The following is an 89589-nucleotide window of genomic DNA, read 5'->3' on the forward strand; positions in this document are numbered from 1 at the left end:
CTCGGCCGCGACGTCGATGTCGTGTCCAAGCAATCGTCGGAACTGCTGCATCTGTTCCGCCGGGAGTTGCTGATCGTCAACGAAGACTTCCGCCTCGCCGGCACCGAGCTTGCCCGCGCCGTGCTGGGCTGGATAGGCGGCGCGGCACCTGGCTCTTTGCAGACTGTGGTCAAGCCAGGCGACGTCGTCGCGTATCAGGGCTGACTGGCACGACCTGAGAGGCCGCCTCACCTGACCTAGCCGGCAGCGCCGCTGCCCCATGGGCCATGGAAAGCCCCCTGCTCGCCGATGCGCTCGAAACCATGCGCGCCGAAGAAATCGCGCTGCGCCTGGATCAGGTTCGAGGTGCCGCGGCCCTGGCGGTAGCTGTCGAAATAGGCAAGCGCCGACGCCAGCGCCGGCACGGGCGAACCGGCCTCCGACGCTCTTGCGACGATGCGCCGGAGCGACGGATGCGCCTCCTGCATCATGGTGGTGAAAGCCGGCGCCATCAAAAGGTTGGTGGACGCGCCGCCCGAGCCGAAGGCTTCCGCCATGGTGTCGAGCATCTGCGAGCGGATGATACAGCCGGCACGCCAGATCTTGGCGATGGTCGGCATCGGCAAGTTCCAGTTGAACTCCTTCGAGGCGGCGCTCATCACCGCGAAACCTTGTGCATAGGCGGCGATCTTGCCGGCGAGCAGCGCCAGCTCCAGGTCTTTCAGAAGTGCCGCCTTGTCGCCAGAGATCTTGGTGACGCCGATATTGCCATAGGCTTTTTCGGCCGCCTGCCGCTCATCCTTGATCGAGGACAGCACGCGGGCCGCCACCGCCGCCTCGATGGCCGTCGCCGGAATGCCGAGCTGCTGCGCCTCGATGACAGACCATTTGCCGGTGCCCTTCTGGCCGGCACGGTCGAGGATGATGTCGACCACCGGCTTGCCGGTCTTTGCATCGTCAGCGGCCAGCACCTTGGCGGTGATCTCGATCAGATACGAATCGAGCCGGCCCTTGTTCCAGTCCTCGAAGACCTTGCCGATCTCCTTCGGCCCCATGCCGAGACCGTCACGCAGGATACCGTAGATCTCGGCGATCATCTGCATGTCGGCATATTCGATGCCGTTGTGGATGGTTTTCACGAAATGCCCGGCGCCGTCTGTGCCGAGCCAGGCAGCGCACGGTTCATCCTTGAACTTGGCCGAGATCGCGGTCAGCACGCGTTCGACGCGCTTCCAGGAGTCTTCGGTGCCGCCGACCATGATCGACGGTCCATGGCGCGCGCCTTCCTCGCCGCCGGATACGCCCATGCCGATGAAGGTGAGACCCGAGCCCGACAGTTCCGAAAAGCGCCGCATCGTATCGCGGAAATTGGCGTTGCCGGCATCGATGACGATATCGTTGTCAGACAACACGCAGCGCAGCGCTTCGATCTGTTCGTCGACCGGCTTGCCGGCCAGCACCATGATGATGACCGGGCGCGGCGGCTTGATCGCAGCTGCCAGTTCCTCCAGGCTGTAGCAGGGCACCACCATGTCCCTGAGCGAACCGGCGCCTTCGAGGAAGGCATCGGTGCGCGCCTTGGTGCGGTTGAAGACGGCGATGCGGTGCCCGTGCTCGGCAATGTTGAGCGCGAGGTTGGAGCCCATTGTGCCAAGGCCGATCAGGCCTATTTCGGCTTTTTCCATCGTTTCTTCCCTGCTTTCGGATTTTGTTGAGGCCGCGTTTTTCGGGATGCCCATTTTTCGGCGAGATGATTGACGGGCCTTTCGCGCCACGTCAACCGCCTCGCCGAATTGTGTTGCGTCTGCGTTGTGTCAGACCGAGTCAGGAAGGGTCAGTTGGTGACCAGGCGACGCCTTGCCGATCGAACACATGACGTTAGGTTGAACTTATGGCAGTCAAACGGATGGACAATGTCGGAATCGTCGTCGATGACCTCGACGAGACGATTGCCTTCTTTCGCGAGCTCGGCCTCGAACTGGAAGGGCGGGCGACGATCGAAGGCGAGTGGGCCGGACGTGTCACCGGGCTCGGCGATCAGCACGTCGAGATTGCCATGATGCGCACACCGGATGGCCATAGCCGGCTCGAGCTCTCCCGCTTCCTCACGCCGACGGTCGTCGCCGATCACCGCAACGCCCCGGTCAATGCCCTGGGCTACCTGCGCGTCATGTTTACCGTGGACGACATCGGCGACACGCTTGAAAGGCTCCGCCAGCGTGGCGCGCAGCTGGCCGGTGAAGTCGTCCGTTACGAGGACGTGTATCGGCTCTGCTACATCCGCGGGCCGGAAGGGCATCTCATCGGGTTAGCCCAGGAACTCGGCTGAGCGTCCTTCGCGGGCGGGCTGAATATCACTCGGCGCGGATATCGATCGGCGCTTCGATCTTTACCACTTCGAAATCCGAAACCAGAATATCGAGCCGCGCCGTCCAGCGGCCCGGAATTGGGATGACGAGATTGTCGACGCGCCAGGTGCCATCGCCTGGCTTGGTCGCCGGACGCTTTATCGGCTCAATGCCGGAATCGGGCTTGGACAGTACCAGCGTCACTTCCTTGGCGTCGAGCGGGCCGAAATCGCCATCCATGATGACGATGGAGGCGGTGACCTCCCCGGTATGGCCGGGCGTGATGTCGATGTCGGCCATCGCCTTCATAGTGTGGATATGGGTCGACGTCGGTTGTGCCGCGGCGATTGCCAGGGCCCGTGGCGGCGGCGTGAAGCGCCAGCCGGCGGCAACGCCGAAGATCAGGAGCACGATCAGCATTTCGACTGAGATCGAGCGGCTAAGCCGTCGCCGCACTTCCGTCGCTCCGGCCTCGGCCAAGGCGGTGAGCCGCCATCGATTGACCGCCGCCAGCGTGAACAGAAACACCAGCAGCGCCAGCTTGATCAGCAGCAGCCGGCCATAGGCGGTGTTGACCAGTGCCGCCGGTGTCTGCACCTGGATGATGGCGAGCACCACACCGGCGGCGGCAAGCACTACTACCACGGGCATGATCGCGCGCGAAAACCGCCGCAGGAACGCCCCGGCTTCCACCGATTGGCTGCTCAACGCCAGGCCGAGCGGCAGCAACGCTCCAGCCCAGAAAGCGATGCCGGCGCCATGCAGGAACACCATAGGCCGCGTCAGCCATTGCGGTTCGGCTGCACTGGCATGGCCGCTGGCGGCAAGGGCTGCACCCACACCGGCCAGCCCGGCGAGCGCCAACGGCCTGGCGCCAGCACGCGATCCGACCAACGACAGCAGGCCAAGCCCGAGCGCCGCCAGCGAAATCAGCACCGTCCAGCCGAAGCTGGTGCCAAGCGCCGTCCGCCAGACCACCGGTTGCGCCAGCCGGGCGAGTGGCGCGCCCAGCGCGTCCAGCCCCTGGAACCCGAGCGACAGGGGTGCTGCGACCAGCCCGCACAGGATGGCGGCAATGACGAAGCGCTGGCCTGAGCGCTGGCCTTGCGCCAGCCATGTCAGCGCGAAGGCTCCGCCAATGCCGAGGAAAAGCCCGATGTAGAGAAGAACCTTGCCGGTCCAGATCGCTGACCGCAAATCTATATCGACAGCTTCCCCCACCGCCGGCGCCGCACTTGGCGCGCCAACGGAAAACAGCACCGAGCCGCCGACCGGATGGCCATCGGCGGAAATCACCCGCCAGCTCAAGACATGGGTGCCCGGCCCGAGCTTTTGTGGATTGTCGATCTCAACCGTTTGGTCGCTCAACCGAAACGAGGTCAAAGCGACAGGCGTACCGTCGGGCCGCACCAAGGTCAGCACCAGCGGCGACACAGGCTCGCTGAAGGTCAGCGAAAATTGCGTCGGCGCTCGCTCCAGAACCGCGCCGTCGGCAGGCTCGGCCTTGATCAGCGCCGCATGGGCAAAGGCCTGGTTTGGCGTGGCAAGGACGGCAAGCAGCAGGATCGCGGCCAGCAGGCCGAAGCACCTGCCGGCTGTCCGTTCTATCCGCTGAAAACAGGCCACGTTCATGCCATCCACCAAAACAGTGGCGCGCCGCTTCGAAGCAGCGCGCCGCCAATGCATCATTTCTTCGGCAGCAGGTTGAGGCCGGGCGCCGGATCTTCCAGCGCATCCTCATCCTGACCAGCCGCCGGAATCTCTATCCAACGCGTGGTGGCCCCATCGCATTCCTGCACCACCGGAAAATAGAGTTTTTGCCCGGCCGGCAGATCGGCGGCCAACGTGCCGCGGAAGACGAACTCGTCATAAAATTCATCCGGCAGGCTGCCGCCGCTCCAGTCGACTTCCTTGACGCCCGAGGTCACCGCCTCGCCATAGAGCTGGTAGGATTTCTCGTACTTGCCTTTCTTGACCTGCAGCGTCCAGCCGGGCTTGGGCATCGGCTTCACCCCGATCACCCCTTCCGGGATCTGCACGCGCACGGCAATCGTCGCCTTGCCGTCGCAGCCATGCGGCACGCGCAGCACGGCCTTGTAGGTCGAACCGACCGCAACCTCCTGTGTTTCGAGCGTGATATGGGCGAAGGCGGCACTTGTCCCCAGGACGAGGAATGCAGCGGCCGGCAAATGATGCTTGTTCATGATGGGTCCCTCTCGAAAAAATTGATTGGCAATAATTGGTCAGTCGTTGTCTTCCAGGGGTGGCGCGCTGCCTATGGCTTGCACGGCAAACTCGACGGTCACGGTTCCGGCCCTCTCGAAAGTCAGCGTAGCGGCAAACATCTGGCCTTCTTTAGGGGGCTGCTTCAAATCCATGAACATCACGTGGTAGGCGCCGGGACCCAGCGTGATCTTGCCGCCCGCCGGAATGTCCAGGCCGCCACTGACCGGGCGCATGGTCATGACGCCATCCTTCACCCCCATTTCATGCAGTTCGGCCTTCCCCGAAATGTCGGAGGAAATCGACAGCAGCCGGTCCGCTGCGCTGCCCTTGTTGACGATGGTGAAATAGCCGCCGGCAACCTTGGCGCCGGCCGGCGTGGCGCGCGACCAGGGATGCTCGATCTCGATGTCACCGGCCTTGAACTCATGCGCAAGGACGGAATGGGGGCCGGCGAACAACAGTGCAAAGGCGAAGAGGGCGCTGCCGAGACGCTGCTCGATAGTGATGGAGAAAGGGGCACTGCGGCGCAACGCGCCGGCACGAAGAAAAAGGAACATGGGTAGGCTCCATGAATATGAGGTCGCGCCTTTGTCCGGCTGCGAACGTGTTTATCATTGGATGATTATCGCCTGCGCAGGTTACGCGAAGCGAGCGGCGGTTTTTCAGCCCGCAAGCGGCGGCGCGCGCGGATTGGCCGGAGAGCGCTCACGCGTGACGTCGGGATGCCTGACTGCCGGCGGGAGAAACGCGACTGTTTCAAAAGACAGGCTCACCGGCGCCACGCCGACGCCTGCTGGCGGCGCATAGGCGACGGAGGCCATGCTGCAGCCGAGCATGCAGCACGCGGGCATATGCTGCTGGTGCGGATCGCCGCCGGGAAGCTGGACCGCCCCATCATGGCTGCAGATGACGTTGCCGAAAGCGTCGAGTTGCGAGGCATCCGGCGCAATGCCGAAAGCAAGCACGCCGAGCGTCGACTGGAGCAGCAGCACACAGGCCGCGACAAAGGCGGCCGTCATGCTCCATCTCTTACGCCGGAAGTCCAAAGACCTGCCTCTTCACGCAGCAACGCGTGGATATCTAGCACGCGGCATGTCGGCGGAAAATCGCCAAATCATCGCTGCGGCAACGCGGCGCGTTCGATCCATGTCGCACAAAAGTGCGCAGCGGTTTGGGATAACGGCATGAGGCAGAGATCTTGTGCGCATAACGTCCCTTCGGACGTCGCGCTCAGGAAGCCGGGCGGCCGCCGATTTCCGGGATCGACGTCAACAGCGTGTGGCGTGCCGACTTCAGATGCTTGCGGCAGGCGGCGTCGACCTTGCCGAGATCGCGCGATTTCAGCGCCGCGATGTAGGCGAGATGCTCGCTCACCGCGACTTCGTTGCGCTCGCGCTCCTGCGCCTTGTTCCACTGGTAGTGGTAGTGAAAGATCATGGCGATGACGTCGTAGAAATCGACGATGAAGCGGTTGTGCGACGCCCGGTGGATCAGCCGGTGGAAGCGCTCGTCTAGCTCCGAGAATTCGTTGAAGCGGATGGCGATTTCGCTGGCCAGAAGCCGGTGCTCGTCTTCCAGCCGGTCGAGATCCGCCCAGACCGGACTATCCCCGGGCAAGGCGGCAAAGGCCGCCGCCGAGCGTATCTCGAACATCTCGCGGATTTCAGTGAGTTCGAGCGCAAAGGCACGGGTAAATCCTTTCAGCACCCAGTGGCTGTTGCGCCGCTTCTCGATCAGGCCGAAGCGGGAGAAGCGGATCAGGAACTCGCGCACGCTGGTGGTCCCGACGCCGATCTCGCGCGCCAGTTCGAGCTCGTTGATCTGCATGCCGGCCTCTGCACCGCCGGCCAGCAACCTGCGCATAAACGACCGCTCGATGATCTGGGCCAGTGTGTCTGTCTCCTCCTCGGGGAAGAAATCATCCGGCTTCGGCGTCCTGAGCACTGTCTTGCTGCGTTTGTTCCACGCGATCAGCCCGGTCTCTTCCATGCGCGCCAGAATGGTGCGCACGGTGGTACGGCTGACGCCAAGCAAAGTGCCCAGCTCCGGCTCCGACGGCAGGCTCTGCGTCTCATCGAGCAGCCGCAGACCCCTGTTGTAAGCGTCCTTGTAGACGTTGTTGCTCTTCGACATCCCTGCCCCGTTGCGCGCCGGCGCTTGCTGTGGCTGGCTTGAAGCGCGATATCACATATGTCCTGGCGCTCACCCGGCAAAGCAAAACGCTCTGCGTGTAAGACGCCGTCCCCACAAGCCAAGCGTCCATCGGACGCATGGTCTCCTCCTGAAAAAACAATTGACGCACAAATGTTTTTTCACGATAAAAGACATTATATGTAAACAGACGCGTGTCAATCCGCGCATCCCCAGGAACAGACCCAGGAAACTGCCCGTGAACGCCTCGAACAGCATTCTTCTGTCCCCCGCCGACAATGTCGCGGTCGCCAATGGCCGCATCGAGATCGGCACCCCTCTGCCCGGCGGCGCCCTCGCCACGGCCTTGATCGAGCCCGGCCACAAGGTGGCGATCAAGCCTATCGCCGCCGGCGAGGCGGTGGTCAAGTATGCCCAGGCCATCGGCCGCGCCACCCAGGACATCGCGCCCGGCGACCACGTCCATTCGCACAATCTGGTCTTCGAGTCCGGCCGTCTGCCGGTGGTGCCGCCGAGCGAAGCGGAGCATGCCACCGAAGCTGACCGCGCCCGGACATTCATGGGCTATCGTCGCGCCGATGGCCGTGCCGGCACCCGCAACTTCATCGGCATCATCGCCAGCGTCAATTGCTCGGCCACCGTCTGCCACGCCATCGCCGACGAGGCCAACCGCGTGCTGCTGCCGAAATATCCGGGGATCGACGGCTTCGTCCCGATCGTCCATGGCCAGGGCTGCGGCATGAGCGGCACCGGCGACGGCATGATGGTACTGCACCGCACGCTCGCCGGTTACACCCGCCATCCGAATTTCGGCGGCGCGTTGATGGTCGGCCTCGGCTGCGAGGTCAACCAGCTCACCCTTTACGGCCAGAAGGGTGCGGCGGCGGGAAAACGCCATTTCAACATCCAGGACGCCGGCGGTTCGCGCAAATCGGTCGCAAAGGCGATGGGCGTGCTCGCCGAAATCGCCGAGGAAGTCGGCCAGTATCAGCGCGAGCCGATCCCGGTCTCGGAGATCGTCGTCGGCCTGCAATGCGGCGGTTCCGACGGCATGTCGGGCATCACCGCCAATCCCGCGCTGGGAGCGGCGGTCGACATCCTGGCCGGCGTCGGCGGCATCGGCATCCTGTCGGAGACGACGGAGATCTATGGCGCCGAACATCTGCTCGCCTATCGCGCGGCAACGCCGGAGATCGCCAAGAAGCTCGACGGTTTCGTCAAATGGTGGGAGGACCATGTCGCCAAGCACGGCGCCTCGATCGACAACAACCCCTCGCCCGGCAACAAGCGCGGCGGTCTGACCACCATCCTGGAAAAGTCGCTGGGCGCCGTGGCCAAAGGCGGCCAGACTCCGCTCAACGGCGTCTTCGGTTATGCCGAAAAGGTCACCGGCAGTGGCCTGGTGTTCATGGACACGCCCGGTTACGACCCGGTCTCGGCGACCGGTCAGGTGGCGGGCGGCGCCAACATCATCGTCTTCACCACCGGCCGCGGCTCCTGCTTCGGCTGCCGGCCCACGCCGTCGATCAAGGTCGCCACCAACTCGACCATGTACCACCAGATGGAAGAGGACATGGACGTCAATTGCGGCGTCATCGCTTCGGGTGAGAAGACCATCGCCGGCATGGGCCGGGAACTCTTCGAACTCATCGTCGAGACGGCATCGGGCCGCAAGACCAAGAGCGAGGCGTTCGGCTACGGCGACAACGAGTTCGTGCCGTGGCACCTCGGCGCGACGCTCTAACCACCGACGAAAAAAGCGGGCTGCAAAGACGGCTCACAAGGGGAGGCTGTGGATGGACAAACGCCGCATCGGCACGACTGCGCTCGAGGTAACCGAGATAAGCTTCGGCGGGGCGGCGATCGGCGGGCTCTACCGGGCGTGTCCGCGCGAAGCGGCGATGGAGACGCTGCAGACAGCCTGGGATGCCGGCCTGCGCTATTTCGACACCGCGCCCTTCTATGGCTTCGGCCTGTCGGAACGGCGGACCGGCGATTTCCTGCGCTACAAGCCGCGGGATTCCTATGTGCTGTCGACCAAGGTCGGACGGTTGTTCCGCCCGGTGCCGGAAGACCAGGTTCCCGATCATTCCTATGTCGACCCGCTGCCCTTCGCGCTCGACTACGACTACTCCTATGACGGCATCATGCGCTCGGTCGAGTTCTCCTATGCCCGGCTCGGGCTGAACCGGATAGACATCCTGTTTGTGCACGACATCGGCACCTACACACATGGCGTCGAGAAGACGAAGCTGCACTTTCGCCAGCTGATCGACGGCGGCTTGAAGGCGCTGGAAGAGCTTAAAACGTCCGGCGTGATTTCCGCCTATGGGCTCGGCGTCAACGAGGTGCAGATCTGCCTCGACGTGCTGTGCGAAGCGCCGCTCGACTGCATCCTGCTGGCCAGCCGCTATTCGCTGCTCGACCGCTCGGCTGAAGCCGAGTTGCTGCCGCTGTGTCGTGAGCGACAGACTTCGCTCATCATCGGCGGCGTTTTCAACTCCGGCATCCTGGCGACCGGGCCGGTGCACGGCGCGCATTTCGATTATCTGCCGGCGACGCAGGACATACTCGAGCGTGTTGGGGCGATGGAGAAAATCGCTGATGAGGGCGGATATCCGCTGGCGGCGGCTGCATTGCAGTTTCCGCTGCAGGAGCCTGTCGTGGCCAGCGTGCTGACCGGAACGGCCAAGCCCGCCAACCTGACGCGCAACCTCGACCTGTTCAACGTCCAGGTGCCGCAAGCGGAATTCGCCCGCTACACTCCCTACACCATCGTTCAGGAGCTCGGCTGACGAAACGCCACGATCACGGCTCTCAAGAAGGAATGAATATTCCATATTGACTCGACGGTGGAATTAATATTCCATGATGATCAAGGAGGATCGGGAGCGTCTGGACGTGGCACTGAGGATCGGCAGGGAGGTTTCCCCGCCGAGCCATGCGCAGGCCTATATGAAACACCGCTTGCGTCGGCCGGACCGATGCACTATCAAAAAGCGGCAACTGTTTTTTATTGATAAAGTTCCTTTTGGGCCGCGCCTATCCAAATGGAGCTTCCGCAACCTTCACCGGGCGATCTAGGGAGGATTCCTAATGAAATTCGTGACCAGCATTCTCAACCGCCGCTCACTGATGGCACTTGCTGCCGCCTCGATGCTTGCCGGCACGCTGCAGACGGCGCCGGCTTCGGCGGCGGACGTGACCATTCCGATCATCGTCAAGGACACCACGTCCTTCTACTGGCAGATCGTCCTGGCCGGCGCCCGCAAGGCCGGCAAGGATCTCGGCGTCAACGTACCCGAACTCGGCGCCCAGGCTGAAACCGACGTCAACGGCCAGGTTTCGATCCTCGAGAATGCCGTCGCCGGCAACCCGGCCGCGATCGTCATCGCGCCGACCGAATTCAAGGCGCTCGGCAAGCCCATCGATGAAGCGGCCAGCAAGGTCAAGGTCATCGGCATCGACTCCGGCGCCGACTCCAAGGCGTTCACCTCGTTCCTGACCACCGACAATGTGCAGGGCGGTCGCGTCGCCGCTGACGGTCTTGCAGCAGCCATCGGCGAAGCCAATGGCGGCAAGATCGAGGGCGACGTCGCGCTGATCACCAACGCGCCGGGCGCCGGTTCGCTGGAGCAGCGCAAGCAGGGCTTCACCGAGCAGCTGGCCGCGAAATATCCGGGGCTGAAGCTCGTCGCCGACAAATATGCCGACGGCCAGGCAACGACCGGTCTCAACATCGCCACCGACCTGATCACCGCCAACCCGAACCTCAAGGGCATCTTCGCGTCCAACCTGATCATGGCGCAGGGCGTCGGTCAGGCAGTCGCCGAGAACAACCTTGGCGGCAAGCTGGCGCTGGTCGGCTTCGACAGCGACGAGAAGCTGATCAAGTTCCTCAATGACGGCGTCATTTCCGCGCTCGTCGTCCAGGATCCGTACCGGATGGGCTATGACGGCATCAAGACCGCGCTCGCCGCCTCGAAGGGCGAGAAGGTCGAGGCCAATGTCGACACAGGCGCCAACCTGGTGACCAAGGCAAACATGAAAGACCCCAAGATCGACGCCCTGCTCAACCCGAAGCTCTGAGCCCGTCGACCAAAAATCCTTTCCGGGGCCTCGCGCCCCGGAAACACCGGATACAAGCTTGAATATCCACCGGCTTGAATCACCTCGACAATGCGGCTTGACTGCATCGCGACGTGCCAATCGTAAGGCCAATCTGGGAGGATTGTCATGACGCCCATGGCGCAGGAACTGCACCCGGCCCCAACGCTAGCGCCCGGCAGGACGATCCTCGAACTGCACGGGCTGGAAAAACGCTATCCCGGCACGCATGCGCTGAAGCCCGTTCACCTTGCCTTCAAGGCAGGTGAGATCCACGCCATCGTCGGCGAGAACGGCGCCGGCAAATCCACCCTGATCAAGCTTCTGACCGGCGTCATGCCGCGCACCTCCGGCGATGTCGTCTGGGAGGGCAAACCGGCAGCGCTGGCAACCCCGCACGAGGCGATGGCGCTGGGCATCAACGCCGTGCATCAGGAGGTCGTGCTCTGTCGCCATCTCACCGTCGCCGCCAACATGTTCCTCGGCGAGGAGAACTCGCGCTTCGGCATCCTGCAGCAGCGCGCCATGGTCAAGGAAGCGCAGAAGATCATCGACGGTCTCGGCTTCGACCTGCCGGCGCATGTCATGCTGGGTGACCTCACCATCGGCCAGCAGCAGCTGATCGCCGCCGCCCGCGCCACCGTGCGCGGCACCAAATTCCTCATCTTCGACGAGCCGACCGCCTATCTCACCCGCAAGGAAGCCGACCAGCTGTTCACGCTGATCCGCAGGCTCAAGGGCGAAGGCGTCACCATCATCTACATCAGCCATCGCATGGAAGAGGTGTTCGAACTCGCCGATCGCGTCTCGGTGCTGCGCGACGGCACGCTGGTCGGCACTCGCAACATTGCCGAGACCAATGACGCCGAGCTGGTCAAGATGATGATCAACCGCTCGATCGAGCAAGTCTACCACAAGGAGCATTTCACCCCCGGTGCCGTGATCGTTGAAGCGAAAAACCTGTCGGGCAAGGGTTTCGAAGACGTCTCGATGACGGTGCGCGCCGGCGAGATCGTCGGGCTCTATGGCCTGATCGGCGCCGGGCGGAGCGAGTTCGTCACCACGCTCTATGGCCGCCACAAGAAGTCGGCCGGACAGGTCCTTTGGCAAGGCAAGCCGGTCCACATCAATTCCGAGCACGACGCGATCAAGCTCGGCATGGCGCTGGCGCCGGAAAGCCGCCGCGACCAGGGCCTGTGCCTGAACCTGCCGGTCGGCCTCAACCTCAACCTGCCGATCTACAAGCGCATCTCCAACAACCTGCTGATCTCCGGTGCGAAGGAAAAGGCCGAGGCCGATCGCCAGATCGCCGGCCTCCGCATTAAGACGCCGACGCGCGGCGCCCTGGCCTCCAGCCTGTCCGGCGGCAACCAGCAGAAGATCGTCATCGGCAAATGGCTGGCGCATGGCGCCAAGCTGTTCATCTTCGACGAGCCGACCGTCGGCGTCGATGTCGGCACCAAGGCCGAGATCTACCGCCTGTTCGGGGAACTGTTGTCCAAGGGCGCCGGCATCATCCTGATCTCGTCCTATCTGCCCGAGGTTTATGAGCTCGCCGATACGCTGCACGTGTTCCGGCGCGGCAAACTGGTGGCGAGCCACGGTTTTCGCGCCGCCAGCCATGAAGACGTGCTGACGCAGGCGATCGGCTGAAAACGCCGTCCAGACAAGAAGAAACGGGAGGAACCATGAGCATCGAAACTGCCGCGATCGAAAAACCGAAACGGAACTACAACGTCCTGTTCGGGCTGACGCTTCTGGCGTTGCTGGTTCTGCTCTGGATCGTGCTGTCGGTGGCGACGCCGAGCTTCGCGTCCTCCAACAACATCGCCAATCTTTTGCGGCAAGGGTCGATGATCGCCATCATGGCGGTCGGCCAGACCTTCGTCATCATCACCGGCGGCATCGACCTCTCGGTCGGCGCCGTGGTCGGCTTCGCCACCGTCATTGTCGCCATGATGATCAATGCCGGCTTCCCGATCTGGGTCGCCATTCTGGTGACGCTGCTGGTCGGCGTTGCCATCGGCCTGTTCCATGGCTTCGGCATCGTCAAGATGGGCCTGCCGCCCTTCATCATCACGCTGGCGACGCTGACCTCGTTGCGCGGCATCGGCCTGTTGATGACCAACGGCAATTCGATCAACATCAACAGCGACAGCTTCACCGCGTTCTCGCGCAGTTCCTTTGTCGGCATCCCCAATCTGTTCTGGATGGTGATCCTGGTCGGTATCCCGGCCTACATCTTCCTGCACCACAGCCGCTGGGGCCGCTATCTCTTCTCCGTGGGATCCAATGCCGAGGCCTCGCGCCTCTCGGGCGTCAATGTCCAGCGCACCATCTACATGGCCTACACGCTGTCGGGCCTATGCGCGGCCTTCGTCGGCGTGCTGCTGGCGGCGCGCATCGGCATCGGCAACCCTACCCAGGCGGAAGGTTGGGAGTTGCAGGCGATCGCCTCATCGGTGATCGGCGGCACTTCGCTGTTCGGCGCCGTCGGCTCGGTGCATGGCCCGCTGCTCGGCGCCTTCATCCTGGCCACCATCAACAACGGCGCCAATCTGCTCAACGTCAACTCGTTCTGGCAGCGCATCATCACCGGCGCGCTGATCATAATCATCGTCTATTTCGACGGGCTGCGCCGTCGCGGCAAGTAATTCTCCCTGACCTTCCGTGTCGGTCCGCTCAACAACGGACCGGCGCCTTTTTGAACACTGGAATTGCCGAATGAAAGCTGTTGTCTGCCGCTCGCCCGGCGAGCTTGTCCTGGAAGACCGGCCGGCGCCAGGAGCGCCGCCTGCCGGCTGGGCGCTGGTCGCCGTCAGCCATGTCGGCATCTGCGGCACCGACTACCACATCTTCGAAGGCAAGCATCCGTTCCTCGCCTATCCCCGCATCATGGGCCACGAAGTGTCGGGCACCGTCGTCGAGACCGGCGAAGATGTCGACCTTGCCGTGGGCGAGCCCGTCATCATCAATCCCTATCTCGCTTGCGGAAAATGCATCGCCTGCCGACACGGCAAGCCGAATTGCTGCGTCAGGATCGAAGTGCTTGGCGTGCATCGCGACGGCGCCATGGCCGAGCAGATCCTGGTGCCGGCACGGAATCTTTATCCGGCAAACGGCTTATCGCTGGCCGATGCGGCGGCGGTGGAATTCCTCGCCATCGGCGCGCATGCCGTGCGGCGCGCCCGCGCCGAACCAGGCGCCCGCACGCTGGTCATCGGCGCCGGGCCGATCGGCCTTGGCGCAGCGCTGTTTGCGCGCATCGCCGGGCTCGATGTCAGCCTGCTCGACATGAGCACGGAGCGGCTGGATTTTGCAAAAGGCGAACTCGGCTTCGCCACGCTCGACGGCTCACAAAAAGCGGCAGCCGAACTGGTGCGCGAGGCAACCGGCGGCGAAGGGTTCGACATCGTCTTCGACGCCACCGGCAACACCGCCTCGGTGCAGTCGGCCTTCGCACATGTCGCGCATGGTGGCACGCTCGTGCTGGTCAGTGTCGTCAAGGACGACATCGTCTTTTCCGACCCGGAATTCCACAAGCGGGAAATGACATTGATCGGCAGCCGCAACGCGCTGAAAGTCGATTTCGACCACGTCGCCGCCTCGATCCGCAACGGCGCCGTGCCTCTGGCAAAACTCGTCACCCACCGCACCACGCTGGCCGGCACGCCGGATGATCTCGCCCGCTGGGCGCATGAGAAATCGGGGTTGATCAAGGCTGTGATCGAGGTGGGGTAAGACATCCGAAAAATTTGGTGGAGCGATAAGTGCCGAGTTAAGGCAGATCGCATACCTCGGCGATTTGCGAAAAGGCCCGTCGCTTCCTCATCCACGGGCGGAGCAAGGAGCGAAGCGACGCGGCGCAGACCCGAGGATTCATTCGGTGACGTCTGCGCTAGAATCCAGCGGTGCAAAAGAGGCGTCCATTCGCATCTCCTACCTGCACCGCTGCGGCGCGCGACAGTCGCGGCATGGGTCCTCGGGTCTGCGCCGCGTCCGCTGCGCTCCCGCTCCGCCCGTGGATGAGAAAGTGAGCGGCTAAGCCGCCCGCTTCCACCCATCCCTGATATGCCTGTATCCCTCGCGATAAACTGCCTCCGGCGTCTCGGAAAAATCCCGCCACACCTTGGTCGCCGCCGCCAGATCCTTCAGCGATCTGCCAAACGCCTCGATCGTCAGCCAGTCGTCATAGCCGCTCTTGCGGATGGCCGCGAAAGTCTCTTTCCACGGAATGTTCCCGCGCCCCGGCACGCCGCGATCGTTCTCCGAAATGTGGATGTGCACGACATTCCGCCGGTGCTTCATGTAGGCGCCGATCGGGTCGGCCTCCTCGATATTGGCGTGGAAGGTGTCGTACATCGCCTTGATGTGCGGCCGGTCGATGGCGTCGACGTGCTCGGACAGATCGGCCATCGTGTTCAGCAGATAGCACTCGAAACGGTTGAGCGCCTCCAACCCGATGGTAATGTTCCGCTTGCCGGCATGATCGCCAATGGCGCGCTGCGAGGCGATCGAGCGCTTCTTCTCGGCAGCGGTCGGCCCGCTGCCGGAGAAGGCGCCGAGCGTCGAATGCAGCGGCCCGCTCAGCGTACTCGCGCCGAGCGCCTGGGCGCAATCGATCGCCCATTTCATGTAGCCGATGCCGCCCTTGCGGGTCGCGGCATCCGGCGAAATCAGATTCATCGCCGGGTCGCCCATCGCCGTAACAGCCGTGCGCTCCAACCCGATGCGGTCGAGCAAATCGCCAAGCTTCTTGTAGTCCTCTGGCGTGCCTGAGAAGATCGGTATCTCGACGCCGTCGAAGCCAGTCGCCTTGATGTCGCGCAGCAACGGCTCGTGTTTCTTAGACACGGAAGTCGTCCACAAAAACATGCACATGCCGATTTTCATCGACAGCCCCTCCCCATTTGACGGCGCGCGCTGGTTTCTTTCGCACCTCGCACCATGCGCCCTCATTCGGCCGCTTCGCGGCCACCTTCTCCCCGAAGGGAGAAGAGACTTGGCGCCGGCGCTCCCTAAAGTTTCGTCCACGCCCCGTTCTTCTTCGACGACTTCACGCAGGCCTCGATGAACGCCATACCTTCGACGCCGTCCTGGATGGTCGGGAACACCACGTCCTTGCCCGGCTTGCCGCCCTTCTTGCGTGCCGCGCGGATCGCCCGCGCCGCCTCCTGGTAGATGTTGGCGAAGCCTTCGAGATAGCCTTCCGGATGGCCAGCCGGAACGCGGCTGACGCGTCCCGCAACTGGCAGCGCGCCGGCGCCGTTGCGGGTGAGCAGCTGCTTGGGCTGGCCGAACGGCGTGTACCAGAGATAGTTCGGATCGGCCTGCACCCATTCCAGCCCGCCTTTCGAGCCATAGATGCGCAGCTTCAGCCCGTTCTCGTGGCCGGGCGCCACCTGGCTTGCCCAGATCATGCCCTTGGCCGGATGCACCTTGCCGACCGGCTTGAAGCGCAGCATGACATTGACATTGTCGTCGAGCAGCCGCCCCGGCACGAAAGCGTCGAGATCGGCCGACAGGGAATCGAGTTCCAGACCCGAGACGAACCGCGCCAGATTGTAGGCATGGGTGCCGATGTCGCCGAGCGCGCCGCCCGCGCCCGCCTGCTTGGGGTCGGAGCGCCACGCCGCCTGCTTCTGGCCGGTGGCGGCAAGGTCTTCGGTCAGCCAATCCTGCGGGTACTCGGATTGCACGATGCGGATGTCGCCAAGCTGGCCCTTGGCCACCATCTCGCGCGCCTGGCGGACCATCGGATAGGCCGTGTAATTGTGCGTCAGCACGAACACCTTGCCGGTCTTCTCGACTATCGCCGCGAGCTTCTTGGCCTCGGCCAAAGTCGTCGCCAGCGGCTTGTCGCAGATGACGTGGATGCCGGCCTCGAGAAACGCTTTGGCCGCCGGCACGTGCACATTGTTGGGGGTGACGATCGCCACCGCTTCGATGCCGTCCGGGCGCGTGGCCTCGGCCTTGGCCATCTCGGCATAGGAGGCGTAGCTGCGCGCCGGGTCGAGACCGAATTCGGCGGCGGAAGCCTTGGCGCGCTCGGGATTGGCCGACAGGGCGCCGGCCACCAGCACGAAGTCATTGTCCATGCGAGCCGCGATCCGGTGCACCGCGCCGATGAAGGCGCCTTGGCCGCCGCCGACCATACCATAGCGGATCGGGCCGCCCCCCGCTTCCGACTTCGATGCGCCGACCATGTCTTTCTCCTGCTTGTCTCAAATACCCATCATGGCGCGCAGCATCTTCTTGTCGGTGGTGCCGCCGGCGAAATCATCAAAGGCCTTTTCCGTCACCCGGATAATGTGGTGCTGGATGAAGGGCGCGCCTTCGGCCGCGCCGTCCTCCGGATGCTTGAGGCAACACTCCCATTCCAGCACCGCCCAGGAATCGTAGCCATACTGGGTAAGCTTGGAAAAGATGCCGCCGAAATCGACCTGCCCGTCGCCAAGCGAGCGGAAGCGGCCGGCGCGATTGGTCCAGCTCTGATAGCCGGAATAGACGCCTTGCCGCCCCGTCGGATTGAACTCGGCATCCTTGGCATGGAAGGCCTTGATCCGCTCGTGATAGATGTCGATGAATTCGAGATAGTCGAGCTGCTGCAAAAGGAAATGCGACGGGTCGTAGTTGATGTTGCAGCGCTCGTGGCCGCCAACCGCGTCGAGGAACATCTCGAAGGTGGCGCCGTCGAAGATGTCCTCGCCAGGATGGATCTCATAGCCGACATCGACGCCGTTCTCGTCATAGACGTCGAGGATCGGCTTCCAGCGCTTGCCGAGTTCGGCAAAGGCCTCCTCGATCAGCCCGGCCGGCCGTTGTGGCCAGGGATAGAGATACGGGAAGGCCAGAGCGCCGGAAAACGTCACCGAGGTTTTCAGGCCAAGATTCTTCGAGGCCTTGGCGCCGAACTCCATCTGTTCGACCGCCCATTTCTGCCTGGCCTTGGGGTTGTTGTGCACCGCAGGCGGTGCAAAGCCGTCGAACTGGGCATCATAGGCCGGGTGCACCGCCACCAGCTGCCCTTGAAGATGCGTCGACAGTTCGGTGATCTCGACGCCGGCATCCGCGCAGATGCCTTTCACCTCGTCGCAATAGGTCTTGGAAGATGCCGCCTTCTTGAGGTCGAACAGGCGTGCATCCCAGGTCGGGATCTGCACGCCCTTGTAACCGAGACCGGCCGCCCATTTGGTGATCGAGGCCAGCGAATTGAACGGCGCGGTATCCCCCGCGAACTGCGCCAGAAACAGCCCCGGACCCTTCATTGTCGACGGCATCGGCATCCTCCCAATTCATTTTTCCAAGGACCAAGCATAGCGCCTGATGAAAGCAGGGCCAGCCTCTTTGGTCTCTTGTGATGTGCATTCTCGTATCGGCATTCTGGTATTACCAAATACCGGAAATGGGTCAAGCCATTTGACTCACGCACAAAGCTGCCGGGGCATTCCATTTTTGGCGATATATACCAGCATAATCAATACGGTACACAGATGCCGATATCGCATCGCGGCGGTTCTTGCCGCGCGACAAAAATTGCTGTAGACCTCCATTAGGGCCCAATTGGTCGAACCAGTTGCGCAAAAACGCTGGAGCGCCTTGGGGAGGAAACACGCGACGCGCCTTGTGGGACGCATCGCAGGCGAACTGGCACAGACGAATTCTGGGAAGGATAGACCATGCATCTTTCGACGCACAACTGGATGCGCGCGGAACCGTTGGAGGTGACGCTGAAGCGCATCAAGAAATTCGGCTACGAGTCGATCGAGATTTCCGGCGAGCCCGAGCAATACAAGACCAAGGAGACCCGCGCGCTGCTGAAAGAATACGGCATCCGCTGCTGGGGGTCGGTGACGCTGATGCTGGGCGAACGCAACCTTGCCGCCAGGGACCAGGGCCAGCGCGAACGCTCGGTGCAGTACGTCAAGGACGTGCTGACCATGGTCAGCGAACTTGATGGCGAGATCATAACGCTGGTGCCCGCGACCGTCGGCAAAGTGGTACCGGACGGCACCGAGGAAGAGGAATGGAAGTGGGTGGTCGACGCCACCCGCGAATGCTTCACCCATGCCAAGAAGGTCGGCGTCAAGATCGCGGTCGAGCCGCTCAACCGCTTCGAGACCTATCTGTTCAACCGCGGCGCGCAGGCGTTGGCCCTGGCCGATGCGGTGAGCCCCGAATGCGGCGTCTGCCTCGACGCCTATCACATCCATATGGAAGAATTTAACGTCCATGACGCGATCCGTCAGGTCGGCAAACGGCTGTTCGACTTCCACGTCGCCGACAACAACCGCTTTGCCGCCGGCCTTGGCCAGATCGATTGGCCACGGATCGTGCAGACGCTGAAGGAAGTCGGCTATGACGGCGCGCTGACCAACGAATTCGTCGCGCCCGTCGACCGCACACCCGCCGCGCCCTATCCCGACATGGTCGACCGGAATCCGGTCGACATTTCTCCCGAACAGCTGAAGTTCATCCAGGATCACGGCTCCAGCGTGCTGACGGAGAAATTCTACACCGACCAGATGCGCATCACGGCCGAAACGCTGCTGCCGCTGATCAAGTAGCCGATCGGGATGCGCATCAAAACGGTCCAGGCGTGGTGGGTCCGCGTGCCGATTGAGGCCGCGAAGCAGCATCGCAGCGACTTTGGCCAGGTGACGACGTTCGACGCCGCCATCCTGCGCATTGAGACTGACGACGGGCTGATCGGCTGGGGCGAGGGCAAGAACGCCGCCGGCAGCGCCGGCAGCTATGGTGCGCTGGTCTACATGCTGAATCACGAGGTCGGGCCGCAGCTGATCGGCCGCGACCCCGCCGACATCGGCATGATCTGGGAGATGCTCTACAACGGCGTACGCCATGACAGTGCCGCGCGCGCCGGCCATGCCATGCCGCAGCTGGCGCGGCGCGGCATGAGCATTGCGGCAATCAGCGCCGTCGATATCGCGCTCTGGGATATTCTGGGGAAGTCGTTGGGACAGCCGGTGTGGCGGCTCATCGGCGGCCGCAAGCTCGACCGCATGCCGGCCTACGCCTCCGGCGGCTGGGCTGCCGCCGAGGCTATCGGCGAGCAGCTCAAATCCTACATCGCCAAAGGCGGCTTCAAGGCGCTGAAGATGCGCGTCGGCGCCATGGACGGCGCCCCGCACATTTCCGCCGCCCGCGTCCGCGCCGCACGGCAGGCGCTCGGTCCTGACGTCGAGTTGATGGTCGACGCGCATGGCACCTATACGGTGGCCGAGGCCAAGCGCTTCATCAGCTTGGCCAGCGATCTCGACCTCGCCTGGTTCGAGGAGCCTGTTATCGCCGACGACAAGGCTGGTATGGCCGAGGTGCGCGCCTCGGGCTCGATCCCGATCGCCACCGGCGAAAGCGAAGCGACGCGCTACGCCTTCCGCGATCTCGCGGTGCTGAAATCCGCCGACATCTTCCAGCCGGATCCGGCCTTTTGCGGCGGTATCAGCGAGGCGATGAAGATCGGCACCATCGCCAGTGCCTTCAATCTGCGCTTTGCCCCGCATCTGTGGGCCGGCGCGCCATGCTTCTTCGCCGGCCTGCATGTTTGTGCGGCCTCGCCTGCCAGTTTTACCGTCGAATATTCGCTCGGCGCCAACCCGATGATCCACGATCTTATCGAAGAGACTGTCGAAGCAAGGGACGGTATGATAGCGATCCCTGAAAAGCCGGGTCTGGGATTCACCATTTCGGAGCGGTTCCTGGAGGCGCACGCGCAACGCGGTTGACGATGAAAGAAAAGAACCTTCTCGCCGAGCTCGCCGCCTATCTCTTCGCCCATTCGGACAAGGAGACCGGCCGCACGCCTTCGGAGCGCGAACTGGCGGAGCATTTCGTCGTCAGCCGCGGCCAGATCCGCGAAGCGCTGGCCATTCTGGAGGCCATGCGCATCGTCGAGCGCCGCGCCAAATCCGGCATCTATGTCGACACCAGGCAGGCCAGTGTAGAAGCCTTGGCTCTTTTCGCCCGCGCGGGCCTGCCGCTCGATCCGGTGCAGATCTACGAGACCGTCGAACTGCGCAAGATCCACGAGATCAAGGCCGCCGAACTTGCCTGTTCGCGTGCCACCGAAGAGAATTTCGAACGCCTGCGGGAGATCCTGAAAGCCTCGGAGGAGTGCATCGCCGCCGGCGAAGGCCTCGCCAAGGAAGACCGCGAATTCCACCTCGAAATCGTGCGGGCGACCAAGAACGGCGTCTTCCACAATATCTGCAGCGTCTATTACCTGATGGGCGAGCAGCGGCTGCCGATCTACTTCAACGATCCCGAGCGCTCAGTGCGCTCGCATGCCGAGCATATCCAGATCTACGAGGCGCTGCTGCGTCGCGACGGCAATCTCGCCCAGGCGCTGATGAGCGCCCACCTGCAAGGCGCGGAAAGCTACTGGAAGGGGATCATCGAGGGCCGGGAGGCGCAAGCGCAAAGCCTGGCACTTGAGAAGGTCTAGTGCAATTCCAGGAAAGGTGTGAAACGGTTTTTCTGGGAAAAGCGCGCGGCGCTTTCCTTTGAGAATTGCGACTAGCGAGAGCCCCATGCCCAGAATCCTGTCGACGCACACGCTGCATCCGCGTGCCTCCGCAATGCTGGCGGGCGCCGGTGAACTCGTCGTCGCCTCAGCGCTCGATGCGGCAACGCTGACCGCCGAGGCGAAGCATGCCGACGTCATCATCGTTCGCGCACCGCTGCCGCCGTCGCTGTTCGAAAACGCCACGAAACTCAGAGCAGCGGTCCGCCACGGCGCCGGGCTCGACATGGTGCCGATGGAGGCCGCGGCCGCGGCCGGCGTGCTGGTCGCCAACGTGCCGGCGGTCAATGCGCGTTCGGTCGCCGAATATGTGATGTTCGCGGCCCTTGCCCTGCTTCGGCGCTTCCGTTCGGTCGACCGCGACTTGCGCGCCAAGGGCTGGAATGCCGGCCGCGACCACGCCAGCCATGCCAGCGAGCTTGCCGGCAAGACCATCGGCATCATCGGCTTCGGCGCCATCGGTCAGGCGGTCGCCCATATAGCCGCGCACGGCTTCGGCCTCGACGTCGTGGCGACGACCCGCAGCATGCAGCCGGCACCCGACAGGATCGGCTTCCTGTCGATCGATGCGCTGATCGAACAGAGCGACATCATCGTGCTCTGCTGCCCGCTGACGCCGGAAACGCGCGGCCTGATCAGCCGCGAACGCATTGCCCGCATGAAGCCGGACGCGCTTTTGATCAACATTTCGCGCGGACCGGTGATCGACGACGAGGCGCTGATCGAGGCCTTGCGCCAAGACCGGATCGGCGGCGCCGCACTCGACGTCTTTGCCACGCAGCCGCTGCCGGCAAACCATCCCTATTTCGGTTTCGACAATGTTATCGTCACCCCGCATATGGCGGGGATTACCGAGCAATCGATGATGCGCATGGGCGTGGGCGCGGCCGGCGAGACCTTGCTGGTGCTGGCCAACCGGCTGCCTGTCAATCTGCGCAATCCCGACGTGGTCGAGCATTACCGCAGACGGTTCCCGGCGGACGCGTGAACCATGTCCGGTTTTCGCTTCGCATCTCTGGTTCTCGCAGTGTCGTCGATCGTGGCCTTACCTTCGCTCGCGGCGGCACAAAGCAGCGATTATGTCTATTGCAGCAATGGGATCGTCTGCATGATGGCGCCCTGCCCGTCAGGCAATGCGCTGGATCTGACCACCGGCAATGTCGTTAAAGGCGTGGAGCTCAACACTACGGAATTGCCGCCGCTGGACAGATCGGCACCTGACCTCTCCGACAAGCTTTATGCTGGAAAACTCGTCGTCCGAGGATCGATCCGGCATCGCGGCCAGCCGAACGATCCGCCGATGCTGGTCGTTACCAAAATCGAACGCTCCTCCAAGAAAAGCGAGCGCAAGCGCTGCGCGGCACGTTGACTGCCGACCTACGGCTCGCTGCCTATCGGAGCAGCCGCTCGATTTCAGCCGCGATGCGCAGCAGATGGTGGTCATGGCCATTGCGCGCCACCAGCATCAGCCCGGCCGGCAGCGTCATGCCGGGCATCGGTAGCGAGATCGCGCAGAGGTCGAACTGGTTGGCGACCTGGGTGTTGCGCAGCAGCAGACCTTCAGTGCGTTCACGCAGAGCCGTATCCTCGGCCATCGAAACGATAGTCGGCGCTGTCACCGGCGTGGTCGGCAGAGCCAGCACATCGACCGAACCCAACCGCTCGTCCATGGCTATGCACAGTGCCGCGCGACGACGCATTGCCCTGATATAAACCGGCGTCGGTATGGCCGCCGCCCGCGACAGCGGCCCGCTGACATGGGGATCGACCGGCATCGATGCGCCCGTCGCCAGCCAGTCGGCATGGATTTCAGCACCTTCCATGGCCGCGATCGAGCCGCGTTTGGTGGCCAGGCGCAGATCGGCAATGAGGTCGTCGATCGAAATGTCCGTGAGCCACGCGCCTGCCTGCTCGATCCCGGCAAGGCTGCGATCGAACGCGGCGGCAATCTCCGTTTCCGTGTCTTCGAAAAGCAGGCCGCGCGGAATGCCGACACGAAGCCCGGCAAGCGCTAACGGCAGGTGCAGTTGCGGCATCTGCTCGCCCGTCATCGCGGCGTCAGCCAGGGCACACGCAGCAACACTCAGCGCCAGCGGCCCGATCGAATCCAGCGTCGCGGAAAGGGGATAGGCACCAGTCAGCGGCACGCGCCGCGCCGTCGGCTTGAAACCGACGACGCCGTTCAGCGATGCCGGGATGCGCACCGAACCGCCGGTGTCGGAGCCGATGGAAATGTCGCTCGTCCCCTCGCCAACGGACACGGCGGCGCCCGACGACGAACCGCCTGGAATGCGGCTGGTGTCGGCGGCATTGCCCGGTGTGCCGTAGTGCATGTTGTCGCCGATAGCGGTGAAGGCGAATTCGGTCATGTTGGTCTTGCCGATGATGACGGCGCCGGCCTGGCGCAGACGGCTGACGACCGCAGCGTCGTGCCGACGGGGCGCGGTGTCCCTCAGCATCAGCGACCCGGCCGTGGTCGGCTCGCCGGCGACATCGAACAGATCCTTGATCGACACGATGGTGCCGTCGAGCGGCCCGAGCGATACGCCGGCCTTCTTGCGCGCATCGGTGGCCTCGGCCGCTGCGCGCGCCGCCTCGGCATAGAGTTTGGTGAACACCTTCTCGCCTGCCGCGCAACTGGCAAGACGTGACAGGATGATCTCGAGACGATCGCGGATTGATTGCATGTCGATGTCGGATTCCGTCAAGGTGGAGCGTCTTTAAGGCATATGGGCCGCTAGGTCAGCGGAAGGAATAGCCCGGACAGCGTGCCTTTGCACCTGCCAGCGATAGGAAGGGACTGATGCTGTACAAAGGCAGCTGCCACTGCGGCAAGGTTGCGTTCGAATTCAAGGCGCAGCTGACCGGCGCCGTGCGGTGCAATTGTTCGATGTGCAGGCGCAAGGGCGTGCTGTTATGCGCCATCCCGCATGACAGCCTGAAGGTGCTCGCATGGGGCGATGATCTCGGCACCTATACGTTCAACAATCACGTATTGGCGCATCGCTTCTGCCGGACCTGCGGCATCCATCCCTTCGCCGAGGATGTCAGTCAGGGCAACGAACGCAGCGCCTACGTCAACCTTAACTGCGTTGCGGATATTGATGCTGTCGGTCTGTCGATTTTCGACTTCGATGGCCGCTCGGTCTAAGCTTACCGGTAACCCGCGGCATCGGCAGGTTTGCCGGCGTCCTGTACCTCCGGAACATAGCGCCAGGCGTCCGGGCGTGAGCCGTCGAGATCGGTAAAACCATAAATCTGCGCCAACCCACCGCTGGACAGCGACTGGCCGTTCCAGCGCGCACGATCCGGATCCGCCGCAAGCGACGCGACCGCGCGGCCGACAAAGCGCGGCGTTTCGGAAATGACGAAATGCGGCACGTTGGCGGTGGCGTCGCGCCAATTGTCTTCGGTGACGCCAAACGCCTCCAGCATCATTTCGGAACGCAGCCATCCGGGCGCCAGCGACACCGAGGTGGCGCCATGCGCAGCAAGATCTTTGGCGTGTGCCCATGCCATGCGGTTCACCGCGACCTTGGCGAGATCATAGAACGGCGACAGCCGATAGTGATCGGCATTGTACTCGGCGGTGCCGTCAGTGACCTCGACCAGCAGCCCGCCCGGCCGCTCGATCATCAGCGGCAGCGCATGATGCGCGGTGATCAGATGCGTGTCGATGCCGAGCCGCAACAGGCGCAGGCCGTTTTCCAGATTGTGGTCCCAGACCGGCTTATTCCACTCGAACAGCTTTTCGCCGCCCCAGATATCGTTGACCAGAATGTCGAGCCGACCCTGTTCGGCCCGGATGCGCTCGACCAGACTGCGCACATCATCAGTCACCATATGATCGACTTGCACGGCAATGCCCTTGCCGCCATGCGAACAAACCAGCTCCGCCGTCTCCTCGATGGTTTCGGGCCGGGCATAGTCGGATTGCTGGCTGCGTGTGGTGCGCCCGGTGACATAGACGGTGGCGCCGGCGGCGCCGAGTTCAACCGCGATCCCCCGCCCGGCACCACGCGTGGCGCCGGCGACCAGGGCGACCTTTCCTTGCAACGTCATGGTAGTCCCCAACCGAATCTATCGACCAAACCGATCTGGCTTACGCCGCTCGCATTATATATAAATGATTATTCGGTTATATTGAGATGTCAAGGTGACGCGACCAAAAACCAAATCCGACGAGCAGGTGCTGGAAGCCGCGTTGGGATTGATTCACGAACATGGACCCGAGGCGCTCACCTTCGAGCGGCTGGCAAAGGCGTGCGGCCTCTCTGGCGCAACACTGGTGCAGCGTTTCGGCAACAAGGCGCAGCTGAAGCAGCGCACCTTGCTGCAAGCGTGGGATGGCCTCGATGCCAAGACGAGGGAACTCGCAGCCACCGTTCCCAAAACGCCGGCCGGCGCGATCGAATTGCTGGTGGGGCTGTCGCAGGGCTACGGCGGCATCGAAGCCTACGCCGAGGGCCTGCTCGTCCTGCGCGAGGATCTGCGCGACCCCGTGCTCAGGGCGCGAGGCGCCGCCTGGAAAGCGTTCCTGAGCGAGGCCCTTGCGGCTTGCTTGGCCGGAACGCCCGACACCGCGCGCGACATCGGCCTGCTGATGGCATCGCATTGGCAGGGCTCACTGCTGTGGTGGAGTTTTGACCCGACGATCGAGGTGGCCACCTATGTCGAGGAAAGCCTCAAGTGCTTCGTTGCAGCCATCACCAAAACAGCGGCCCGAAAACCGTGATGGGCCGCTGCGCAAGCTGGGAGTGGATGTAGTCTAAATTAGCTGGCGTGCCGCAAGCTCACGCCGCTGCCCTTGTCGAACAGCACCACCTTGTCCTGATTCCAGGCAAAGCGCACCGGCTGCTCGATCTGGACATCGGTTCTGGCCGGCACCGTGGCGCGTAGCGTCGTGTCGCCGACCCGCAGAGTCAGGATCTTTTCCACGCCATGGTTCTCAACATCGTGGACGCGTGCCTCGACCGGCGCACCGCTTTCAAGATACACATCCTCAGGTCGAATACCGAAGACGAGCGGGCGACCGTCGGTCGCACCGCCCGCCTTGGCACCCCCAGAGAAAGGCAGTTCGAAATTCAGCGGCGCCATCACCGCGCGGCCGTTGACCAGCTTGCCATCGATCAGGTTCATCGGCGGCGAGCCGACGAAGCTCGCCACATAGGTATCGCGCGGATTGTTATAGATCTCGTGCGGCGTGCCGGTCTGGATGATGCGGCCATGGTTGAGCACGCCCACTTTGTCGCCCATCGACATCGCCTCGATCTGGTCGTGGGTGACGAACAGAAAGGTGGCGCCAAGCTGGATCTGCAGGTTCTTCAGTTCCGTGCGCAGCGCCTCGCGCAGTTTGGCGTCGAGCGCCGACAGCGGTTCGTCCATCAGGAACACGCGCGGCTTGCGCACGATGGCGCGCCCGATAGAGACGCGCTGCATTTCGCCGCCTGAAAGGCGGTCGGTCTTGCGGTCGAGCAGATGCTCGATCCGCAGTGTCTTGGCCGCTCGTGCAACACGGTCCTTGATCTCGGCATCCGGCAGCCGACGGATCTTCGGCTTCAGCGGGAATTCGAGATTTTCGCGGACCGTATAGCGCGGATAGAGCGAATATTGCTGAAGCACCAGCGCCACGTCGCGCTCGGCCGCACCCCAGTCGGCGACGTCGACGCCGTTGATGAACACCTGACCCTCGGTCGGCTTTTCCAGACCCGCGATCATGCGCAGCGTCGTCGTCTTGCCGGCGCCGGTCTCGCCGAGCAGCACGAAGAACTCGCCATCGGCGATCTCGAGATCGAGCCCGGTCAGTGCGGTGTGGTTGCCGAAGCTCTTGGAAATATTCTTGAGCTGGATATGAGCCATCAGAGCCTCACCTCAAGCGACTTGCCGCTTGCCGTGTCGAAGAAATGTGCTTGCGTCGGATCGATCCTGGCGAAGACCTTTTCGCCCGGGCCGCCGACGAAGCCGCTCTTGGTGCGCGCGCGCAGCATCTTGGAGCCGACCTTGAGATCGACAATGTCGAACGAGCCGAGCGGCTCGACGATCTGTGTCTCGACCGGCAAGAAGCCCTCCGCTGCTTCATGGCGCACCAGCACGCCTTCGGGCCGGATGCCGAGCGCCAGCTGGCCGCCGGCATGGCCGTTGAGCTTGGACAAAAGCGTGCGCGGAAATTCGAAGCCGGCGGCAGCGCCACCGACGGTGACCGAGGCCGCCGATGCGGTCTCGGCGATCGCCGCATCGGCGACGTTCATCACCGGGCTGCCGACGAACTGCGCCACGAACAGATTGGCCGGATGCGAATAGACCTCGTCGGGCGAACCGACCTGCTGCAGCACGCCCTCATGCATGATCACGATGCGGTCGGCGAGGCTCATCGCCTCGATCTGGTCGTGCGTGACATAGATGGTGGTCGAGCCCTGTTTGATGTGCAGCCGCTTGATCTCGGCCCGCATCTCTTCGCGCAGCTTGGCGTCGAGGGCGCCGATCGGCTCGTCCATCAGCATCGCCTTCGGCCGCCGCACCAGAGCCCGGCCGATGGCCACACGCTGCATGTCGCCGCCCGACAGCGCCGACGGCTTCTTGGCCAGCAGTTCCGTGATCTGCAGCGTCTTGGCGACCGAGCGCACCTCGCTATCGATCTCGGCCTTGCTCTTGCGCGTCGCGCGCAAGGGAAAAGCAATGTTCTCATAGACGCTCATATGCGGGTAGAGCGAGAACGACTGGAACACCATGGCGATGTCGCGGTCGGCGGCCTTGAGGTGTTGCACCGGCTTGCCGTCGATGAGGATGTCACCGCCGTCGATCGTCTCCAGCCCGGCAACCGCCCTCAATGTCGTCGTCTTGCCGCAACCCGACTGACCGAGCAGCACGATGAACTCGTTGTCGTCGATCTTGAGGTTGAGGTCCTTGATGACCTGGACCGCACCGAAGAATTTCTGGACGCCGCGAAGCTCAATCTGGGTCAATGCTCTGCTCCCGGATTGCGCACCTGGCCGGTACCGGCCTTCTCCGCCGGCGCGATCTTCGAGGTGATGTTGAAGCCGATCAGGCCGATCAGGATGATGGTCACGCCATAGCTGTGCAGCAGCAGGTTCCACGGCTGGCAAAGCGCGATGATGCCGAGGACCATCAGCACCTGAGACCCCGGTTCGAGATATTTCTGGTTGATGGCTCGAAAGCTCATTTGCGGATCGCTCCGAAGGACATGCCGCGCAGCAAATGGTTGCGGAGCAGGAAGGTGAAGATTGCGACCGGCAGCAGGAACAGGAAGGTTCCGGCGGCGATCACCGTCCAGTCGGGCAGGCCGGCGCCGACCTGGCTGGGGATGAAGGGCGGCGCCGTTTGGGCGCGGCGGTTGGTCATGATCAGCGCGAAGGCATACTCGTTCCACGCCGTGATGAAGCAGAAAACCGCGGTCGCGGCGATGCCGGTGGCGGCCTCCGGCAGCACGATCTTGAAGAAGGCTTCCATGCGGGTGTAGCCGTCGACCAGCGCTGCCTCTTCATACTCCTTCGGGATCTCGTCCATGAACCCCTTCATCAGCCACACCGAAAAGGACAGGTTGAAGGCGGTATAAAGGATGATCAGCCCGATATGGGAATCGTTGAGGCCGACGGCCCGGTACATCAGGAACATCGGGATCGCGACCACCACCGGCGGCAGCATGCGCGTCGACAGGATGAAGAAGAGCAGATCCGCCTCCCCCTTCACCTTGAAGCGCGAGAAGCCGTAGGCGGTGAAGGTACCCATGCCGACAGCCAGCACCGTCGAGGTGATGGCAATGATCAGCGAGTTCATGAAGCGGCTCGGATAGCCGGACCATTGCACCTGGCCCTTGCCGTCGCGCACGATCTTTTCACCGCCGTCGAACACGACACGTTCCCACCAGGGTGCCGCCGCATACTCTTCCGGCGACGGCGGGTTGCGCATCTGCGAGCGCTTGGTGAACAGCTTGACGAACGGCGATATCTCGGGCTGGAACACCACCGTCGGCGGGATGGTCGTGGCAAGATTGCGCGGCTTGAACGCCGTCGAGGCGATCCAGTAGATCGGCGCCAGGAAGATGATCGTCACCAACAGGACGGCGACGATGGCGACGCGATTGAAGCCTATTTCGGAAGAAGTGCGGACGGCGGCCATGTCAGCGCTCCTTCACCTTGTTGAGGTATTTGACGTAGATGTTGGTGATGGCCAGCACCATGATCAGCACGATGTAGGCGAGCGCGCAGGAGCGCCCGGTTTGCCATTCCTGGAACGCCATCTTGTACAGCCGGATCGAGATCAGCTCGGCGGTCGGCTGGCTGGTCAGGATATAGGCGAGGTCGAAGGTCTTGAACGCTTCCATGGTGCGGAAGATGACCGCGATCATCAGGATCGGCGCGACCAGCGGCAGCGTGATGCGGAAGAAGGTGTAGAACGGTCCGGCGCGGTCGATCGCCGCTGCTTCGTAGAGATGCTTCGGCACCGCTGAAAGACCGGCCAGCGACAACAGCATGACGAAGGGCGACCACATCCAGATGTCGGTCAGCGCAACCGCATAGAGCGCCATCTTGGGGTCGGCCAGCCACTCGAAATTGCCGAGGCCAAGCGCATAGTTGATGACCCCCCATGACGGGTCATAGAGCAATTTCCAGAACAGACCGACGACGGCCATCGACAGCATCATCGGCAGCAGCAGCAGCGTTGTGATGAGACCCTTGAGGGGAATATCCCGATTGAGCAGCATGGCCACGCCGAAGCCGACGAGCAACTGACCCGCGACCGAGATGATGACGTACTTCGCGGTGATGGCGAAGTTGGACCAGACATAGGGGTCGTTGAGCAGGTCGCGATAATTCTGCAGCCCGACGAAATTCGCCGGCGCGTTGGTCGACGCGCGGAAATCGGTGAAGGAATAGCCCAGCGAATAGATCAGCGGGAAAATGTTGAAGACGATCAGGAACAGGATCGTCGGGATTATGAAGAAGTTGCGGATCGACATGTCGCTCAAGCCGCGTGCAGCGGCCCGCGAGGAAGTGTCCAGCGTGGTGATCATCGTGGTCGCCAAGACCCTGCTCCCGTTTCGGAAAAAAGAACGGAGGAGGCACGGATGCCTCCTCCGCGAGAAAAGCTGCTTATTGGCCGCGGCCGTATTTCTTGAACGTCGCGTTCCAGTCGCCTGAGATCGGAAGAGCGTCGTGTAGGGAAAGNCGGATGCCTCCTCCGCGAGAAAAGCTGCTTATTGGCCGCGGCCGTATTTCTTGAACGTCGCGTTCCAGTCGCCTGCGAGCGCGTCCAGCGTTTCCTTGGCGGTGCCTTCGCCGCCGATCATGTAGGGATAGACGCGCTGGTTGAGCTGCTGCAGCAGCTCGGCATATTCCGGCACCGCCCAGAAGTCCTTCACCTTGAACATGGTCTCGTAGAAGGCCTTGTTGTACGGCGTGGCGTTCTGGAACTCCTCCGACTTGAGCACGGCGGCGCTGCAGGTGTAGCCGCCGAGCGCCGCCCACTTCTTCTGGGTCTCGTCCTTGATGAACCATTCAAGGAACTTCGTCGCCTCTTCCTGCTTCTTGGAGTAGGAAACGATCGAGATGCCCTGACCGCCGAGTGCGGCGAACTGATCGCCGTTCGGGCCTGGAGGATTGGCGAAGAAGCCGGTGTTCTTGGCGTTCGGGTTCGACGCCTCGTTGATCAGCGAGGGGAAGAACGCGAAGTAGTTCATGCTCATCGCGGCCAGGTTTTCGGTGATCGCCTGATTGTCCTCCACGAAGAACGACTTGGCCCAGCCCGGAGGCGTGAACGTGTAGAGTTCCTTGTAGGCGTCGAGTGCGGCGATTGCCTTGTCGGAGTTGATGAAGCCGTCGACCTTGTAGGTCTTGTAGTCACCCAGTTCGCCGCCGAAGGAGAACAGCGCGTTTTCGAAGCCCATCGCCATCGCGTCATAGGAATTGTCGGTGTAGATGGCGATGCCGTATCGCTTCTGATCCGGCCGGTAGAAGAACTCCGCGATGTCGCGCAGCGCCTTGAAATCCTTCGGCACGTCGAGATCGTAGCCGTACTTGGCCTTGAAGGCTTCCTTTTCCTTCGGGTCCTCGAACCAGTCCTTGCGATAGGACCAGCCGACAGCGTCGCCTTCGAGCGGGATCGCCCAGTACTTGCTGCTGCCGCCCGGATACTCGGCGTAATATTTCACCGTTGCCGGCGCCATCACTTCGCCAAGCTTGTGCTTGTTGAAGAAGTCGGTCAGGTCGACATAGTGGCCGCCGGTCGAGCCGGCGCCGAGCCATTGCGAGTCGCCGACGACCATATCATAGGCGTCGCCATGGGCGTTGAACTCGGTGAAAGCCTTGGTCTGGAAGTCGGACCAGGGCGTGGTTTCCACCGTGATCTTGACGCCGGTTTCCTTCTCGTACTCGTTGCCGAGTTCCTGCAGATAATTGGCCGGATCCCATTCCGCCCAAAAGATGGTGAGCTCCTTGTCCTGCGCGTAGACGGACGTTCCGCAGGCAAGTACTAAGCCGATACCAGCAAGCAGGCTGGTCATTGTCTTGCGCATAATGATTTCCTCCCTTGTGCGCATTCTACCTTGTCATGCTAGCCGGCGGTGAAGCCGGCCTGGTAGTTCCTCCCGAGATCGCACCTTTCCGGTTCCAAGCCTCCTCGCTTTGCCGGAAACTGGATCGCAGCTCTCACTTTCGATCCGCTTTTCTGTCCTGATCTGGTATTACCAATTTTAGATAGCCGTCAAGCTCTTTCTTGGACCACCACCGGGCCTTGTTTAACCGGATTCTTCATGTATCCGACTGTTTTCCCTGAATTTTCCTACTCGTTGATATAGGAGAGCCTTGTTTCGGCACTGCCATCCCGGTTAACATCAATAGTGGGCATCCAAATCTGGTCGAACCAGATTGGCGCTATTTCGCCAATGCCGCTGTCGGGGCCGCATCGATTTCAGCCGTTGATTCCGCCACCGCGGCGCGCACAAGGGCGCCCGCCGCCCACTGCGCGACCGACCGCATGCCGCGGCTATCGAGCCCCCATATATCCTTCAGCACGATCAGCACTTCGACGCCGAACATCATCGACAGCGCCTGCGCCAGGCGCTTGAACTCGCGCGGCGGCAGCCGGCCCTTGAGCGGTGCGATGGCATCCTTCAGCAGCTGGACGCGATGTCCGCGCGTGAATTGCGGCTCGCCGCCCAGCGTGCCCGCCTGCCGCTGCGCCCATTGGTCGAGCGACAGTTTCAGCGCTGCCTTGAAAGTTGCCTCGAAAGCTTCGATGCGCGGCATGGCGGTATCGAACAATTCGGCAACGCGCCGCCCGGCATCGGTGGACGTCGATTGCCAGGTCAGGATCGGCCCAAGCCCCTCGTCGACCACCGCCTGCACCAGGGCTGCCTGGCTGGGGAAATAGCGATAGGCGGTGGCGCGCGACACTTGCGCCGCCTCCGCGACTTCGCTGACCGACGGGGTGACGCCCGCCTGCATCAGCCGCGTCGCCGTCTTCAGCATCAGCCGTTTTGTGCGGGCCCGTGGGCCGCGTTCTGCAGCCTCGTTGGCGTCGTCGTTCCCAGCGGCTTGTTGACGTGAGACATCCATGTCAATACGATACGCGCGTCTCAAAAAATTGCAATGACCTTTGCCCACCGAAAGGCCGGCAAAGGGCGACAGGCGGCCCGGCGCCGGTCGGCCGGTGACGGGAGAAACGCGATGAAGCGCATCTACGTGGTGGGCACAGCCGACACCAAGGGCGAGGAACTTGCCTTCCTGGCCGATGCTATTGCCGCCACCGGCAGTTCGGTTGCCCGTGTCGACATCGGAACGCGCGGCGCCACCGTGCCGGTCGATATCCCGGCCAGCGAGGTCGCGGCGCATCATCCGGATGGAGCCAGTGGCGTGCTCGGCATCGATGATCGCGGCACGGCGGTGGCCGGCATGAGCGCCGCCTTCACAAATTTCATTCCGTCGCGCGACGACATATCAGGCGTGATCGGCATTGGCGGCGGCGGCGGCACGTCGATCATCACTGCCGGCATGCGCGCGCTGCCGCTTGGGCTGCCCAAGATCATGGTCTCGACGCTCGCCTCCGGCGACACCGCGGCCTATGTCGACGTCTCCGACATCATCATGATGCCATCGGTCACCGATATGGCGGGACTGAACCGGCTGTCACGCGTCGTGCTGCACAATGCGGCGCAGGCAATCGCCGGCATGGCCGCCAGGCCGGCGCCAGTCGCCACTGGCAAGCCGGCACTCGGGCTCACCATGTTCGGCGTCACCACGCCTTGCGTGACCGCCATCGCCGACCAGTTGCGCGCCAACTATGACTGCATGGTCTTCCACGCCACCGGAACCGGCGGCCGCTCGATGGAGAAGCTCGCGGACTCGGGCCTGCTCGCCGGCGTCATCGACATCACCACGACGGAAGTCTGCGACCTGTTGTTCGGCGGCGTGCTGCCGGCGACGGAAGACCGCTTCGGCGCTATCGCCCGCACCAAGCTGCCCTATGTAGGCTCGGTCGGCGCGCTGGACATGGTCAATTTCTGGGCGCCGCCGACCATTCCCGAGAAGTTTAGGGGCCGGCTGTTCTACGAGCACAATCCCAACGTCACACTGATGCGCACCACGGTGGACGAATGCCGCGGTATAGGCGAGTGGATCGGCACCAGGCTCGCTCGCTGCGAGGGCCCTGTGCATTTCCTGATCCCCGAAAAAGGTGTCTCGGCACTCGATATCGAGGGCGGCGCCTTCTTCGACCCCGAAGCCGACGCCGTGCTGTTCGGTGCCATCGAGCGCACCATCAGGCCGAGCGCCACACGCCGGGTCACACGCCTGCCGTTGCACATCAACGATCCGGAATTTGCCAAAGCCGCAACCGCGGCCTTCCTCGACATCGCCAGACAGTGAGAGCCAACAAATGCCCGCAATACCGCGCAAGGACATATTGAAGAAGTTCAAGGCGATGATCGCCGACGGCGTGCCCATCGTCGGGGGCGGCGCCGGCACCGGCCTGTCGGCCAAGGCCGAGGAAGCCGGCGGCATCGACCTCATCATCATCTACAATTCCGGCCGCTACCGCATGGCCGGGCGCGGCTCGGCTGCCGGCCTGCTCGCCTATGGCAACGCCAATGAGATCGTCAAGGAAATGGCCTATGAGGTGCTGCCGGTGGTCAAAAAGACGCCGGTGCTGGCCGGTGTCAACGGCACCGATCCCTTCGTCATCATGCCGTTGCTGCTTGCCGAGCTGAAGACGATGGGCTTTTCAGGCGTGCAGAATTTCCCGACCATCGGCCTGTTCGATGGCAGCATGCGCCAGAGTTTTGAGGAAACCGGCATGGGCTTCGGGCTGGAGGTCGACATGATCGCCGAGGCGCACAAGCTCGATCTTCTGACCACGCCCTATGTCTTCAACCCCGACGAGGCGCGCGCCATGACAAAAGCCGGCGCCGACATTGTCGTCGCCCATATGGGGGTGACGACAGGCGGCTCGATCGGCGCGACGTCGGCCAAGTCGCTCGACGACTGCGTGGTCGAGATCGACGCCATCGCCAACGCGGCGCGCTCGGTGCGCAAGGATGTCATCCTGCTTTGCCATGGCGGGCCGATCTCGATGCCGGATGATGCCCGCTACATCCTCGACCGCTGCAAGGGCCTGCGCGGCTTTTATGGCGCGAGTTCGATGGAACGGCTGCCGGCTGAAGCCGCGATCGCCAGGCAGACGGCGGATTTCAAGGCCGTCACGCCGCACGACCAGAAGAAAAAGAAGGGATGAGATCATGACCGACAAGAGCAAGGTGTTCGTATACCCGAAGGACGTGAGCGCCTTCGGCTTTGACTGGGGCAAGCTGTCGCTGACGGTCGCGCCTGAAGTGAATGGCGCTGAGCGCTTTTCCGGCGGTGTCGTCGACCTGCCCTCAGGCAAGGGCCATACGCGCCACAACCATCCCGGCGCGGAAGAGATCATCTTCGTCATCTCAGGCAATGGCGAGCAGATGGTCGAGGACGAGGAGGGCAATCCGGTCGTCGCCAAGGTCGGCCCCGGCTGCACCATCTATGTGCCGGAAAGCCGTTTCCATTCGACGCTGAATACCGGCGATGGGCCGATGCAGCTCTTCGTCGTCTATTCGCCGGCCGGACCGGAACTGGTGCTGCGGGAGCTGCCGGATTTCAGGCTGATCCCGGCGGGGAAGTAATCGCGAAAGGCCCCCTTCATCCGGCCGCTTCGCGGCCACCTTCTCCCCGAGGGAGAAGAGGCAGAAGCCAGCGCCGGCGCAAACTCCTCTCCCCTCGGGGAGAGGTCGGATAGCCCCGAATTGCCCTTCGCAATTCGGATGGCAATCCGGGTGAGGGGGTAGCGCCGAGCTAGGCTATCCCACCTCTATTCCACCCCCGCGCCCGATCCCCAAACATCACATATCCCGCATCCGTCACCGCCAACGTGTCCTCCAGCTTGATGAACCCCCGCGTCGGGTGAAGCATGGTCGTCTCCACCGACAGCACCATGTTTGTCTCCAGCGGCTTGGCGGCATAGGTGCCTTCATAGGTCACCGGATGGTTGGTCATCAGGAACGGAGCCTCATGCGTGATCAGGCCCATGCCGTGGGCGAAGAAATCGGTATAGGGCGCGACCTTTGATTTCTTCAGAACGCCCTCGGCATGCGAAATCATGTCGCCGCCGATGGTGCCCGCCTTGACCTTCGAGAACGCCGCCTGCTGGACAATCTCGACCTCGGCCAGGAGATCTTCCAGCTCGGCATCCGGTTCGCCGAGAATGCCCATGCGGCAGAGGTCGCCGATATAGCCGTGATAATTGCCGCCGGAATCGATCGACAGCACCTCGCCCTTGTTCCACGCCTGCGGTGACGCCGCGCGGTTGTGGCTGGCACCCAGCGTCAGCAGGCAGTATTCGAAATGCGCGCCGCGATTGGTTTCCTCGCGCCTGAGCTGCTCGATCATCTCGGCCTTGGTCGTGCCTTCATGCGCCCACTGGATGGTCGCCAGCATGGAATCCGTGATCAGCTCGGAGGCAATACGCAGCTTTTCCAGCTCGGCGTCCGTCTTGATGGCGCGCATGCTCTCCAGCATGCCGGTCGCGTCGATCAGCCTGGCATCCGGTAACGCCCTGCGGATCAGCGCATAGGCGTCCGACGGCAGGAAGGCCGGCTCGATGCCGATGCGGGCGCCTGCGTTGCCGATCTTGCTGATGTGCTCGACCGCAAGATTGGCAGCATCGAGCGTGCCCCAGCAGGCGGCATGCAGCGTCGGCGTCCAGAACGGGCTGTTCTGGTGCTCGGCGCCTTCCATGCGGTTGCCGATGTAGGCGGCATGACCGGGCCCGCCCTTTTCATAGAGGACGATAGGCAGGTAACGGCTATGGCCGATCGCATCCATGGCGGCAAAGAAGATGAACTTGTAACCGCCGAGCAGATACTGCGTGTTGTGCTTGGACGTCGCGAGCAGAACATCGATACCGGCCTCTTCCATCAGCCGGTCGACCCTCGCCTGGTCGAACGGGATATTGCTGACGGCGCTCTTGCCCGGGGCAATGTTCATCTTTCTCTCCCTGATATCAGTGGGATCGCCGGCCGTACTGCGTCCAATCCCTTGGCTTCGATCAAATCTGCACCATCTCGTTAACTCTGGTCCAGCCAGAAACAGGTTAGATTGCTTCGGCAGGCTGTCACCACTCGTCATTGCTGCACACTAAGGCAATCTGGTCATACCAGAATACCAGAATGAAAGGGCCACCTCTAAAACTGGTCCAGCGGACGAAAATTTCAAAGCCAAGCAAGGATGCGCCAATTCCGTCTCTGGCGAAACCCTTGGCAAGGGTCATAATCGCCGCGAGGATGCTGGCGGGTGCGGCCAGCTTCGAGGGTGCGCCCATCTGGTCGCGGAGAGGACGGAGGTTGATCATGTCGGATATTTCCAGACGCACGCTGCTTGGCGGCTCAGTTTTACTGCTGGCCTCCACCGCCATGCCCACATTCAGCTGGGCGCAGACGCCGAAGAAGGGCGGCCGCCTCGTGCTTGCCGCCGATTCCGAGCCGCGCAACCTCAATCCGGCCATCGTCGCCTCCAACGGCGTCTTCTTCATCTCCAGCAAGATCGTCGAAACGCTGGCCGAAGCCTCGTTCAAAGGCAAGGACGGACTGGAACCCCGCCTTGCGCTCTCCTGGGAAGGTGCTGCCGATGGGCTGTCGGTGACCTTCAAACTGCGCGACGGCGTCAAATGGCATGACGGCGAGCCGTTCACCTCGGCCGACGTCGCCTTCTCCGCGCTGCAGATCTGGAAGCCGCTGCAGAATCTCGGCCGCACCGTGTTCAAGGATCTGGCCAGCGTCGACACCCCTGACGATCTGACCGCCGTCTTCAAATTCGCCAAGCCAACGCCGTTCCAGCTGATCCGCAACGCGCTGCCAGCGCTGTCAAGCGTGGTGCCGAAGCACATCTACGAGGTCGGCAAGATCGAGGACAACCCGGCCAACAATGCACCCATCGGCACCGGGCCGTTCAAGTTCGGCGAATACAAGGCCGGCCAGTATTACAAGCTGACCAGGAATGCGGATTACTGGGCCAAGGACGAGCCGTATCTCGACGAGATCATCTACCAGGTGCTACCCGACCGCACGTCGGCTGCAGCGGCGCTCGAGGCCGAAGAGATCCAGCTCGCCGCCTTCTCCGCCGTGCCCCTGGCCGACCTCGACCGCATCTCCAAGGTGCCGGGCCTGAAGGTGATCTCCAAGGGCTATGAGGGGCTGACCTATCAGCTCGTCGTCGAGATCAACCATCGCCGCAAGGAACTGGCCGACGTGAAGGTCCGCCAGGCGATCGCGCATGCCATCGACAAGGACTTCGTCGTCAAGACGGTGTTCCTCGGCTATGCCGCCACCGCCACCGGCCCGGTGCCGAAGAACGATCCGCAATTCTACACTGCCGACGTGCCGATCTATCCCTTCGACGTCGCCAAGGCCAACGCCTTGCTCGACGACGCGGGGTACAAGCGCGCCGATGACGGCAAGCGTTTTGCGCTGAAACTCCTGCCGGCACCCTATTTCAACGAGACCAAGCAGTTCGGCGACTATCTGCGCCAGGCGCTGGCGGCAATCGGCATCGACGCCGTGATCGTCAACAACGACTCGGCCGCGCACATCAAGGCCGTCTACACCGACCACGCCTTCGACCTCGCCGTCGGCCCGCCGGTGTTCCGCGGCGACCCGGCGATCTCGACCACCATCCTGGTGCAGAGCGGCATTCCCGACGGCGTGCCGTTCTCCAACCAGGGCGGCTACAAGAACGCCGCGCTCGACGCGCTGATCGCCAAAGCTTCGGAGACGCTGGATACGTCAGCGCGCACCGACCTCTACAAGGAATTCCAGAAACAGGTCGCGGCGGACCTGCCGCTGATCAACGTCGCCGAATGGAGCTTCATCAGCGTCGCGCGCGAGACGGTGGGGAACATCGCCAACAACCCGCGCTGGGCGGTTTCGAACTGGGCGGACACGTATCTGGAATCGTGACAGTATTTCGCGGATGAAAGTTCGCGAAGAAATTGGTGTGAAGGCATGGCGTAGGGCCGCGTTTCGTCACACCCCCCTCTGTCCTGCCGGACATCTCCCCCGCAAGGGTGGAGATCAGCAGCTTCGCTGTCGCGTACATTCGGCATCGAAGATTGGCGAAGGCAGAGGCGAAATCCAATCTCCCCCCTTGCGGGGGAGATGTCCGGCAGGACAGAGGGGGGTGCCTAGACACCGCACTTCTCCCGACTGGCGCGCCGCCATGCGTCCCCCATGACCCGCGCCCTCACCCTCATCCGCCGTCGCCTCGTCGGCAGCATCTTCGTGCTGCTGATCGTCATCATCGGCACATTCCTCCTCCTGGAAGCCGCCCCCGGTGACGCGGTCGACGCCTACATCGTCTCGACCGGCGGCGATGCCGGCATGATCGAATTGCTGCGCCATCGCTGGGGCCTTGACCAGTCCGAGTTGACCCGGCTCGCCAACTACCTCTGGGCGCTGCTGCATTTCGACCTTGGCCAGTCCGTTACCTTCTCGCGGCCAATTCGCGATGTCATTCTGGAACGCCTGCCGACGACACTGCTCCTGATGGTCACCGCCACCGCGCTCTCCTTCGGGCTCGGCTCGGCGCTCGGCATCTACGCCGGCGCCAGACCCGGCAGCTTTCGCGACCGCTTCCTGTCGATCGGCTCGCTGGCGCTTTATGCCGTGCCCGGCTTCTGGCTCGGCCTGGTGCTGATCGTCGTCTTTGCCGTCGACCTGCGCTGGCTGCCGATCGGCGGCATCGAGAGCCTGGTCTCGGACAAGACCGGTTTTGACCGCGCCACCGACATCGCCGTCCACCTCGTCCTGCCGGTTTCCGCGCTCGGCTTCATCTATCTCGCGCTCTATCTGCGCATGATGCGCGCCGGCATGGCCGAGGCGTGGCGGCAGGATTTTGTGCTCGCCGCCCGCGCCAGGGGGTTGTCGCGCCGCCGCATCGTGCTCGCCCATGTCGCCCGCAATGCGCTCTTGCCGCTGGTCACCATGCTCGGCCTGCAATCGGCGCAGATGCTGGGCGGCAGCGTCGTCATCGAAAGCGTCTTTGCCGTGCCCGGCCTCGGCCGGCTGGCGCAGGAAGCGGTCGCCTCGCGCGACACGCCGCTGCTGCTCGGCATCATCCTCACCAGCGCCGTCCTCGTCATTGCCGTCAACCTTGCAGTCGACATCGCCTACGCCTTCCTCGACCCGCGCGTCGGCGCCAGCGAGGCCAGCGCGTGAGCGCGCTGCCGCGGTTCCTGCGCCGGCCGGAAGCGGTCGCCGGCGCGATCATCCTGGCGCTTCTGTTCGCCATGGCGCTGTTTGCGTCGCTGCTCTTCCCCGGCGACCCGCAGGCCATTGCCGGACCAGCACTGCTGCCGCCGTTCCAGGACTGGTCGCTGCCGCTCGGCACCGACCGGCTCGGCCGTGACGTGCTGGCCGAACTGTTCCACGGCGCCCGCACCTCGCTGGCGGTCGGCCTGGCGGCGGCGGCGGCGGCACTCTTCGTCGGCGCGATCGTCGGCACGCTGGCCGGCTTTGCCGGCGGCCTTGTCGACGAGGGGCTGATGCGCATCATCGATGCCTTCCAGACCGTGCCGAGTTTTCTCTTGGCGCTGGCCTTCGTCAGCGTCGTCGGGCCGTCGCTCGGCGTCGTCGTCACGGCAATAGCGCTTGGCGCCTGGACCGGACCGGCGCGTGTAGCCCGCGCCGAAGTGCTGTCGATCCGCGAGCGCGATTACGTCGCCGGCGCTCGCGTCATCGGCATGCATCCGCTTGAGATCGCTTTTCGCGAAGTGCTTCCCAACGCTCTGCCGCCGGTGCTGGCCTTGTCCTCGGTGATCGTGGCGGCCGCGATCCTCACCGAGGCAGCGCTTTCCTTCCTCGGCCTCGGCGACCCCAATCGCGTCACCTGGGGCGGCATGATTGCCGAGGGCCGCACTGTGCTGCGAACCGCGCCCTTTCTGTCGATCGTTCCGGGCATTGCCCTGGTACTGACCGTGCTCGGTATCTATCTCGCCGGCGAAGGCGTGGTGGAGACGACGGCGGTGCGGAGGAGCCTGTCGTGACCGCACTGGCTGAGATACGCGATCTGTCAGTGCGCTATCGGCGAGATGGCAGCGAGGTGACGGCGCTGAAGGGGGTCAGCCTGGATGTTATTGCCGGCGAGCGGCTGGCGATCATTGGCGAAAGCGGTTCGGGCAAGAGCACGCTGGCGCTGGCGGTGGCTGGACTGCTGCCGGCGAGCGCCAAGATTGAAGGGCATGTCAAGTGGCAATTTCAGGCGCCGCGATCCTTCCCACCCTCCTCTGTCCTGCCGGACATCTCCCCCGCAAGGGGGGAGATCAGCAGCTTTGCCGACGGCTTCCCTTCTGCAACGTTCGTGGTTGGCGAAGGCGGAGATGAGAGAGCAATCCCCCCCCTTGCGGGGGAGATGTCCGGCAGGACAGAGGGGGGTGTGACGGAACGCCGACCTCTCAAATTAACCGAGCCCAGCACGCTCCCCCTTCCCGGCCGCGACATTGGTTTCGTCTTCCAGGACCCCTCCGCCAGCCTCGACCCCGTCATGAACGTCGGCAAACAGATCGCCGAAGTCGCCCGCGCCCATCTCGGACTCGACTGGCCGCAAGCCTACGCCAAGGCAAAGACCCTGCTCGAACGCGTCCGCCTGCCCGACCCACAAACCGCCATGCGTGCTTTCCCGCACCAGCTCTCCGGCGGCCAGAAGCAGCGCGTTGCAATTGCCGCGGCCATTGCAGCCGGTCCGAAACTGCTGATCGCCGATGAGGCGACCAGCGCGCTGGACACCATTGTGCAAGCCGAAATCGTCAGCCTCATTCGGCAACTGGTGGCGGAGGACGGCATGACGCTGCTGTTCATCAGCCACGACATCGCGCTGGCCGCCGAACTCGCAGAGCGTATCGCTGTATTCCGGAACGCCGAACTGATCGAACTCGGTCCGACGGAGCAAATCTTAAACGCCCCGCGCCATGCCTATACGCGAACGCTGCTCGACGCCCATCTCGGCCTCGACGCCGATCCGCTGCTACGACGGGCGCCGGCATGAACTTGCTCACCGTCTCCGGTCTTACCAAGCGATACCGTCGTGGCGGCAAGGCCATCGCGGCCGTCGACGGTGTCTCCTTCGCCATCGAACCCGGCGAGACGCTGGCGCTGGCCGGGCCTTCCGGCAGCGGCAAGTCGACGATCGCGCGGCTGGTGCTTAGGTTGATCGAGCCCGACGCCGGCACCGTCCAGTTCGAAGGCGATGACTTTCTGCTCTTGAAGGGTGCGGCCCTGCGCACCAAGCGCGCGCGCCTGCAAATGGTGTTCCAGGATCCGCTCGCCGCGTTCAACCCGCGCGCCACGGTGGCTCGCGTGCTTGACGATCCCTTGCGCATCCATGCCATCGCTTCCCGCGCCGAGAGGCCGGCCCGCATTGCTGCCTTGCTGGATCGCGTCGGGCTGGCAGCCGATCTCGCCCCGCGCGCCATTCACGAAATCTCCGGCGGCCAGCGCCAGCGCGTCGCCATCGCCCGCGCCATCGCAACCAAACCGTCGCTGATCGTGCTCGACGAGGCGGTGTCGGCGCTCGACGTTTCGGTCCGCGGACAGATCCTTGCGTTGCTGCTCGACCTGCAAGCCAGGGAACGGATCGCCTATCTCTTCATTTCGCATGATCTCGGCGTCGTACGGGCCATCGCCCACCGCGTCGTTCTTCTCGACGCCGGGCGGATCGCCGAGAGCGGCGACGCCCGCAACGTTATCGACGCGCCGCAGTCGGCAATCGGCAAGGCGCTGGTTGCGGCGGCGCCAAGATTGGACAGAAGCAGCAGGCAAGTACCATGACCGAACCAGAAGCCAGAGCCGAAAAACTCTCGCGCGAACTCGATTCCGCCTTCCGTAACCGCGCCGATCTCTACCGTCTGTTTCTCGACGAGCTGACCGGCGAACTCGGCGCGGAAAAGGCCGAGGCGATCATGATCCGCACCATCGAGCAGCGCGGCAAGGAGGTGGCGGCGGCCGCCTTCGCCCGTTTCGGACCTAACGACGCGCCGGCCATCGGCGAGGCATTTTTGGCCGTCAGCCCGGATGGCGGCCTGATGTATCCGACCGATGTCGAGCGCGGGCCGGACCACATCGCCTTCAAGGTGAAGCGTTGTCCGCTGAAGGACGCCTGGGTCGAGGCCGGTGTCGGTGATGAAAAACTCGCCACGCTCTGCCGCATCGCCGGCGCTTTCGACCGTGGTCTGTTCAAGGCAACGGGCGTGCGCTTCGACAATGTCACCTGGACGCCGGGCCACGGCTCCGGCTGCTGCCACATCGCGCTGACCAACCGGGATGCCGCCGGATAGCCAATGCTGATCAGTCGGCGGCAAACACATGCAGCTCCGTGCCCGCCTGTTCGGCAGCAGTGCGCAGGTCGGCCTTCGGTTCGCTGTCGGTGACGATATCGGCAATGTCATCGAGCCCGCAGATGCGTTCCAGACTGCTGCGGCCAAACTTGTCGTGGGTCACCACCAGCACCGTCGACAGTGAACGCGATATCATTGCGCGTTTAACGGCTGCGGCGCCCGAGATCATGTCGCTCGGACCATCGGCGCTTATCCCCGATGCCCCGATAATGGCGACGTCGGCATTGTAGCGGCGCAGGAACTCGACGGTGTCTTCGCCAAGCACGCTGCCTTCGCGGCTGTCATAGGTCCCGGGGCAAAGCAGCACGCGGAAGGTCGGATTGGCGCCGGCCACCGAGGCCACGCCGGTGGAATTGGTGATGATGGTCAGGTCGCGCTTCAGCTGCGAAAGGTTGCGCGCCACCTCATAAGTGGTCGAACCGCCATCGATCATCACGATCTGGCCCTTCTGGACCAGGCCCGCTGCGCCGCGGCCGATGCGGGCGCGCTCCTCGACCAGGGTCAGGCCGCGCTCCGAAATCACCGGCTCTGATGTCACCAGCGAGATCGTCGCACCGCCATAGGTGCGGTTGATCAGCCCGGCATCGCCGAGTTCGATAAGATCGCGGCGGATGGTCTCGCCGGCGACGCCGATGCGCCGTGCAAGTTTGGAGATGCGGATGGACGCCGACCGGCGCACTTCCGAAAGGATAAGCGCGTGCCGCTCCTTCTTCGTCAGTCGGCCCTGATCCATGATTATTCCATTCCCTTTGCAGCAATCAGTGCGTCGGCAAGCTCGGCAAACCCTTGCGCGCCGCGCCCGCTTGTGACGAAGGCAGGAGATGCCGGAAGTTCGCCGGCGAAGTCCAGCACATTAGCGACACCGACGCTGTTGGGGAAGAATCCGAACATTGGCGCATCGTTTGGACTATCGCCGACGAAGACAATGCTGTCCTTGTCGTGGTCTATGTCTATACCAAAACAGTCGCGCAAGAATAGCCGGCTTGTTGACAGTTTGTCGTATTTGCCGAACCAGCCATTGACATGGATGGACGAGATTTTCGCCGCCGCTCCATAGCGCTGAAAGATAGCGACGATCTTCAGCACTTCAGATTTGGGCAGCGGCGCGACATCCTCGCGAAAATCGATCGCCAAATCGGCTTCGCGATAGGCCTGGTCAGCGGCGACCGCCGCACCCGGAATTTCGGCGAGCACGGCGCGTTCGATCTCGCGCAGGCGCGCCGCGTCAGCCTGCCTTTCCCCGGCACTCCTGGCATAGTGACGAACGATGCGCTTGGCAGTGCCGTCATAGCGGAAATAGAAGGCGCCGTTCTCGCCGATCACGCCGTCCACCGGCCATTGCCGCGCGATCAGGTCGCACCAGCCGGCAGGGCGGCCGGTCACCGGCGCGACAATGAAGCCGGCCTGCTTCAGCCGCTCGAGCGCCGCATAGGCTTTTGCCGGCAGCCGTCCCTTGTCGGTCAAGGTGTCGTCGATATCGGTCAGAACGACGGCGATGTTGCGCCGGTCCAGCGCGGTGAAGTCGGCAAGCGGACGCAGCACCCGCTCAGGCTCCCGCCGCAACCGTTTCGAGCGAGGCAGCCGCGACGTCGAGCATGGTGAACCTGTCGCGGATCAGCCGGGCATTGGCGACCGCCTCGTCGTAGAAGCCAGCCGGTATGGCAACCTCCTGCGGCGTGGTCGGCGCGCCGGCGGCGCGCAGTGCTGCCGCGATCTCGCGCGCCGGGCGTGCCACCCGCAGCAGCCTTTCACGATGCGAGCGCCATTGCTTGGCCAGCATGGTGTTGATGGCGTCCGCCCGTTCGCGGTCCAGCAGCTTGGGCTTGAATGCCGCCCAGCAGGAACGTCCGAGCGTTTCGCCGAAGATCTCGATGAAGCGGTCTGGCGTATCGGCAGAGGGCGCGAGCTGCAGCTCCGGCAGTGCCAGCACGCGCTCCTGCAGCCGCGCCATCGTCAACGTCGTCACCGCTATGTGTTCGCCGTGATGCGCCTCAGGCAATCCCTGGCCCCGCATGTCGATATAGTGGGCGATCAGATGTTCGCCCTGACTGGCCGGATAGGAGCCGCCGCACAAAGTCATGCCAAGACCCGACATGACCAGCGTGCGCACCAGCACTTCCATCGCCTCAAGGTCGCCGGTCCCGAGTTCGCCGGCCTTGGCGATGAGCGCCTCCTCGTCCTCGGCCAGAAGCATGAACGGCGCCTCCCGGTAGGGCGTGCCGAGCAACAGATGCGCCATCAGCCAATCGGTCTGCGCGGTCGGGCGCGCCATCGAATCGCCGAAGCCGGCAGCGATCAGCCGGTGCGGCGCCCGCGCCATGACATCGAGATCGAGGAAAACGCCGACCGGCAGGCTCGCCGTCAGCGATTTCTTCAGGCCGTCCTCGGTGATTGCCGCCGACACCGAGGTGTAGCCGTTCATCGACGGCGCGGTGCCGAACACCGCATAGGGCTTTTGGGTCAGATGGGCGGCATATTTGGTGATGTCGTTGATCGAGCCCGATCCGACCGCGACCAGGCCGCTGGCGTCTTTCGTGCGGGCGATCACCGATCGCACGGCGTCCATGTCGGGATGCGGATGGCGCGGCAGGATGATCTTGTCGACATCGCTGGAGCCGCGCAGCGCAATCGACACCCTCTCGCCGAGCGCCAGCCTTGTGTCTGGGTCCATGACCACGGAAAGCTTGCGGCCGAGCGGCAGCGGCTTGACCAGCGCATCGGCTTCGTCGCCGAGGCCGCGCCCTATGACGATGGTCTTCAGCGGCACCGACAGCATTCCCTGGCTATCCGGGTCAGGCAGCGTGCCGGCAATAAGGCGATCGAGCATTTGTCTGGACATAGGATGCAGTCCGGTCAGTCAGCATGAAGCGGGGTCAGGGCATCGAACAAGGTGCGATACCGGCGGTAACTTCTGTCGTAGGCGGCCTTGGCGGAAGGATCAGGGTCGATCGTCTCGATGTGGCCGGCCAGCCTTTCAGCCGCCTGCTGCACTGAGGAGGTAAGGCCGATGGCTGCGGCGGCAAGGATTGCCGCACCGATCGGCGAGGCATCGGCCGCACCCGCGATCTCGACCGGCCTGCCGCTGACATCGGCACGGATTTGCGCCCATACCCGGCTGCGCGCGCCACCGCCTGAGAGCCGGATGCGATCCGTCGCGATATCGAGATCGTCCAGCCGGTCGACCACGTCGCGCATGGCAAAGGCACAGCCCTCCAGCACGGCACGGGCACAAGCGGCTTTGCCGTGGAAGGATGTCAGGCCGTAGAAAGCGGCACGCGCTTCGGCGATCCAGCGCGGCGCCATGGCACCGGACAACGCGGGCAAGAACAGCAAATCGTCGCTGCCGGCAACCACCGTCGCCGCCAGTTCCGACATCGCCGCCGGCGAATCGACGCCGAAGGTTGTTAGAAACCACGTCACCGCGCCGCCCGAGAGCCATCCGGGATTGGAGATGAAATAGCCGTCGCCGAGAAAGCCATGGGTCTCGACCAGGCCGCCGGGGTCGAGGCGAAGCGTGCCGGACACCGCGCCGACCACTTCGGCCGTGCCGAGATTGCAGGCGACGACACCGGGCACGACAACCCCGGCGCCTATGGCGGCCGAAAAATCATCGCCGGTGCCGACCGCCAGCGGCGTGCGCACAGGCAGGCCGGTGAGCTCGGCGCCGGCGTGGGTCAAGGCGCCGGCGATCTCAGATGCATCGTCGATGCCGGGCAATTTATCTGCAGCGATGTCGAAGGCCGCCAGCAAATCGCCGGCATAATTGTGCTCCTTCAGCCCATAGAGCATGGTCGTCGAGGCCAGCGCGTGATCGATGACGGCACGACCGCACAACGCTGCGACCACGAATGATACCGGTTGATGCCAGAGCGCCACTCGGCGCGCTTCGGGCAGGTTGCGCGCTGCCCAGCGGATTTTCGCCGCCATATGCGTGGCATCGAGGACAAGACCGGTGCGCTCGCGGATGAAGTCCGGATCGATGCCGGCGATCTCTGCCGCCGCGCGCCGATCCATCCAGATGATGCACGGCGCCAGGGCCTGGCCGCTGCTGTCGACCGCAACACAGCCGTCGAGCTGGCCGGCAATGGCAATACCCTTGATGTCGGACGGCGCAAGCCCAGCCTTGTCGAGCGCGCCGGCAATGGCCGGCTTGAGCGCCGCCAGCCACAGCGCCGGGTTCTGTTCGGCCCAGCCGGGCGCCGGGAAGGCCGGCTGGTACAACACAGCGGCCTCGCCACGCAGCCGCAATTCGTCATCGACAACGATCGCCTTTAGGCTTTGTGTGCCGAGATCGATGCCGATGACTGGCATTAGACACGCTCGCAATCCGCGAGGACATCCCGCAGTTGCGAGAGGATAGAACCTTTCGTCGGCGAATAGGAGCCATCGAAAACCGCTGTGCCAATGGTAAAAGCGTTGGCGCCGGCCAGCTTGATTGCCTTGATGCGATCGGCTGATGCCACAGCGCCGGCGACGATCAGATGCCGCGACGGACCAAGCCCGCGCCGGGCTGCGCGCACCAGTTCGGCCGGGTCGGCCTCGGTGGCGCGATAGGCGAGGATGTCGCATCCCGCACAACCCTTCTCGGCGAAGGCGCGGCAGTCGGCCTCGACATCCTCGGCCGAACCGCCGAGCTTGGTCGGATGGCCGACCGGCCGCCCGGGAAAAGGGTAGTATTCGGTGCCGCTCCCCTCCAGCAACGCCATGATCTCGTCGACCTGGGTACCACCGAGCAGGCGCTGGATGCCGAGATCCCTGGCGATGCGCGCGGAATTAAGGCAGGCCTCAGCCGTCGTCGAGACAACTTCCATGTAAGTGGTGGCGCCTGTCCGGCCAATGGCGACAGCGAGCTTGCGCAGCACATCCGGCGCGACGCCAATATCCTTGAAGCCGACATGCTTCAGGCCGACCGGCTCAATCAAATCGACCAGGTCGAGACAGTCCTCGACCGTGCGATCGTTGCGCGTCAGCATGAAGATGAAGTCCATCCGAAAGGTCCCTCGCCTGGTCGGGAAAGCCGGTTTGCTGCCGGTCTGTTAACACCTCCTAACCATTTGTTGCAAGGTGCCACATTTTGATTTGCAGTACCACACATTTTATGACAAAACGGGCGCCGGCCCGCCAGGCACGACTTCTAGGGAGAGGGAAGAATGCTCAAGCCGCTGAGACGTACCGCGTCCAGACTGCTCGTCGCAGTCGTATTTGTGTGGCCCCTGACGTGGCAAGTGACACAAGCGGCCGCGTGGGATCTGAAAGAGGCGTCGAAACCCTATAGCGGCCAGACCATCCGCATGGTCGGCGAGGCGCTGCCGCCGCTCGAAGCGCTGAAGAAGATGGCGCCGGAGTTTGAAAAACAGACCGGCATCCATGTCGAAGTCGAGATGTACGAGCACTCGGAAGCCGTCAACAAGGTGCAGCTCGATCTCAACTCGCACCGCGGCCGCTACGACGTCATCATCCAGCCGCATCGCGAACTCGGCAAGTTCGCCACCAACAACCATCTGGTCGAAATCGCCAAGATGATGGCCGACCCGGCTTTGCGCGATCCGAGCTTCGAGCCGGAGAAGCAGCTCTACCAGACCGCCTGGCACGAAATCTCCTGGTATGACGGCAAGGAGTACGGCTTCCCCTTCACAGTGCTCAACATGTTCATGTGGTATCGCTCGGACCTGCTCGCCGATCCCAAGGAGCAGGCAGGCTTCAAGGCCAAGTATGGCTACGACCTCGCTCCCGCCAAGGACTGGAAGCAATACCGCGATATCGCCGAATGGTTCTATCGCCCCGACCAGGGTTTTTACGGCACCGCCCTGCAGGGCAAGCGCCATGAGGCACTGTGGTATGAGTGGCTCAATTTCCTTTATTCCTTCGGCGGCGACGTGCTCGAAGTGAAGAGCGGCTCGGCCTGCGGCCCGGTGATCGTCAACAGCCCCAAGGCCGTCGCCTCGCTCGAATATTACAAGAGCCTGCTGCAATTCTCGCCGCCGGACAGCCTCAACTATTTCTGGGATGATGTCATGGCGCTGATGCAGCAAGCCAAGGTCGCCGAGCTGATCATGTGGAACGACGCAACCTATGCCGTGTCGGTCGACACCACGGCCTCCACCGTGGTCGGCAAGGTTGGCTTCGATCTCGTGCCGCAAGGCGACGGCGGGAAGATCGGCCAGGTCGAGGGCTGGACCTATCTGATCCCGGTCTATTCGAAGAACCAGCAGGCCGCCTTCCTCTTCGTCCAGTGGATGATGGGCTATGACCGCCAGCTCGAACAGCATCTCAATGGCGGCGCTTCAGGTCGGCCGGATGTCTATGCCTCCGCCGAGGTGCAGAAGCTGCCCTATGCCAAGGCTTCGATGGAGGCCAACGAGCATGCGGTGCCGAAGGCGACGCTGCCGCAATCGGCCGAGATGACCGACATACTAGTGCGCGAACTGTCGTCCTACCTCGCCGGCGAAAAGGAGGCGCAGGCCGCCCTCGACACCGCCGCCACCGACATCTCGACACTGCTCGGTTCTTGCGCACCCATGACCTATCCGGCACGATAGGCCTTGAGATGTCGCGCAGAGGCTACCCGCACAAGCGGGTAGCCGTTCTTGTCCGCAGGAAACGCCCGTGACGAACCGCACTCCATCGCCGCGCGGAATGCCGCTTCTCGACCGTGGGGTGGGGCCGCTCTTGATGCTGCCGGCGACGCTGCTCGTCGTCGTCTTCCTGGTCGGCCCGTTCTACTACATGGTCTACACCGCGCTGACCGACCTCAGCTTCGCCGACGCCAGCCATGCCGGCGCCTTCGTCGGTTTCGACAATTTCCGCAAGCTGATGCGCAACGACCCATTCTTCTGGGCATCGTTCCTGCTGACGCTGAAATTCGTCATCATCGCCGTCGGCCTGGAATTCCTGCTCGGCTTTGCGCTGGCCTTCCTGATCTTCCGCTTCGTCGCCAGCCAGCGGCTTCTCACCACACTGCTGCTCATCCCGATGATGATCGCGCCGGTCGCCGTCGGGCTGATCTGGCGGCTGCTGTTGCAGGGCGATTTCGGCATGCTCACCTTCTACATGCGCAAGGTCGGCCTGCTGGCGCAGAATTCGGCGGTGCTTTCGGCACCCGACCTGGTGTTTCCGACCATCGTCGCCATCGATGTCTGGCAGTGGACGCCTTTCGTCACCCTGATCATGCTCGCCGGGATGATGAGCCTGCCGCGCGCGCCGTTCGAGGCGGCGATGATGGATGGCGCCAAACCGTTCCAGATTTTCCGAAACGTCATGCTGCCGCTGCTGCGGCCGGTCATCGCGCTCGTGCTGCTGCTGCGCGGCATCGACGCCTTCAAGGAGTTCGACAAGGTTTTCCTGATGACCGGCGGCGGACCGGGAACGCTGACCGAGCTGGTCTCGATCTACGCCTACCGCGTCAATTTCCGTAACTGGGACCTCGGCTACGGCGCCGCGGTCGCCTTCATGATCTATCTCGTCGTGCTGATCCTGTGCTCGGTCTTCTACAAGGCCGTCTACTGGTCGAGCCGCAAGCAGGTGGGGGCGTTTTGAGGGCGCTGCGATGATCGATCAGTCCACCAACCGCGCCTGGAAAAGCTTTGCCTGGGCGGTGTTGCTCGTCGCCGTCGTGGTGGCGCTGACGCCTTATGTCTGGATGGTGCTGGCGTCGTTCAAGAACCGCGTCGATCTTCTGTCTTCTGTGCCGAAATGGATTTTTTCGCCGACGCTTGCCAACTATCCCGCCGTCTTCATCGACAAGGGATACTGGCCGCTGGCGATCAATTCGGTGCTGATCTCGGTGTCGTCGACCATACTCTGCATCGTCATCGGCGCGCCAGCTGCCTATGGCTTTGCCCGCTCGGATTTTCCCGGCAAGGAAGACCTGTTCTTCTTCTTCCTGACCACGCGCATGGCGCCGCCGATCTCAATCGCCGTGCCGCTGTTCCTGTTCTTCACCTCGCTGGGCCTGATCGACACCATCTACGCCGTTGTGATCGCTCACACCTCCTTCAACCTGTCGCTCGTCGTCTGGATGATGCGCGGCTTCTTCGCCGAAATCCCCAGGGAGATCGACGAGGCCGCGATGATGGACGGCCGCTCGCGGCTCGGCGCATTCTTCTTCGTCGTCGCGCCGCTGGCCGCACCCGGCATCGGCGCCACAGCGGTGCTCTGCTTCATCCTGTCGTGGAACGAGTTCCTCTATGCCTTCATCCTCGTCGCTTTCGACGGGCGGCCGCTGACCGTCGGCATACCGGGGCTGGTGACGCCGCATGGCACGCTCTGGGGACAGGTCGCGGCAGTCGCGATCGTGGCAACGCTGCCGATCGTGCTTTTCACGTTCCTTGTCCAGAAACAGCTCGTCCGCGGCCTCACCTTCGGCGCGGTCAAGGGTTGAAGGGATCTTGTATGGCAATTGTTTTCGACGGCGTCACCAAGGCCTTCCCGGACGGGACGGTGGCGCTGCAGGCGCTCGATCTTGCTTTCGAGCTCGGCGAATTCCTGGTTCTGCTCGGCCCGTCCGGTTCCGGCAAGACGACAGCCTGCCGGCTGCTCGCCGGGCTGGAGCGGCCGACCGCCGGGCGCATCATGGTCGAGGGCCTCGATGTCACCGACCTGCCGCCGCGCCTGCGCGGCATGGGCATGGTGTTCCAGAACTATGCGCTCTACAGCCATAAGAGCGTCTACGAGAACATCGCCTATCCCTTGCGCATCCGAAAGATGCCGGCCGCCGAGCTTGACCGCTGCGTCCGCGCCATGGCCGAGCTGCTCGAAATCACCCGTTACCTCGACCGCCGCCCTTCGCAATTGTCGGGCGGCCAGGCGCAGCGCGTGGCTGTGGCCCGCGCACTCGTCTGGCAGCCGAGCCTCTGTCTGATGGACGAGCCGCTGTCCAATCTCGACGCCTTGTTGCGGCTCCACATGCGCACCGAGCTGAAGCGTCTGCATCGCGAGCTGAAAAAGACCTTCGTCTTCGTCACCCACGACCAGGAAGAGGCGATGACGCTGGCGACCAGGGTCGCGGTGTTGCGCGAAGGCGCACTGATCCAGTACGACGACCCGCGCGAGATTTATCGGCGGCCTGCCAATCGCTTCATCGCTGAATTCATCGGCCGTCCAGCGATGAACACGTTCGATGGCGATGTCCGCGCCGGCGTCTTCCACGCCAGCGGTTTCACTTGCCCGCTTCCGGGAAAGCCTGATGGTCCCATCGTGCTCGGCATTCGCCCCGAGCAGATCCAGCTTGTCGACGCGACTGCCGGCGATGCCATCCTGTTTGCCGTCGACGTCGTCGAACCGGTCGAGCCGGACGTGCTGATCTTCGCCACGAGCGAGGCCAACGCGCTGATCGTCAGGACCGTGAATGTCGATCGCGCTTTCGATCCCGGCCAGCCGCTTTATCTACACTTTCCGCCGGCGGCGCTGCACACCTTCGATGCGGTGTCGGGAGCGCGACTGCCGTGAGCACGCTGCTCGCTTTGGTGCCGCTGGCCGCCGCGGCACTTGTCTGGCGGCTGTTCTACAGCTTCAACCGGTCGCGGCGCTGGTTCTCGATGGGGGAACTCATCTTCTGGGACGCCATTGCACTGGTAATCCTGCAGCTTGTCTGGCTGATCTGGTTCTGAATGCGCATTCCAGTAACGCAGATCAGTAGCCCAGCGCACAACCGTCCTTGCGCGGATCGGAGGCACCGGTGAGCGTGCCCTTTTCCCAATCGATCAGCACCAGCTGGCCGCCGCCATGCGGCTCCTCGGCGATCGAAACCTGATGGCCGCGCTGACGCAGGCCGGCGATCGCCTCAGCCGGAATCCCGCGCTCGGCCAGCGCGGCATTGTCCTTGTAGAACACCCGTGGCGCATCCAGTGCCTGCTGCGGGTCCATCCCGAAATCGATCATGTTGGTCAACAGATGGACATGGCCGAACGGCTGGTAGCCGCCGCCCATCACCCCGAACGGCATCACCACCTTACCCCCTCGCGTCGCCATGCCAGGCATGATGGTGTGCATCGGTCGCTTTCGCGGCGCGATACGATTTGGATGGCCTTCCGTGAGGCGAAAACTGCTGCCGCGATTCTGCAGCACGACGCCTGTCTTGGGACCGACGACGCCGCTGCCGAAGGAACCGAAGGTCGAGTTGATGAAGCTGACTGCATTGCGGTCGCGGTCGACCACGGAGATATAGACGGTGTCGCTGCGCGGCAGCTCAAGCCGCGGCAGATGCGTCATGGCGAGGGCCGGATCGATGGCGGCGCGCAGCCGCTCCGCATAAGCTGCCGACAGCAGTTGTTCGACGGGGACCTGGACGAAATCCTGGTCGCCGATGAAAGTATCGCGGTCCTGGTAGGCAAGCCGGCCGGCTTCGATCTCGAGATGCAGCCGCTGGGCACTGTTCGGCTCCAACGAACCAAGGCTGAAGCCCGAAAGCACATTCAGCATGATCAGCGCCGTCATGCCCTGATTGTTCGGTGGCATCTGATGGATATCGTAGCCGCGATAGGACGTATTCACCGACGTGACGTAGTCGCCTTGGGTCTCGGCGAAATCCTCCAATGCATGCAGCCCGCCCAGCGCGCGAAGACGTTCCACCAGATCGTCCGCGACTTCACCTTCATAAAACCCTGCACGGCCTCGGTTGGCGATGATGCGCAAGGTGTCCGCCAAGTGCGGCTGCCGATGCACATCGCCGGCTTGCGGCGCCCTTCCCTCGGGCAGGAATATGCGCGCGGCATGTTCATCGGCTGAGAGCAGGGCGACCTCGTCGGCCCAGTCGAAGGCGACGCGATCATGAACGACATAGCCTTGTTCGGCATAGCGAATGGCTGGCGCCAGCGCGGCGTCGATGCCCTTTTTTCCGTGGTCCTCGAGTAGCCGGCACCATGCATCGATGGCGCCTGGTATGGTGACGGCATGCGGTCCGGTTCCAGGCAGTTCGCCATGGCCCCGCTCCAGAAACCAATCGGCATTTGCAGCAGCAGGCGATCGCCCCGAGCCGTTGAAGGCCAGCATCTCGCCCTCGCCTTTGGGGCTGTAGAGCACAAAACAGTCGCCGCCGATGCCCGTCGATTGCGGCTCGACGACGCCTTGCACCGCCGCCGCGCAGACGGCGGCGTCCATCGCATTTCCGCCTGAGCGCAGCATGTCGATGGCGGCCAGCGTCGCCAGCGGATGCGATGTCGCCGCCATAACTTCCGTTGCGCGAACCGGCGAGCGGCCGGGGAACTGAAAATCACGCATGCAATCCTCCGATGATCCACCCGCCGGTACTAACCTCAATGCTTGATACGGTCGCGCATGGCGTACCACAACATCCCCAGCACATAGAGCGGGCCCCGCAGCGCCGTACCGCCCGGGAACGGCATCGGCGTCAGCGTCGAGAACAGGTCCAGCCGCGAGGCGTCGCCCGTAATCGCTTCGGCGAGCAGTTTGCCCGACAGCGTCGACAGGATGACGCCCTTGCCGGAATAGCCATGCGCGAAATAGACCTCGCCATAGTGCCCGACATGCGGCAGCCGCGATGTCGTCACCGACACCAGCCCGCCCCAGGCATGGTCGATACGGCAGCCCTTCAATTGCGGGAAAGTGGCTTCGATATGCGGCCGCACGAAGCCGGCGATGTCGGCCGGCGGCGACGGCGTGTAACGCTCGCCGCCACCGAACAGCAGGCGTCCGTCCGCCGACATGCGGTAGTAGTTGACGACGAAGCGTGTGTCGGACACCGCCACATTGGCCGGGATGACATTGCGCTTGCCCTCCAACGGCTCGGTGGCGACGATGTAGTTGCCGACCGGCATGATACGGCTGTTGACGCGTGGCTCCAGCCCATTGAGCAGCGCATCGCCCGCCAATACGACATGCTTGGCCCGTACCGAACCCTTCGATGTCGAGACCCGGATCGATGGTTCCAGCTCCAGCTTCACCGCCACCGAATTCTCATGAATGGTGACGCCGGCGGCCACGGCTGCTCGGGCAAGCCCGAGCGTGTAGTTCAGCGGATGCATGTGGCCGCCGAGCGGCTCATACATCGCGCCATGATAGGGCGTGTCCACCTTGCCGCGTGCCTGCGCCGCCGACAGGATCTCGACGTCGCGGAACTTCATCACGCTCTCGAGGCATTTGGCCTCGTCTTCGAGATCCCTGAGGTCGGAGCCATTAACGGCACCGACGAGATGGCCGGTCAGCCGCAGATCGCAATCGATGGCGTGGCGCTCGATGATGTCGAGCACCAGGCCCCGCGCCTCGAAGGCGAGGTCGAACAGCGCCTTCGCCCGCTCGGGGCCGTAAAGCTTGACCAACCCCTTGGCGCCTTTGCGCAGGCCAGGGATCATCTGGCCGCCATTGCGGCCCGACGCGCCCCAGCCGATCTTGCCGCCTTCGAGCAGCACCACCTTCAGGCCGCGCTCGGCGGCATGAAGGGCGGCCGACAGGCCGGTGCAGCCGCCGCCGACCACCACCAGATCGGCGCCGACATCTCCCACCAGCGCCGGATGGTCCGGCGCCGGATTGGCGGTGGCGACATAATAGGAATTGCCGATATCGAGGCTCGAATTGAAACCTGTTGAGCCGGAGGCCATGATCACACCTTCAGCAGCAAATGGTCGCGTTCCCAGCTCGTCACCACGCTCTGGAACAGGTCGAGTTCGACGCTCTTGACGCGCAGATAGGTCTGGAAAAAATCCTCGCCGAGCAATGCCCGCACCGGCTCGCAAGCAATGAAACGATCAAGCGCCTCCTCCATCGTTTTCGGCAGCGTGCTTTTGATCCTGTAGGCATTGCCCGAGGCCTCAGCCGAGCGCGCCAGCTTCTGCTCGACGCCGAGATAGCCGGCAAGCAGCGAACCGGCGATCGCCAGATAGGGATTGCAATCCGCTCCCGGCAAGCGGTTCTCTACCCGCCGGGCGGCGCGGCCACCTGCCGGCACGCGCAGGCCGCAAGAGCGGTTGTCATGCGACCATTCGATGTTGGCCGGTGCGCTGTGGTTCGGCCGGATGCGGCGGAACGAGTTCACGTTGGGTGCGAACAGCGGCATGATCTCGGGCACATATCTCTGCAGGCCGCCGATGAAATGGCCGAACATTTCGGTGTCTGCATCATCTCTGTCGGCAAACAGCTCGGCGCCTGTCGTTTCATCGACGACAGACATGTGCAGATGCATCGAGCTTCCCGCCTGCGCCGCGATCGGCTTGGCCATGAAGGTCGCGTGCATGCCGCTCTGCTGCGCCGCCTGGCGAGTCAGCCGCTTGAACAGCAGCACCTGGTCGGCGAGCGGCACCGCGTCGCCGTGCAAGAGATTGATCTCCAGCTGCGCGGTGCCGGACTCATGGATCAGCGTGTCGAGCGGCAGGCCGGCGGCTGCGGCATAATCATAGACGCGCCTTATCACCGGCTCGAATTCTTCCAGCGCCACCATGTCATAGGGATGCTGCGAGCCCTCGGCGCGGCCATTGGCGCCAACCGGTGCCGTCAGCGGCTGGTCGGGATTCGGATTGGGCGCGGTCAGATAGAATTCGATTTCCGGCGCCACCACCGCGCGCCAACCGCGCTTCCGGTAGAGATCGAGCACGGCGCGCAGCACATGTCGTGGCGAGGCCATCCAGGGCTTGCCTTGCATGTGGAAGGCGTCGGCGAAGACATAGGCTTTGCCGACGCCACCGCCCGGCGCCAGGCACAGCGTCGACATATCAGGCACCATGCGCATATCCGGGTCTTGATAGGCAAAGCCTTCGTCGATGGAACCGGAGTAGCGGCCATCGATGCTGACCAGGAAAGCGCTGCTCGGCAGGTAGAGTGCGCGGTCTTCCAGCGCCTTGAGGAATTTCACCGTCGGCAGCGCCTTGCCGCGCAGCACGCCATTCATGTCGGGCACCAGGCACTCGACCTCCGTGATGCCGTGCTGGGCGAGCCAGGCCTTGGGATCGTTGCCGGTGAAGAGAGCGGTGTTGGTATTTTTGTCCTGCATTTTGGTTCACGTACCTATGAGAGAGAGTATGGCTTGCGCGGCCACATCCGTTCCAGGGGTCAGCGCCATCTTGGCAGCATTGTCCCTGAGGCGGGCGCGCATCGCATCGTCGGCCAGCAGGCCGAGAATGGCTCTCTCCAATCCCCCTTCCGTCCAGGCGTCGCGGCCGATATGGTCGCCGACACCTGTCTCTCCCGCGCGTTGCGCATTGTCGTGACCGTCCCAGCAATAGGGCATGATCAGCGACGGCACGCCGAAGCGCAGCGCCTCGCAAAAGCTGTTGTTGCCGCCATGGTGGATGAACAGGTCCGACTTCGCCACCACCGAAGGCTGCGGAAACCAGGCGTCGAGATAGACATTGTCCGGCACCGCGCGATAGGCGTCGCGCAGGCCGCCGGCATTGACGATGAAGCGCGCCGGCAGCCGGTCGAAGACGGCGAGCATGCGTTCGATCAGCCCGACATCCATCGCGCCGAGACTGCCGAAGCTGACATAGACCAGCGGCCCGCCATTGCGCGGAAACACCGGCACCTCGAACGGCCCTTCCGAGCGCACGCAGCCTTCGAGATAAACGAAGCGTTTGGGGTCGAGCGGCTCGGCCCGCTCACGCCGTACGATCGCTGGCGTCAGCAGCAGATTGAGGTCGGGTGATGTCTCGAGGAACAGGCCCTTGGGCAACGGCGCCAGGCCGGCATCCGCGCGAAAACGGTTGAAGCGCTCATGCGCGGGTGCGGAGGCCGCGAGATAGCGCGCTTCGAACGCCGCACGTTGCGGGTCGTCGGCACCCATCCCCGAGAGATAGGGCGGCACCTCGGCATCCGGCAGTTCCGTCTCGGCACAGGAGACGACGCGCACCCACGGGCAGCCGGCGGCGGCGATCGCCGGGAACATGATGACGTTGTCGAGCACCACCACATCCGGCTTCAGCCGCGCCAGCAATTGGCGCAGCGGCGCCTCGGCGTTGACGGCGGTGTCGACGATCGCTTGCCAGGTCGGCGCGACATAGGTCTCGAGCTGGTCGATCGGGCTCAGCCGGAAATGCGGCAGGTGCCGGCGCACGAAGGCCTGCCAATAGCTCTGCCGCTCGCTGTCGCTCAGCGGCTCATCCGTCGGCAGATGGTATTCCTGGAAGCCATAGTCGGTAAAGACGCCGGAGAAGCCGGCATGGCAGATGAAGACGGGGCGAGCGCCCCGTGCGCGCAATGCCTGTGCGATACCGACGCAATTCAACGCGGCGCCGAAACTGGCTTCGGGAAACAGCGCGATGGTCGGGCTGGCTTTACGCGTCAATTATTCCTCTTCAATCCGGCCGGCTGATCATGCCGAACAGTGCGGGAGCTCCGCGGCTGGCTGCTTGCGGTCGCTGGCTGCGGGAGAGCCGCAGGTGGATGCGAAGCAGATCGGCAGCCACCTCATACTGCCGGCTTTCAAGATAGTCGAGTATGCCCGAGTGTTCGCGCAACGATTGCCGCAGCCGAAACACGTTGACGCCGGAATAGATGCCCGGCAGCCGGCGCAGGCGGAGATGATCGGCCAATGCATCCGACACAAAACGGTTGGCGCAGCCCTCGGCGATCATGCCATGAAAATCCATGTCCAGCCGCTGGAACTCGCGCGTGTCGAATGTCTCGTCCGGCAGCGCTGCAAGCGCTTCCATGCCTTGCCGCAACATTGCTGCCCGCGCCCCGTCCAGCCGAAAGCCTGGCGTCAGGATGGCCGCCGGCTCCAGCACCAGGCGGAACTCGTAGCTTTCGCCTTGCGCCTCCGGATCGTCCGGCGCGCGGCGAAACAACCAGGATTGCCCAGGCGCACGATCCAGAAGATTCTCGTCGGTCAGTTTGTTAAGTGCTTTTAGTACCGTCTTGCGATCAGCGTCGTAGCGTCGCATCAGCCCCGCGATGGTCACCGTCTGGTCCAACCGTCGCGCCGAGCGGTCGCGCAGGATGGCTTCGGCGAGCTCGTCTTCCTCCGCACTAGGTAGTTCGGCGGCAATGGCGGGCTGGGCGGCGAGGTCGACCGTCAGATGATAACCGCTGTCGGCCTCCCAGCGCACCACGCCCCGTTCCGCGAGCAGGCCGAGTGCGGCGCGTACGGGCGTGCGCGAGACATTGCACAGCGAGGCGATCTGCTGTTCGGGCAGGCGGGCGCCAGGCTCGAAGCCACGCTGCCGCGCCACATCCAGGATGCGCTGCGCCAGATCGAGATGGTTGGTGCGAGGTCGTCTGGCTACGGCTTGCATGACTTTTCTCGAATGCGAATGTGGCGCATTGGTCTGGCTGATCGCCGGAACAGGGACAATCGGCCAAATTCCTCCGTCGGTTGACAGATTATGGATTGACGTACTTTTTTCTGCAATAGTACTGTCGGCACAATCGGCGAGAAAAGACCGAGGGAACAGGATCGAGGCAGGCGCGCGCGTCGCCGGCCTTGGTCCGGCAAATGATTTCGACGATCAAACCGAATGGGAGACTGCCATGACCGCTACCAGCCTGCGGCGCCGTGCGCTCAATACATCCTCAATCGCTCTCGGTCTCGCCCTGACGCTCTCGGGGCCGGCCGCCGCAGCCGACCTCGTTATTTCGAACTGGGATGGGTACATGGCACCCGACGCCATGGCCGCTTTCAAGACCGCCACCGGCATTGCCGGCGAAGTGGTGGTGCACGCCACCAATGAAGAGATCATGGGCAAGCTGATTGCCGCCGGCGGCAAGGGCTATGACGTGGTCTTCGTCTCCTCGCCCTTCGCCGAAGTATTAAACAAGCTTGGCCTGACCGAGCCGATCGACCATGCCAAGATCCCCAACCTCGCCAACCTCTATCCCGAAGCGACCAAGCTGCCGCACGATGCCGGCAACGCTTTCTCCGTGCCTTACACCTGGGGCACGACGGGCCTCTGCTACCGCTCTGACCTTGTCAAGACGGCGCCCACGAGCTGGAGCGACCTGCTCGCCCCTTCCGACGAGATGAAGGGCAAGACCACCATGCTGGCGACCGATCGCTGGCTGCTGGCCGCCGGGCAGCTCGACAAGGGCTATTCGGTCAACGAGACCGACCCGGCCAAGATGGCCGAGGTCAAGGACCTCTTGATCTCCGCCAAGAAGACCCTGCTCGCCTATGACGACACCACCTTCTATTCCAAGCTGGTTTCCGGCGAGGCGCTGATGGTGCAGGCCTGGGACGGCTGGTGCAATTACGGCATCGCCGACAAGCCGGAGATCAAATACGTCATCCCTAAAGAAGGTTCGGACCTGTGGGTCGACACGATGGTGGTGATGAAGGCGTCCGAGCACAAGGACGACGCCTTCAAGTTCATCAACTTCATGCTCGACGCCAAGAACCACGCCTGGGCGGCGCAGAACATCGACTACAAGGTGCCGAACAAACCGGCGATGGAAAGCCTGCCGGCCGACTTCCTGGCCAAATTCCCCAACATGGCGATGCCGGTGGCCGATCTCGTCAAGTTCGAGCAGTTGCGTGACGTCGGCGAAGCCCAGCGCGACTATTCCAAGATCGTCAGCGAGATCAAGGCCGCGCAGTAAGCGGCGCAGACTTCACGGCCGGCAGCACTTCTGCCGCCGGCCCTGAGCGGTACCCGAGAAATTGTCCCAGACCCGGCTTCGTTCCTCTCTGCTGATGGCCCCGGCGCTGGTCTGGCTGACCGCGCTGATGGTTATCCCATGCGCCCTGGTGCTGGCGCTCGCCTTCTTCCGGCGCGGCGTCTATGGCGGCATCGACTACACTTTGACGCTGGAAAATTTCGGGTTGGTCTTCGACCCGCTCTATGCCGGCATCTTCCTCAAATCGGCGCGTATCGCCGGCACCGCGACCCTGATCGCGGTGGTGATCGGCTATGCCGCCGCCTATGCGATCGCGGCCGCCCCGCGCCGGTGGCAGCCAATTTTCCTGTTTTTCGCCGTGCTGCCGTTCTGGTCCAACTACCTGATCCGCACCTATGCCTGGATCGTGCTGCTCAACCGCGAAGGCCTGATCACCCAGCTCTTGCGCTGGTTCGGCTACACCGGCGAACCGCCCTCGATGCTCTATACCGAAGGCTCGGTCATCGCAGGCCTCGTCTACAACTATCTGCCCTTCGTCATCCTCGCCTGCTACGCGCCGCTGTCACGCCTCAACCCGGAACTGGCCGAGGCCTCACGCGATCTCGGCGCTTCGGCCGCCACCACCTTCCGACGTGTCATCCTGCCGCTGACCGTGCCCGGCATCGCTGCGGGTGCTGTCTTCGTCTTTGTGCTGTCGATCGGCAATTTCGTCACCCCGGCGCTGCTTGGCGGCGGCCGCTTCCAGATGATCGGCAACCTCGTCTACGACCAGTTCCTGACCGCCAATGACTGGCCGTTTGGCGCGGCATTGGCGATGGCGCTGATCGCCATCATGCTTCTGGTGCTGATGGCGCAGGCGCTCGCCGCCGACCGCGCCGCGGGGCGTGCGACTGAGGCAAGGGGCGACGCCGATGGCTGAGCGCTGCGCAATTCTTGCTTTCTCCCCGTTCACCGGGAGAAGGTGCCCCGAAGGGGCGGATGAGGGGCGGCGTCAACCTTTGCGACGCTCAACGCTGCCCCCCGTCTGCCTGCCGGCATCTTCTCCCCGTGAACGGGAAGAAGGACTCTGGTCGTTCGCTTGCGTTCCAATTGTCGGAGGCCGGCGATGACCCATTCCTTCACCCGTACGCTCGGCATGCGGACGATCCTCACCCTCGTCTTCGCCTTCCTCTACATCCCGATCGCCGTGCTGGTGGCGCTGTCCTTCAACGAAGGCGGATTGCCGACGGCATGGTCGGGCTTTTCGCTGAAATGGTATGCCTCGCTGGCCGGCAATTCCGCCATCCTTTCCGCTGCGCTCAACACGCTGATCGTGGCGTTGGTCTCCACGGCCATCGCCACGCTGCTCGGCACGCTGCTGGCCATCGGCATCGAGATGCGCCGGCAATACGGCAGGGGTCTCGAGGCGCTGATCTTCGCACCGATGATCATCCCCGACATCGTCCTGGCGATCGCTCTGCTGTCGTTCTTCTCCATGCTAAACCTGACCATGGGCCTGCACACCATCATCCTCGCCCATGTCGTCTTCAACCTCGCCTTCGTCTGCTCGGTGGTGCGCGCAAGGCTAAAGAGTTTCGACTGGTCGATCGTCGAGGCCTCCGCCGACCTCGGCGCCTCGGCTCTGACCACCTTCCGGCGTGTGACATTGCCGGTCATCGCGCCGGCAGTGATCGCCGGCGCTCTGCTTGCCTTCACGCTCTCGGTCGACGAGTTCATCATCGCCTTCTTCACCGCCGGTGCCGGCCGCGCCTCGACGACGCTGCCGATGCAGATCTACGCCATGATCCGCTTCGGCATCACGCCGGAGATCAACGCGCTGGCGACGATCGTCATGGCGGTATCCATCACCGCGCTGACCCTGTCGCAGCGGCTCAACCGTGGGATCATCGGCCAATGAGCGAACCGCGCACGCTGCTGGCCATTGATAACGTTTCGAAGAAGTTCGGCCGGGTCACCGCCGTCGACGGCATCTCGCTCGACATCCGCGAAAACGAGTTCTTCGCGCTGCTTGGACCCTCCGGCTGCGGCAAGACCACGCTGCTGCGCATGCTGGCCGGCTTCGAGACGCCAACCGACGGCCGCATACTGCTCGATGGCAAGGACATCGCCCGGACCCCGCCCAACAAGCGGCCGGTCAATCTGATGTTCCAGTCCTACGCGCTGTTCCCGCATATGAGCGTGCGCGCCAATGTCTCCTACGGGCTGGAGATGGAGCGCTTGCCGAAAGCTGAAATCCGTTCCCGCGTCGAGGCCATTCTGGCCACCACCGAGCTTGTCCCCTTCGCCGACCGTAAGCCTGAGCAATTGTCGGGTGGCCAGAAGCAGCGCGTCGCGCTCGCCCGCGCGCTGGTCAAACGGCCTCGGTTGCTGCTGCTCGACGAACCGCTGGGCGCGCTGGACAAGAAACTGCGCGGCGCCATGCAGATGGAGCTGAAGCGCCTGCAGCACGAAGTCGGCATCACCTTCGTCATCGTCACCCACGACCAGGAAGAATCACTCGTCATGGCCGACCGCATGGCGGTGCTCAAGGACGGCCAGCTGCTGCAATGCGACACGCCGCACGCGATCTACGAGCATCCCACCGACCGTTTCGTCGCCGACTTCATCGGCGTGATGAATTTCGTACCGGGCAAGGTGTCTGCGGATGGCGTGATCGCCGCGAACGGCGCACGCATCACCGGCAAGGTTCCCGCCAAGCTCACACCCGGCGCTTCCGCCGTGGCCTCGGTGCGACCCGAACGCATCCGGCTGTTCCCGTCACCCGAGACCGCCAACCGCACCGCCGGCATGGTCGAGGCGCTGGCCTATCACGGGCTGGACCTGCAGTTGCATATCCGCACGCCTCTGTCGCCAAAACCATTTCTGGTGCGCGTCACCGCCGATGCCGCCGACCGCCGGCCGGTCTCGTCGGGCGATCAGGTCGAACTCGGCTGGGACGCCGCCGATGTCAGAATTTTTCAGGAATAGGAGAGCTTGATGGCGCAGAAGACGATCGCGTTTTTTCCCGAAGCGGCCTACGGCCCGGCGCTCAATTCGGTCGGCATCGCGCAAGCGGTCGAGGCGCGCGGCCATAAGGCAGTGTTCCTGTCCGACCCCGGCTTTGTCGATGTCTACAAGGGTTACGGCTTCGAAGCGCATCCGGTGAACCTGTCGGAGCCGATGCCGCCCGAGCAGATGGCGAAATTCTGGGAAGACTTCATCAACGGCCAAATCCCGAACTTCCGCAAATCGCCCTACGATCAGGTCGACAATTACGTGAAGGATTGCTGGACCGCGATCGTCGACAGCGCCAAATGGGCGCAGAAGGATTTGCCGCGAGTCCTAGCCGCCATCAAGCCTGATGTCATTTGCGTCGACAATGTCATCCTGTTTCCGGCCATCAAACAGTTCGGCAAGCCTTGGGTGCGCGTCATCTCCTGCTCGGAAAACGAGATCGAGGATGAGGACATCCCGCCGCATCTCTCGGGCTGCGGCGAGAACGACCATGTCGGCCACCAGCGCTATCGCGATCATTTCAATGCGGTGATCAAGCCCATCCACGACGACTTCAACGCCTTCCTCACCGCAAACAATGAAGCGCCATACCCGGTCGGTCAGTTCTTCGAGACCTCGCCCTATCTCAATCTGCTGCTCTATCCCGAAGCGGCAAAGTTCAAACGCCGCCATCCGCTTGATACGACGAAATTCCAGTATCTCGAAGGCTGCGTGCGGCAGGAAAAGCCATACGCCGTGCCGACCTTCGCCGAGAACAATGACGGGCCGCTGCTCTATGTCTCCTTCGGCAGCCTCGGCGCCGGCGATGTCGATTTGTTGAAGCGCATAATCGCAACACTGGGCAAGACCCGTTACCGCGCGCTGGTCAATGTCGGCGGCTACAAGGACCTGTACACGGATGTGCCGGACAATGTCGTCGTCGAGAGCTGGTTTCCGCAGCCTTCAGTCATCCCGCAGGTCGATGCCGTAATCCACCATGGCGGCAACAACTCGTTCACAGAGTGCCTCTATTTCGGCAAGCCGGCCATCATCATGCCCTATGTCTGGGACGGCCACGACAACGCCACCCGCGTCCAGGAAACCGGCCACGGCTTCGGCATGCCGCGCTACGACTGGAGCGACGCCCAGCTGATCAGCAGGATCGAAGCCTGCCTGACTGACCCCAAGATGAAGATCAGGCTGGCGAAGACCTCGGCGCAGATGCAGGCCCAGAACGGGCCTGAGAAGGCAGCCGGGTTGCTGGAGAAGTTGCTGTGACCTCCTCCGCCCCGCACCTTTACCAAGCCTCCACCCGCACCGACCTCGTCGACTGGGGCGCCCAGTCCGACGCGCTGGACGGCGCGTCGCACTCGACCGGCAGGCTTGTCCACAAAGGACCCAACAACCAGCCGGAATCCGGCATCTGGGTGTGCACGCCCGGCCGCTGGCGGCTCTCGATTCCGCGCGACGAATTGTGCCATTTCGTCGCCGGCCGCGCGACGTACCGGTCGGATGCCGGGGAGGTGGTAGAAGTCGCAGCCGGGACCGTGGTCATGTTCCCTGCCGGCTGGACAGGCGAATGCACCGTGCATGAGACCATGCGCAACGTCTACATGCTGGCTTGAACAGCAACGGAGCTTCCCAATATGCCGACACCGCACTGGCCAAAGGCCTCGACCGTGAAACTGGAGGACTGGGGCGGGGGCAGCAACACGCTTGCCGGCTCGCCGCGCGCCTCGGGCAGGATCCTCTCGCAGAACCCGGACGGCTCAAGCGAATGCGGCCTGTGGTCGTGCACGCCAGGCAGCCGCAAGGTTACCTTTGCCGCCGACGAGTTCTGCCATTTCCTGTCGGGCCGCGGGACCTATGTCCGCGAGAATGGCGAAGAGATCCCGGTCGAGGCCGGCATGCTGGTGTTCTTCCCCGCCGGCTGGGCCGGCACCTCCACCATCACGCAAACACTGACCAAGGCCTTCATGTGCCGCTGAGCACTTTTTTAAAGGAAATCGCCATGACCACGCCCATCATGCAATCCCCGCTTGCCATCACCGACCTCGTCGACTGGGGCGTCATCCCGACCATGATCGAGGGCGTGTCCCACACCTCGGGCAAGCTGCTCTACAAGGGGCCGGAGGGCCGTTCGGAATGCGGCCTGTGGGTCTGCACCCCCGGCAAATGGCACTGCCATGTCACCCGCGACGAGTTCTGCCACTTCCTCGAGGGCCGCTGCACCTATGTGCACGAATCGGGCGAGGTCATCCAGATCGAGCCGGACACGGCGGCGTTCTTTCCTCAGAATTGGAAAGGCGTCTGCACCGTCCATGAGACCATCAAGAAGGTCTACATGATCCGCTGAGCGGACCTGAAAGGACGACCATGCAATTCTCCGCTGAACGGCCGGCTTTCTTCGTCAATCCGGACTACCGGCCGATGACCGGCACGGCAAAACCGGTGATCGATCCGGCGACGCTGGAGACCGTCGGCTCGATCTCCGCCGCAACGGACGGTGAGGTCGATGCGGTGCTGTGTGCCGCAACCACGGCACAAGCCGCCTGGAAGCAGCTCGATGCCAAGAGCCGGGCAAAGCATCTGCATGCGGTCGCCAACGCCATCGAGGCGGCGGACTTCACCCGCTGCGCCGAGCTGATGGTGCGCGAGATGGGCAAGCCCTATCCCGAAGCGATCGGCGAGATCGCCAATTGCGCGCCGATCTTCCGCTACTATGCCGAGATGGCGCGCGACGACGCCGGCAAGATCGCCGGTACGACGCAGGCCGGGTCGTTCCAGTATGCGCGCTACGAGCCGTATGGCGTCTCCGTGCACATCATGCCTTACAACTTCCCGATCCTGCTGATGTGCTGGACCGTTGCGGCCTCGCTTGCCGCCGGCAACGGCTGCGTCATCAAGCCGGCCGAAGCGACGACGCTGTCGACGCTGGACTACATGACGGTGTTCCGTTCACTGCCGGAAGGGCTGGTCGCCTGCCTGCCTGGCACGGCCGCCACCGCGCAGGCGCTGATCGCCTCCGAGCGCACCCACGCTGTCGCCTTCACCGGCTCGGTCGCCGCCGGCAAAGCCGTGGCAGTCGCCTGCGCCGAGCGCATGAAGCCTTGCGTCATCGAAGCCGGCGGCAGCGATCCGCTGATCATCAGCGAGCACGCGCCGCTCGACGTGGCGGCAGCCGGCAGCGTCACCGCCGCCTTCCACCTGACCGGCCAGGTCTGCACCTCGGCCGAACGCTTCTTTGTCGTCGACTCGGTTCACGATCGCTTCGTCGAGCTGTTCGCCGAGAAGACGCGGGCGCTGCGCATCGGCAATGGCATGGACAAGACCGAGATCGGCCCGCTGGTCAGCGAAGCCGCCCGGGCGAAAGTGATGCGGCTGGTCGATGATGCTATCAGCAACGGCGCTATAGCCGTTGCCGGCGGGCGCATTCCGCCGGCGCACAACACTGGCTGGTTCTACGAGCCAACGATCCTGACCGGCGTCACCCCCGATATGGCGATCGTGCGCGAAGAGTGTTTCGGACCGGTCGCCGCGATCTGCCGCGTCAAGGATTTCGACGAGGCGATCCGGCTTGCCAATGACAGCCCGTTCGGCCTCGGCGCCTCGGTGTTCACCACCGACCTCGCCGAGGCGCATGAGGCGGCCGAGCGGCTCGAGGCCGGCATGGTCTGGGTCAACAACCCGCTGATCGACAATGACGCCTTGCCCTTCGGCGGCTGGAAGGCATCAGGCCTTGGCCGCGAGCTGGGACGCCAGGGACTCGACGCCTTCCGACGCTCCAAGATGGTCATCATCGACCACAGACCGGCGATCCAGGACTGGTGGTATCCTTACCCCGACAGCTGGTTCCGCGAGACAGGCGGCCGCAAGCACGTGTGAGTCCGGCCGGTCCAAAACGTAAGCTGATGCTTACGCATCTGCCGAGATAGGCCGGCTATTTCAACGCTTGAAGCTTGTCGATCGCGGCAGTGAATCCGGCAAGCGAGACCGGAATGGTCACCGGCTTGCGCGTCACCGACTCCATGCCGATGTTCAGGTTGGTTCCCGATTTCATCGCCTTGACGAGGTCCGCCGACAAAGGGGTCGCGGCATAGGCGCCGTTCTGGTCGCTGGTCTGGATGGCAATGGTCGTCTTCTGCCCCTGGTCGATCTGGTACGAGGCGCCGGAAGGCAGGAACAGCCCGTGCGGCAAGGCCAGCAGCATGGCGAGGTTGCCATTGCCGTTGTCGCGGCGAACCGTAACGGTAAGAACGCGCTGCCCCGTCTTGGCCTCGGTAAGGTTTTGGGAGACCTGGCATTGAAGCTCGATGCCGGCCGATCCGCTGGCGCAGTTTAGCGCCCACGGATTGCCTTCTGCAGGCTTGGTCTCGGCAGATGTGGTTGACTTCGGCTCTTCGGCAAGCGCCGACCCTGCCGTCACGACCAGCCATAGCGCGCCGACCCAGGCGGCCCGGCCACAAACGGTTCTCAGCAATGAAGCCACCCGATCCTCGTCGTGTCAGGGTTTCGCCGAGCGCGTTGATACAACAGCCGAGCCTGGCGGGGAAGCCAATACGGTACATGAGCTCGGGCTAAATTACTGTTGCTGAATTATCACAATAAACAACTTTGAAATCTTGTACGTGTAAAGCAAACAATCATGCTCGCTATACACTGGGATTCGGATAGTATTAGCGACGGAGCGTGTACTCGTCGGGGTTCGCAAGGGATGGAGACGACCGAGAAAACTCGGCAGATCAATGACATGGCGACGCACGGAAGAAGCTTCCGGGCGAATAGCAAGTATCGCCGGTCAGGTTTTTCCAGGCATCTCTGGAAGACGACTGCGTTGTCCACTCTGGCACTTGCCCTTTCCGGCATAGCCGCCCATGCCGGCGACACCGGACTGTGGCAGCCGCAGGTCCGCGCCATCATCGGCGCCAACAACAATGGCGGCAACACGGCGATCGAGGGTTTCCTGCCGCTGAAGCAGAACCTCGAATCCGTTCTCTTTCTCGATGTGCGCTCGAAATACGATTTCGACGACGGCTTCGGCCAGGACGTCGGCCTCGGCGTTCGCCGCATCGTGAATCCGGATCTGATGATCGGCGGCTACGCCTATCTCAACATCCAGAACCACGACAGTCACCAGTTCGTCGCCTCGACGCTCGGCCTCGAGGCCATCACCTCAAAATACGATGCGCACGTAAACGTCTATCTGCCGATCAGCGGCGACCGCAGCACGGCCGGGCAAGAGTCGAGCCTGTCGCTGGTCGGTCATCAGCTGATCGAGCAGATATCGGCCATCGCCCACCGCGATTACGCGGCCTGGGGCATCGAGGGCGAGGTCGGCGTTCAGGTGCCGCTCAACCTGCCCGAGAACCATTCACTGCGTTTCGATGTCGGCGCCTACCATTTCGGCGATCCCGACGGCGACGACGGCAGCATCACCGGCGCCAAGGCCGGCCTGGAATATTCGATCGGCGACGTCATCGGCAAAGGCACGTCGCTGACCTTCACCGGCGAGGTGCGCAACGACAACCGCGATGACACCCAGTTCGCCGGCAGCATCCGGCTGACGGTGCCGCTCAACGCTTTCGACAAGGGCTGGTCTTCGGCCGATGACGGCGCCGAGCCGGTCTATCCGGTCAGCCCCGGCCTGCGCAAACGCGTCAACGAGCGCGTACGCGGCGACATCGGCGTTCGCATCGAGAGCCAGGACAAAGTTACCGGCACGTCGACGCGGGTGGCGATCAATGCCGCCACCAACACGGCATTCGGCCAGTTCTTCTTTGCCGATGGTGACAACGACGCGCTCGGCCTCGGCACGATCGGCGACCCGACCACGCTCGACAATGCAGTCGCCGGCGCCGGCGCTAACGGCGTCGTCGTCGCGCTGGGCGGCAAGGGCAACATTACGACAGCCGGCGTGACGCTCGCCAACGGACAGACCGTTATCGGCGGTGGCGGCGGTGTCCAGGCGCGGCTCGCCGACGGCAGCATCGGCACCTACAATTTCGGCGGCTCCAACGGCACCATCCAGGGCACTAACCCCGCCAACAACGTCCTGACGCTCGCCAATGGCAACACGCTGAGCGGTATCACCATCACCGGCGGCAAGGACGGCATCTTCGGCAACAACATCGCCGGCGCCACGCTGACCAACGTCACGGTCACCGGCACCGGCGGCCACGGCGCCGACTTCACCGGCACATCGACCGGCGTCAATGGCTCGAACTTCACCGCGACCGGCAACGGCCTCGACGGACTGCATATCGAAGGCGACGGCACCTATAACTTCACCGGCACGACGCTGCTGCAGGGCAATGGCGACGACGGCCTGGATATAACCGGCCACGGCACCTACACTTTCGCCACCCTCAACGCGCTCGACAACAACGATGCCGGCATTACCGTGAAGGGCACCGGGGTCGCCGGCTCGATCACCATCAACGGCGGCCAGGTGTCGGGCAACAAGGCACTCGGCGACGACGGCGTCGGTGTCTTCATCGATCCGATCACCGCCCATATCGTGCTGGATTCGATCACCCAGACCGGCGGCGCATCGGGCGTCGTGCTCGAGAATCTTTCGGGCAGCTTCACCGTCAACGGCGCGACGACGATCTCGAACACGACCGGACCGGCCATCGCGATCACGGATTCGCCGGCCGCGATCCGCTTCGGCGACATCAACATCACCGATCCCGGCACCGACGGCATGGTGTTTACCGGCGTCAATGCGTCCGTCATCGCCGGCAACATCATCATCTCCGGGCTCGGCTCCGGCATCGGCCTCGACTTCTCCGGCAGCCAGACTAATTTCACGGCGCAGTCGCTGAACATAAACGGCACCGGCGGCACGACGTCCATCGGGATCGACCTTGTCCAGACCAACGGCGGCACGATCATCATCACCAATGGCGGCACCATCGCCAATGTCGGCACCGGCGTGCGGCTCGGCATTGCCGGCTCGCCGGCCGACACCGCCAACGCCCAATTCACCTTCGGTGGCGGCTCGATCGGCGGCAACCTCGCCTCGCTCGACGCACGCGGCCTCAATTCCGGTTCGGGCCAATACGCATTCGGCACGACGACGTTCAACGGGCCGCAACTGTTCGACCAGACGCAGCTGATCTTTGTCGCCGCAGGCGGCACAGGCGACGGTACCTCGCTTTCGGACCTGGCTTCGATCACCGACGCCGACAACAATACCGACGGCACCGCGATTTTCGTGCTGGTCAATCGCGGTGTCATCGACGACACCGACGGCTTTACGCTCGAAGCGGGGCAGACCCTGGCCTCTTTCGGCAACGGCCGCACCTTCTCGCTCGGCGGCCTGCCGATCAATGTGACCGGCGACAACGTCGATCCCGGCAGCACCATCTCGGATGCGGCCGGTGCCGCAACGCTGACCGCTTCGGGCAGCGGCGACGTCGTCACGCTGGCCAACAATACCTCGCTCCAGGACTTCAACATCTCCGGCGGTACTGCCAACGGCATCCATGGCAGCGGCGTTACCGGCGTCGTGCTGACCGGCATGACCGTGTCGGGGGCCGCCCTCAATGGCGTGCTGTTCGATGGCGCCAACGACGTTTCCGGCAGCAATCTGAGCTCGACCGGTAATGGCGGCGCTGGGCTGTCGATCCAGGGCGACGGCACCTACAATTTCACCGGCACGACGACGGTGTCGGATAATGCCGGCGACGGCTTGCTGATCAACAGCAATGCCATCACCAGCTTCCAGACGCTCAACGCGACCAGCAATGGCGGCAGCGGCGTCCAGGCCACGTCAACTGGCACCGGCTCGCTTTCGATCGACGGCGGTACCGTCAACAACAACACCACATCCGCCTTTACAGCGTCGAATATCGGGCTCGGTGTCACGCTCTCCAACATCGGCCACGTCGGCGGCACAACCGGCGTCAGCCTTTCGGGCGTCAGCGGCAGCGTCAGCGTTACCGGCCCGACGACGATCGGCAGCACCACCGGCGACGGCATCTCGATCAGCGGCAGCACGGCAACGGTCGGCTTCAGCGGCGACGTGCTCATCAGCCAGGTGCTTGGCAATGGCATCGCGCTCAACGGCAACACCGGCGCCGTCAGCTTCGGCTATGCGGAAATCGGTGCGCCGGGCCTCAACGGCATCGATATTGGGGGGAATACCGGGTCAGTCACATTCTCTGGCCCCACCATCGTTGTCATCGGTTCTGCCGATGGCAGCGCGGGCATCAACTTCAGCGGCACAAACAACGACGTCAGTTTCGGTACGACGACGGTGTTGCTCGGCGAAGGGCTGAACCAGACGGGCATTGACTTCAGCGGCTCGTCAACGACAGCCGATTTCGGGCTGACCAGCATTACCGGCACCGGCGACCTGACCTCGCGCGGCATCGACCTGTCGTCGACGACCGGCAACAAGACGATCACCTTCCTGCAGGGCTCCAGGATCGACAATGTCGGCGTCGGTGTCGAATTGTCGTCAGGCGGCACCACGGCCACGTCGGCCAACGCCAACTTCACCTTCGGCGACGGCAATTCCGCCGATGGGCTGGAATCCTTCATCACCGCGGCAACCGGCGGCTACACTGTCAATACGATCGGGCTGGATCCGGCGCTCGGCAACTACGACTTCGACGATGTCTTCTTCACCGGCGATGCCCAACTGGCGGTAACTGTCGGCGGGGTCGTCATGATCTCGCAGACAGGCGGCACTGTTCACGCGGGCACGAACGGGCTGAGCGCCGATGTCACCACCGTGACGGCCGCGCAGGCCGATGCCATGGTCGGCACGCAGACCTACGCCTTTGTCGGCACCGTCGATCTCAGCGCGACGCCGTTCACGCTCGATTCGGGACAGTCGATCACCGGTTTCGGCAACGGCAATTCCATCCTCACCTCCGGTACGTTCCAGCCGGTCAATGTGCAGGGCAATCTCGGCGCCACCGGCGGCAATGTCACCGGCGATGAGGGCGTGGTCAAGAGCACGGGCGACACCCTTCATCTGCTCGGCAGCAATCAGGTGCGCAACACCGCCTTCGACTACAGCGGCGGCAGCGGCTCGGTGTTCGTCATCGACCAGAGCGTGGGTGGCTTCAACAATTCCGGCGGCACCGTTGTCGAAGGCGTCACCGTCAGCAATGTCGCTGCCGGCCAGACGGCGTTCAACGTCGACGGCCTCACCGGCAACCTGTCGATTATCAACAACAATATCAACGTTGCCGGCACGCTGCTCGATGTCGACGGCGGCAACGGCAACATTACGGTCACCCGCGGCAACTTGCCCAACAGCGCGACGCCCGGCACGCTGACCGGTGGCGGCATCGCAATCGCCAACCGCACCGGCGGCTTGGTCAACTTCACGGACAAGGCGACGATCGGCGGCAGCGGCGTATCGCTGACCAACAACACCGGCGCCACAATCACCTTCGCCGATGTCGACATCACCACGGACGCCGCAACGGCGTTCACTGCAACCGGAGGCGGCTCGGTCAACGTCACGACCGGAACGATCAATGCCACCAATGCGGGAGCGGTGGCGCTCGACGGCATTGCGGCCAACATCAATTTCGCCTCGACAAGCGCCAGCTTCAATTCCGGCAGCGGTGTCGACCTGCAGCATCTGACCGGTACGGTCGCGCTCGGCACCGGCACGCTGACCAACACCGGTTCGGGTACAGCCTTCAATGTCGGCTCGGCGGCCGATCAGAGCGGCGGCAATGCAATCATCTCCTATGCTGGCACCATCGCCAGCAACGGCACCGGGGCCGCCGTCTCGATCCAGGAACTGACCGGCGGCTCGGTGACGCTGTCGGGCAATCTGACCGACGGCAACGCAGCCGATGGCGGCCAGATCTTCATCGGTGGCATCGCCAACGGCACGGCGGCGACCGTCACCTTCTCGGGAAGCAGCAAGAAGATAAGCTCTGGCGCGACGACAGCTGTACAGATCGGCTACACGGGCCCCCTCTCCGCCATCGTCCCGTATGACAACACGGACGGCACGATCAACTTCACCAATGGCGGCCTGGATATAACGACAACGACCGGAGAAGGCTTCGGCGCCGCCTTCGGCGGCACCGTCAGCGTCTCCGGCACCGGCAACAAGATCGCCTCCGGCGGCAATGGTCTGTTCATTGTCCTCGCCGACGTCGGCGCCGCCGGCGTCACCTTCGACAGCGTCTCGGCCGTATCGACATCGGACGCTGCCGGCGTCTTGCTGACAGGGTCCAATCTGGCGGGCGACGTCAACATTGGCGGCCTGAAAGATACCGGCTACATGGGCGCCTCGCTGAACGCCCTGCTCGGCGCCGGTGCGGTGAATTTCACCGGCACGACCGATCTCGACGTCAGCTACCGAGGGTTCGATATCGGCGGCCCGCAAGTGGGCACCATAAACATCGCCAACGTCGCCGGCTCCACCCTGACCATCGACGGTGGGGAAGCCGGCATTGTCACGAACGGCCTGCAGGCAGGAATCATCAACGTTGGCGGCAATGGCGGCGTCGCCAGCATCGGCGCGACGACAAGCACCACCGGTGCGGCTATCGCCGTCAGCGGCGGTAACGACCTCATTCACGCCACGCTGAACTACAACGGCTCGATCAAGGTCGACACCGGCATGGTCGTGCAGGCCGTGGCCGACTGGAGCGAGCTCAACATGAGCGGTTCGGTCGTTTCGACTACGGCAGCAACTGGCATTGGTACGGCGGCCTTCGTCTTCACCGGCAACGCCAACGGCGTCTACAATATTTCAAGCACGATCGATCATACCGGCACGGGCATCGGCGTGCGGTTTGACGGATCGTCTAACGGGACGGCCACCTTCTCCGGTGCGTCGAAGATCTTCAACACCAGCAGCGGCACCAACGACGCGATCGTCAAGTTGCCCAGCATCAGCCCGACCCAGGGCATGGGCACGCTCAACTTCACCAATGGCGGCCTGGTCATCACCACCTCGAGCGGCGCCGGCTTCACCGCCAGCACTTTCGGCGCCGGCACGGTCAGCGTCAGCGGCACGGGCAACTCGATAACCACGACGACAGGCACCGCGCTCAACCTCGACAACGCGACGGTCGGCGCCGGCGGCATCAATTTCAGCTCCATCTCGGTCAATGGAGCGGCGACTGGCGTTTCGCTCAACAATGTCAGCGGCGGCACGCTCAATCTCGGCACGGTGAACCTGCAAGGCATCACCTCGACCGGCGTCGACATTTCCGGCACGCTCGGCTCGACGGTAAACTTCGCCAGCCTGACCATCGCCATGCCCGGCGACAATTCGACCGGCATCACCTTCGCCGATGCCGTCGTCAACAGCATCTTCACGACTGGCGGTTTCACGCTCACCAGTGCTTCCTCGACCGGCACCACCGCCGTCAACCTGTCCAACACCACCGGCACCGGCACCATCCAGCTCGGCGATCCGAACACGGCCGGCGCATCCTCCACCATCGGCGGCGCCGGCGCCGGACCCGGCATCGGCTTCCAGTTCACCCCGACGACGGCGATCAACTTGATCTATGGCGACGGCGAAAGCGCGGTCGACAAGCTGTCGACGGTCAAGGCAATCGACATCCTCAATTCCACCGGCGTTTTCCCGGTCGGCGGCACCTATAATTTCCAGGATGTCGACGGCGCAAATGGCGGCTTCATCGGCGACCTCTCCGAGGCCCAGGGACCGACCACCTATTATGTCGATCAGGAAGGCGACGGCGACGGCACCGCCGCCAATCCGGGCTCGATTGCCGGCGCGGAAGCGTCGGGCGCCTCGGTTGTCATCCTTGTCGACACGTCGCAGAACGGCACCAGCAACCTCATCGACATGATGCAGGCTCAGCAGAATGGCGGCGGCAACAACACGCTCAACCTTGCCGATGGCCAGATCCTGATCGGTCTCAAGGCCGGCGATTCCATCGATACCGCGCCGCTGGGCGCCGTCGGCGGCGGCCTCGGCGGCAACTTCAGCTTCAGCGGCATCAATGCCTCGACCGTCATCACGGCAGCGTCCAATGTCGACAGCGTGCTGGCGACGCTGACGACCGCGAACGGCAACACCATCGATTTCTCCGGCAAGGCCGGCATCGAAAATGTCATCGTGCAGAACACCGGTGCGGGCCTTGGCATCTCCGGCACCAACATCACCGATCTTATCCTGCGCCGCGCCACGATCGCCGGCGGCACCGGTGGCGCCCTGTCGCTTACCGACGGCGCCGCTGCCAGCCAGATCGCACTGTCGAACCTGATCCTGTCGGCAACCGGCGGCGACATTGCCAAGGTTGACGGCACGATCGGCGCCGGGCTGATGAAGGTCAGCGCCTTCTCCGACATCACGCTTCTGGGCAACAATGGCGAAACCGGCGGCTTTGGGGTGAGCGGTGTAACCTTCGATGCCGTTCCAGCGACTGTCGGCATCGACCAGGTCGACGGCGACGCCTTCGTCGCCGGCACAAGCACCAATGGCGTCGGCGGTTATGGCCTGACGCTATCCGGTGTATCCGGCGATATCCAGTTCGACAGCATCACCGCCTACGGTGGCGTCAACGGCATCGCCTTCAATGGCGTTGACGCCACCGTCACGGTCAGCGGCGCCACCACCATCACCGGCACCAGCAGCTTCGGCATAGACGTCACCGGCGCCAACACCGGTACGTTCACCTTCGGCGCGGTGACGGTCAACAACACCGCCACGGCCGGCGACGGCATCCATGTGGTATCAGGCACGGTCAACGTCACCGGCCTCGCCAACATCGATACGACGAGCGGCGTCGGCCTGTCGCAGAGCGGCGGCACGACAAGCTTCACCGGCGGTGTGACCATCGACACCACGACCGGCACGGCCATCGTGGGCACCGGCGGCACGATGGGCATCACCGCTTCCGCTGCAGCCCAGACGGTAAATTCGACCAGCGGTCAGTCGATCAGCCTCACCAACGTCGCCGCCACCATTGCGCTTGACTCGACCTCGTCGGGCGGCGGCACCAACAATGTTGGCCTGGCCAATGTCACCGGAACAGTCAGCCTCGGATCCGGCGCATTGAGCGGCGCTTCGGGCGTCGCATTCCTGGTCAATGGCGGCGCTGCGACCGTCAGCTATGGCGGCTCCGTCACCAAGACCACCGCCGGCAAGATCGTCGACATCTCCGGCGTCACCGGCGGTTCGGTCACACTGTCCGGCGCGCTCAGCGCCACCGGCGGTTTCGACAATGGTATCTATGTCCACGGCAACTCCGGCGGGACCATCACTCTCAGCGGTGGCACGAAGACGCTGACCACTGGCGCCAATACGGCGGTCGACTTGACGACCAACACCGGCGCGACGATCAACTTCGATACGGGTGGCCTGGTGATTACCACCACCTCCGGCACGGGCTTCAACGCCAGCGGCGGTGGCACGGTCAGCGTCGGCGCGCTCCTCAGCGACAACATCATCACCACGACGGCCGGCGGCACCGCGTTGAACCTCAATGGCGTTACGATTGGCGCTGCGGGCATGAATTTCGACAGTGTTTCGGCCACTGCCGCCGCAACCGGCATCTCGCTGACCAATATCGCCTCGTCCGGCGGCGGGGCCATCATTCTCGGCACGGTCAACCTGCAAGGCATCACCACGCGTGGTGTCGATGTTTCCGGCACGCTTGGCGCGGCGCTGTCCTTCAACGATCTCGACATCGGCCTGAACAGCACCACGGGCGTGGCCTTCGACCTCAACGGTGCCACCATCAATGCGGCGGTGACGGCCAATGACTTCGATGTCACCAATGCCGCCGCCGCCGGCACCTCGATAGGCGTCGACCTGCGTGGCACCACTGGCGGCCAGACGGTACGCCTCGGCGATGCCGTTGTCGGCGGCGCCAGCTCCAGCATTGCCGGCGTCAACACCGGCGTGTTCCTCAACAGCGCCACCAACCTCGCTTTCACCTATGGCGACGGCGAATCGGCGACCGACCAGCTCTCGACCATCGGCGCCAATGTAGGCATCGACGCATCCAGTGCGCCGGTTGCCGGCACCTACAATTTCCAGGATGTGAACTTCCAGTCGGCTCCCGGCCTGGGCTTCGGAGTCGGCAAGGTCTATTTCGTCGGCGCGTCCGCGACCGGTGACGGCAGCGGTCGCGACCAGAACAATCTCGCGACGCTGGCCACCGCCGAAGCAGCAGCCGTGGCGACGGACATTCTGGTTCTCGTCAACGATGGCGGCACCATCACCGCGGCAGGCAGCAATGGCAACGACACGCTGGCTCTCGCCACCGGCGAGCAGGTGCGCGGCTTCGGCAACGGCAACATCAATCTGGCGCTGACAGTGCCCTCCACCATCCAGCTCGCCAGCAACAGCATCTCGATCATCGACCAGACGCCCAATGGCGCCGCGACGCTGACGACGAGCGCCGGCAACAATGTCATCACGCTCGGCGCCAGCGGCAACATCATCGACGGCTTCATCCTGAATGGCAGCCCGGCGGGTGCCGCGCGTGGCGTCAAGGACAATGGCGCGGGTGCTGCGAATACCGTCATCAGCAACATGACCATCAGCAATTTCGCCACGCAGGGTATCGAGATCACGCCGTCAAACAGCACGACGATCAACAACGTTACTTTCTCCGGCAACGCCAGCGATGTGTGGCTGAACGCGTCCAACACCACCATCACCAACGTCACCAGCACCGGCGCCACCGGCATTGCTTTCAAACTCGACAACACCACCGGCACGACGACGCTGACCAACGTCAACATCACCACGGCGGCGACCGGAACCGGCATCGCCTTCGGTGGCGCGTCGGGCGCTGGCGGCACGATTGCCGGTACCAATGTCGACATATCGGGCGGCAGCGGCCTTTCGGTGACCGGCGGCAACGCGGTGATCAGCTTCGACGGCGCCAGCTCTATCATCAGCACGTCGGGCGCGGCGGCCACGATCTCGACCCGCGCTGGCGGCAGTTTCACCTTCGCCGGCTCGGTGATCGCCAATGGCGCTGCCAGCGGCATTAGTATTTCCGGCGCGACGGCGGCCAATACGGTGAGCTTCACCGGTACGGTCGATCTCGGCACCACGACGCCGATGACCGGCACCGCAGTCGCAATCAACAACGGCGCCACGGCCTCGACCGTCAGCTTCGCAAACCTCGACATCGTCACCAACGGCACCACCGGATTCAGCGCCATCAATGGCGGCACGGTCAATGTGACGACCGGCACGGTGAGCTCCACTTCCGCGCAGGCGGTCAACCTCAACGGCATCGCCACCACCACCGGCATCAATTTCACCTCGACCAATTCGACCGGCGGAACCAACAACGTGTCGCTGACCAATGTCACCGGCGCCGGCACTGTCAGCCTCGGCTCCGGTGCGCTCGGCGGCGCGACCGGCGCGGCCTTCCTGGTCACCGGCGGCTCGGCCAATGTCAGCTATGCCGGCTCGGTCACCAAGACCACGGCCGGAAACGTCGTCAGCATCTCCACCCGCACCGCCGGCACCACGACATTGTCGGGCACTCTCAGCGCCACCGGCGGCGTGGCCAACGGGATCCTCGTCAACGCCAACACCGGCGGCACGATCAACTTCTCCGGCGCCAGCAAGATACTGACCACCGGAGCCAACAATGCCGTCGACCTGACGGCGAACACCAACACCGCGGTCAACTTCACCGGCGGCGGCCTAGCCATCACCACCACCTCCGGCACCGGCTTCAACGCCACGAGCAACGGTACTGGCACCGTGACCGTTATCGGCTCGGGCAACACGATTTCGACCGGCAGCGGCGTCGCGGTCAACCTTGACAGCGTTGCCATCGCGGCGGGCGGCGTGACCTTCGCTTCCACGAACAAAGGCGCCGGCGGCACCAGCGCCGTCATCCTCGATACCGTCACCGGTTCGGGAGCGATCGACCTCGGCACCGGCGCGCTGGTGGGCGGAACAAGCGCCGTGATCCGTATCGGCGATGGCCTAGGCACCGCCAACAGCGGCGGCACGGCGGCCTTCACCTATGCCGGCGCGATCACCAGCGGCAGCACCGGCCAGGCGGTCAACATCCAGGATCGCGCCCTGACCGCCGGCAACATCACCCTGTCGGGCAACATCACGCATAATGCGGCGGGCCAGATCGGCCTCCTGCTGGACGACAATGTCGCCGGCATCATCACCTTCTCCGGCGCGTCGAAGTCGATCACCTCGACCACGGCGGCTGGCGTCAGCCTGAGCGACAATACCGGTGCGACGATCAACTTCACCAATGGCGGGCTGGTCATCGCCACCACCAGCGGCGCCGGTTTCAATGCCACCGGCGGCGGCACGGTGACGGTGCAGGGCACCGGCAACACCATCGCGTCCGGCACGGGCACGGCGCTTAATGTCGCCAACACGACGATCGGCGCCGGCGACGTGACGTTCAGGAGCATTGCGTCCAATGGTGCAGCCAACGGCATCGTGCTCAACAACACCGGCACCAGCGGCAATCTGGTGGTGACCGGCACCGGCGCGACGGGGGGCAGCGGCGGCACGATCCAGAACTCGGCCGGCGATGGCGTCAGCCTGACCGACACTCAGGATGTCAGCCTGAGCAACATGATCATCAGCGACAATGCGGGCAACGGCATAAAGGGGCTGCGGGTCAACGGCGTGGTGCTCAACGGTCTGACCCTGAACAGCAATGCCGATGCCAACACCGAGTCCGGAATCCTGTTCAACGAACTTACCGGCAACGCCTCGCACGTCACCACGTTCACCAACCTCACGGTCTCCAACTCATTCACCCATAACGTGCAGGTCATCAATTCCGGCGGCACGTTGGCGAACCTGGTGGTGAGCGGCGGCACGTTCTCGAACAACGGCGCCTCGAACAATGCCGGCAGCGACTTCATCTTCGAGGCGGACGGCGCCGGTGTCGCCGGCGCGCCGACGATGACGCTGACCGTCGACGGCGCAACCTTCACCGGCAACAACGCCTATCCCGGACCGGGAGTCATCCCTGGAACCGGTCTGTTCGTCATTGCCAATGACGGCACCGTCAACGCTCACATCGGCGAGACCACGGGAAATCTATTCAACAATCTGAACAACGGCATCAACCTCACCCAGAGCAGCAATTCCGGCGCCGGCACGGGCGGCAATCTGAATTTCACCGTCCGGAACAACACCGTCACCAACAGCGACTCGACGGCCATCAACGTGTTCAGCAGCGGCGACCTCGCACGGACGCTTGACGGCACAATCGCCAACAACGTCATCGGTACGCAAGGCGTAGCAACCTCGGGATCGCGAACCGGCAACGGCATCAGGGTTGGGCATGAAAGCCTCGGCGTCGCCAAGGTGCTGATCGACAACAACATTATCCAGAGCATCGGCGTCAACGGCATAAGCGGTGGCGACAGCGTCTCGATCACGCAGCTCGTGCAGCCGGGCACCGTGCACGCGGCGGTCACCAACAACACCATTCGCGACAATGCCGACAGCCGCGGCATCACGGTCACCGCCACATTTGCCGGCGCTATCATCAATGCCGACGTTCATGCCAACACCATCACCAACGTCAACAACGCCAATGCCATCCGCTTCCTCGCGGACGGCCTCGGCGGCGCCGACGGCACGATCAACGTACCGCAGGCGAGCGAGGCCGGTATCGAAACCGTCAATGGCGGGGCAACGGCACTGACGGACACCCGGACGTTCTTCAACCAGCCGCTGCCACTGCTGCCTGCCGCGACACCGTAGTCAGCAACCTTGGATTTCGTCCTAGGAAATATATTTTATGAATCTGATATCGACTTGTTGTCTTACTTAGGCATAATACAAGAATTCAGACAGTAAGCCGCCAACGAAGGGAACGGGGATGAGCGAGCCTTATTTAGGTGAAGTCAAGATCATTTCCTGGAACTATGCACCGCGCGGCTGGGCATTTTGTAACGGCCAGTTGTTGCCGCTTAACCAGAACCAGCCATTGTTCTCACTTCTTGGCACCAGGTACGGCGGCAACGGCCAGACAAATTTTGCCCTTCCGGATATGAGGGGACGTGCGCCGGTTCATACGGGCGGCCCTATCGGTGCAATTGTCGGCGGCCAGGGCGGCGAAGAGTTTCACACGCTCACGCTCGGCGAAATGCCGACACACAACCATTTCGTCAACGCATCGAACACTGCCGGCAACGTCAACAATCCATCCGGCGCGCTGTTGGGGGCGAACGCCAGCCCGATCTATCAGCCGCCTGGCAGCGCGGTGGCTATGGCGAAGGAAAACATCACTTTCGTCGGTGGCGGCCAGCCGCATGAGAACAGATCGCCCTATCTCGTCTTGAATTTCATCATTGCCCTGCAAGGCATATTCCCGTCGCGAAATTAAGAGGACGCTTCGATGAGCCAACCTTTTGTCGGCGAGATCAGGATGTTCGGTGGCAATTTCCCTCCGAATGGCTGGGCGTTCTGCCAAGGCCAGTTGATGCCGATCTCCGAGAACGAAACTTTGTTCAATCTGATCGGTACGACTTATGGCGGCGACGGGGAGGAAACATTCGCCCTGCCCAACCTCGCATCCCGCATCCCCGTCCATGCTGGCAAGGGCCCGCTGGTCAGCCAGACCTATATCATCGGAGAACTGGGCGGGGTCGAATCCGTCACTGTTTCAACCCAACAAATGCCGAACCATTCCCATACCTGGACCGGTTCGTCGAATATCGCCAAGAATCCGGGTCCGTCCGGCGGTGTCCTGGCGACATCGAGCCTGCTGACGCCCTATGTGGGTATCGCACCTGATGGCAACATGGCCGCCGGAGCCATTTCGCCGGCCGGCGGCAGCCAGCCTCACGACAATATGGTGCCGTTCCTCGCCGTCAGTTTCATCATCTCGCTATTTGGCATCTTCCCCCAGCAAAGCTAGAGACTTGCCATGACCAATCCGTTCGTCGCCGAAATTCGAATTTTTGCCGGAGATTTCGCCCCGACGGGGTGGGCGACCTGCGATGGCCAGCTCCTGCCAATCTCGCAGAATACGGCGCTGTTTTCGCTGCTGGGCACAGTTTACGGCGGCGACGGCAAGTCGACCTTCGCGTTGCCGAATATGGCTGGCTCCGCGCCCATGGGGCAAGGACAGGGCAATGGCTTGTCGGAGCGGTTTCTCGGCGAGACGGGTGGCGAAACGTCCGTCACCCTTCTGCAAACGGAAATGCCGCAACATAATCATTTTGTCGCGATATCCACCGAGAGTGGCGCCCAGGGAACTCTTACCGATGCGGTTGTTCTGGGGAAGTCGGGGGGCGGAACGCTTTATCAGAACAACACTTCGCAAAATCTGGTCCAGATGGACCCCCAGGCACTGAGCATAACGGGCAGTACGTTGCCTCACAACAACCTGCCTCCCTATCTGGCGATGACGTTCATCATTGCCATGCAAGGCGTTTATCCGGCGCGTCCGTAAGCGCCACTCCATGATCCAGCTTCCGATTGTGGACAACGGGCCTGTTATATTTTGCTGGGTGCGCGCGGCGCGGATTGATCTGACGTTCCGCCCGATGGCGGACGCCGATCTGCCGTTCCTGTCGGCGCTCTACGCCTCGACCCGCGCCGAAGAACTTGCCGTCACGCCGTGGAGCGACGCGCAGAAAACGGCGTTCCTCGACATGCAGTTTCAAGCGCAGCACGCGCATTACCAGAAATACTATCCCAACGCCGACTGGCTGGTGATCGAGCAGGCAAGGCAAGATATCGGTCGCCTGTATATCGAGCGCTCGGCGAGCGAGCATTGCATCATAGATATCGCCTTCCTGCCGGCGCATCGCGGCAAGGGGTCTGGCGGTGCGTTGCTCGCCGATCTCATCGATGAGGCCGCCGCCGTCGGCAAGTCGGTCTCGATCCATGTCGAGAAGAACAATCCAGCGCGGCGGCTCTACAAGCGCCTCGGCTTCACCGTTGCCGAGGACAAGGGCGTCTACGACCTGATGATCCGTTCGCCGTAAGGGCCGTGCCGGTCGTCACGTGCCGCGATACCAGGAGACGATGGTGAAACGTTCGTTGCACGTGACCGGGGTGACTTCATGCGTCGTTTCCGAGCGAAAGGCGACGAGAGAGCCCGGCAATGCCGGCATGGCAATGCGCAGGTCCGGGCCGCTGTAAGGCCCATGCAGGACCAGCGAGCCGCCTGCATAGCTTTCTGGCGAAGGGTTGTCCGATTGACGGTTGAGAAAGATCACCACCGAGATCTTTCGGAACCGCGACTCATCGTGAATGAGCGGCGTGTTGCCATCCTGGTGCGGCACAAAGAAATCGCCTTGCCGATAGCGAAGGAACTGAGGTTTCTCGACCTGGCCGAGCAGCAGCCCGAAATGCCGCTCCAGAGCCGCCTTCTGCTGCGCCAACAGGGCACTCACTCGCTCTTCAGTGGCCTGCGAAACATCGGCGCGCACGGTCTTTCGGATCTCCGGCCATGCCATCTTCTGGTCGGCACGCCCCAGCAGGCCGGCCGGACGGCCCAAGGCCGCCCGAATTTCCGCGCACAGTGCGCTACACGCCGCTCCGTCAAATACGTCCGCAATCTCGATATAGTCGATCATATGTCGAGCCGCCGCGCTGCCAAATCGCCCTGATGGCCGGAGCGTCCCCGTGGCCGATCCGGTCGAAAGAATCAGTTGAATACCGCCTCGTAAAGCCGCCCTGCCTCATCGGCAGCGATCGGCACGATGAAGATCTCATGGGCGCCGCTTTTGCCGTTGAACCGATAGATAGCCTGCGGCAGCGCCGCGTCGCGCGGCCCCCTGAACAGCAGCGTGAAGCCACCGCCGTCGCGCGGGCTGTTGGCAATGGGCTGCACCGCGCTCAGTTCCATCGTGAGCGTCTGACCGCCGGCTTCGACGGAAAAGCTCTGCCCCTGCTCGAAATCCGAAAGCGATGCCATGCGCCTGCCCTGGTTCGTCTGTCTTTCAGACGGCTCTCTTGAGATGTCTATCCCGTCAGCCAATCTCGCCGCTTCATGGCGTGCTGTCTATAGAGCTCGATCTCCAGAAGTACAAAAGAGCACGATCAAACAAACAGATAGATTTATCTTGGCCACGTAGGGTGAAGCAGCCGTCAACGCGTTGCGCACCGGCAGCCACTGGCCTAAACCGGAATGGTATAAGAGGAGAACACTAGGGATGACTGACGCGAAAACAGACACGGCCCCGGCCGGAAGCACCGCGACCAACGCGCTGCCGCTGTTCTACAAAAAACCCGAGGCGCTCAATCCGCTGCGGCACGGCTCACTCGGCCTTACGGCGCGGGCCGATTTCTCCTTTGCCCGCACCGCGCACGCCATCCCCGTCGTCGCATCGGAAATGCCGGCGGCGATGCGCTCCTATCCGATCGTTTTCATTGGCGACGCCAAGGCGCCTGTCATCATCACCGGTCTGCGCCAGGACCAGAACCTGTTCGTAGGCGCCGACGGCAAATGGGCGGAGCCGCATTACATTCCCGCCTATGTCCGCCGTTACCCCTTCATCCTCGCCGATGAATCGAAAACGACCGGCCGCCTGACGTTGTGCATCGACCGTGCCAGCGAACGCGTCGTCGAGCAGATGCCTTCGTCCAAGGACAGCGACGAGATCGCGCCCTTCTTCGACGGCAACGAGCCGGCCGAGGCCTCGAAGCAGGCGCTCGCCTTCTGCAGCCAGTTCCAGACCGACTTCAATGCGACTCGCGCCATGATCGACAAGATCGACGCGCACGGCCTGTTCGCGCCGCGGCAGAGCAAGGTGACGCTGGAGGGCGGCGAGACCCTCAACCTCACCGACTTTCAGGTGATCGACGAGCCGGCCTTCAACAAATTGAGCGACGAGGCGTTTCTCGATCTCAGGAAATCCGGCGCGCTTGCGCTGCTCTATTGCCATCTCGCCTCGAGCAACAGCTGGACCTCGCTGGTCTTCCAGGCGTCATTGCGGCGAGCTGGCTGACGCGGCTCGCGACGAAAAGCTTCGGCAAGGCGCGGGTTGTTTAAATCAACGGTTCGCGCCTTCGTACGACGATCTCTCCGCCGCTCGAATCATGCTGTTGTCGTGCAGATCGCTTGCCATGACGGGCTGGCGAACTCCCAATGCTCGACGTGTAGCTCTCGCCGAAATGCGCCGAGGCGGCATCACCCCCCGGTTCGCGGACCTGTCAATAAAGTCGAGCACGCCAGCCTTGCTGCCCTCCTCGATCGTTGAATAGCCGGTCGCGGCCATCGATCACGGTCCGAACGCAAAAAGCCCGCGTGAAGCGGGCTTTTTTTGTTGGTTGCGGGGACAGGATTTGNGCCATCGATCACGGTCCGAACGCAAAAAGCCCGCGTGAAGCGGGCTTTTTTTGTTGGTTGCGGGGACAGGATTTGAACCTGTGACCTTCAGGTTATGAGCCTGACGAGCTACCGGGCTGCTCCACCCCGCGTCACCTCCAGGGCAAGCTCTTGCTTGCTCCGGACTCTCCAGGGCAAGCTCTTGCCTGCTCCGGATCTGAAGCAAGCGTTTGCTTGCTTATCTGGACGTAAGCCTGGGCCTATGAACAGGATGGCTTACAGATAGGTATATGGCTGACCAAATGAAAGGGCCGCTTGCGCGGCCCGTGATCCCTTGGCGGGCCTTTTCGTAGAGAGAAGATTCAGTTTCATCCGGTTTGCGGATGAGAGTTCAACGTGCGTTTTGCAGACCTGGCAGCGACCTACTCTCCCGNTTCCCTACACGACGCTCTTCCGATCTTGGCTTACAGATAGGTATATGGCTGACCAAATGAAAGGGCCGCTTGCGCGGCCCGTGATCCCTTGGCGGGCCTTTTCGTAGAGAGAAGATTTCAGTTTCATCCGGTTTGCGGATGAGAGTTCAACGTGCGTTTTGCAGACCTGGCAGCGACCTACTCTCCCGCGTCTTGAGACGAAGTACCATCAGCGCTGGAGCGTTTCACGGCCGAGTTCGGAATGGGATCGGGTGCAGCCGCTCCGCCATAACCACCAGGTCGGCAAAACGCACGTTATATCGAGAAGCTGTTTTTTCGTGCCAAGGCGACGTTTGTGTCTAGCTAACGGACAAAGTCCGCAAGCGCGACTGCGCGTCGCCGGTTTTCCGGCGCCCTCGCGGAGCATAGGCCCTGTAAGGGCCGCTCATGCGTGAGCGCTGGTCAGATCATCGTGTTCACGATGAGCATAAGGAATGAGAACGATCAAGCCGATCGAACTATTAGTACCGGTAAGCTTCAAGCGTTGCCGCTCTTCCACACCCGGCCTATCAACGTGGTCGTCTTCCACGGTTCTCAGGGAATACTCGTTTTAAGGTGGGTTTCCCGCTTAGATGCCTTCAGCGGTTATCCCGTCCGGATATAGCTACCCTGCTATGCGGCTGGCGCCACAACAGGTCCACCAGAGATCCGTCCATCCCGGTCCTCTCGTACTAGGGACAGATCCTTTCAATATTCCTACACCCACGGCAGATAGGGACCGAACTGTCTCACGACGTTCTGAACCCAACTCACGTACCGCTTTAAATGGCGAACAGCCATACCCTTGGGACCTGCTCCAGCCCCAGGATGCGATGAGTCGACATCGAGGTGCCAAACAACCCCGTCGATATGGACTCTTGGGGGTCATCAGCCTGTTATCCCCGGCGTACCTTTTATCCGTTGAGCGATGGCCCTTCCACGCGGGACCACCGGATCACTATGACCGACTTTCGTCTCTGCTCGACTTGTCAGTCTCGCAGTCAGGCAGGCTTATGCCATTGCACTCAGCGAACGATTTCCGACCGTTCTGAGCCCACCATCGCGCGCCTCCGTTACTCTTTAGGAGGCGACCGCCCCAGTCAAACTACCCACCATACATTGTCCCGGACCCGGATAACGGGCCGCGGTTAGACATCCATAGTAATAAGGGTGGTATTTCAAGGGTGGCTCCACCTGAGCTGGCGCCCAGGTTTCAAAGCCTACCACCTATCCTACACATGCCACTACGAATGCCAATGTAAAGCTATAGTAAAGGTGCACGGGGTCTTTCCGTCTAACCGCAGGAACCCCGCATCTTCACGGGGAATTCAATTTCACTGAGTCTATGCTGGAGACAGCGGGGAAGTCGTTACGCCATTCGTGCAGGTCGGAACTTACCCGACAAGGAATTTCGCTACCTTAGGACCGTTATAGTTACGGCCGCCGTTTACTGGGGCTTCGATTCAGAGCTTGCACCCCTCCTCTTAACCTTCCAGCACCGGGCAGGCGTCAGACCCTATACGTCGTCTTGCGACTTCGCAGAGCCCTGTGTTTTTGATAAACAGTCGCTACCCCCTGGTCTGTGCCACCCTCCTCTACTTGCGTAGAAAAGGGTCACGCTTCTTCCGAAGTTACGCGTGCAATTTGCCGAGTTCCTTCAGCATAGTTCTCTCAAGCGCCTTGGTATACTCTACCTGACCACCAGTGTCGGTTTCGGGTACGGTTTATAAGGAGGAGCTATTTCCTGGAACCGCTCCGCTGCCCGTTCAATCCGATAAGATTGGACAACTTGTGCGATCCGTCACTACCTCCAAGCCCACGAATATTAACGTGGTTCCCATCGACTACGCGTTTCCGCCTCGTCTTAGGGGCCGGCTAACCCTGCTCAGATTAGCTTTAAGCAGGAACCCTTGGTCTTTCGGCGGGGGAGTCTCTCACTCCCCTTACGTTACTCATGTCAGCATTCGCACTTCTGATACCTCCACCACCCCTCACGGGTATGGCTTCGTCAGCTTACAGAACGCTCCGCTACCGCTTGGCCCTTGCGGACCAAACCCTAAGCTTCGGTGTATGGCTTTAGCCCCGTTACATTTTCGGCGCAAAGACCCTTATTTAGACCAGTGAGCTGTTACGCTTTCTTTAAATGATGGCTGCTTCTAAGCCAACATCCTGGTTGTTTTGGGATCCTCACATCCTTTCCCACTTAGCCATAACTTGGGGACCTTAGCTGTAGGTCAGGGTTGTTTCCCTTTTCACGACGGACGTTAGCACCCGCCGTGTGTCTGCCGACTAGTACTCCCAGGTATTCGGAGTTTGGTTAGGTTTGGTAATCCGGTGAGGACCCCTAGCCCATCCAGTGCTCTACCCCCTGGGGTATTCGGTCGACGCTCTACCTAAATAGATTTCGCGGAGAACCAGCTATTTCCGAGTTTGATTGGCCTTTCACCCCTAGCCACAAGTCATCCCGAACTATTGCAACAGTTATGGGTTCGGTCCTCCAGTAAGTGTTACCTTACCTTCAACCTGCTCATGGCTAGATCACTCGGTTTCGGGTCTAATGCGACGAACTGAACGCCCTGTTCAGACTCGCTTTCGCTGCGCCTACACCTAGCGGTTTAAGCTTGCTCGTCACACTAAGTCGCTGACCCATTATACAAAAGGTACGTGGTGACCCTTGCGGGCTCCCACTGTTTGTAGGCAATCGGTTTCAGGTACTCTTTCACTCCCCTTGTCGGGGTGCTTTTCACCTTTCCCTCACGGTACTAGTTCGCTATCGGTCATGCACGAGTACTTAGGCTTGGAAGGTGGTCCTCCCAATTTCAGACAGGATTTCACGTGTCCCGCCTTACTCGAGGACGATTGATCGCATTACGCGTACGGGGCTGTCACCCACTATGGCCCTACTTTCCAGAAGGTTCCGCTTGTCTCTCAATCGCCACTGGCCTGGTCCGGGTTCGCTCGCCACTACTTCCGGAGTCTCGGTTGATGTCCTTTCCTACGGGTACTTAGATGTTTCAGTTCCCCGCGTTCGCCACTTTATCCCTATGTATTCAGGATAAGTTACCTATTATCGATACTTGGAAACCACAGCAGCAAGTCACCCTGCAGCTCTGATTTTCCAAGTACCTTAGGTGGGTTTCCCCATTCGGAAATCTACGGATCAAAGGGTATTCGCACCTCCC

General features: G+C 63.0%; 78 protein-coding genes, 1 tRNA gene and 2 rRNA genes (2 of these 81 running past the window's edge). 45 read left to right on the top strand and 36 right to left on the bottom strand.

The annotated features are described in order from the left end of the window. Window positions 1-204, top strand: the 3' end of a protein-coding gene (locus X771_RS161260; protein WP_023683027.1) for a LacI family transcriptional regulator. 840 nt of this gene lie to the left of the window's left edge; the window shows 204 of its 1044 coding nt (coding positions 841-1044); its start codon lies off the left edge, out of view; the stop codon is at window positions 202-204. A gap of 32 nt (window positions 205-236) precedes the next feature. Here the strand turns inward: X771_RS161260 and gndA are convergent, their stop codons facing one another. Further along, entirely contained in the window at window positions 237-1664 is a 1428-nt protein-coding gene (gene gndA / locus X771_RS161255; RefSeq protein ID WP_023686609.1) for an NADP-dependent phosphogluconate dehydrogenase, read from the bottom strand. Between the two features lie 206 nt (window positions 1665-1870). On the opposite strand from gndA, the gene X771_RS161250 reads away from it, so the two are divergent. Then, window positions 1871-2308 carry a VOC family protein gene (locus tag X771_RS161250; protein ID WP_023686610.1) on the top strand — a complete coding sequence of 146 codons (438 nt, stop codon included), beginning with the start codon at window positions 1871-1873 and terminating at the stop codon, window positions 2306-2308. A gap of 25 nt (window positions 2309-2333) precedes the next feature. On the opposite strand, the gene X771_RS161245 is transcribed toward X771_RS161250, so the two are convergent. From X771_RS161245 to X771_RS161225, 5 genes are all read right to left on the bottom strand, one after another. After that, window positions 2334-3959, bottom strand: coding sequence for a copper resistance CopC/CopD family protein (locus tag X771_RS161245; protein ID WP_023686611.1), 1626 nt, complete (start codon window positions 3957-3959; stop codon window positions 2334-2336). 53 nt (window positions 3960-4012) lie between these two features. Next, window positions 4013-4531: a YcnI family protein gene (locus X771_RS161240; protein WP_023686612.1), complete on the bottom strand. Its 519-nt coding sequence runs from the start codon at window positions 4529-4531 to the stop codon at window positions 4013-4015. Window positions 4532-4570: 39 nt separating this feature from the next. Next, a complete protein-coding gene (locus X771_RS161235) occupies window positions 4571-5110 on the bottom strand; it encodes a copper chaperone PCu(A)C (protein ID WP_023686613.1) in 540 nt (179 codons plus the stop codon). A gap of 105 nt (window positions 5111-5215) precedes the next feature. Continuing rightward, the gene (locus tag X771_RS161230) at window positions 5216-5572 is read right to left on the bottom strand and encodes a DUF2946 family protein (protein WP_023686614.1); all 357 of its coding nucleotides are present in this window, start codon (window positions 5570-5572) and stop codon (window positions 5216-5218) included. Window positions 5573-5783: 211 nt separating this feature from the next. Further along, complete coding sequence (locus tag X771_RS161225) at window positions 5784-6686, bottom strand: GntR family transcriptional regulator (protein ID WP_023686615.1); 903 nt, start codon at window positions 6684-6686, stop codon at window positions 5784-5786. Between the two features lie 256 nt (window positions 6687-6942). Here X771_RS161225 and X771_RS161220 point away from each other — a divergent pair, with 256 nt between their 5' ends. From X771_RS161220 to X771_RS161190, 7 genes are all read left to right on the top strand, one after another. After that, complete coding sequence (locus tag X771_RS161220; protein ID WP_023669813.1) at window positions 6943-8448, top strand: altronate dehydratase family protein; 1506 nt, start codon at window positions 6943-6945, stop codon at window positions 8446-8448. A 52-nt stretch (window positions 8449-8500) separates the two neighbouring features. After that, window positions 8501-9499 carry an aldo/keto reductase gene (locus X771_RS161215; RefSeq protein ID WP_023686616.1) on the top strand — a complete coding sequence of 333 codons (999 nt, stop codon included), beginning with the start codon at window positions 8501-8503 and terminating at the stop codon, window positions 9497-9499. Window positions 9500-9572: 73 nt separating this feature from the next. Further along, a complete protein-coding gene (locus X771_RS161210) occupies window positions 9573-9788 on the top strand; it encodes a hypothetical protein (RefSeq protein ID WP_023686617.1) in 216 nt (71 codons plus the stop codon). A gap of 12 nt (window positions 9789-9800) precedes the next feature. After that, window positions 9801-10793 carry an ABC transporter substrate-binding protein gene (locus X771_RS161205; RefSeq protein WP_023686618.1) on the top strand — a complete coding sequence of 331 codons (993 nt, stop codon included), beginning with the start codon at window positions 9801-9803 and terminating at the stop codon, window positions 10791-10793. A gap of 147 nt (window positions 10794-10940) precedes the next feature. After that, window positions 10941-12464, top strand: coding sequence for a sugar ABC transporter ATP-binding protein (locus tag X771_RS161200; protein WP_023686619.1), 1524 nt, complete (start codon window positions 10941-10943; stop codon window positions 12462-12464). Window positions 12465-12499: 35 nt separating this feature from the next. Continuing rightward, window positions 12500-13465, top strand: a complete 966-nt coding sequence (locus X771_RS161195) for an ABC transporter permease (protein ID WP_023669818.1) — start codon at window positions 12500-12502, stop codon at window positions 13463-13465. Window positions 13466-13535: 70 nt separating this feature from the next. Further along, window positions 13536-14552 (top strand): zinc-binding alcohol dehydrogenase family protein, encoded by a 1017-nt coding sequence (locus X771_RS161190; protein ID WP_023686620.1) that lies wholly within the window; start codon window positions 13536-13538, stop codon window positions 14550-14552. Window positions 14553-14852: 300 nt separating this feature from the next. Here the strand turns inward: X771_RS161190 and X771_RS161185 are convergent, their stop codons facing one another. The 3 genes from X771_RS161185 to X771_RS161175 all read right to left on the bottom strand — a co-directional run bounded on the left by X771_RS161185 (window position 14853) and on the right by X771_RS161175 (window position 18091). After that, window positions 14853-15704 carry a sugar phosphate isomerase/epimerase gene (locus tag X771_RS161185; protein WP_023686621.1) on the bottom strand — a complete coding sequence of 284 codons (852 nt, stop codon included), beginning with the start codon at window positions 15702-15704 and terminating at the stop codon, window positions 14853-14855. A gap of 125 nt (window positions 15705-15829) precedes the next feature. After that, entirely contained in the window at window positions 15830-17017 is a 1188-nt protein-coding gene (locus tag X771_RS161180) for a Gfo/Idh/MocA family oxidoreductase (RefSeq protein WP_023686622.1), read from the bottom strand. A gap of 18 nt (window positions 17018-17035) precedes the next feature. Then, window positions 17036-18091, bottom strand: coding sequence for a sugar phosphate isomerase/epimerase (locus tag X771_RS161175; protein ID WP_023686623.1), 1056 nt, complete (start codon window positions 18089-18091; stop codon window positions 17036-17038). A gap of 399 nt (window positions 18092-18490) precedes the next feature. On the opposite strand from X771_RS161175, the gene X771_RS161170 reads away from it, so the two are divergent. The 5 genes from X771_RS161170 (at window position 18491) to X771_RS161150 (ending at window position 22723) form a co-directional block, all read left to right on the top strand. After that, on the top strand, window positions 18491-19378 hold the full coding sequence (locus tag X771_RS161170; protein ID WP_023669836.1) for a sugar phosphate isomerase/epimerase: 888 nt from the start codon (window positions 18491-18493) through the stop codon (window positions 19376-19378). A gap of 9 nt (window positions 19379-19387) precedes the next feature. Continuing rightward, the gene (locus X771_RS161165) at window positions 19388-20557 is read left to right on the top strand and encodes a mandelate racemase/muconate lactonizing enzyme family protein (RefSeq protein ID WP_023686624.1); all 1170 of its coding nucleotides are present in this window, start codon (window positions 19388-19390) and stop codon (window positions 20555-20557) included. A gap of 2 nt (window positions 20558-20559) precedes the next feature. Next, the gene (locus X771_RS161160) at window positions 20560-21276 is read left to right on the top strand and encodes a FadR/GntR family transcriptional regulator (RefSeq protein ID WP_023686625.1); all 717 of its coding nucleotides are present in this window, start codon (window positions 20560-20562) and stop codon (window positions 21274-21276) included. 85 nt (window positions 21277-21361) lie between these two features. Then, entirely contained in the window at window positions 21362-22342 is a 981-nt protein-coding gene (locus X771_RS161155) for an NAD(P)-dependent oxidoreductase (protein ID WP_023686626.1), read from the top strand. A 39-nt stretch (window positions 22343-22381) separates the two neighbouring features. Then, window positions 22382-22723, top strand: a complete 342-nt coding sequence (locus tag X771_RS161150) for a hypothetical protein (RefSeq protein ID WP_245262511.1) — start codon at window positions 22382-22384, stop codon at window positions 22721-22723. A 22-nt stretch (window positions 22724-22745) separates the two neighbouring features. On the opposite strand, the gene X771_RS161145 is transcribed toward X771_RS161150, so the two are convergent. Beyond that, window positions 22746-24041 (bottom strand): amidase, encoded by a 1296-nt coding sequence (locus X771_RS161145; RefSeq protein ID WP_023686628.1) that lies wholly within the window; start codon window positions 24039-24041, stop codon window positions 22746-22748. A 116-nt stretch (window positions 24042-24157) separates the two neighbouring features. On the opposite strand from X771_RS161145, the gene X771_RS161140 reads away from it, so the two are divergent. Next, the gene (locus tag X771_RS161140; RefSeq protein WP_023686629.1) at window positions 24158-24505 is read left to right on the top strand and encodes a GFA family protein; all 348 of its coding nucleotides are present in this window, start codon (window positions 24158-24160) and stop codon (window positions 24503-24505) included. Window positions 24506-24507: 2 nt separating this feature from the next. On the opposite strand, the gene X771_RS161135 is transcribed toward X771_RS161140, so the two are convergent. Then, a complete protein-coding gene (locus X771_RS161135) occupies window positions 24508-25416 on the bottom strand; it encodes an SDR family oxidoreductase (protein WP_023686630.1) in 909 nt (302 codons plus the stop codon). A 94-nt stretch (window positions 25417-25510) separates the two neighbouring features. Between X771_RS161135 and X771_RS161130 the strand changes: the two genes are divergently transcribed. Next, entirely contained in the window at window positions 25511-26089 is a 579-nt protein-coding gene (locus tag X771_RS161130) for a TetR/AcrR family transcriptional regulator (RefSeq protein WP_023686631.1), read from the top strand. A gap of 38 nt (window positions 26090-26127) precedes the next feature. On the opposite strand, the gene X771_RS161125 is transcribed toward X771_RS161130, so the two are convergent. The 7 genes from X771_RS161125 to X771_RS161095 all read right to left on the bottom strand — a co-directional run bounded on the left by X771_RS161125 (window position 26128) and on the right by X771_RS161095 (window position 32927). Then, entirely contained in the window at window positions 26128-27213 is a 1086-nt protein-coding gene (locus X771_RS161125; RefSeq protein WP_023686632.1) for an ABC transporter ATP-binding protein, read from the bottom strand. Continuing rightward, window positions 27213-28316: an ABC transporter ATP-binding protein gene (locus X771_RS161120; protein WP_023683000.1), complete on the bottom strand. Its 1104-nt coding sequence runs from the start codon at window positions 28314-28316 to the stop codon at window positions 27213-27215. The genes X771_RS161125 and X771_RS161120 overlap by 1 nt, the downstream gene beginning before the upstream one ends. Further along, window positions 28313-28534 (bottom strand): hypothetical protein, encoded by a 222-nt coding sequence (locus tag X771_RS161115; protein ID WP_023669846.1) that lies wholly within the window; start codon window positions 28532-28534, stop codon window positions 28313-28315. Before X771_RS161115 ends, X771_RS161120 begins: the two co-directional genes overlap by 4 nt. Then, window positions 28531-29490, bottom strand: a complete 960-nt coding sequence (locus tag X771_RS161110) for a carbohydrate ABC transporter permease (RefSeq protein ID WP_023682998.1) — start codon at window positions 29488-29490, stop codon at window positions 28531-28533. The genes X771_RS161115 and X771_RS161110 overlap by 4 nt, the downstream gene beginning before the upstream one ends. Window position 29491: 1 nt before the next feature. Further along, window positions 29492-30397 (bottom strand): sugar ABC transporter permease, encoded by a 906-nt coding sequence (locus tag X771_RS161105; RefSeq protein WP_023686633.1) that lies wholly within the window; start codon window positions 30395-30397, stop codon window positions 29492-29494. Between the two features lie 171 nt (window positions 30398-30568). Further along, window positions 30569-31885 (bottom strand): ABC transporter substrate-binding protein, encoded by a 1317-nt coding sequence (locus X771_RS161100; RefSeq protein WP_023669849.1) that lies wholly within the window; start codon window positions 31883-31885, stop codon window positions 30569-30571. A gap of 358 nt (window positions 31886-32243) precedes the next feature. Then, a complete protein-coding gene (locus tag X771_RS161095) occupies window positions 32244-32927 on the bottom strand; it encodes a TetR/AcrR family transcriptional regulator (RefSeq protein WP_023686634.1) in 684 nt (227 codons plus the stop codon). Between the two features lie 111 nt (window positions 32928-33038). Here X771_RS161095 and X771_RS161090 point away from each other — a divergent pair, with 111 nt between their 5' ends. From X771_RS161090 to X771_RS161080, 3 genes are read left to right on the top strand one after another with little or no spacing between them, the layout of a single operon-like run. Further along, window positions 33039-34235: a Tm-1-like ATP-binding domain-containing protein gene (locus tag X771_RS161090; RefSeq protein WP_023686635.1), complete on the top strand. Its 1197-nt coding sequence runs from the start codon at window positions 33039-33041 to the stop codon at window positions 34233-34235. Between the two features lie 10 nt (window positions 34236-34245). Further along, window positions 34246-35100, top strand: a complete 855-nt coding sequence (locus X771_RS161085) for a phosphoenolpyruvate hydrolase family protein (RefSeq protein WP_023686636.1) — start codon at window positions 34246-34248, stop codon at window positions 35098-35100. A gap of 4 nt (window positions 35101-35104) precedes the next feature. Next, on the top strand, window positions 35105-35521 hold the full coding sequence (locus X771_RS161080) for a cupin domain-containing protein (protein WP_023669853.1): 417 nt from the start codon (window positions 35105-35107) through the stop codon (window positions 35519-35521). Between the two features lie 169 nt (window positions 35522-35690). Here X771_RS161080 and X771_RS161075 read toward each other — a convergent pair whose 3' ends face one another. After that, window positions 35691-36881, bottom strand: a complete 1191-nt coding sequence (locus X771_RS161075) for a Xaa-Pro peptidase family protein (RefSeq protein ID WP_023686637.1) — start codon at window positions 36879-36881, stop codon at window positions 35691-35693. A 127-nt stretch (window positions 36882-37008) separates the two neighbouring features. Further along, window positions 37009-37245: a hypothetical protein gene (locus X771_RS161070; protein ID WP_023686638.1), complete on the bottom strand. Its 237-nt coding sequence runs from the start codon at window positions 37243-37245 to the stop codon at window positions 37009-37011. On the opposite strand from X771_RS161070, the gene X771_RS161065 reads away from it, so the two are divergent. From X771_RS161065 to X771_RS161040, 6 genes are all read left to right on the top strand, one after another. Next, on the top strand, window positions 37244-38848 hold the full coding sequence (locus X771_RS161065; protein ID WP_023686639.1) for an ABC transporter substrate-binding protein: 1605 nt from the start codon (window positions 37244-37246) through the stop codon (window positions 38846-38848). The two genes, X771_RS161070 and X771_RS161065, sit on opposite strands and share 2 nt — an antisense overlap. Before the next feature lie 270 nt (window positions 38849-39118). Continuing rightward, window positions 39119-40105: an ABC transporter permease gene (locus X771_RS161060; protein ID WP_023686640.1), complete on the top strand. Its 987-nt coding sequence runs from the start codon at window positions 39119-39121 to the stop codon at window positions 40103-40105. Beyond that, the gene (locus X771_RS161055) at window positions 40102-40932 is read left to right on the top strand and encodes an ABC transporter permease (RefSeq protein WP_023686641.1); all 831 of its coding nucleotides are present in this window, start codon (window positions 40102-40104) and stop codon (window positions 40930-40932) included. Before X771_RS161060 ends, X771_RS161055 begins: the two co-directional genes overlap by 4 nt. Next, window positions 40929-41930: an ABC transporter ATP-binding protein gene (locus X771_RS161050; RefSeq protein WP_023686642.1), complete on the top strand. Its 1002-nt coding sequence runs from the start codon at window positions 40929-40931 to the stop codon at window positions 41928-41930. Before X771_RS161055 ends, X771_RS161050 begins: the two co-directional genes overlap by 4 nt. Continuing rightward, entirely contained in the window at window positions 41927-42712 is a 786-nt protein-coding gene (locus tag X771_RS161045) for an ATP-binding cassette domain-containing protein (RefSeq protein WP_023686643.1), read from the top strand. The genes X771_RS161050 and X771_RS161045 overlap by 4 nt, the downstream gene beginning before the upstream one ends. Further along, window positions 42709-43218: an L-2-amino-thiazoline-4-carboxylic acid hydrolase gene (locus tag X771_RS161040; RefSeq protein WP_023686644.1), complete on the top strand. Its 510-nt coding sequence runs from the start codon at window positions 42709-42711 to the stop codon at window positions 43216-43218. Before X771_RS161045 ends, X771_RS161040 begins: the two co-directional genes overlap by 4 nt. Before the next feature lie 10 nt (window positions 43219-43228). Here the strand turns inward: X771_RS161040 and X771_RS161035 are convergent, their stop codons facing one another. The 5 genes from X771_RS161035 to X771_RS161015 are packed head-to-tail and all read right to left on the bottom strand — an operon-like array spanning window position 43229 to window position 48266. Continuing rightward, window positions 43229-44011 carry a DeoR/GlpR family DNA-binding transcription regulator gene (locus tag X771_RS161035; protein WP_023686645.1) on the bottom strand — a complete coding sequence of 261 codons (783 nt, stop codon included), beginning with the start codon at window positions 44009-44011 and terminating at the stop codon, window positions 43229-43231. Window positions 44012-44013: 2 nt separating this feature from the next. Further along, window positions 44014-44817, bottom strand: a complete 804-nt coding sequence (locus tag X771_RS161030; RefSeq protein ID WP_023686646.1) for an HAD-IIB family hydrolase — start codon at window positions 44815-44817, stop codon at window positions 44014-44016. A 7-nt stretch (window positions 44818-44824) separates the two neighbouring features. Continuing rightward, window positions 44825-46117, bottom strand: coding sequence for an iron-containing alcohol dehydrogenase (locus tag X771_RS161025; protein ID WP_084566706.1), 1293 nt, complete (start codon window positions 46115-46117; stop codon window positions 44825-44827). Window positions 46118-46131: 14 nt separating this feature from the next. Further along, complete coding sequence (locus X771_RS161020) at window positions 46132-47589, bottom strand: FGGY family carbohydrate kinase (RefSeq protein WP_023686648.1); 1458 nt, start codon at window positions 47587-47589, stop codon at window positions 46132-46134. Next, entirely contained in the window at window positions 47589-48266 is a 678-nt protein-coding gene (locus X771_RS161015; protein WP_023672934.1) for a 4-hydroxythreonine-4-phosphate dehydrogenase, read from the bottom strand. The genes X771_RS161020 and X771_RS161015 overlap by 1 nt, the downstream gene beginning before the upstream one ends. 237 nt (window positions 48267-48503) lie before the next feature. Here X771_RS161015 and X771_RS161010 point away from each other — a divergent pair, with 237 nt between their 5' ends. The 5 genes from X771_RS161010 (at window position 48504) to X771_RS1000000167910 (ending at window position 52886) form a co-directional block, all read left to right on the top strand. Next, the gene (locus tag X771_RS161010) at window positions 48504-49817 is read left to right on the top strand and encodes a sugar ABC transporter substrate-binding protein (protein WP_198025808.1); all 1314 of its coding nucleotides are present in this window, start codon (window positions 48504-48506) and stop codon (window positions 49815-49817) included. Between the two features lie 67 nt (window positions 49818-49884). Next, complete coding sequence (locus tag X771_RS161005; protein WP_155923309.1) at window positions 49885-50814, top strand: sugar ABC transporter permease; 930 nt, start codon at window positions 49885-49887, stop codon at window positions 50812-50814. 10 nt (window positions 50815-50824) lie between these two features. Next, window positions 50825-51658 (top strand): carbohydrate ABC transporter permease, encoded by an 834-nt coding sequence (locus X771_RS161000; RefSeq protein WP_023686650.1) that lies wholly within the window; start codon window positions 50825-50827, stop codon window positions 51656-51658. Window positions 51659-51669: 11 nt separating this feature from the next. After that, window positions 51670-52725 carry an ABC transporter ATP-binding protein gene (locus tag X771_RS160995; protein WP_023686651.1) on the top strand — a complete coding sequence of 352 codons (1056 nt, stop codon included), beginning with the start codon at window positions 51670-51672 and terminating at the stop codon, window positions 52723-52725. Then, window positions 52722-52886 carry a hypothetical protein gene (locus tag X771_RS1000000167910; protein ID WP_023672938.1) on the top strand — a complete coding sequence of 55 codons (165 nt, stop codon included), beginning with the start codon at window positions 52722-52724 and terminating at the stop codon, window positions 52884-52886. Before X771_RS160995 ends, X771_RS1000000167910 begins: the two co-directional genes overlap by 4 nt. Before the next feature lie 22 nt (window positions 52887-52908). On the opposite strand, the gene ggt is transcribed toward X771_RS1000000167910, so the two are convergent. Genes ggt through X771_RS160970 form a run of 5 tightly spaced genes read right to left on the bottom strand, consistent with a single transcriptional unit; the run spans window position 52909 to window position 59456 of the window. Beyond that, window positions 52909-54495, bottom strand: coding sequence for a gamma-glutamyltransferase (gene ggt / locus X771_RS160990; protein ID WP_023686652.1), 1587 nt, complete (start codon window positions 54493-54495; stop codon window positions 52909-52911). A gap of 35 nt (window positions 54496-54530) precedes the next feature. Further along, the gene (locus X771_RS160985) at window positions 54531-55832 is read right to left on the bottom strand and encodes an FAD-binding oxidoreductase (RefSeq protein ID WP_031202416.1); all 1302 of its coding nucleotides are present in this window, start codon (window positions 55830-55832) and stop codon (window positions 54531-54533) included. A gap of 2 nt (window positions 55833-55834) precedes the next feature. Then, window positions 55835-57217: a glutamine synthetase family protein gene (locus tag X771_RS160980; protein ID WP_023686654.1), complete on the bottom strand. Its 1383-nt coding sequence runs from the start codon at window positions 57215-57217 to the stop codon at window positions 55835-55837. Window positions 57218-57223: 6 nt separating this feature from the next. Further along, complete coding sequence (locus X771_RS160975) at window positions 57224-58507, bottom strand: glycosyltransferase (RefSeq protein ID WP_023685713.1); 1284 nt, start codon at window positions 58505-58507, stop codon at window positions 57224-57226. 10 nt (window positions 58508-58517) lie between these two features. Continuing rightward, window positions 58518-59456, bottom strand: coding sequence for a GntR family transcriptional regulator (locus X771_RS160970; RefSeq protein WP_023685712.1), 939 nt, complete (start codon window positions 59454-59456; stop codon window positions 58518-58520). Between the two features lie 235 nt (window positions 59457-59691). Here X771_RS160970 and X771_RS160965 point away from each other — a divergent pair, with 235 nt between their 5' ends. The 9 genes from X771_RS160965 to X771_RS160925 all read left to right on the top strand — a co-directional run bounded on the left by X771_RS160965 (window position 59692) and on the right by X771_RS160925 (window position 67632). Next, the gene (locus tag X771_RS160965) at window positions 59692-60756 is read left to right on the top strand and encodes a spermidine/putrescine ABC transporter substrate-binding protein (protein ID WP_023686655.1); all 1065 of its coding nucleotides are present in this window, start codon (window positions 59692-59694) and stop codon (window positions 60754-60756) included. A gap of 94 nt (window positions 60757-60850) precedes the next feature. Next, window positions 60851-61693, top strand: coding sequence for an ABC transporter permease (locus tag X771_RS160960; protein ID WP_023686656.1), 843 nt, complete (start codon window positions 60851-60853; stop codon window positions 61691-61693). Window positions 61694-61879: 186 nt separating this feature from the next. Further along, window positions 61880-62671, top strand: a complete 792-nt coding sequence (locus X771_RS160955) for an ABC transporter permease (RefSeq protein WP_023672946.1) — start codon at window positions 61880-61882, stop codon at window positions 62669-62671. Beyond that, window positions 62668-63741, top strand: coding sequence for an ABC transporter ATP-binding protein (locus X771_RS160950; RefSeq protein ID WP_023686657.1), 1074 nt, complete (start codon window positions 62668-62670; stop codon window positions 63739-63741). The genes X771_RS160955 and X771_RS160950 overlap by 4 nt, the downstream gene beginning before the upstream one ends. Window positions 63742-63750: 9 nt before the next feature. Continuing rightward, a complete protein-coding gene (locus tag X771_RS160945; protein ID WP_023686658.1) occupies window positions 63751-65025 on the top strand; it encodes a glycosyltransferase in 1275 nt (424 codons plus the stop codon). Continuing rightward, window positions 65022-65372, top strand: a complete 351-nt coding sequence (locus X771_RS160940) for a cupin domain-containing protein (RefSeq protein WP_023672949.1) — start codon at window positions 65022-65024, stop codon at window positions 65370-65372. The genes X771_RS160945 and X771_RS160940 overlap by 4 nt, the downstream gene beginning before the upstream one ends. Window positions 65373-65393: 21 nt before the next feature. Beyond that, the gene (locus X771_RS160935) at window positions 65394-65735 is read left to right on the top strand and encodes a cupin domain-containing protein (RefSeq protein ID WP_023672950.1); all 342 of its coding nucleotides are present in this window, start codon (window positions 65394-65396) and stop codon (window positions 65733-65735) included. Window positions 65736-65758: 23 nt separating this feature from the next. After that, window positions 65759-66103 (top strand): cupin domain-containing protein, encoded by a 345-nt coding sequence (locus X771_RS160930; RefSeq protein WP_023672951.1) that lies wholly within the window; start codon window positions 65759-65761, stop codon window positions 66101-66103. A 20-nt stretch (window positions 66104-66123) separates the two neighbouring features. Next, window positions 66124-67632 (top strand): aldehyde dehydrogenase family protein, encoded by a 1509-nt coding sequence (locus X771_RS160925; protein WP_023686659.1) that lies wholly within the window; start codon window positions 66124-66126, stop codon window positions 67630-67632. A 55-nt stretch (window positions 67633-67687) separates the two neighbouring features. On the opposite strand, the gene X771_RS160920 is transcribed toward X771_RS160925, so the two are convergent. Beyond that, window positions 67688-68236, bottom strand: coding sequence for an invasion associated locus B family protein (locus X771_RS160920; RefSeq protein ID WP_031196023.1), 549 nt, complete (start codon window positions 68234-68236; stop codon window positions 67688-67690). A gap of 345 nt (window positions 68237-68581) precedes the next feature. Between X771_RS160920 and X771_RS0133265 the strand changes: the two genes are divergently transcribed. The 5 genes from X771_RS0133265 (at window position 68582) to X771_RS160900 (ending at window position 83667) form a co-directional block, all read left to right on the top strand. After that, window positions 68582-81433, top strand: a complete 12852-nt coding sequence (locus X771_RS0133265) for a hypothetical protein (RefSeq protein ID WP_050587394.1) — start codon at window positions 68582-68584, stop codon at window positions 81431-81433. Window positions 81434-81551: 118 nt separating this feature from the next. Continuing rightward, entirely contained in the window at window positions 81552-82058 is a 507-nt protein-coding gene (locus X771_RS160915; RefSeq protein WP_023672955.1) for a tail fiber protein, read from the top strand. 12 nt (window positions 82059-82070) lie between these two features. Continuing rightward, window positions 82071-82592, top strand: a complete 522-nt coding sequence (locus tag X771_RS160910) for a tail fiber protein (RefSeq protein WP_023672956.1) — start codon at window positions 82071-82073, stop codon at window positions 82590-82592. A gap of 9 nt (window positions 82593-82601) precedes the next feature. Beyond that, window positions 82602-83129: a tail fiber protein gene (locus X771_RS160905; RefSeq protein ID WP_023686661.1), complete on the top strand. Its 528-nt coding sequence runs from the start codon at window positions 82602-82604 to the stop codon at window positions 83127-83129. Between the two features lie 10 nt (window positions 83130-83139). Beyond that, on the top strand, window positions 83140-83667 hold the full coding sequence (locus X771_RS160900; RefSeq protein WP_023833000.1) for a GNAT family N-acetyltransferase: 528 nt from the start codon (window positions 83140-83142) through the stop codon (window positions 83665-83667). A gap of 15 nt (window positions 83668-83682) precedes the next feature. Here the strand turns inward: X771_RS160900 and X771_RS160895 are convergent, their stop codons facing one another. After that, entirely contained in the window at window positions 83683-84261 is a 579-nt protein-coding gene (locus X771_RS160895; RefSeq protein ID WP_023686663.1) for a 2OG-Fe(II) oxygenase, read from the bottom strand. Between the two features lie 71 nt (window positions 84262-84332). Further along, window positions 84333-84602, bottom strand: coding sequence for a hypothetical protein (locus X771_RS160890; protein WP_023672960.1), 270 nt, complete (start codon window positions 84600-84602; stop codon window positions 84333-84335). A 238-nt stretch (window positions 84603-84840) separates the two neighbouring features. Here X771_RS160890 and X771_RS160885 point away from each other — a divergent pair, with 238 nt between their 5' ends. Then, a complete protein-coding gene (locus X771_RS160885; protein ID WP_023685704.1) occupies window positions 84841-85635 on the top strand; it encodes a SapC family protein in 795 nt (264 codons plus the stop codon). A 395-nt stretch (window positions 85636-86030) separates the two neighbouring features. Here X771_RS160885 and X771_RS160880 read toward each other — a convergent pair. The 3 genes from X771_RS160880 to X771_RS160870 form a co-directional block, all read right to left on the bottom strand. Next, a tRNA-Met gene (locus X771_RS160880) sits at window positions 86031-86107 on the bottom strand. A gap of 446 nt (window positions 86108-86553) precedes the next feature. Further along, window positions 86554-86668, bottom strand: a 5S ribosomal RNA gene (gene rrf, locus X771_RS160875). A gap of 200 nt (window positions 86669-86868) precedes the next feature. Beyond that, window positions 86869-89589: ribosomal RNA gene (locus X771_RS160870) — 23S ribosomal RNA — on the bottom strand (it continues 81 nt past the right edge of the window).

It is taken from the genome of Mesorhizobium sp. LSJC269B00 (genome assembly GCF_000502815.1).
In the GTDB taxonomy this organism is placed as follows: Bacteria; Pseudomonadota; Alphaproteobacteria; order Rhizobiales; family Rhizobiaceae; genus Mesorhizobium.

Coding starts and splice junctions, on each gene's coding strand:
- X771_RS160915 (WP_023672955.1), top strand. CDS start 81,552: ATGAGCGAGCCTTATTTAGGTGAAGTCAAGATCATTTCCTGGAACTAT.
- X771_RS161215 (WP_023686616.1), top strand. CDS start 8,501: ATGGACAAACGCCGCATCGGCACGACTGCGCTCGAGGTAACCGAGATA.
- X771_RS161175 (WP_023686623.1), bottom strand. CDS start 18,091: ATGCCGTCGACAATGAAGGGTCCGGGGCTGTTTCTGGCGCAGTTCGCG.
- X771_RS161115 (WP_023669846.1), bottom strand. CDS start 28,534: ATGAGCTTTCGAGCCATCAACCAGAAATATCTCGAACCGGGGTCTCAG.
- X771_RS161085 (WP_023686636.1), top strand. CDS start 34,246: ATGCCCGCAATACCGCGCAAGGACATATTGAAGAAGTTCAAGGCGATG.
- X771_RS161045 (WP_023686643.1), top strand. CDS start 41,927: ATGAACTTGCTCACCGTCTCCGGTCTTACCAAGCGATACCGTCGTGGC.
- X771_RS161225 (WP_023686615.1), bottom strand. CDS start 6,686: ATGTCGAAGAGCAACAACGTCTACAAGGACGCTTACAACAGGGGTCTG.
- X771_RS160890 (WP_023672960.1), bottom strand. CDS start 84,602: ATGGCATCGCTTTCGGATTTCGAGCAGGGGCAGAGCTTTTCCGTCGAA.
- X771_RS160935 (WP_023672950.1), top strand. CDS start 65,394: ATGCCGACACCGCACTGGCCAAAGGCCTCGACCGTGAAACTGGAGGAC.
- X771_RS161140 (WP_023686629.1), top strand. CDS start 24,158: ATGCTGTACAAAGGCAGCTGCCACTGCGGCAAGGTTGCGTTCGAATTC.
- X771_RS161060 (WP_023686640.1), top strand. CDS start 39,119: ATGACCCGCGCCCTCACCCTCATCCGCCGTCGCCTCGTCGGCAGCATC.
- X771_RS160955 (WP_023672946.1), top strand. CDS start 61,880: ATGACCCATTCCTTCACCCGTACGCTCGGCATGCGGACGATCCTCACC.
- X771_RS160925 (WP_023686659.1), top strand. CDS start 66,124: ATGCAATTCTCCGCTGAACGGCCGGCTTTCTTCGTCAATCCGGACTAC.
- ggt (WP_023686652.1), bottom strand. CDS start 54,495: ATGCGTGATTTTCAGTTCCCCGGCCGCTCGCCGGTTCGCGCAACGGAA.
- gndA (WP_023686609.1), bottom strand. CDS start 1,664: ATGGAAAAAGCCGAAATAGGCCTGATCGGCCTTGGCACAATGGGCTCC.
- X771_RS161025 (WP_084566706.1), bottom strand. CDS start 46,117: ATGTCCAGACAAATGCTCGATCGCCTTATTGCCGGCACGCTGCCTGAC.
- X771_RS161250 (WP_023686610.1), top strand. CDS start 1,871: ATGGCAGTCAAACGGATGGACAATGTCGGAATCGTCGTCGATGACCTC.
- X771_RS161090 (WP_023686635.1), top strand. CDS start 33,039: ATGAAGCGCATCTACGTGGTGGGCACAGCCGACACCAAGGGCGAGGAA.
- X771_RS161070 (WP_023686638.1), bottom strand. CDS start 37,245: ATGATCAACCTCCGTCCTCTCCGCGACCAGATGGGCGCACCCTCGAAG.
- X771_RS161145 (WP_023686628.1), bottom strand. CDS start 24,041: ATGCAATCAATCCGCGATCGTCTCGAGATCATCCTGTCACGTCTTGCC.
- X771_RS161200 (WP_023686619.1), top strand. CDS start 10,941: ATGACGCCCATGGCGCAGGAACTGCACCCGGCCCCAACGCTAGCGCCC.
- X771_RS161080 (WP_023669853.1), top strand. CDS start 35,105: ATGACCGACAAGAGCAAGGTGTTCGTATACCCGAAGGACGTGAGCGCC.
- X771_RS160960 (WP_023686656.1), top strand. CDS start 60,851: ATGGCCCCGGCGCTGGTCTGGCTGACCGCGCTGATGGTTATCCCATGC.
- X771_RS161125 (WP_023686632.1), bottom strand. CDS start 27,213: ATGGCTCATATCCAGCTCAAGAATATTTCCAAGAGCTTCGGCAACCAC.
- X771_RS161240 (WP_023686612.1), bottom strand. CDS start 4,531: ATGAACAAGCATCATTTGCCGGCCGCTGCATTCCTCGTCCTGGGGACA.
- X771_RS161185 (WP_023686621.1), bottom strand. CDS start 15,704: ATGAAAATCGGCATGTGCATGTTTTTGTGGACGACTTCCGTGTCTAAG.
- X771_RS160965 (WP_023686655.1), top strand. CDS start 59,692: ATGACCGCTACCAGCCTGCGGCGCCGTGCGCTCAATACATCCTCAATC.
- X771_RS160885 (WP_023685704.1), top strand. CDS start 84,841: ATGACTGACGCGAAAACAGACACGGCCCCGGCCGGAAGCACCGCGACC.
- X771_RS160995 (WP_023686651.1), top strand. CDS start 51,670: ATGGCAATTGTTTTCGACGGCGTCACCAAGGCCTTCCCGGACGGGACG.
- X771_RS160945 (WP_023686658.1), top strand. CDS start 63,751: ATGGCGCAGAAGACGATCGCGTTTTTTCCCGAAGCGGCCTACGGCCCG.
- X771_RS161235 (WP_023686613.1), bottom strand. CDS start 5,110: ATGTTCCTTTTTCTTCGTGCCGGCGCGTTGCGCCGCAGTGCCCCTTTC.
- X771_RS161100 (WP_023669849.1), bottom strand. CDS start 31,885: ATGCGCAAGACAATGACCAGCCTGCTTGCTGGTATCGGCTTAGTACTT.
- X771_RS160900 (WP_023833000.1), top strand. CDS start 83,140: ATGATCCAGCTTCCGATTGTGGACAACGGGCCTGTTATATTTTGCTGG.
- X771_RS161160 (WP_023686625.1), top strand. CDS start 20,560: ATGAAAGAAAAGAACCTTCTCGCCGAGCTCGCCGCCTATCTCTTCGCC.
- X771_RS161170 (WP_023669836.1), top strand. CDS start 18,491: ATGCATCTTTCGACGCACAACTGGATGCGCGCGGAACCGTTGGAGGTG.
- X771_RS161155 (WP_023686626.1), top strand. CDS start 21,362: ATGCCCAGAATCCTGTCGACGCACACGCTGCATCCGCGTGCCTCCGCA.
- X771_RS160980 (WP_023686654.1), bottom strand. CDS start 57,217: ATGCAGGACAAAAATACCAACACCGCTCTCTTCACCGGCAACGATCCC.
- X771_RS161195 (WP_023669818.1), top strand. CDS start 12,500: ATGAGCATCGAAACTGCCGCGATCGAAAAACCGAAACGGAACTACAAC.
- X771_RS161065 (WP_023686639.1), top strand. CDS start 37,244: ATGTCGGATATTTCCAGACGCACGCTGCTTGGCGGCTCAGTTTTACTG.
- X771_RS161165 (WP_023686624.1), top strand. CDS start 19,388: ATGCGCATCAAAACGGTCCAGGCGTGGTGGGTCCGCGTGCCGATTGAG.
- X771_RS161035 (WP_023686645.1), bottom strand. CDS start 44,011: ATGGATCAGGGCCGACTGACGAAGAAGGAGCGGCACGCGCTTATCCTT.
- X771_RS161075 (WP_023686637.1), bottom strand. CDS start 36,881: ATGAACATTGCCCCGGGCAAGAGCGCCGTCAGCAATATCCCGTTCGAC.
- X771_RS161180 (WP_023686622.1), bottom strand. CDS start 17,017: ATGGTCGGCGCATCGAAGTCGGAAGCGGGGGGCGGCCCGATCCGCTAT.
- X771_RS161110 (WP_023682998.1), bottom strand. CDS start 29,490: ATGGCCGCCGTCCGCACTTCTTCCGAAATAGGCTTCAATCGCGTCGCC.
- X771_RS161190 (WP_023686620.1), top strand. CDS start 13,536: ATGAAAGCTGTTGTCTGCCGCTCGCCCGGCGAGCTTGTCCTGGAAGAC.
- X771_RS161040 (WP_023686644.1), top strand. CDS start 42,709: ATGACCGAACCAGAAGCCAGAGCCGAAAAACTCTCGCGCGAACTCGAT.
- X771_RS161020 (WP_023686648.1), bottom strand. CDS start 47,589: ATGCCAGTCATCGGCATCGATCTCGGCACACAAAGCCTAAAGGCGATC.
- X771_RS160895 (WP_023686663.1), bottom strand. CDS start 84,261: ATGATCGACTATATCGAGATTGCGGACGTATTTGACGGAGCGGCGTGT.
- X771_RS161245 (WP_023686611.1), bottom strand. CDS start 3,959: ATGAACGTGGCCTGTTTTCAGCGGATAGAACGGACAGCCGGCAGGTGC.
- X771_RS161205 (WP_023686618.1), top strand. CDS start 9,801: ATGAAATTCGTGACCAGCATTCTCAACCGCCGCTCACTGATGGCACTT.
- X771_RS161230 (WP_023686614.1), bottom strand. CDS start 5,572: ATGACGGCCGCCTTTGTCGCGGCCTGTGTGCTGCTGCTCCAGTCGACG.
- X771_RS160985 (WP_031202416.1), bottom strand. CDS start 55,832: ATGGCCTCCGGCTCAACAGGTTTCAATTCGAGCCTCGATATCGGCAAT.
- X771_RS161015 (WP_023672934.1), bottom strand. CDS start 48,266: ATGGACTTCATCTTCATGCTGACGCGCAACGATCGCACGGTCGAGGAC.
- X771_RS160970 (WP_023685712.1), bottom strand. CDS start 59,456: ATGCAAGCCGTAGCCAGACGACCTCGCACCAACCATCTCGATCTGGCG.
- X771_RS160910 (WP_023672956.1), top strand. CDS start 82,071: ATGAGCCAACCTTTTGTCGGCGAGATCAGGATGTTCGGTGGCAATTTC.
- X771_RS161095 (WP_023686634.1), bottom strand. CDS start 32,927: ATGGATGTCTCACGTCAACAAGCCGCTGGGAACGACGACGCCAACGAG.
- X771_RS160950 (WP_023686657.1), top strand. CDS start 62,668: ATGAGCGAACCGCGCACGCTGCTGGCCATTGATAACGTTTCGAAGAAG.
- X771_RS161000 (WP_023686650.1), top strand. CDS start 50,825: ATGATCGATCAGTCCACCAACCGCGCCTGGAAAAGCTTTGCCTGGGCG.
- X771_RS161135 (WP_023686630.1), bottom strand. CDS start 25,416: ATGACGTTGCAAGGAAAGGTCGCCCTGGTCGCCGGCGCCACGCGTGGT.
- X771_RS161210 (WP_023686617.1), top strand. CDS start 9,573: ATGATGATCAAGGAGGATCGGGAGCGTCTGGACGTGGCACTGAGGATC.
- X771_RS160905 (WP_023686661.1), top strand. CDS start 82,602: ATGACCAATCCGTTCGTCGCCGAAATTCGAATTTTTGCCGGAGATTTC.
- X771_RS160930 (WP_023672951.1), top strand. CDS start 65,759: ATGACCACGCCCATCATGCAATCCCCGCTTGCCATCACCGACCTCGTC.